This is a genomic window from Streptomyces sp. MAR4 CNX-425, assembly GCF_048656465.1.
Classification (GTDB): domain Bacteria; phylum Actinomycetota; class Actinomycetes; order Streptomycetales; family Streptomycetaceae; genus Streptomyces.
The window spans coordinates 1-115,343 of sequence record NZ_JBMDLF010000004.1 but is presented as its reverse complement, the minus strand read 5'-3'; the positions used below and the strand labels follow the sequence as shown (position 1 = coordinate 115,343).

General features: G+C 74.0%; 78 protein-coding genes, 3 rRNA genes and 1 pseudogene (1 of these 82 running past the window's edge). 30 read left to right on the top strand and 52 right to left on the bottom strand.

What is annotated here, in order from left to right; translation table 11 throughout:
• Positions 1 to 756, bottom strand: the 5' portion of a protein-coding gene (locus ACHZ99_RS13585; RefSeq protein ID WP_420304782.1) for an amino acid ABC transporter ATP-binding protein. Its footprint begins 24 nt before the window's first position; 756 of the gene's 780 nt are visible here — the first part of the coding sequence; the start codon lies at positions 754 to 756; its stop codon lies off the left edge, out of view.
• Between the two features lie 259 nt (positions 757 to 1,015).
• Here ACHZ99_RS13585 and ACHZ99_RS13580 point away from each other — a divergent pair, with 259 nt between their 5' ends.
• Positions 1,016 to 1,771: a response regulator transcription factor gene (locus ACHZ99_RS13580; protein ID WP_420304781.1), complete on the top strand. Its 756-nt coding sequence runs from the start codon at positions 1,016 to 1,018 to the stop codon at positions 1,769 to 1,771.
• Between the two features lie 12 nt (positions 1,772 to 1,783).
• On the top strand, positions 1,784 to 3,196 hold the full coding sequence (locus ACHZ99_RS13575; protein WP_420304780.1) for a HAMP domain-containing sensor histidine kinase: 1,413 nt from the start codon (positions 1,784 to 1,786) through the stop codon (positions 3,194 to 3,196).
• Here ACHZ99_RS13575 and ACHZ99_RS13570 read toward each other — a convergent pair.
• Together ACHZ99_RS13570 and ACHZ99_RS13565 are read right to left on the bottom strand one after the other, a co-directional pair.
• Positions 3,193 to 4,317 carry an AI-2E family transporter gene (locus ACHZ99_RS13570; protein WP_420305201.1) on the bottom strand — a complete coding sequence of 375 codons (1,125 nt, stop codon included), beginning with the start codon at positions 4,315 to 4,317 and terminating at the stop codon, positions 3,193 to 3,195. The two genes, ACHZ99_RS13575 and ACHZ99_RS13570, sit on opposite strands and share 4 nt — an antisense overlap.
• 141 nt (positions 4,318 to 4,458) lie before the next feature.
• Positions 4,459 to 4,653 (bottom strand): DUF3046 domain-containing protein, encoded by a 195-nt coding sequence (locus tag ACHZ99_RS13565; protein WP_027752675.1) that lies wholly within the window; start codon positions 4,651 to 4,653, stop codon positions 4,459 to 4,461.
• 90 nt (positions 4,654 to 4,743) lie between these two features.
• On the opposite strand from ACHZ99_RS13565, the gene ACHZ99_RS13560 reads away from it, so the two are divergent.
• Positions 4,744 to 5,649 carry a hypothetical protein gene (locus ACHZ99_RS13560; protein WP_420304779.1) on the top strand — a complete coding sequence of 302 codons (906 nt, stop codon included), beginning with the start codon at positions 4,744 to 4,746 and terminating at the stop codon, positions 5,647 to 5,649.
• Between the two features lie 15 nt (positions 5,650 to 5,664).
• Here ACHZ99_RS13560 and ACHZ99_RS13555 read toward each other — a convergent pair whose 3' ends face one another.
• The 3 genes from ACHZ99_RS13555 to ACHZ99_RS13545 form a co-directional block, all read right to left on the bottom strand.
• A complete protein-coding gene (locus ACHZ99_RS13555) occupies positions 5,665 to 5,973 on the bottom strand; it encodes an AzlD domain-containing protein (RefSeq protein ID WP_420304778.1) in 309 nt (102 codons plus the stop codon).
• The gene (locus ACHZ99_RS13550) at positions 5,970 to 6,743 is read right to left on the bottom strand and encodes an AzlC family ABC transporter permease (protein WP_420304777.1); all 774 of its coding nucleotides are present in this window, start codon (positions 6,741 to 6,743) and stop codon (positions 5,970 to 5,972) included. The genes ACHZ99_RS13555 and ACHZ99_RS13550 overlap by 4 nt, the downstream gene beginning before the upstream one ends.
• Positions 6,744 to 6,821: 78 nt before the next feature.
• Positions 6,822 to 7,682: an AraC family transcriptional regulator gene (locus ACHZ99_RS13545; RefSeq protein WP_420304776.1), complete on the bottom strand. Its 861-nt coding sequence runs from the start codon at positions 7,680 to 7,682 to the stop codon at positions 6,822 to 6,824.
• A gap of 47 nt (positions 7,683 to 7,729) precedes the next feature.
• Between ACHZ99_RS13545 and ACHZ99_RS13540 the strand changes: the two genes are divergently transcribed.
• Positions 7,730 to 12,565 (top strand): DEAD/DEAH box helicase, encoded by a 4,836-nt coding sequence (locus ACHZ99_RS13540; RefSeq protein ID WP_420304775.1) that lies wholly within the window; start codon positions 7,730 to 7,732, stop codon positions 12,563 to 12,565.
• A gap of 30 nt (positions 12,566 to 12,595) precedes the next feature.
• On the opposite strand, the gene ACHZ99_RS13535 is transcribed toward ACHZ99_RS13540, so the two are convergent.
• The gene (locus ACHZ99_RS13535) at positions 12,596 to 13,249 is read right to left on the bottom strand and encodes a response regulator transcription factor (protein ID WP_420304774.1); all 654 of its coding nucleotides are present in this window, start codon (positions 13,247 to 13,249) and stop codon (positions 12,596 to 12,598) included.
• Between the two features lie 32 nt (positions 13,250 to 13,281).
• On the bottom strand, positions 13,282 to 14,895 hold the full coding sequence (locus ACHZ99_RS13530) for a sensor histidine kinase (RefSeq protein WP_420304773.1): 1,614 nt from the start codon (positions 14,893 to 14,895) through the stop codon (positions 13,282 to 13,284).
• 120 nt (positions 14,896 to 15,015) lie between these two features.
• Between ACHZ99_RS13530 and ACHZ99_RS13525 the strand changes: the two genes are divergently transcribed.
• Positions 15,016 to 15,846: an Fpg/Nei family DNA glycosylase gene (locus ACHZ99_RS13525; protein WP_420304772.1), complete on the top strand. Its 831-nt coding sequence runs from the start codon at positions 15,016 to 15,018 to the stop codon at positions 15,844 to 15,846.
• 85 nt (positions 15,847 to 15,931) lie between these two features.
• Here the strand turns inward: ACHZ99_RS13525 and ACHZ99_RS13520 are convergent, their stop codons facing one another.
• The 8 genes from ACHZ99_RS13520 to ACHZ99_RS13485 all read right to left on the bottom strand — a co-directional run bounded on the left by ACHZ99_RS13520 (position 15,932) and on the right by ACHZ99_RS13485 (position 29,432).
• Positions 15,932 to 16,303: a helix-turn-helix domain-containing protein gene (locus tag ACHZ99_RS13520; RefSeq protein WP_420304771.1), complete on the bottom strand. Its 372-nt coding sequence runs from the start codon at positions 16,301 to 16,303 to the stop codon at positions 15,932 to 15,934.
• 90 nt (positions 16,304 to 16,393) lie between these two features.
• Positions 16,394 to 16,960, bottom strand: a complete 567-nt coding sequence (locus ACHZ99_RS13515; protein WP_420304770.1) for a CinA family protein — start codon at positions 16,958 to 16,960, stop codon at positions 16,394 to 16,396.
• Entirely contained in the window at positions 16,957 to 17,559 is a 603-nt protein-coding gene (gene pgsA / locus ACHZ99_RS13510; protein WP_420304769.1) for a CDP-diacylglycerol--glycerol-3-phosphate 3-phosphatidyltransferase, read from the bottom strand. Before pgsA ends, ACHZ99_RS13515 begins: the two co-directional genes overlap by 4 nt.
• Positions 17,556 to 19,142 (bottom strand): 30S ribosomal protein S12 methylthiotransferase RimO, encoded by a 1,587-nt coding sequence (rimO, locus tag ACHZ99_RS13505; RefSeq protein WP_420304768.1) that lies wholly within the window; start codon positions 19,140 to 19,142, stop codon positions 17,556 to 17,558. Before rimO ends, pgsA begins: the two co-directional genes overlap by 4 nt.
• 144 nt (positions 19,143 to 19,286) lie before the next feature.
• Positions 19,287 to 20,102 carry a helix-turn-helix domain-containing protein gene (locus ACHZ99_RS13500; protein WP_420304767.1) on the bottom strand — a complete coding sequence of 272 codons (816 nt, stop codon included), beginning with the start codon at positions 20,100 to 20,102 and terminating at the stop codon, positions 19,287 to 19,289.
• Positions 20,103 to 20,285: 183 nt separating this feature from the next.
• Positions 20,286 to 23,003: a DNA translocase FtsK gene (locus tag ACHZ99_RS13495; RefSeq protein ID WP_420304766.1), complete on the bottom strand. Its 2,718-nt coding sequence runs from the start codon at positions 23,001 to 23,003 to the stop codon at positions 20,286 to 20,288.
• A 90-nt stretch (positions 23,004 to 23,093) separates the two neighbouring features.
• The gene (locus ACHZ99_RS13490) at positions 23,094 to 23,756 is read right to left on the bottom strand and encodes a response regulator (protein ID WP_420304765.1); all 663 of its coding nucleotides are present in this window, start codon (positions 23,754 to 23,756) and stop codon (positions 23,094 to 23,096) included.
• Positions 23,757 to 23,999: 243 nt separating this feature from the next.
• Positions 24,000 to 29,432 carry a HAMP domain-containing protein gene (locus ACHZ99_RS13485; protein WP_420305200.1) on the bottom strand — a complete coding sequence of 1,811 codons (5,433 nt, stop codon included), beginning with the start codon at positions 29,430 to 29,432 and terminating at the stop codon, positions 24,000 to 24,002.
• A 346-nt stretch (positions 29,433 to 29,778) separates the two neighbouring features.
• On the opposite strand from ACHZ99_RS13485, the gene ACHZ99_RS13480 reads away from it, so the two are divergent.
• The gene (locus tag ACHZ99_RS13480) at positions 29,779 to 32,406 is read left to right on the top strand and encodes a SpoIIE family protein phosphatase (RefSeq protein WP_420304764.1); all 2,628 of its coding nucleotides are present in this window, start codon (positions 29,779 to 29,781) and stop codon (positions 32,404 to 32,406) included.
• A 67-nt stretch (positions 32,407 to 32,473) separates the two neighbouring features.
• Here ACHZ99_RS13480 and rrf read toward each other — a convergent pair.
• From rrf to dapA, 5 genes are all read right to left on the bottom strand, one after another.
• Positions 32,474 to 32,590, bottom strand: a 5S ribosomal RNA gene (gene rrf, locus ACHZ99_RS13475).
• A gap of 79 nt (positions 32,591 to 32,669) precedes the next feature.
• Positions 32,670 to 35,799, bottom strand: a 23S ribosomal RNA gene (locus tag ACHZ99_RS13470).
• A gap of 172 nt (positions 35,800 to 35,971) precedes the next feature.
• Positions 35,972 to 37,504, bottom strand: a 16S ribosomal RNA gene (locus tag ACHZ99_RS13465).
• The 16S, 23S and 5S rRNA genes sit together here, the layout of an rRNA operon.
• Positions 37,505 to 37,923: 419 nt before the next feature.
• A complete protein-coding gene (locus tag ACHZ99_RS13460; RefSeq protein WP_420304763.1) occupies positions 37,924 to 39,609 on the bottom strand; it encodes a ribonuclease J in 1,686 nt (561 codons plus the stop codon).
• Positions 39,610 to 39,795: 186 nt separating this feature from the next.
• Positions 39,796 to 40,695, bottom strand: coding sequence for a 4-hydroxy-tetrahydrodipicolinate synthase (gene dapA / locus ACHZ99_RS13455; protein ID WP_420304762.1), 900 nt, complete (start codon positions 40,693 to 40,695; stop codon positions 39,796 to 39,798).
• A 346-nt stretch (positions 40,696 to 41,041) separates the two neighbouring features.
• Between dapA and ACHZ99_RS13450 the strand changes: the two genes are divergently transcribed.
• Both ACHZ99_RS13450 and ACHZ99_RS13445 read left to right on the top strand, forming a co-directional pair.
• A complete protein-coding gene (locus tag ACHZ99_RS13450) occupies positions 41,042 to 41,287 on the top strand; it encodes a hypothetical protein (protein ID WP_420304761.1) in 246 nt (81 codons plus the stop codon).
• Between the two features lie 93 nt (positions 41,288 to 41,380).
• Positions 41,381 to 41,950 (top strand): hypothetical protein, encoded by a 570-nt coding sequence (locus tag ACHZ99_RS13445; RefSeq protein ID WP_420304760.1) that lies wholly within the window; start codon positions 41,381 to 41,383, stop codon positions 41,948 to 41,950.
• A gap of 70 nt (positions 41,951 to 42,020) precedes the next feature.
• Here the strand turns inward: ACHZ99_RS13445 and ACHZ99_RS13440 are convergent, their stop codons facing one another.
• From ACHZ99_RS13440 to ACHZ99_RS13415, 6 genes are all read right to left on the bottom strand, one after another.
• A complete protein-coding gene (locus tag ACHZ99_RS13440; RefSeq protein WP_420304759.1) occupies positions 42,021 to 42,464 on the bottom strand; it encodes a hypothetical protein in 444 nt (147 codons plus the stop codon).
• 21 nt (positions 42,465 to 42,485) lie between these two features.
• A complete protein-coding gene (gene dapB / locus ACHZ99_RS13435) occupies positions 42,486 to 43,241 on the bottom strand; it encodes a 4-hydroxy-tetrahydrodipicolinate reductase (RefSeq protein ID WP_420304758.1) in 756 nt (251 codons plus the stop codon).
• 212 nt (positions 43,242 to 43,453) lie between these two features.
• Positions 43,454 to 44,857: a M16 family metallopeptidase gene (locus ACHZ99_RS13430; protein ID WP_420304757.1), complete on the bottom strand. Its 1,404-nt coding sequence runs from the start codon at positions 44,855 to 44,857 to the stop codon at positions 43,454 to 43,456.
• Positions 44,854 to 47,085 (bottom strand): polyribonucleotide nucleotidyltransferase, encoded by a 2,232-nt coding sequence (locus tag ACHZ99_RS13425; protein ID WP_420304756.1) that lies wholly within the window; start codon positions 47,083 to 47,085, stop codon positions 44,854 to 44,856. The genes ACHZ99_RS13430 and ACHZ99_RS13425 overlap by 4 nt, the downstream gene beginning before the upstream one ends.
• A gap of 407 nt (positions 47,086 to 47,492) precedes the next feature.
• Positions 47,493 to 47,780 carry a 30S ribosomal protein S15 gene (gene rpsO / locus ACHZ99_RS13420; RefSeq protein WP_420304755.1) on the bottom strand — a complete coding sequence of 96 codons (288 nt, stop codon included), beginning with the start codon at positions 47,778 to 47,780 and terminating at the stop codon, positions 47,493 to 47,495.
• A 211-nt stretch (positions 47,781 to 47,991) separates the two neighbouring features.
• On the bottom strand, positions 47,992 to 48,510 hold the full coding sequence (locus ACHZ99_RS13415; protein WP_420304754.1) for a M23 family metallopeptidase: 519 nt from the start codon (positions 48,508 to 48,510) through the stop codon (positions 47,992 to 47,994).
• Between the two features lie 496 nt (positions 48,511 to 49,006).
• On the opposite strand from ACHZ99_RS13415, the gene ACHZ99_RS13410 reads away from it, so the two are divergent.
• The 8 genes from ACHZ99_RS13410 (at position 49,007) to ACHZ99_RS13375 (ending at position 66,542) form a co-directional block, all read left to right on the top strand.
• Positions 49,007 to 51,391, top strand: coding sequence for a PQQ-binding-like beta-propeller repeat protein (locus ACHZ99_RS13410; RefSeq protein WP_420304753.1), 2,385 nt, complete (start codon positions 49,007 to 49,009; stop codon positions 51,389 to 51,391).
• A 28-nt stretch (positions 51,392 to 51,419) separates the two neighbouring features.
• Positions 51,420 to 53,657 carry a PQQ-binding-like beta-propeller repeat protein gene (locus ACHZ99_RS13405; RefSeq protein ID WP_420304752.1) on the top strand — a complete coding sequence of 746 codons (2,238 nt, stop codon included), beginning with the start codon at positions 51,420 to 51,422 and terminating at the stop codon, positions 53,655 to 53,657.
• A gap of 3 nt (positions 53,658 to 53,660) precedes the next feature.
• A complete protein-coding gene (locus ACHZ99_RS13400) occupies positions 53,661 to 55,910 on the top strand; it encodes a protein kinase domain-containing protein (protein WP_420304751.1) in 2,250 nt (749 codons plus the stop codon).
• Between the two features lie 27 nt (positions 55,911 to 55,937).
• Entirely contained in the window at positions 55,938 to 58,016 is a 2,079-nt protein-coding gene (locus ACHZ99_RS13395) for a protein kinase domain-containing protein (protein ID WP_420304750.1), read from the top strand.
• Positions 58,017 to 58,215: 199 nt separating this feature from the next.
• A complete protein-coding gene (locus tag ACHZ99_RS13390) occupies positions 58,216 to 62,163 on the top strand; it encodes an SCO5717 family growth-regulating ATPase (protein WP_420304749.1) in 3,948 nt (1,315 codons plus the stop codon).
• A 341-nt stretch (positions 62,164 to 62,504) separates the two neighbouring features.
• The gene (locus ACHZ99_RS13385; protein WP_420304748.1) at positions 62,505 to 64,409 is read left to right on the top strand and encodes an ABC transporter substrate-binding protein; all 1,905 of its coding nucleotides are present in this window, start codon (positions 62,505 to 62,507) and stop codon (positions 64,407 to 64,409) included.
• Between the two features lie 112 nt (positions 64,410 to 64,521).
• The gene (locus ACHZ99_RS13380) at positions 64,522 to 65,580 is read left to right on the top strand and encodes an ABC transporter permease (RefSeq protein WP_420304747.1); all 1,059 of its coding nucleotides are present in this window, start codon (positions 64,522 to 64,524) and stop codon (positions 65,578 to 65,580) included.
• Entirely contained in the window at positions 65,577 to 66,542 is a 966-nt protein-coding gene (locus ACHZ99_RS13375; protein ID WP_420304746.1) for an ABC transporter permease, read from the top strand. The genes ACHZ99_RS13380 and ACHZ99_RS13375 overlap by 4 nt, the downstream gene beginning before the upstream one ends.
• A 95-nt stretch (positions 66,543 to 66,637) precedes the next feature.
• On the opposite strand, the gene ACHZ99_RS13370 is transcribed toward ACHZ99_RS13375, so the two are convergent.
• Positions 66,638 to 67,861: an RNA-guided endonuclease InsQ/TnpB family protein gene (locus ACHZ99_RS13370; RefSeq protein ID WP_420304745.1), complete on the bottom strand. Its 1,224-nt coding sequence runs from the start codon at positions 67,859 to 67,861 to the stop codon at positions 66,638 to 66,640.
• Positions 67,862 to 68,037: 176 nt separating this feature from the next.
• Here ACHZ99_RS13370 and ACHZ99_RS13365 point away from each other — a divergent pair, with 176 nt between their 5' ends.
• Both ACHZ99_RS13365 and ACHZ99_RS13360 read left to right on the top strand, forming a co-directional pair.
• Positions 68,038 to 69,021, top strand: a complete 984-nt coding sequence (locus ACHZ99_RS13365; RefSeq protein ID WP_420304744.1) for an ABC transporter ATP-binding protein — start codon at positions 68,038 to 68,040, stop codon at positions 69,019 to 69,021.
• Positions 69,018 to 70,172: an ABC transporter ATP-binding protein gene (locus tag ACHZ99_RS13360; RefSeq protein ID WP_420304743.1), complete on the top strand. Its 1,155-nt coding sequence runs from the start codon at positions 69,018 to 69,020 to the stop codon at positions 70,170 to 70,172. Before ACHZ99_RS13365 ends, ACHZ99_RS13360 begins: the two co-directional genes overlap by 4 nt.
• A 32-nt stretch (positions 70,173 to 70,204) precedes the next feature.
• On the opposite strand, the gene ACHZ99_RS13355 is transcribed toward ACHZ99_RS13360, so the two are convergent.
• From ACHZ99_RS13355 to rimP, 10 genes are all read right to left on the bottom strand, one after another.
• Positions 70,205 to 70,690, bottom strand: a complete 486-nt coding sequence (locus ACHZ99_RS13355) for a hypothetical protein (protein ID WP_420304742.1) — start codon at positions 70,688 to 70,690, stop codon at positions 70,205 to 70,207.
• 45 nt (positions 70,691 to 70,735) lie between these two features.
• Positions 70,736 to 71,710, bottom strand: a complete 975-nt coding sequence (locus ACHZ99_RS13350; protein WP_420304741.1) for a bifunctional riboflavin kinase/FAD synthetase — start codon at positions 71,708 to 71,710, stop codon at positions 70,736 to 70,738.
• 104 nt (positions 71,711 to 71,814) lie between these two features.
• Entirely contained in the window at positions 71,815 to 76,173 is a 4,359-nt protein-coding gene (locus tag ACHZ99_RS13345; RefSeq protein WP_420304740.1) for a serine protease, read from the bottom strand.
• 136 nt (positions 76,174 to 76,309) lie between these two features.
• Positions 76,310 to 77,212, bottom strand: a complete 903-nt coding sequence (truB, locus tag ACHZ99_RS13340; protein ID WP_420304739.1) for a tRNA pseudouridine(55) synthase TruB — start codon at positions 77,210 to 77,212, stop codon at positions 76,310 to 76,312.
• Complete coding sequence (rbfA, locus tag ACHZ99_RS13335; RefSeq protein WP_420304738.1) at positions 77,209 to 77,739, bottom strand: 30S ribosome-binding factor RbfA; 531 nt, start codon at positions 77,737 to 77,739, stop codon at positions 77,209 to 77,211. Before rbfA ends, truB begins: the two co-directional genes overlap by 4 nt.
• A 24-nt stretch (positions 77,740 to 77,763) precedes the next feature.
• Complete coding sequence (locus ACHZ99_RS13330; RefSeq protein ID WP_420304737.1) at positions 77,764 to 78,060, bottom strand: DUF503 domain-containing protein; 297 nt, start codon at positions 78,058 to 78,060, stop codon at positions 77,764 to 77,766.
• A gap of 102 nt (positions 78,061 to 78,162) precedes the next feature.
• Complete coding sequence (gene infB / locus ACHZ99_RS13325; RefSeq protein ID WP_420304736.1) at positions 78,163 to 81,216, bottom strand: translation initiation factor IF-2; 3,054 nt, start codon at positions 81,214 to 81,216, stop codon at positions 78,163 to 78,165.
• Positions 81,217 to 81,377: 161 nt separating this feature from the next.
• Positions 81,378 to 81,668, bottom strand: a complete 291-nt coding sequence (locus ACHZ99_RS13320; protein ID WP_420304735.1) for a YlxR family protein — start codon at positions 81,666 to 81,668, stop codon at positions 81,378 to 81,380.
• Between the two features lie 205 nt (positions 81,669 to 81,873).
• The gene (gene nusA, locus ACHZ99_RS13315; RefSeq protein WP_420304734.1) at positions 81,874 to 82,860 is read right to left on the bottom strand and encodes a transcription termination factor NusA; all 987 of its coding nucleotides are present in this window, start codon (positions 82,858 to 82,860) and stop codon (positions 81,874 to 81,876) included.
• A gap of 2 nt (positions 82,861 to 82,862) precedes the next feature.
• Complete coding sequence (gene rimP / locus ACHZ99_RS13310; RefSeq protein ID WP_420304733.1) at positions 82,863 to 83,363, bottom strand: ribosome maturation factor RimP; 501 nt, start codon at positions 83,361 to 83,363, stop codon at positions 82,863 to 82,865.
• 136 nt (positions 83,364 to 83,499) lie between these two features.
• Here rimP and ACHZ99_RS13305 point away from each other — a divergent pair, with 136 nt between their 5' ends.
• The 4 genes from ACHZ99_RS13305 (at position 83,500) to ACHZ99_RS13290 (ending at position 87,725) form a co-directional block, all read left to right on the top strand.
• The gene (locus ACHZ99_RS13305; protein WP_420305199.1) at positions 83,500 to 84,021 is read left to right on the top strand and encodes a hypothetical protein; all 522 of its coding nucleotides are present in this window, start codon (positions 83,500 to 83,502) and stop codon (positions 84,019 to 84,021) included.
• Between the two features lie 292 nt (positions 84,022 to 84,313).
• Positions 84,314 to 84,793 carry a DUF4439 domain-containing protein gene (locus ACHZ99_RS13300; protein ID WP_420304732.1) on the top strand — a complete coding sequence of 160 codons (480 nt, stop codon included), beginning with the start codon at positions 84,314 to 84,316 and terminating at the stop codon, positions 84,791 to 84,793.
• A gap of 45 nt (positions 84,794 to 84,838) precedes the next feature.
• A complete protein-coding gene (locus tag ACHZ99_RS13295) occupies positions 84,839 to 85,759 on the top strand; it encodes an aminoglycoside phosphotransferase family protein (protein WP_420304731.1) in 921 nt (306 codons plus the stop codon).
• 64 nt (positions 85,760 to 85,823) lie between these two features.
• The gene (locus ACHZ99_RS13290) at positions 85,824 to 87,725 is read left to right on the top strand and encodes a penicillin-binding transpeptidase domain-containing protein (protein WP_420304730.1); all 1,902 of its coding nucleotides are present in this window, start codon (positions 85,824 to 85,826) and stop codon (positions 87,723 to 87,725) included.
• On the opposite strand, the gene ACHZ99_RS13285 is transcribed toward ACHZ99_RS13290, so the two are convergent.
• From ACHZ99_RS13285 to ACHZ99_RS13255, 7 genes are all read right to left on the bottom strand, one after another.
• The gene (locus tag ACHZ99_RS13285) at positions 87,722 to 89,449 is read right to left on the bottom strand and encodes a proline--tRNA ligase (protein WP_420304729.1); all 1,728 of its coding nucleotides are present in this window, start codon (positions 89,447 to 89,449) and stop codon (positions 87,722 to 87,724) included. The two genes, ACHZ99_RS13290 and ACHZ99_RS13285, sit on opposite strands and share 4 nt — an antisense overlap.
• A 97-nt stretch (positions 89,450 to 89,546) precedes the next feature.
• Positions 89,547 to 90,080, bottom strand: coding sequence for a GNAT family N-acetyltransferase (locus tag ACHZ99_RS13280; RefSeq protein ID WP_420304728.1), 534 nt, complete (start codon positions 90,078 to 90,080; stop codon positions 89,547 to 89,549).
• A gap of 50 nt (positions 90,081 to 90,130) precedes the next feature.
• Positions 90,131 to 90,976, bottom strand: a complete 846-nt coding sequence (locus ACHZ99_RS13275; RefSeq protein ID WP_420304727.1) for a GNAT family N-acetyltransferase — start codon at positions 90,974 to 90,976, stop codon at positions 90,131 to 90,133.
• 63 nt (positions 90,977 to 91,039) lie between these two features.
• Positions 91,040 to 92,194: a flavodoxin-dependent (E)-4-hydroxy-3-methylbut-2-enyl-diphosphate synthase gene (ispG, locus tag ACHZ99_RS13270; RefSeq protein WP_420304726.1), complete on the bottom strand. Its 1,155-nt coding sequence runs from the start codon at positions 92,192 to 92,194 to the stop codon at positions 91,040 to 91,042.
• Positions 92,195 to 92,345: 151 nt separating this feature from the next.
• On the bottom strand, positions 92,346 to 93,662 hold the full coding sequence (locus ACHZ99_RS13265; protein WP_420304725.1) for a M50 family metallopeptidase: 1,317 nt from the start codon (positions 93,660 to 93,662) through the stop codon (positions 92,346 to 92,348).
• 40 nt (positions 93,663 to 93,702) lie between these two features.
• Entirely contained in the window at positions 93,703 to 94,971 is a 1,269-nt protein-coding gene (gene dxr, locus ACHZ99_RS13260) for a 1-deoxy-D-xylulose-5-phosphate reductoisomerase (RefSeq protein WP_420304724.1), read from the bottom strand.
• A 17-nt stretch (positions 94,972 to 94,988) separates the two neighbouring features.
• Positions 94,989 to 95,963: a sulfite exporter TauE/SafE family protein gene (locus tag ACHZ99_RS13255; RefSeq protein WP_420304723.1), complete on the bottom strand. Its 975-nt coding sequence runs from the start codon at positions 95,961 to 95,963 to the stop codon at positions 94,989 to 94,991.
• Between the two features lie 257 nt (positions 95,964 to 96,220).
• Here ACHZ99_RS13255 and ACHZ99_RS13250 point away from each other — a divergent pair, with 257 nt between their 5' ends.
• Positions 96,221 to 96,352, top strand: a complete 132-nt coding sequence (locus tag ACHZ99_RS13250) for a hypothetical protein (protein ID WP_420304722.1) — start codon at positions 96,221 to 96,223, stop codon at positions 96,350 to 96,352.
• Positions 96,353 to 96,393: 41 nt separating this feature from the next.
• Here ACHZ99_RS13250 and ACHZ99_RS13245 read toward each other — a convergent pair whose 3' ends face one another.
• Together ACHZ99_RS13245 and ACHZ99_RS13240 are read right to left on the bottom strand one after the other, a co-directional pair.
• Positions 96,394 to 97,560 (bottom strand): RNA-guided endonuclease InsQ/TnpB family protein, encoded by a 1,167-nt coding sequence (locus tag ACHZ99_RS13245; protein WP_420304721.1) that lies wholly within the window; start codon positions 97,558 to 97,560, stop codon positions 96,394 to 96,396.
• Between the two features lie 292 nt (positions 97,561 to 97,852).
• Positions 97,853 to 99,829, bottom strand: a complete 1,977-nt coding sequence (locus ACHZ99_RS13240; RefSeq protein ID WP_420304720.1) for an acyl-CoA dehydrogenase family protein — start codon at positions 99,827 to 99,829, stop codon at positions 97,853 to 97,855.
• 401 nt (positions 99,830 to 100,230) lie between these two features.
• Between ACHZ99_RS13240 and ACHZ99_RS13235 the strand changes: the two genes are divergently transcribed.
• The gene (locus ACHZ99_RS13235) at positions 100,231 to 101,679 is read left to right on the top strand and encodes an aldehyde dehydrogenase family protein (RefSeq protein WP_420304719.1); all 1,449 of its coding nucleotides are present in this window, start codon (positions 100,231 to 100,233) and stop codon (positions 101,677 to 101,679) included.
• A 172-nt stretch (positions 101,680 to 101,851) separates the two neighbouring features.
• Entirely contained in the window at positions 101,852 to 103,168 is a 1,317-nt protein-coding gene (locus ACHZ99_RS13230; RefSeq protein WP_420304718.1) for a phospholipase D-like domain-containing protein, read from the top strand.
• A gap of 45 nt (positions 103,169 to 103,213) precedes the next feature.
• Here the strand turns inward: ACHZ99_RS13230 and ACHZ99_RS13225 are convergent, their stop codons facing one another.
• Both ACHZ99_RS13225 and ACHZ99_RS13220 read right to left on the bottom strand, forming a co-directional pair.
• Positions 103,214 to 105,001: a PucR family transcriptional regulator gene (locus tag ACHZ99_RS13225; protein WP_420304717.1), complete on the bottom strand. Its 1,788-nt coding sequence runs from the start codon at positions 104,999 to 105,001 to the stop codon at positions 103,214 to 103,216.
• A gap of 292 nt (positions 105,002 to 105,293) precedes the next feature.
• Complete coding sequence (locus ACHZ99_RS13220; protein WP_420304716.1) at positions 105,294 to 107,561, bottom strand: hypothetical protein; 2,268 nt, start codon at positions 107,559 to 107,561, stop codon at positions 105,294 to 105,296.
• A gap of 332 nt (positions 107,562 to 107,893) precedes the next feature.
• Between ACHZ99_RS13220 and sigJ the strand changes: the two genes are divergently transcribed.
• From sigJ to ACHZ99_RS13205, 3 genes and pseudogenes are all read left to right on the top strand, one after another.
• Complete coding sequence (gene sigJ / locus ACHZ99_RS13215; RefSeq protein WP_420305198.1) at positions 107,894 to 108,799, top strand: RNA polymerase sigma factor SigJ; 906 nt, start codon at positions 107,894 to 107,896, stop codon at positions 108,797 to 108,799.
• Between the two features lie 208 nt (positions 108,800 to 109,007).
• Positions 109,008 to 110,366, top strand: a complete 1,359-nt coding sequence (gabT, locus tag ACHZ99_RS13210) for a 4-aminobutyrate--2-oxoglutarate transaminase (protein WP_420304715.1) — start codon at positions 109,008 to 109,010, stop codon at positions 110,364 to 110,366.
• A 278-nt stretch (positions 110,367 to 110,644) separates the two neighbouring features.
• A pseudogene (locus tag ACHZ99_RS13205) lies at positions 110,645 to 111,022 on the top strand (phosphatase PAP2 family protein); the annotation flags it as partial.
• 28 nt (positions 111,023 to 111,050) lie between these two features.
• Here ACHZ99_RS13205 and ACHZ99_RS13200 read toward each other — a convergent pair.
• The 3 genes from ACHZ99_RS13200 to ACHZ99_RS13190 form a co-directional block, all read right to left on the bottom strand.
• Positions 111,051 to 111,629, bottom strand: coding sequence for a hypothetical protein (locus ACHZ99_RS13200; RefSeq protein ID WP_420304714.1), 579 nt, complete (start codon positions 111,627 to 111,629; stop codon positions 111,051 to 111,053).
• 172 nt (positions 111,630 to 111,801) lie between these two features.
• The gene (locus ACHZ99_RS13195) at positions 111,802 to 112,845 is read right to left on the bottom strand and encodes a DUF4190 domain-containing protein (RefSeq protein WP_420304713.1); all 1,044 of its coding nucleotides are present in this window, start codon (positions 112,843 to 112,845) and stop codon (positions 111,802 to 111,804) included.
• A gap of 4 nt (positions 112,846 to 112,849) precedes the next feature.
• Positions 112,850 to 113,278: a DUF4190 domain-containing protein gene (locus tag ACHZ99_RS13190; RefSeq protein WP_420304712.1), complete on the bottom strand. Its 429-nt coding sequence runs from the start codon at positions 113,276 to 113,278 to the stop codon at positions 112,850 to 112,852.
• Positions 113,279 to 113,367: 89 nt separating this feature from the next.
• Here ACHZ99_RS13190 and ACHZ99_RS13185 point away from each other — a divergent pair, with 89 nt between their 5' ends.
• Together ACHZ99_RS13185 and ACHZ99_RS13180 are read left to right on the top strand one after the other, a co-directional pair.
• The gene (locus tag ACHZ99_RS13185) at positions 113,368 to 114,423 is read left to right on the top strand and encodes an adenosine deaminase (RefSeq protein ID WP_420304711.1); all 1,056 of its coding nucleotides are present in this window, start codon (positions 113,368 to 113,370) and stop codon (positions 114,421 to 114,423) included.
• The gene (locus ACHZ99_RS13180) at positions 114,378 to 115,118 is read left to right on the top strand and encodes a glycerophosphodiester phosphodiesterase (RefSeq protein WP_420305197.1); all 741 of its coding nucleotides are present in this window, start codon (positions 114,378 to 114,380) and stop codon (positions 115,116 to 115,118) included. The genes ACHZ99_RS13185 and ACHZ99_RS13180 overlap by 46 nt, the downstream gene beginning before the upstream one ends.
• Positions 115,119 to 115,343: the final 225 nt, after the last annotated feature.

The window sequence follows — 115,343 nt, the reverse complement described above, 5'->3', positions numbered from 1 at the left end:
GAAGTCCTTCGCCCGGTCGCTGCGAGGGTTGGTGAAGAACTGGTCGGGCGTCGTCTCTTCCACGATCTGGCCGTCCGACATGAAGACCACCCGGTTCGCGGCGGAGCGGGCAAAGCCCATCTCGTGCGTGACGACGACCATAGTCATACCGTCCCGGGCGAGCTGCTGCATAACCTCCAGCACCTCGTTGATCATTTCGGGGTCGAGCGCCGAGGTCGGCTCGTCGAAGAGCATGACCTTGGGCTCCATCGCCAGCGCGCGGGCGATCGCGACCCGCTGCTGCTGGCCGCCGGAGAGCTGTGCGGGGTACTTGTCCGCCTGGTTGCCGACGCCCACCCGGTCGAGCAGGGCCCGGGCGGAGGTCTCCGCGGCCGCCTTGTCCTTCCTGCGGACCTTGATCTGCCCCAGGGTCACGTTCTGCAGCACGGTCTTGTGGGCGAAGAGGTTGAAGGACTGGAAGACCATGCCCACGTCGGCGCGGAGCTTGGCCAGCTCACGGCCCTCGGCGGGCAGCGGCTTGCCGTCCAGGGTGATGCGGCCGGAGTCGATGGGCTCCAGCCGGTTGATCGCGCGGCACAGCGTGGACTTCCCGGACCCGGACGGTCCGATGACGACGACGACCTCGCCGCGCGTGATCGTGAGGTCGATGTCCTGGAGCACGTGCAGCGCACCGAAATGCTTGTTGACGTTGTCCAGTACGACCAGCGGTTCGTCCGCCGCCGGGACGGCGTCCTTGGCCGTCGAAACCTCGGTCATCCGCGTCTTGCTCCGTCCTCTTCGGTTGCCAGGACCTTAGTGAGCAGCCTCGACCAGCGTCATCACATCTGAGGGGAAATTGAGCATAACGATCCGGCTGCAATCGGACACAATAGGTTGAATCGGGGCGCTGCTCTCCGTGCCGGTCACATAACAGAAACCGCGCGGTGACCTGGCCGGACTTGACGGGGCAGGGGCGTATCCGCGTGTATTCCTGTGCGGGCTGAGACGATACGCGAGTCAGGGAACAGGAGGGCCGATGAGGCTGCTGCTCGTCGAGGACGACGACCACGTGGCCACCGCGCTCTCCGCGGTGCTGGCCCGGCACGGCTTCGAGGTGGGCCAGGCCCACAGCGGCCAGGAGGCGCTCCAGGAGCTGCTGCACAGCGAGCTGGCCCCGTTCGACGTGGTGCTGCTGGACCTCGGGCTGCCCGACCAGGACGGCTTCGAGGTGTGCGGGCGGATCCGGAAGCTCACCGGCACGCCCGTGATCATGGTGACCGCGCGCGCCGACGTCCGGTCCCGCATCCATGGCCTCAACCTGGGCGCCGACGACTACGTCGTCAAGCCGTACGACACCGGCGAGCTGCTCGCCCGGGTGCACGCCGTCGCCCGGCGCACCGCGGCGGCCGACCCCGAGCCGGGCGCCGGCCCCGCGGGCGGCGCGGGCCCCGCCGGGCCCGGCGGGGCCGCCGAGCGGGCCGACGAGCCCGCGGCGCCGCTGGTCGTGGGCCCCGTGACGGTGGAGCCGAACGCGCGCCGGGTCAGCGTCGGCGGCGCGGAGGTGCAGCTGACCCGCAAGGAGTTCGACCTGCTGGCGCTGCTGGCGGCGCGCCCGGGGGTGGTGTTCCGGCGGGAGCAGATCATCAGCGAGGTGTGGCGCAGCAGCTGGGAGGGCACGGGCCGGACCCTGGAGGTCCACATCGCCTCCCTGCGCGGCAAGCTGGGCCTGCCCGCGCTGATCGAGACGGTCCGCGGCGTCGGCTACCGCCTCGTGCCGCCGCCGGCCGGCTGAGGCCGGGGCCGCATGCGCACCCGGCTGCTCCCGCTGCTCATCGTGCTCATGGCGGGCATGCTGCTGGCGCTCGGCCTGCCGCTCGCCGACCGCATCGCCGGGCAGGAGCAGCAGCACGTGATCGTGGACCGTATCGACGACACCGCCCGCTTCGCCTCCCTCGCGCAGTACGTGTCCTCGCGCAACGAGGCCCGCGCGCCGGCCGAGGACGAGCGGCTGCGCGCGTTGCAGGAGGAGCTGCGCCGCTACCACGACCTCTACGGCATCCGCGCCGGCGTCTACTACCGCGACCGCACCGCCATGGCCGCCGCCCCGGCCGGCTGGCGGGCGATGGCCGCGGGGCAGGGCGAGCGGGCCTTCTCCGAGGCCCTGGCCGGCCGGCGCAGCCACGACCCCCCGCAGGTCTGGCCCTGGCAGGAGGGCCGGCTGACCGTCGCCTCCCCCGTCGTACGGGACGGGGACGTCGTCGCCGTCGTGGTCACCGACTCGCCCACCGGGGCGATGCGCTCCCGCACCCTCACCGGCTGGCTGTGGCTCGGCGCGGGCATCGCCGCCGCGATGGCCGTCGCGGTGGGGGCGGCGTACCGGCTGACGGGCTGGGTGCTCAAGCCCGTGCGGGTGCTGGACAAGGCCACCCACGACATCGCCACCGGCCGGCTGAAGTCCCGCGTCGCCGCCGCCGGCGGGCCGCCGGAGCTGCGCCGGCTCGCCGGGTCGTTCAACGAGATGGCCGACAACGTCGAGGACGTGCTGGAGAAGCAGCGCGCCTTCGTCGCCGACGCCTCCCACCAGCTGCGCAACCCGCTGTCCGCGCTGCTGCTGCGCATCGAGCTGCTCCGGCTGGAGGCGCCGCGGGCCGCGGCGGAGATCGACTCGGTGCAGGCCGAGGGCACCCGGCTGGCCCGGGTGCTGGACGACCTGCTGGACCTGGCGCAGGCCGAGCACTCCCCCGCCGACCTGCGGCTGACGGACGTGGCGCGGCTGGCGCAGGAGCGGGTCGCCAGCTGGCGCCCGCTGGCCGAGGCGCAGGACGTCCGCCTGTTCCTCTCCGGCGCCCCGGCCGTGACCGGCTGGGCGGACCCGGTGGCGCTGTCCAGCGCGCTGGACGCGGTCGTCGACAACGCCGTGAAGTTCTCCCCGGCCGGCGGCGAGGTGGAGGTGCGGGTGGCCGCGGACGGCGACGCGGTGACGGTCGCGGTCGCCGACGGCGGGCCGGGGCTCACCGACGAGGAGCTGGGCCGCATCGGCGACCGCTTCTGGCGCAGCGGACGGCATCAGAACGTCTCCGGCTCGGGGCTGGGGCTGTCCATCGCCCGGGCGCTGCTGGCGGCGGGCGGGGGACGCGTCTCGTACGAACGCAACGAGCCCAGGGGGCTCCGGGTGACGATCGCGGTGCCGCGGCACGCGCCGGAGGAAGGCGGTTAGGGCGCGTCCCGCGGGTGGCGCCGCAGGGCGGCGCGCATCCGGGCCAGCCGCGCCGGGCCGCGGCGGCGCCCGGTGCCGTCGCCGTGGACGCGGGCGTCGACCTCGTAGCGGCGTACGTACGCGGAGAGGAACGCCTGGAGCGTCGCCGTCGCCGGGATCGCGATCAGCGCGCCCACCGCGCCCAGCAGCGCCGCGCCGGCGACGACCGAGCCGAACGCCACCGCGGGGTGGATGTCGACGGTCTTCGCGGTGATCCGCGGTTGCAGCAGGTAGTTCTCGAACTGCTGGTAGAGGATCACGAAGCCGAGCAGCCACACCGACGTCCACGGCCCGACGGTGAACGCCAGCAGGATCGGCAGCGCGCCGGCGATGTACGTGCCCACGGTCGGCACGAACTGCGAGACGACCCCCACCCACACCGCGAGCGCGGGCGCGTACGGCACGTCCAGCAGCTCCAGGACGAGGTAGTGCGCGCCGCCCGAGGCGATGGCCATCAGGCCGCGGGAGTACAGGTAGCCGCCGGTCTTGGCGACCGCGATCTCCCAGGCGCGCAGCACCTCCGCCTGCCGGGCCGGCGGCAGCACGGAGCAGATCGCGCGGCGCAGCCGCGGGCCCTCGGCGGTGAAGTAGAAGGCGAAGAGGACCACGGTCAGCGTGGTGAACAGGCCGCCGAGGACGGTGGTGGAGATGCCCCAGACGTTGTCGGCGCTGCGCTGGAGGTAGTCGCGTACGGCCTCGGACTTGAGGAAGTCCTGCTGGAGGTCGTCCACGCGCAGTTCGGTGCCGAACTGCTCGTTGATCCAGTCGACGAGGGACTCGACGTAGTCGGGGAAGTTCTCGACGATCAGCCGGACCTGGTCGGCGACGAGCGAGCCGAGGGCGGCGACGAACGCCGCTGCGGCCAGCAGCACGCCGAGGAACACCAGCGCGGTGGCGGCGCCGCGGCGCATGCCGCGGGCGGCGAGGCGGTCGACGGCGGGCTCGCAGGCCAGCCCGATGAACAAGGCGACCACGATGTTGAGCAGCAGCCCGTACAGCTCGTGGAAGGCCCACTCCGCAACCTGGAAGCAGGCGACCAGGGCCAGCGCGAGCACGAGGGCGCGGGGCAGCCAGGGGGGCATGCGCTCGCGCCCGGCCGCGGGCGGGGCGCCGCCGCCGGGGGGCGTGTCCGGCGCGTCGGGGGTCGCGGGGGCCGTGGTGTCGTCGGAAGCAGCCGATGCAGCCATGGATGAACAGTGTGTCCGACGGCGGCCGCCGCGCCGTCAGCGCATCTCCGCCGGGATGTCCATCGCCGCGCACACCCCCCGCCAGACGTCGCGCGCGTCCCACCCGGCGTCCAGCGCCTCGCGGACCGTACGGCCGCCCAGCTCGGACATCACGTGGTCGCGCGCGAAGGAGTCGACGTAGGGCTCGCCGAAGTAGTCGCGCATCCGCTGCCAGAAGACCGTCAACCGCATGCGTCCATTATCCCGCCGGTACGTGCACCTGAGAGTGCTCCCCGTCCGTTGGCCTCCCGGCCGGTGCGTCCCTGCTCGTAACGTCGCCCCATGGCTGACTCCGCGCAGGCCCGCGCCGCAGAGTTCATCTGGCAGACCGCCCGTGTGCTGGAGCAGCGCCGGTTCGCCCACCACTTCGCGCCCGGCGGCGCCGACGCCGACGGGGTGGAGAAGGCCCTGGAGGCGTACCGCAACGCCGACGGCGGCTACGGGCACGCCCTGGACCCCGATCTGCGCGGGCCGGTCAGCCAGCCGCTGCACACCGCGCACGCGCTGCACGTCCTCGACTCCCTCGGCCGCTGCACCGGCCGCCGCGCCGAGGACGTCTGCCGCTACCTGACCGTCGTCTCCAACGCCGACGGCGCCCTGCCCGCCGTGCACCCCTCGCTGCGCGGCTACCCCGCCGCGCCGTGGCTGCCGGTGCCGGCGGACCCGCCGAGCGCGCTGCTGACGACGGCGCCGGTCGTGGGGCTGCTGCACCGCAACGACATCTGGCACGCCTGGCTCTTCCGCGCCACCGACTTCTGCTGGCAGGCCGTCGAGACGCTGCGCCGGAGCAGCCCGTACGAGGCGCAGGCGGCGGTCGCCTTCCTCGACCACGTGCCGGACCGGCGGCGCGCGGAGGCCGCGGCGGACCGGCTGGGGCGGCTGGTGCGCGCCGAGCGGCTGGTGCTGCTGGAGCCGGGGCGCCCGGGCGCGCCGCCGGCCGCGGAGGGCCACGCGCCGGGCGAGCACCTGCGGCCGCACGACTTCGCCCGGCGGCCGGGGTCGCTGGCGCGGCGCTGGTTCAGCGACGCGGAGATGGCGCGGTCGCTGGACTTCCTGGCGGCGAACCAGCGGGCGGACGGGGGGTGGCCGGTGGCGTGGCGGCGCTGGTCGCCGGGGGCGGAGCTGGAGGCCCGGCCGCTGGCGACGCTGGCGGCGCTGCTGACGCTGCGGGCGTACGGCCGGATCTGACGCCGCGGGGCGCGCTCAGCCGGACACCGCCCGCACGGCCGCGGTGACGATCACCGCCGCGGCCACCACGACCAGGAACGGCGCCCGCAGCAGCAGCGCCGCCCCGGCCGCCGCGAGCCCGGCGGCGCGGGCGTCGAGGACCAGCGTGGTGCCGTCGGCGAAGGTCTGCTGCGCGGTGAGCGCGGCCAGCAGCGCCACCGGCAGCAGGGCGGCGAGACGGCGTACGAGGGGGCGTTCCAGGGCGCCCGAGGGGACGGAGAGGCCGAGCAGCTTGACGGCGTAGCAGCCGGCGAAGGTCAGCCCGATCGCGAGCCAGGTGTTCACGCGCCGCCTCCCGCCCGCTGTCCGTCCGTGCGGTTCCCGGCGTCGTCGCCCTCGCGCGCGCGCCCGCGCGTGCCGCGTCCGCGCAGGGCCAGCACCAGGGGCGCCGCCAGCGCGGCCACCAGCACCGGCGTCCCGGCGGGCAGCACCGGCAGCGTGCCGAGCGCGAGCGCCACCGCGACGACCGCGGTGGCCCGCTCCACGGTCCCGGTCAGCATCGGTCCCACCAGCGCCAGGAACACCGCCGGCCCGGCGGCGTCCAGGCCCCACGCGGCGGTGTCACCGATGGCCTCGGCGCCGAGCACGCCGGCGAGGGTCGTGGCGTTCCAGCAGACGTACAGGGTCAGCCCGGTGACGACGAAGCCGACGCGCTGGGCGCGGCGGGTGGGCTGGGCGATGGTGACGACGGCCGTCTCGTCGATCACCCATTGGGCGGCGAGCGGCCGCAGCGCCCGGGGCAGCCGGAGCATGGGCGCGAGGCGCAGCCCGTAGAACGCGTTCCGTACGCCGAGGAAGAACGCCCCGGCCGCGGCGGCGAACGGGCCGCCGCCCGCGGCCACCGCGCCGGCGAGGGCGAACTGCGAGGCGCCGGTGAAGATCAGCAGGCTCATGGCGCACGCCTGCGCGGCGCTGAGCCCGGCGCCGGCCGCGGTGACGCCGAAGGCGAACCCGGAGAGCCCGACAGCGACGCCGACCCCGAGCCCGTCCCGGAGGGCGGCGCGGTCCCCGGGCGTGCGGTCGGCGGTGGGCGGGGGGTGTGCTTCTGTGGCCATGCGCCGGACGCTATGCCGCCGGGGTCCGGCCGGTCTTGTACGTTCTTGCACGCCCCGCGACCGCGGTCCCGGGGCCGGTCAGCCGGCCCGCTCCCGCCGGTACGCGCCCGGGGGCACGCCCACGATGCGGGTGAAGTGCCGGTTCAGGTGGGGCTGGTCGGTGAACCCCACGGCCACCGCCGCCTCCGCCGGCCGCAGCCCCTGGTCCAGCAGCCGGCGCGCGCGGCGCACCCGGGCGTCGGTCAGCCAGCGGTGCGGCGGGGTGCCGTACGCCGCCTTGAACGCCCGCAGCAGCGCGAACGGCGACGTGCCCAGCTCCGCCGCCAGCGCCTCCAGCGTCGGCGGCGCCGCCATCCGCTCGTCCAGCAGCGCCCGCGCCCGCGCGGCGGTCCGCCCGCCCGCGGACGCCACCGCGCGCTCCCCGAGCCGCGCCCCGTGGCGGCGCAGCAGGCGGGCCAGCACGACGCGCAGGACGCTGTCGGCGGCCAGCGGGTCGTCCTCCTCCGCGGCGCGGTGCACCTCCGCGATGAGCCGCGAGCCGCCGGGGTCGTCGACCAGCGTCTCGCCGAAGCCCGCGGTGCCGCGGATCGCGGTGGTCTCCGCCGCCACCTCGGCGACCAGGGCGGCCGACGGGTAGAGCGTCGCGTACGCCCAGCCCTCGGCGGCGCCGGCGCGGGCGGTGTGCGGCACCTCGGGGTTGATCATGGTGACGGTGCCGGGGCCGGCGAGGAGCGTGCCGCCGGGCATGCCGACGGCCTCCACGCCGGCGGTGACGGCGCCGAAGACGTAGCCGTCGTGGGCGTGGGCGGGGAAGGTGTGCCCGACGTAGCGGGCGCGCAGCAGGTCGAGGCCGGGCAGGCTCGTGTACCGCCAGTGCCGGGCCCACTCGCCGTCCGCGCCGGCGTCGCCGCCCGGCGCCCGCGCCGTACGCGACCCCATGGGGACAAGTGTGCTGGGTGTCAGTGGCCGGGTGCACGATGGTTCACATGGCGAGATCGGTGCTGGAGACGTTCGACCCGGCGACCCGGGCGTGGTTCGAGGGCGCCTTCGCCGCGCCCACGGCGGCCCAGGAGGGCGCCTGGCGGGCGCTGGGCGAGGGCTCGGACGTGCTGGTCGTGGCGCCGACGGGCTCGGGCAAGACGCTGGCGGCGTTCCTCTCCGCGCTCGACGGGCTGACGGCGGCCCCGCCGCCGGCCCAGGCGCGCAAGCGGTGCCGCGTGCTGTACGTGTCCCCGCTGAAGGCGCTGGCCGTGGACGTCGAGCGGAATCTACGCAGCCCGCTCACCGGCATCCGCCAGGAGGCCGTCCGGCTCGGCCGGCCGGAGCCGGAGGTGCGGGTCGCGATCCGCTCCGGGGACACCTCCGCGGCCGAGCGCCGCTCGATCGCCAGCCGTCCGCCGGACATCCTCATCACCACCCCCGAGTCGCTGTTCCTGATGCTGACCTCCGCCTCGCGGGACGCGCTGTCCGGCGTGGAGACCGTGATCCTGGACGAGGTGCACGCGGTGGCGGGGACGAAGCGCGGGGCCCACCTCGCGCTCTCCCTGGAGCGGCTGGACGAGCTGCTGCCGCGGCCCGCGCGCCGCATCGGCCTGTCGGCGACGGTCCGGCCGGTGGAGGAGGTGGCGCGGTTCCTGTCGCCGGGGCGGCGGGTGGAGGTCGTGCAGCCGCCGTCGGAGAAGCGGTTCGACCTGTCCGTCGTCGTGCCGGTGGAGGACATGGGGGAGCTGGGCGGCTCGCCCGCGTCGGACGAGGGCGCCGGCGCCGACCGCCCGTCGATCTGGCCGCATGTGGAGGAGCGCATCGTCGACCTGGTGGAGGAACACCGCTCGACGATCGTCTTCGCCAACTCGCGCCGCCTCGCGGAGCGGTTGTGCAACAGGCTGAACGAGATCGCCCACGAACGCGCGACGGGCGAGCCTCCCGCGGCGGACGAGCCGCCACCCGCCGAGATCATGGCCCAGTCGGGCGCGGCGCGGGGCGCGCCCCCGGTGATCGCCCGCGCGCACCACGGCTCGGTCTCCAAGGAGCAGCGGGCGCAGGTGGAGGAGGACCTGAAGGCGGGGCGGCTGCCGGCCGTGGTCGCCACCTCCAGCCTGGAGCTGGGCATCGACATGGGCGCGGTGGACCTGGTGGTGCAGGTCGAGTCGCCGCCGTCGGTGGCGTCGGGGCTGCAGCGGGTCGGCCGCGCGGGGCACCAGGTGGGCGCGGTCTCGCGCGGCGTGGTCTTCCCCAAGTACCGCGGCGACCTGGTGCAGTCGGCGGTGGTCACGGAACGGATGCGCGAGGGCGCCATCGAGGCGCTGCGGATCCCCGCCAACCCGCTGGACGTGCTGGCGCAGCAGATCGTGGCGATGACGTCCATGGACGAGTGGGACGTGGCCGAACTGCTGGCGCTGGTGCGCCGGGCGGCGCCGTTCGCCGCGCTGCCGGAGTCGGCGTACACGGCCGTGCTCGACATGCTCGCCGGGCGCTATCCCTCCGACGCCTTCGCCGAGCTGCGCCCCCGGCTGGTGTGGGACCGGGTGGCGCAGACGGTCAGGGGACGCCCGGGCGCCCAGCGGCTCGCGGTCACCTCCGGCGGCACGATCCCGGACCGCGGCCTCTTCGGCGTCTTCCTGGCCGGGGCCGACCCCAAGAAGGGCGGCGGCCGGGTCGGCGAGCTGGACGAGGAGATGGTCTACGAGTCCCGCATCGGGGACGTCTTCACGCTGGGCACGACGTCGTGGCGCATCGAGGACATCACCCGGGACCGGGTGCTGGTCTCCCCCGCCCCGGGCGCGCCGGGCCGGCTGCCGTTCTGGAAGGGCGACCAGCTGGGCCGGCCGCTGGAGCTGGGCCGGGCGCTGGGCGCGTTCCTGCGCGAGCTGAGCGGCATGGACCGTACGGCGGCGCAGGAGCGGCTGCGGGCGGCCGGGCTGGACGCGTGGGCCGCGGGGAACGTGCTCGCGTACCTGGAGGAGCAGCGCGCCGCCTGCGGGCACGTACCGGACGACCGGACGATCGTCGTGGAGCGCTTCCGGGACGAGCTGGGCGACTGGCGGGTGGTGGTGCACTCGCCGTTCGGCGCGCAGGTGCACGCCCCGTGGGCGCTGGCGCTCGGCGCCCGGCTCACCGAGCGGTACGGGATGGACGCCCAGGTGATGCACGCCGACGACGGCATCGTGCTGCGGCTGCCGGACACCGACCTGATGGGGCTCGACCTGCTGGACGTCGAGCCGGCGGGCGGCCCGGACGGCGGTGCCGCCGCGGACGCGGCCGGGGACGACGGGGGGTCGCCCCTCGGCGCGGCCGACGTCCTCTTCGACAAGGGCGAGGTCGACCAGGTCGTCACGGACCAGGTGGGCGGCTCCGCGCTCTTCGCCTCCCGGTTCCGCGAGTGCGCGGCCCGGGCGCTGCTGCTGCCCCGCCGCGACCCGCGCAAGCGCACGCCGCTGTGGCAGCAGCGGCAGCGCGCCGCGCAGCTGCTCCAGGTGGCCAGTGAGTTCGGTTCGTTCCCCATCGTGCTGGAGGCGGTGCGCGAGTGCCTTCAGGACGTCTTCGACGTCCCCGGGCTGACGGAGCTGATGGGCGACGTCGAGAACCGCCGGGTGCGGCTGGTGGAGGTGACGACGCAGGAGCCGTCGCCGTTCGCCCGCTCGCTGCTCTTCGGGTACGTGGCCCAGTTCCTCTACGAGGGCGACTCGCCGCTGGCCGAGCGCCGGGCCGCGGCGCTGTCGCTGGACTCCCGGCTGCTCGCCGAGCTGCTGGGGCAGGCGGAGCTGCGCGAGCTGCTGGACGCCGAGGTGCTGGCGGAGCTGGAGCGCGAGTTGCAGTGGCGCACGGACGACCGGCGGATCAAGGACGCCGAGGGCGTCGCCGACGCGCTGCGGGTCCTCGGCCCGCTCACCGACGAGGAGCTGGCCGAGCGGGGCGCGGAGCCGGCGTGGGTGCGCGACCTGGAGGGCGCCCGCCGCGCGATCCGGGTGCGGATCGCGGGCGCGGCGCACTGGGCTGCCGTCGAGGACGCCGGCCGGCTGCGGGACGCGCTGGGCACGGCGCTGCCGGTGGGCGTGCCGGAGGCGTTCACTGAGCCGGTGGCCGACCCGCTGGGCGACCTGCTGGCGCGCTTCGCCCGGACGCACGGGCCGTTCACGTCCGGGCAGGCCGCGGCGCGCTTCGGGCTGGGGGCGGCGGTCACCGACGGCGCGCTGCACCGCCTCGCGGCGGCGGGGCGGACGGTGCAGGGCGAGTTCCACCCGGCGGGCATCGGCCAGGAGTGGTGCGACGCGGCCGTGCTGCGGCGGCTGCGCCGCCGGTCGCTGGCGGCGCTGCGGGAGGAGCTGGAGCCCGTCGCCCCGGCCGCCCTCGCCGCGTTCCTGCCGCGGTGGCAGCACCTCGGCACGCACAGCCTGCGCGGCCTCGACGGCCTCGTGCGGGCGGTGGAGCAGTTGCAGGGCGCGCCGGTGCCGGCGTCGGCGCTGGAGAAGCTGGTGCTGCCGTCGCGGGTCGCGGGGTACGTGCCGACGATGCTCGACGAGCTGACGAACTCGGGCGAGGTGGTCTGGGCCGGCGCCGGCGCGCTGCCCGGCAAGGACGGCTGGATCTCCCTGTATCCCGCGGACTCCGCGCCGCTGCTGCTGCACGAGCCGCATCCGCTGGAGGTCACGCCGCTGCACCGGGCCGTGCTGACCGCGCTGGCCGGCGGCTACGGGCTGTTCTTCCGGCAGATCGCCGAGCAGGTGCGGGCCACCTGCCCGGACGCCACCGACGCGCAGCTCGCCGACGCCGTGTGGGACCTGGCCTGGTCCGGCCGGCTGACGAACGACACCCTCGGCCCGCTGCGCGCCCTCCTCGGCTCCGGCCGCACCGCGGGCGCCACGGCGCACCGCGCGAAGCGGCCGACGCCGCGCGGGCGTTACGGCAGCCCGGCGGTCGCGGGCGCCGCGCGCCCGGCGTCGCGGAACGGCCCGCCGACGGTCTCGGGCCGCTGGTCGCTGCTGCCCGAGCGGGAACCGGACGCCACCCACCGCGCGCACGCGCTGGCCCGCACGCTGCTGGACCGGCACGGGGTGGTGACGCGCGGCGCGGTGTCCGCGGAGGGCGTGGAGGGCGGCTTCTCGGCGGCGTACCGGGTGCTGGCGGCGTTCGAGGAGACGGGCCAGGCCCGCCGGGGTTACGTCGTGGAGGGGCTGGGCGCGGCGCAGTTCGCGATGGACGGCGCGGTGGACCGGCTGCGGGCGGTGGCCACGAGCCGGGAGCGCGGGTCCGCTGCCGCGGAGGCGCCGGAGGGCGACGGGTTCGGCGGACCCGACGGGCCCGACGGGTTCCCGGACGATGCGGGCCCGGCGGGCCCGTATGGCGGGCACACCCTGGACGGCGGTCGCGGCGGCGGGCGCCCGCGGTCCGGTGCCGCGCGGGGCGGCGGCGCCCGGGCGTACGGCGCCGGCGGTGCGGGCCGCGGCGGGCAGCGGGCGCTGGTGCTGGCGGCGGCGGACCCGGCGAACGCGTACGGGGCGGCCCTGCCGTGGCCGGACCCCCCGCCCGGCACGACGCACAAGCCCGGCCGGAAGGCCGGGGCGCTGGTGGTGCTGGTGGACGGCGACCTCGCGCTGTACGTGGAGCGCGGCGGCCGCACGCTGCTGGCCTGGCCCCCGGCGGACGACCCCCGCCTCGCCGAGGCGGCGGCGGCCCTGGCGGCGGCGGCCCGCGGCGCCGCCCTGGGCCGTACGGCCACGGTGGAGCGCATCAACGCCACCCCGGCCCTGGACTCCCCCCTGGGCGCCCTCCTGGAACAGGCCGGTTTCCTGGCCACCCCCCGGGGCCTGCGCATCCGCGCCTGACGCCGTGAGGGGGTGTACGGAGCCGCGGTCCTACTCCACCCGGCGGTTCAGGTACGTCAGCACCGCCCGCACCCTGCGGTTGTCGTCGTCCGACGCGGCCAGGTCCAGCTTCGCGAAGATGTTCGTCGTGTACTTGCTGACCGCGCCCTCCGACAGGAACAGCTGCCGCGCGATCGCCGCGTTCGAGCGGCCCTCCGCCATCCCGGCGAGCACCTCCCGCTCCCGCGGCGTCAGCCGCCCCAGCGGCTCGTCCCGCGCGTTGCTCGCCAGCAGCTTCGCGATGACCTCCGGGTCCATCGCCGTGCCGCCCTCGGCCACCCGCCGCACCGAGTCGACGAACTGCCGCGCCGCGAACACCCGGTCCTTCAGCAGGTAGCCCACCGCCCCGCGCCCGTCCGCCAGCAGCTCCCGCGCGTACAGCTGCTCCACGTGCTGCGACAGGATCAGCACCGGCAGGTCCGGCCGCTCCCGCCGGGCCGCGAGCGCCGCCTGCAGGCCCTCGTCCGTGAAGGTCGGCGGCAGCCGGATGTCCACCACCGCCACGTCCGGCCGTTCGGCGCGCAGCGCCGTCAGCAGCTCCTCGCCGGACTCGACCGCCGCGCAGATCTCCATGCCGTGCGCCTGGAGCAGCCGCGTCAGCCCGTCCCGCAGCAGGTACTGGTCCTCCGCCAGGACGACTCGCACTGCCCCGCTCCTCTCCGCCCCGCCGTCCCCCGTCAGCACGCCTGCTTCGCGCCGCCCTTCCGCCACCGCCGCAGCAGCGGCGGCACCCCGGTCAGGCCCAGCGCCACCATCGCCAGCACCGTCGGCCAGCGCAGCGGCTCCGGCATGTACAGGGCGAGGAACCACGACCGGTTGTCCGTGCCCAGGACCAGCAGCAGCCCGGTGACCAGCCCCTGCGGGAACAGCGCGACGGAACACACTACCGGGGCCAGGGCCGTCAGCCACAGCTCCCCGCGCCCCGCCGCCCGCCCGCGCGGGCCTCCGGTGTCCCCGCCGTCCGCCGGCTCCGGCTCGCAGTACTCCGCCCCCAGCGGGCACGGGATCTCCACCGCCACCGTCGTCGGCCCGCCCTCCGGGCTGCTCACCGCCAGCACCCCGTCGAACGGCTTGATCCGCCGCTCCACGCCCCGCAGCCCGCCCCCCGCCGCGGGCACCGCGCCGCCGCGGCCGTCGTCGGTGACCGTCGCGCACAGCACCCCGTCGCGGTGCCACAGGTCGATGTCCACCCGGTCCGCCCCGGCGTGCTTGCCCGCGTTGGCCAGGATCTCCGCCACCGCGAAGTACGCCGCGGACTGCACCGGGTCCGGCAGCCGCCCGCGCAGGTCGGCCTCGACCCGTACCTCCAGCGCGCTGTCCAGCGCCAGCGCCCGTACGGCGTCGGCGAGACCCCGCTCGGCCAGCACCGGCGGGTGGATGCCCCGTACCAGCCCGCGCAGCTCCCGCAGCACCGCCGACGACGAGTCCTGCGCCTGCCGCAGCAGCACCTTCGCCGCCGCCGGGTCGCTGTCGACCAGCTCCTCCGCCGCCGAGACGGTCATGCCGAGGGCCACGAGCCGCGCCTGCGGGCCGTCGTGCAGGTCGCGCTCGATGCGCCGCACCTCGGCCGCCTGCCAGTCGGTGGCCGCGGTGCGCTTCTCGTCCAGCGCGGCGACCTCAAGCGCCAGCTGCGACGCCCGCGTCGGCGCCAGCAGGGACCGCGTCCAGCGCGCGTGCAGCGCCATCGCCGACGGCCCGGCCGCCACCCCGAGCGCGCACAGCGCCGCCCCCACCGGCACCAGCGCCAGGGCGGTGTCCCGCGAGGCGACCTCGACGCCCGCGTAGTCGACGAGGGTGTCCCCGGGATACGACGGGTCCCACAGGAGCGGCAGCGCCATGCCGAACAGCCCGTAGCCGACGGCGAGCAGCGGCAGCACGGCCAGCGCCAGCCCGACGACCGGCTCGGTGACCAGCCACAGGGTGTCGCGCCAGGTCGCGCGGTCGGACAGCAGCCGGTGGACGCGCTCGAAGAACTCCGGCAGCCGGGGGCTGCGGTAGCTGACGCCCAGGTGCCGGTAGCGCCCGTCGGGGCCGGGCCGGGCGTGCGGCGGCGTGGGGAGGTACGGCGCGGGGATCGGCCGCGCGGTCCAGCGGCCGGTCAGGGCGCGCGCCAGGTTGGCGACGCCGCGGGCGAGGCCCACGGCCCACGGGAAGACGAACATCAGGCCCAGCCCGAAGGCGACGACGAGCGAGGCGAGCATGACCGCCTGCACCACGCTCACCAGCGGGGCCAGCGCCACCAGCACGACGGCGCGTCCCTGCGCGGTCACGTACGGCCGCAGTCTGTTCATGATGCCTCCCCGTTCCGTCCTCATGATGCCGCCCATCGTGTCCCGCGCGGCGTCCCGGGCACCGCCCCCGCAGGCCCCGGACCGGGGTGGGTCCAGCCCCACCCCTGGCACGATGGGGGCGTGCCCGAAGGAGACACGGTCTGGCGCACCGCGCGCCTGCTGCACGAGGCGCTGGCCGGGCGCCGGCTGACCCGCTGCGACCTGCGCGTGCCCAGCCTGGCCACCGCCGACCTGACCGGCCGCGAGGTCACCGAGGTCGTGCCCCGCGGCAAGCACCTGCTGACCCGGGTCGAGGGCGGGCTGACGCTGCACTCGCACCTGCGGATGGAGGGCGCCTGGATGCTGTACGGGCCCGGGGCGCCCTGGCGCGGCGGGCCCGGGCACCAGATCCGCGCGGTCCTCGGCAACGCCGGCCGTACGGCGGTCGGCTACCGGTTGCAGGTGCTGGAGCTGCTGCGCACCGCCGCGGAGGACAGGGTCGTCGGACACCTCGGCCCCGACCTGCTCGGCCCCGGCTGGGACCCGGCGGAGACGGAGCGCCGGCTGCTCGCCGACCCCGCCCGCCCGCTGGGCGAGGCGCTGCTGGACCAGCGCAACCTCGCCGGCATCGGCAACGTCTACAAGTCGGAGCTGTGCTTCCTCGCCGGCGTCAGCCCGTACGCCCCGGTGTCCGCGCTCCCGGAGCCCGCCCGGCTCGTCGCCGCCGCCCGGCGGCTGCTGGTGGCGAACCGGGACCGGGCGGCCCGTACGACGACGCCGAGCCGGCGCCCCGACCGGCGGCTGTGGGTCTACGGGCGCGGCGGCCGGCCGTGTCTGCGCTGCGGCACGGCGGTACGCAGACGGGCGCAGGGGGACGCCGCGGACGCGGGAAACGGGGCGGACGCGGGGGCGCCGCCCACGGAGCCGGGGAGGGTGACGTACTGGTGCCCGCGCTGCCAGCCGGGCGGGTGAGCGCGGCGGGCACGCCGAGAGCCCGGTCCGCATCGGGCGGGACCGGGCTCTCGCAGGCTCTTCTTCGCGCGGCGCCCCGGGGCGCTCAGGCCGCGACGGGGTCGGGCTCCTTCGGAGCCCTGATGGTGGTCCGCTCGCCGTCGGGCATCCCTGTAACCGACGTCACAGTGAACGACCGCACGGGAGCCGGGATGGGCTCGGTCGCCGCGGCGGACTGGGCCAGCTCCGCGAGGGCGAGCTCGCCGCTCACCTCGCGCATCAGCTCGGACATCCGGACGTCGAGGGCATCGCAGATCGAACTCAGCAGCTCGGAGGACGCCTCCTTCTGGCCCCGCTCGACCTCCGACAAATAGCCGAGGGAAACACGCGCTGACGAGGAAACCTCGCGCAGCGTCCGGCCCTGGCGCTGTCGCTGCCGGCGCAGCACGTCACCCAGCAGGCGACGGAGCAAAATCATGCGTGGCTCCCTCCTAGGACCTCGGATCCGGATCCTCTCCGCTCCACCGTACCGCCTCACACCGTGACAGTGCGGCGACGGAAGTCATCTTCACCGTTCGCCAAGCGAGGAATGCGAGGCTCCCTGATCTGGATTTTCCGGGTATTTCCGGCTCTCCTGCCCCTGCGGTGCCGCGTCCAGGTGGCGCCGGAGGAGCGCCAGGGCCTCCCCCGCGGCCGCCGTGCGGATCTCCGTGCGAGACCCCGCCAGGTTCAGCGACCGCGTCTCGCTGCGCCCCTCGGGACCGGCCACGGCGACGAAGACGGTACCCGGCTGCTGGCCGTCCTGGGGATCCGGCCCGGCGACGCCGGTGGTCGCCACCGCCCAGTCCGCGCCGAGCCGCCAGCGCACCCCCGAGGCCATCTGCCGGGCGACCTCGCCGTCGACGGCGCCGCGCTGCGCGAGCAGCGTGCTGTCGACGCCGAGCACGTCCCGCTTGAGGTCGGTCGCGTACGTGGTGACGGCGCCCCGGAACGACCGGGAGGCGCCGGGCACCGCGGTGATCTCGGCGGCGACGAGACCGCCGGTGAGGGACTCGGCGACGGCGAGGGTGACGCCGCGCTCCTCGCACAGGGCGAGGAGGTCGGCCGCGGTCCCGTGGGTGTTCTGTGTGGTCACTGGACTCTCTGCTCCCGTTCGGCGGCCAGCCCCCTGCGGCGGAGCACGATCGCCTGCTTGACGTAGTCCAGGCCGGTCACCACGGTGAGGACCACGGCCGCGGCCATGATCCAGAAGCGCAGTGTGGCGAGCGGTCCGGTGAGGGTGAGGATGTACATGCCCACGGCCACCCCCTGAGCCAGGGTCTTCAGCTTCCCGCCCCGGCTTGCCGGGATCACGCCGTGCCTGATCACCCAGAACCGCATGAGGGTGATGCCGAACTCCCGCGCCAGGATCACGATCGTCACCCACCAGGGCAGGTCGCCCAGCGCCGACAGGCAGATCAGCGCGGCGCCCATGATCGCCTTGTCGGCGATGGGGTCGGCGATCTTCCCGAAGTCGGTGACGAGGTCGTAGCGGCGGGCCAGCTCCCCGTCGAAGAGGTCGGTGATCATGGCGATCGTGAAGGCGGCCCACGCGAACGAGCGCCAGGCCGGGTCGTGGCCGCCCTGGGCGGCCATGAGCAGCACGAACGCCGGTACGAGCAGCAGCCGCACCATGGTGAGGACGTTGGCGATGTTCCACAGACCGGCCTGACCGGCGGCCGGGGCGGGGCTCATCTCGCGGCCTCCCCGGCCGGCTCCCGGGGGCGCCGCCGATCGGGCTCGCCTATCGGCTCCGCCACCAGGTCCACGCCTTCGCTCGCCACCACCTTCGCGGTGACCAGCGCCCCGGGCGCCGCGTCCGGCGCGGTCCCGCCGACGAGCAGCGTCACGCCGTCGGTCTCCGGCGCCTGGTGCGCCGCCCGGCCGACGACCTCCGTGCCCTCGGCACCGGCGCCCCCATCCCCGGCGCCGTCCGCGTCGGCGTCCTCGACCGCGTCCACCAGGACCCGTACCGTCTCGCCGACCCGCTCCTCGGCCCGCTGCGCGGTCAGCTCCTCCGCCAGCCGCGTCATGTGCGCCAGCCGCTCCGCGACCGCCTCCGGCGCGACCTTCGACTCGTACGACGCGGCCTCGGTGCCCTCCTCGTCGGAGTAGCCGAAGATCCCCACGGCGTCCAGCCGCGCCCCGGTGAGGAAGCGCTCCAGCTCCTCGACGTCCCGCTCGGTCTCGCCGGGGAAGCCGACGATGAAGTTCGACCGGGCGCCCGCCTCCGGCGCCCGCGAGCGGATCTCCGAGAGCAGTTGCAGGAACCGCTCCGTGTCCCCGAAGCGGCGCATCGCGCGCAGCACCCCGGGGGCGGCGTGCTGGAAGGACAGGTCGAAGTACGGCGCGACCTTCTCCGTCGACGTCAGCACGTCGATCAGCCCGGGGCGCATCTCGGCGGGCTGGAGGTAGCTGACCCGGATCCGCTCGATGCCGTCCACCGCGGCCAGCTCGGGCAGGAGGGTCTCCAGCAGGCGGACGTCGCCGAGGTCCTTGCCGTACGAGGTGTTGTTCTCGGAGACGAGCATGATCTCGCGTACGCCCTGCTCCGCCAGCCAGCGCGTCTCGCCGAGGACGTCGGAGGGCCGGCGGGAGACGAAGGAGCCGCGGAAGGAGGGGATGGCGCAGAACGTGCACCGCCGGTCGCAGCCGGAGGCCAGCTTGACCGAGGCGACCGGCCCCGAGCCGAGCCGGCGGCGCAGCGGCGGGCGCGGCCCGGAGGCGGGGGCGAGCCCGGCGGGCAGGTCGGCGGGCGCGGAGCCGGCGGCGGAGCCGGGGTCCGCGGCGGCGGCCGTGTCCCCGTGCCCCGGCAGCGCCGCCGCGCCGCCGGCGGCGGCGTCCTGCCGCTCCGCGGGGCTGATCGGCAGCAGCTTGCGCCGGTCCCGCGGGGTGTGCGCGGCGTGGCCGCCGCCGGAGAGGATGGTCTGGAGCCGCGTGGAGATGTCGGCGTAGTCGTCGAAGCCGAGGACGCCGTCGGCCTCCGGCAGCGCGTCGGCCAGCTCCTTGCCGTAGCGCTCGGCCATGCAGCCGACGGCCACGACGGCCTGCGTACGGCCCGCGTCCTTGAGGTCGTTGGCCTCCAGCACGGCGTCGACGGAGTCCTTCTTGGCGGCTTCGACGAACCCGCAGGTGTTGACGACGGCGACGTCCGCGGCGGCGGCGTCCGCGACGAGGTCCCAGCCGTCCGCCGCCAGGCGGCCCGCGAGCTCCTCCGAGTCCACCTCGTTACGGGCGCAGCCGAGCGTGACAAGGGCGACGGTACGGCGTTCAGGCATGGGCTCAGCCTACTTCGTCCCGCGCCCGCAAACCGCCGCCGACCAGCCGCATTCCGCACGCCCGTCCGAAGCACGGGCGCGCGAGGGCACGGGCGTGCGAGCCTTGCCGCAGGCCGGGCCCGCCGCGCCGCCCGCCCGGGCCGGTCAGCCGGCCTCCGGATCGCCCTTCGTGTACGTCAGGCGCTCCACCTCGCCGGGCTGGAAGTCCTCTTCGATCTGCTTGCCGTTGACGAAGAGGTCGACGCCGCCGGCGTTGCCGAGGACGAGGTAGATCTTCTCGCTGTCGGTGACGGTGACGGAGTCGCCCTGGGCGAGGACGCCCTCCTCCAGCGCGCGTCCGTCGGCGCCCTGCGCGGAGATCCAGCTCTGCCCGTCCGCGGCGACGATCCGCAGCGTCACCTTGTCCGGCGGCGCGCCCGCGACGGCGCTCTCCGAGGGCTGCGGGCCGCGGCTCTGCCGGTCGTCGGCGTCCTTGCCGGAGTCGGGGTCCTTCGTCTTGCCGGAGTCCTGCGACTCCCCGGCCACCGCGGAGCCGTCCGGCTCGTCCTCGTCGCCGCCGGCGAAGACGGTGAAGCCCACGAAGCCGACGACGGCCAGGATGGCGGTGACCATGGCGGCGGTCCAGTTGGGCCGGCGCGGCTCGGGGCGGATGCGCTCGGCCTCGAACATCGGGGCGGCGGGTGTCGGCACGGGCCGGCCGCCGTGCTCGGCGTCGAACTGCTCGACCAGGCCCTCGGGCGCCAGGCCGACCGCCCGCGCGAGCGTGCGCACGTGCCCGCGGGCGTAGACGTCGCCGCCGCAGCGGGAGAAGTCGTCCTGTTCGATGGCATGGATGATCGGGATGCGCACACGCGTGGACAAGCTGACCTGTTCGACGGACAGCTTGGCGTCAAGGCGGGCCTGCTGAAGTGCGCGACCGACGGAAGGACGGTCGCCTGTGGGGGAGTTGCCGAGGGACACGTGGGCGCCTTTCGGGGTGAGCCACCTGCCGGGTGTTCAGTCTAGGGGGGTTGTAAAAGGATCGGCCAACCGGTCGAGCACACTTAATGGGCCATCGGGATAGACGTACAGCCCGACCGCGGTTCACCCGACCGGCCCATGGATGTGACGCATCAGACCCCGAACCGGTTGCCCGCGTCGCCGCTACGGGTGATCCTGCCCCCGCAGCTGGGCGAGCACTCCGTCCATTTCATCTGGTTTGATGAGTACGTCCCTGGCCTTCGAACCCTCACTCGGACCGACGATGCCGCGCGACTCCATCAGGTCCATCAGCCGGCCCGCCTTGGCGAACCCGACGCGCAGCTTGCGCTGGAGCATCGAGGTGGAGCCGAACTGCGTGGAGACCACCAGCTCGGCCGCCTGGCAGAGCAGGTCGAGGTCGTCGCCGATCTCCTCGTCGATCTCCTTCTTCTTCGCCCCGCCGACCACCACGTCCTCGCGGAAGACCGGCGCCATCTGGTCCTTGCAGTGCTGCACGACGGCCGCGACCTCGTCCTCCTCGACGTAGGCGCCCTGCAGCCGGACCGGTTTGTTCGCGCCCATCGGCAGGAACAGCCCGTCGCCCTTGCCGATCAGCTTCTCGGCCCCGGCCTGGTCGAGGATGACGCGGCTGTCGGCGAGGGAGGAGGTGGCGAAGGCGAGCCGGGAGGGCACGTTCGCCTTGATCAGGCCGGTGACGACGTCGACGCTGGGGCGCTGGGTGGCGAGCACCAGGTGGATGCCGGCGGCGCGGGCGAGCTGCGTGATCCGTACGATCGCGTCCTCGACGTCCCGCGGCGCGACCATCATGAGGTCGGCCAGCTCGTCGACGATCACCAGCAGGTACGGGTACGGGGCCAGCTCGCGCTCGCTGCCGGCCGGGGCGGTGGCCTTGCCGGAGCGGACGGCGGCGTTGAAGTCGTCGATGTGCCGGTAGCCGTAGGCGGCGAGGTCGTCGTAGCGCAGGTCCATCTCGCGCACGACCCATTGCAGCGCCTCGGCGGCCCGCTTGGGGTTGGTGATGATCGGCGTGATCAGGTGCGGGATGCCCTCGTACGAGGTCAGCTCCACCCGCTTGGGGTCGACCAGGACCATCCGCACGTCCTCCGGCGTGGCCCGCGCCATGACGGAGGTGATGAGGCAGTTGATGCAGGAGGACTTGCCGGAGCCGGTGGCGCCGGCGATGAGGATGTGCGGCATCCTCGCGAGGTTGGCCGAGACGTAGCCGCCCTCGACGTCCTTGCCGAGGCCGACGAGCATGGGGTGGTCCTCGCCGGCCGCGTCCGCGGAGCGCAGCACGTCGCCGAGCTTGACCATCTCGCGGTCGCTGTTGGGGATTTCGATGCCGACGGCGGACTTGCCGGGGATGGGGCTGATGATGCGCACGTCGGGGCTGGCGACGGCGTAGGCGATGTTCTTCGTCAGCGCCGTGATGCGCTCGACCTTCACGGCCGGGCCCAGCTCCACCTCGTACCGGGTGACGGTCGGGCCGCGGGTGAAGCCGGTGACGGCGGCGTCGACCTTGAACTCGGTGAAGACCTGCGTGAGGGAGGCGACGACGGCGTCGTTGGCGGCGCTGCGCGTACGCCCCGGGCCGCCGCGCTCCAGGATGTCGAGGGACGGCAGCGCGTAGGTGATGTCGCCGGAGAGCTGGAGCTGCTCGGCGCGCGGCGGCAGGGCGGCCGGGTCGGGCTCGGCGGACTTCTTGGTGAGGTCGGGGACGGACGACTCCGCGTGCTCCGCGCGGGCGGCCTCCTCCTCCGCGCCGGGCTCCTCGCGCGCGGCCGGTACGCCCCCGGTGCGCTCGGCGACGCCGTGGGTGAGGCCGGCGAGCAGCGGGGACGGCTGGACGCCGTGCAGCACGGCGCCGTCGAGGTCGGTGGCCGCGGCGGCGGCCGCGTCGATGGGGTCCATCCCGCCGTGCTCGCGGTCGGCGGCGGCCCGGCGCGCGGAGGGCGACGGCGCGGCGGGCGCGGCCTTGCGGGGACGGCGGCGGCGCGGCGGGGGCGGGTCCTCGTCGCCGGAGTCCTCGTCCGTACGGACCAGGCTGTCGCGCCAGTCGTCGTCGAAGTCCTCCGCCTTGGCCACCGCCGCCGGGTCGGGACGCGGCGCCACCAGCCCGAGCCGTACCCCGGCGGCGTGGATCCGGTCCGGGATCCGGGCCACCGGGGTGGCGGTGACGACGAGCAGCCCGAAGACGGTCAGCAGCACCAGCAGCGGCAGCGCGAGCACGTCGCCGAGCGTGGTGACCAGCGGCCGGGACACGGCCCAGCCGACGAACCCGCCGGAGTCCCTGATCGTCTGCGCCCCCTCGCCGCGCCCGGGGGTGCCGCAGGCCAGGTGCACCAGCCCGAGCACGCCGACGACGAGCGCGGAGAGGCCGATGACGATGCGGCCGTTGGCCTCGGTCTTCTCGGGGTGGCGGATGAGGCGTACGGCGATGGTGGCCAGCAGTATCGGCACGAGCAGGTCGAGGCGGCCGAAGGCGCCGGTGACCAGGATCTCGACCAGCTCGCCGACGGGACCCTGAAGGTTCGACCAGGTGCCGCCCGCGACGATCAGGGCGATGCCGAGCAGCAGCAGCGCGAGGCCGTCCTTGCGGTGGGCGGGGTCGAGGCCCTTGGCGCCGCGCCCTATGCCCCGGAAGAGGAAGCCGACGGTGCGGGCGAGGCCGAGCCAGACGGCGCGCAGCAGGCGCAGCACACCCGCGGTGGGCGAGGGGGCCGGCTTCTTGGCCGGCGCCTTCTTGGCGCCGGCGGCCTTCTTCGCCGGCGGCTTCTTGGCGGGGGCCTTCGCGGGCGCCTTCTTCGCCGCGGGCTTTTTGGCCGTGCTACCTCCGGACCGCTGCCGGGAGTTGCCGCTGCCAGAGGTACGTGAGGCCATGGGTGCGAGATTACCGGCAGCGCCCGCACGGGACACGTAGGACGTGCAGGTACGCATCCCCCGCGCACCCCGGCCCGGGCGGGCCGGGGGCTACTCCGCGTCGGGGCGGGAGCCGGGCTCCAGGGCGTCGATCGCCTTGCGCAGCCCGGTGAGTTTCCGCTCCAGGTGCGCGGCGGTGGCGACGACGGCGGACTCCGCGCTCGACCCGCTCAGCTGCTTCGACAGCGCCTCGGCCTGCTCCTCGGCGGCGGCGAGCCGGGCGGACAGCTCGGCGAGCAGCCCGGTCTGCGCGGTCCCGTCGCCGTTGCCCTTCTGGGTGCCCTCCAGCTGGAGCCGCAGCAGGCCGGCCTGCTCGCGCAGCTGGAGGTTCTTCATGTACAGCTCGACGAAGACCGAGACCTTCGCGCGCAGCACCCAGGGGTCGAAGGGCTTGGAGATGTAGTCGACGGCTCCGGCGGCGTACCCGCGGAACGTGTGGTGCGGGCCGTGGTTGATGGCCGTGAGGAAGATGATCGGGATGTCGCGGGTGCGCTCGCGGCGCTTGATGTGCGCCGCGGTCTCGAACCCGTCCATGCCCGGCATCTGCACGTCGAGCAGGATCACCGCGAAGTCCTCGGTCAGCAGCGCTTTGAGCGCCTCCTCCCCGGACGACGCCCGGACCAGGTGCTGATCCAGCGCGGAAAGGATGGCCTCCAACGCCAGCAGATTCTCCGGCCGGTCGTCGACCAGGAGAATCTTGGCCTTCTGCACCATGGCCTGCCCTCCTCGCCCCGGCGGTGTGCCGGTCCTCGTCGCGGAAGACGCGCCCACCGTGCCCGCCGCCCTCGTGCCGGTCATCGTATCCACACCCCGAGACTCGCCACACCCTGTCACCGAGTTGTCACCGCCCACACTGCGACAACGCGCCTGCGATCAGTTTGGTTCCCGGAATCCCGTGTTCTCACACGCATTTGGACACACTGAGTCATCAAAGTGCGGGATCTCGCGGCGATTTGACTACTCTCCGCTCATCCACTCGCTCATCACCGTGAGCAATCGGTCGGTATCCACCGGTTTGGTGACATAGTCCGACGCGCCCGCTTCGATGCTCTTCTCCTTGTCGCCCTTCATCGCCTTCGCCGTCAGCGCAATGATGGGCAGCCCGGCGAACTGCGGCATCCGGCGGATCGCCGCGGTCGTGGCGTAGCCGTCCATCTCCGGCATCATGATGTCCATCAGCACCACGGCCACGTCCTCGTGCTGCTCCAGCACCTCGATGCCCTCGCGGCCGTTCTCCGCGTAGAGCACCGCGAGCCCGTGCTGCTCCAGCACGCTGGTGAGCGCGAAGACGTTGCGGATGTCGTCGTCGACGATCAGCACCTTCTCACCGCTGAACGTGCCCCGGAAGCGCGGCGCCGGCAGCCGGTCCCGGGCCGCCGCCTCGTCCGGCCCGCCGCCGTCCGCGGAGAGGCCGCCGGAAGCCGCTCCAGGCGCCGCTGCGGCGTCCGGAGCGCGCCCGTCGCCCGCGGCCCCGGCCGGCTCCCCCGCGGCCGCTGAGCGGCCGTCAGCGGCCGCCCTCGGGCGCGTACGGCCCGAAGGCGGCGCCTCGACGTCGGCCGCGCCGCTCGCGACGGCCTCCACCGCCTCGGCGTGCTCCCGCCCCACCGCCGCGAGCGCGTCCGCGGCGGCCGCGCCGGCGACGGCGCCCGCGGCCGCGGACACGCCCGTGCCCGCCCGCCCGGGGGCGGGCAGCTCGGTCGGGTGCAGCGGCAGGTACAGCGTGAACGTCGAGCCGCGGCCCGGCTCGCTGTCGACGTGGATCTCGCCGCCCAGCAGCCGGGCGATCTCCCGGCTGATCGACAGCCCGAGCCCGGTGCCGCCGTACTTCCGGCTCGTCGTGCCGTCCGCCTGCTTGAACGCCTCGAAGATCACGCCCATCTTGTTGGCCGGAATGCCGATCCCGGTGTCGGTCACCGAGAACGCGATCAGCTCGGCGTCCGGGTCGCGCAGCGCGCCCTGCTCCAGCAGCTGTTCCTTGATGGCCCGCGGCACGTCGTCCCGGGCGGTGCGGATCAGCAGCTCCACCGCCCCGCTGTCGGTGAACTTCACCGCGTTCGACAGCAGGTTGCGCAGCACCTGGAGCAGCCGCTGCTGGTCGGTGCTGAGCGTCGCGGGCGGGTCGGGCGAGACCCGTACGGAGAAGTCGAGGCCCTTCTCCGCCGTCAGCGGCCGGAACGTGGCCTCCACGTAGTCGACGAGCTGCACCAGCGCGATCCGGGTGGGGCTCACGTCCATCTTGCCCGCCTCGACCTTCGACAGGTCGAGGATGTCGTTGATGAGCTGCAACAGGTCCGAGCCGGCGCCGTGGATCGTCTCGGAGAACTCCACCTGCTTCGGCGTCAGGTTCCCGTCGCCGTTGTCGGCGAGCAGCTTCGCGAGGATCAGCAGGGAGTTCAGCGGCGTGCGCAGCTCGTGCGACATGTTCGCCAGGAACTCGGACTTGTACCGCATCGAGACCGCCAGCTGCTCGGCCCGTTCCTCCAGGCCCTGCTTGGCCTCCTCGATCTCCACGTTCTTGATCTCGATGTCGCGGTTCTGCCGGGCCAGCAGCTCCGCCTTCTCCTCCAGCTCGGCGTTCGACTCCTGGAGCGCCTTCTGCCGCACCTCCAGCTCGCCCTGCCGGTCGCGCAGCTGCGCGGCGAGCTCCTGGGACTGGCCCAGCAGCACCTCGGTCTTGGAGTTGACGCTGATGGTGTTGACGCTGGTGGCGATGACCTCGGCGATCTGCCCCAGGAAGTCCTTCTGGATCTGGGTGAACGGCTGGAACGACGCCAGCTCCACCACGCCCAGCACCCGGCCCTCGAAGACCAGCGGGAGCACGATCACGTGCGCCGGCGGCGCCTCGCCGAGCCCCGAGGCGATCTTCAGATAGCCCTCGGGCACGTTCTCGACGACGATCGGGCGCCGCTCCTGCGCGGCGGTGCCCACCAGGGTCTCGCCCGGGCGCAGCACGTCCGGCAGCTCGCTGCCGGAGTGTCCGTACGAACCGATCATGCGCAGCTCGTACGCGTCGTCCCCGCTGGCCGCGCCGATCTCGACGACGGCCTCGGCGCCGGAGCGCTGCACCAGGAAGAACGCGCCGTGCTGCGCGGCCACCACCGGCGTCAGCTCGCTCATGATGAGCCGCGCGACGTCGGCGAGGTCGCGGCGGCCCTGCAACAGGCCGGAGATGCGGGCGAGGTTGCCCTTGAGCCAGTCCTGCTCCTTGTTGGCGATGGTCGTCTCGCGGAGCTTCACGATCATCGTGTTGATGTGGTCCTGAAGCTCCATCATCTCGCCGGAGGCGTCCACGTCGATCTTGAGGTTGAGGTCGCCGCGGGTCACCGCGGTGGCCACCTGCGCGATCTGCCGCACCTGGCTGGTCAGGTTGTTCGCCATCAGGTTCACGGACTCCGTGAGGTCCTTCCAGATCCCGGAGACCCCCGGCACCCGCGCCTGGCCGCCGAGGCGGCCCTCCGTGCCCACCTCGCGGGAGACCCGGGTGACCTCGTCGCCGAAGGACGACAGCTGGTCGACCATCGTGTTGATCGTGGTCTTCAGCTCCAGGATCTCGCCCTGCGCGGCCACGTCGATCTTCTTCGACAGGTCGCCGCTGGCCACCGCCGTGGTCACCATGGCGATGTTGCGCACCTGGTTGGTGAGGTTGGACGCCATCGAGTTCACGGACTCGGTGAGGTCCTTCCACGTACCCGAGACGCCGGGCACGCGGGCCTGGCCGCCCAGCCGGCCGTCGGTGCCGACCTCGCGGGCGACGCGGGTGACCTCGTCGGCGAACGACGACAGCGTCTTGACCATGGTGTTGACGGTGGCGGCGAGCTGCTGGACCTCGCCGCGGGCCTCGACGGTGACCGTGCGGGTCAGGTCGCCGTTGGCGACGGCGGTGGCGACCTGGGAGATGTTGCGCACCTGGCTGGTCAGGTTGACCGCCATCTGGTTCACGTTGTCGGTGAGGTCCTTCCAGATGCCGGAGACCCCGCGCACCCTCGCCTGGCCGCCGAGCTGGCCCTCGGTGCCGACCTCGCGCGCCACCCGCGTCACCTGCTCGGCGAACGACGACAGCTGGTCCACCATCGTGTTCACCGTCGTCACGAGTTCGAGGATCTCGCCCCGCGCGTCGACGGTGATCTTCTTGGACAGGTCGCCGCGCGCCACCGCGGTGGTGACCTCGGCGATGCTGCGCACCTGCGAGGTCAGGTTGTTCGCCATGGAGTTGACGGACTGGGTGAGGTCCTTCCACGTACCGGAGACGCCCTGGACCTCGGCCTGGCCGCCGAGCTTCCCGTCCGTGCCCACCTCGCTGGCGACCCGGGTGACCTGCTCGGCGAACGACGACAGCTGATCCACCATCGTGTTGATGGTGTTCTTCAGCTCCAGAATCTCCCCGCGGGCGTCCACGTCGATCTTCTGCGACAGGTCACCGCGCGCCACGGCCGTCGCGACCTGGGCGATGTTGCGGACCTGACCGGTCAGGTTGCCGGCCATGAAGTTGACCGAGTCCGTCAGGTCGCGCCAGACGCCCGCCACGCCCTGCACCCTCGCCTGGCCGCCGAGGCGGCCGTCGGTGCCGACCTCGCGCGCCACCCGGGTGACCTGCTCGGCGAACGACGACAGCTGATCCACCATCGTGTTGATGGTGTTCTTCAGCTCCAGGATCTCCCCGCGGGCGTCGACCTCGATCTTCTGCGACAGGTCACCGCGCGCCACGGCCGTCGTCACCTGGGCGATGTTGCGGACCTGACCGGTCAGGTTGGACGCCATGGAGTTGACGGAGTCCGTCAGGTCCTTCCACGTGCCCGAGACCCCCTCGACGCGCGCCTGCCCGCCCAGCCGGCCCTCCGTGCCCACGTCCCGCGCCATCCGCGTGACCTGGTCGGCGAAGGAGGACAGCTGGTCGACCATGGTGTTCACGGTGTTCTTCAGCTGGAGCATCTCGCCGGAGACGTCGACCGTGACCTTCTGCGACAGGTCGCCGTTCGCCACCGCCGTCGTGACCTGCGCGATGTTGCGGACCTGGCCGGTCAGGTTGCGGAAGGCCGTGTTGACCGAGTCGACGAGGTCCTTCCACGTGCCCGCCGCGCCCGGCACCTGCGCCTGCCCGCCGAGCTCGCCCTCCGCCCCGACCTCGCGGGCGACCCGCGTGACCTCGGCGCCGAAGGACGACAGCTGGTCGACCATCGTGTTGACGGTGTTCTTCAGCTCCAGCATCTCGCCGGCCACGTCCACGGTGACCTTCTGCGACAGGTCGCCGTTCGCCACCGCCGTGGTGACCTGCGCGAACTCGCGGACCTGCCGGGTGAGGTTGGAGAAGGCGGTGTTCACCGAGTCGGTGAGGTCCTTCCAGATCCCCGCCGCGCCCGGCACCTGCGCCTGCCCGCCGAGCCGCCCCTCCGCGCCGACCTCGCTGGCCACCCGGGTGACCTCGCCGGCGAAGGTGCGCAGCGTCTCGGTCATCGTGTTGATCGTGTCCGCGAGCTGGGCGACCTCGCCGCGTGCGCTGACGGTCACCTTCTGCGACAGGTCGCCGTTGGCGACCGCGGTGGTGACCTGCGCGATGCCGCGCACCTGGGCGGTGAGGTTGCCCGCCATCAGGTTCACGCTGTCCGTGAGGTCCTTCCACACCCCGCCGACGCCCTCGACCTGCGCCTGCCCGCCCAGCTCGCCCTCGGTGCCCACCTCCCGGGCCACCCGCGTCACCTCGGAGGAGAACGCGGAGAGCTGGTCGACCATCGTGTTGACGGTGTTCTTCAGCTCCAGCATCTCGCCGGCCACGTGGACGGTGACCTTGCGCGACAGGTCGCCCTTGGCGACCGCCGTCGTGACCAGGGCGATGTCGCGGACCTGGGCCGTCAGCCGGTACGCCATGGTGTTCACGGAGTCCGTGAGGTCCTTCCAGGACCCGGCCATCCCGCGCACCTTCGCCTGGCCACCGAGCTTGCCCTCGGTGCCGACCTCGCTGGCGACCCGGGTCACCTCGTCCGTGAACACCGACAGCTGGTCCACCAGCCCGTTGACCGTGCGCCCCATCTTCAGCACCTCGCCGCGCAGCGGGTGCGGGGCGCCGTCCTGGCCCTGCGGCCGCAGGTCCATGCGCTGCTGCAGATCGCCGTCCGCCACCGCGGTCAGCACCCGGCCGACGTCCGCCAGGGGGCGTACGAGATCGTCGACCAGCGCGTTCGACGCGTCGACCGCCGCCGCCCACGACCCCTCGCAGGGCCCCGCGGACAGCCGCTCCGCCAGCTTGCCCTCGCGCCCGACCATGCGCCGCACCCGCGACAGCTCGCCGGTGACGTGCAGGTTACGCTCAGCGACCTCGTTGAAGACCTCGGCGACCTCGGACATCAGCCCGTCACCGCCGACCCGCAGCCGCTTGCGGAAGTTGCCGTCCCGCATGGACTCCAGCGCGCCGAGCAGGCGGTAGAGCGAGGCCGTGTCGACCTGGGTCGTCCCGGAAGGCGTCCGGGAGCGCCCGCCCTTCGTGCGCGGACTCACGCCCTGCGCGCTCGCGTCAGACTCCACTGTGTCCCTCCCGCAGGGTCGACGTACACCTCGGGCTCCCTCCGAAGCCCTCCCAGTGTTTCACCCCGCCCCCGACAGGCCATAACAGTTCGGCGGCTAAGGCGCACTTTCCGAGTGTTAAGAGAAGGATCCGGCATCTGTCCGCAGGGGGAAGGTAAGTACCCTGGCATCCGCCGTCCATCCCTTCAGCCGGGAGAGTGGCACATCGAGAGGAGACCTGGTGACCACCGCGCGGGCTGCGGCCACCTTCGAGCCGGTCGGGCGCTCCGTCGCCGCGGCCAGGACCTTCGTCCGCGACACCCTCCAGGGCTGGGGCCACCCGGAGGCCACCGACGACGCCGTCGTACTGACCAGTGAACTTGTGACAAACGCCATAATTCACGCGGGTACGGCAGTAGACGTCCTTTGTGTCCGGATGGCCGACGCGGTACGGATCGAGGTCGCGGACCGGCACGCCGAGCGCGAGTTGCCCCTGCACAGCCCCGCGCTCCAGCCCACCCCCCTCGACCGCGAAGGCGGCCGCGGCCTGATGCTCTGCGCCGCCCTCGCGAGCCGCTGGGGCGTCGACTACACCGCGGAGCACAAGCGCGTCTGGTTCCAGCTCAACGTCGCCGAGCCGCCCGCCGGCACCCGCGCCGCCGGCCCCGAGCTGGCCGTCGACGAGCTGCCGCTGGCCGAGGAGCGCATCCGCGTCGCCGTCGTCCGCATCGACCGCGGCGGCCTGGTCAGCGAGTGGAACGACGACGCCCGCGACCTCTTCGGGTACGAACCGGAGAAGGTCGTCGGCAAGCCCCTCGGCGACCTCGCCGCCTGGCCCCACACCCCCGGCACCGGCACCGGGCTCGCCGAGGCGCTCCAGCTGTCCCGCTGGGAGGGCTCGTACGGCATCCGCTGCAACGACGGGCGCGTCACCCCCGTCTACGCCTCGCACATGCGCCTGCGCGACTCCGCCGGCGACCCGTCCACCATCTGCCTGATGGTCCGCGACCGCGAACGCGCCGTCCTCCAGAGCCCCCTGCGCGCCCCCGCCGGCGACGGCGGCGAGAGCCGCACCGGCACCTTCCCCGGCGGCGACTCCTTCGAGGCGTTCATCGGCACCCCCTCCCCCGACGACCTCGACGGCCTGTTGCAGCGCACCGTCGAGCGCGCCCGCGACATGCTCGCCGGCGACGCCGCGTACCTGCTGCTCGCCACCGACGACGAGACCGAACTGGAGGTGCGCGCCTCCACCGGCCTGCCCTCCGCCCGCCAGCGGTTCGCCCGCGTCCCCGTCGAGACCGGCACCGGACGCTACGGCTCCGCCCGCCTCCCGGCCGTCCACGAGGACCTCATGGCCGACCCCGACGCCGTGCCCCTGCTGGCCGCCACCGGCATGCGGTCGGTCGTGTCCGTACCGCTGAAGGTCGAAGGACGGCTCACCGGCTCCCTCGGCGTCGCCGCCGAGATGCCCGGCCGCTACACCAACGAGGAGGCGCTGCGGCTGCAATTCGCCGCCGACCGCATCGCGCTCGCCGTCGAATCCGCCCGGCTCGGCGAGCTGGAGCGGCTGCGCCGCGGCTCCCTGTCCTTCCTCGTCGAAGCGTCCGACCTGCTCGCCGGCACCCTCGACCGGGACCAGACGCTGGCCCTCATGGCCCAGATGATCGTCCCCACGCTCGCCGCCTGGTGCGCCGTCTACACCCTCCCCGAGCAGGCCGAGCCCGAACTGAGCTACGTCCTGCACGAGGACGAGGAGCGCATCGACGACCTACGGGCCCTGCTCGCCCGCATCGACCCGCCCGAGGCCGTCCTCGTCCCCGGCGCCCGCCTGTGGCGCGGCCCCGGCGACGCGGCGCACACGCTGGCGCTGCGCCACTCGTTCCTCAGCGTCAGCATCGCGGGCAACACCACCCTCGCCGAAGACGCCGAAACATCCCTGGCCACGGCCGCCACCGTCGGTGGCGAAACCGTTGTGCTGCCGCTCGTCGCCCGCAACCGCGTCATCGGCATGCTCGTCCTGGGCAAGCCGACCGACGAGCACTTCCGCCAGGAGATCCTCGAACTCGCCGAGGACCTCTCCCGCCGGGCGGCCCTCGCACTCGACAACGCCCGCCTCTACAGCGAGCGCACCACCATCAGCCAGTCCCTGCAACGCAGCCTCCTGCCCCCGGGCCTGCCCGACGTCCCCGGCGTCGAGGTCGAGGTCATCTACCGTCCCGCGGGCGAAGGCAACGAGGTCGGCGGCGACTTCTACGACCTCTTCGAAATCCGCGACGGCACCTACGGCTTCGCGATCGGCGACGTCTGCGGTACGGGCCCGGAAGCCGCCGCCGTCACGGGCCTCGCCCGCACGGCCCTGCGCCTGCTGGCCCGCGAGGGCTTCGGCGGCCCGGCGGTACTGGAACGCCTCAACGCCGCCATCCTCGACGAGGGCGCCCGCGGCCGCTTCCTCACCCTGCTCTACGGCGAACTCTGGCCCCAGCCGGACGGCAGCGCGGTCCTCAAAACCGTCTGCGCCGGCCACCCGCCCCCGCTCCGCCTGCGCCCCGACGGCACGGTGGAACAGGCCACGGAATCCCAGCCGCTCCTGGGCGTCATGGACGACCTGGAGCTGCACAGCGAAGAGCTGGTCCTCGACCCGGGCGACGTCCTCCTCTGCGTCACGGACGGCGTCACCGAACGCCGCGAAGGCACCCGGATGCTCGGCGACGAGGGCCTGGTCGACGTCCTCACGACATGCACGGGCCTCACGGCCGGCGCGGTGGCGGCCCGCGTGCTGCGCACGGTGGAACGCTTCGCGGCGGAGCCCGCGTCGGACGACATGGCGATCCTGACCATGCGGGTACCGGGTCAGCGGAACGGGAGCTGAGGGCCGCCGAAGGGTGCGGAAACGACTGAACCCCCGGACGGTGTCCGGGGGTTCAGTCGTAAAGTTTGTTCGGCGGTGACCTACTCTCCCACACGGTCCCCCGTGCAGTACCATCGGCGCGGTCGGGCTTAGCTTCCGGGTTCGGAATGAGACCGGGCGTTTCCCCAACGCTATGACCACCGAAACACCATGAAACACACAACACGATGCCTCAAAAAAGCTGGGTTGTTGTCTCAGAACCTACACAGTGGACGCAAGCAGCTATGGACAAGCCCTCGGCCTATTAGTACCGGTCACCTCCACCCCTCACAGGGCTTCCAGATCCGGCCTATCAACCCCGTCGTCTACAGGGGGCCTTAACCCCTACAAGGGGGTGGGAGTCCTCATCTCGAAGCAGGCTTCCCGCTTAGATGCTTTCAGCGGTTATCCCTCCCGAACGTAGCCAACCAGCCATGCCCTTGGCAGAACAACTGGCACACCAGAGGTCCGTCCGTCCCGGTCCTCTCGTACTAGGGACAGCCCTTCTCAAGACTCCTACGCGCGCAGCGGATAGGGACCGAACTGTCTCACGACGTTCTAAACCCAGCTCGCGTGCCGCTTTAATGGGCGAACAGCCCAACCCTTGGGACCGACTCCAGCCCCAGGATGCGACGAGCCGACATCGAGGTGCCAAACCATCCCGTCGATATGGACTCTTGGGGAAGATCAGCCTGTTATCCCCGGGGTACCTTTTATCCGTTGAGCGACGGCGCTCCCACAAGCCACCGCCGGATCACTAGTCCCTGCTTTCGCACCTGCTCGACCCGTCAGTCTCGCAGTCAAGCTCCCTTGTGCACTTACACTCACCACCTGATGACCAACCAGGCTGAGGGAACCTTTGGGCGCCTCCGTTACACTTTAGGAGGCAACCGCCCCAGTTAAACTACCCACCAGACACTGTCCCCGATCCGGATCACGGACCCAGGTTAGACATCCAACACGACCAGAGTGGTATTTCAACGACGACTCCACAACCACTGGCGTGGCCGCTTCACAGTCTCCCACCTATCCTACACAAGCCGAACCGAACACCAATATCAAGCTGTAGTAAAGGTCCCGGGGTCTTTCCGTCCTGCTGCGCGAAACGAGCATCTTTACTCGTACTGCAATTTCACCGGGCCTATGGTTGAGACAGCCGAGAAGTCGTTACGCCATTCGTGCAGGTCGGAACTTACCCGACAAGGAATTTCGCTACCTTAGGATGGTTATAGTTACCACCGCCGTTTACTGGCGCTTAAGTTCTCAGCTTCGCCACCCCAAAGGAATGACTAACCGGTCCCCTTAACGTTCCAGCACCGGGCAGGCGTCAGTCCGTATACATCGCCTTACAGCTTCGCACGGACCTGTGTTTTTAGTAAACAGTCGCTTCTCGCTGGTCTCTGCGGCCACCCCCAGCTCCGGCCGTAAAAGCCATCACCAGAAGCGGCCCCCCTTCTCCCGAAGTTACGGGGGCATTTTGCCGAGTTCCTTAACCATAGTTCACCCGAACGCCTCGGTATACTCTACCTGACCACCTGAGTCGGTTTCGGGTACGGGCCGCCATGAAACATCGCTAGAGGCTTTTCTCGACAGCATAGGATCATCCACTTCACCACAATCGGCTCGGCATCAGGTCTCACCCTTCACGAGAGACGGATTTACCTGCCTCTCAGGCCACACCCTTACCCCGGGACAACCACCGCCCGGGCTGGACTACCTTCCTGCGTCACCCCATCACTCACCTACTACAAGCTCGGGTCACCGGCTCCACCACACCCCGCATCACCCGAAGGATCAACGAGGGGGCTTCACGGGCTTAGCATCACCTGATTCAATGCTGGGCGCTTCACAGCGGGTACCGGAATATCAACCGGTTATCCATCGACTACGCCTGTCGGCCTCGCCTTAGGCCCCGACTTACCCTGGGCAGATCAACTTGACCCAGGAACCCTTAGTCAATCGGCGCACACGTTTCCCACGTGTGTATCGCTACTCATGCCTGCATTCTCACTCGCGAACCGTCCACCACTACCTTCCAGTGCGGCTTCACCCGGCACACGACGCTCCCCTACCCACCCACACACCCGTTAAGGCTCTAGTGTGAGTGACACGACTTCGGCGGTACGCTTGAGCCCCGCTACATTGTCGGCGCGGAATCACTTGACCAGTGAGCTATTACGCACTCTTTCAAGGATGGCTGCTTCTAAGCCAACCTCCTGGTTGTCTCTGCGACTCCACATCCTTTCCCACTTAGCATACGCTTAGGGGCCTTAGTCGATGCTCTGGGCTGTTTCCCTCTCGACCACGGAGCTTATCCCCCGCAGTCTCACTGCCGCGCTCAACTTACCGGCATTCGGAGTTTGGCTAAGGTCAGTAACCCGGTAAGGCCCATCGCCTATCCAGTAGCTCTACCTCCGGCAAGCAACACACGACGCTGCACCTAAATGCATTTCGGGGAGAACCAGCTATCACGGAGTTTGATTGGCCTTTCACCCCTAACCACAGGTCATCCCCCAGGTTTTCAACCCTGGTGGGTTCGGGCCTCCACGACCTCTTACAGCCGCTTCACCCTGCCCATGGCTAGATCACCCCGCTTCGGGTCTAGAGCGTGCAACTCAACGCCCAGCTAGGACTCGCTTTCGCTACGGCTACCCCACACGGGTTAACCTCGCTACACACCGCTAACTCGCAGGCTCATTCTTCAAAAGGCACGCAGTCACGACCGAAGTCCCCAAAGGAACAACGGCGACGCTCCCACGGCTTGTAGGCACACGGTTTCAGGTACTCTTTCACTCCGCTCCCGCGGTACTTTTCACCATTCCCTCACGGTACTATCCGCTATCGGTCACCAGGGAATATTTAGGCTTAGCGGGTGGTCCCGCCAGATTCACACGGGATTTCTCGGGCCCCGTGCTACTTGGGTGGTTCACAACGAGCCGTACACGTTTCGACTACGGGGGTCTTACCCTCTACGCCGGGCCTTTCGCATGCCCTTCGCCTACACGTACGGTTTCTCACTCGCCGACCAGCCGGCAGACCGGTCACGTAAACTCCCACAACCCCGCATGCGCAACCCCTGCCGGGTATCACACACACACGGTTTAGCCTCATCCAGTTTCGCTCGCCACTACTCCCGGAATCACTGTTGTTTTCTCTTCCTGCGGGTACTGAGATGTTTCACTTCCCCGCGTTCCCTCCCAACTGCCTATACATTCAGCAGCGGGTGACAGCCCATGACGACTGCCGGGTTTCCCCATTCGGACACCCCCGGATCACAGCTCGGTTGACAGCTCCCCGGGGCCTATCGCGGCCTCCCACGTCCTTCATCGGTTCCTGGTGCCAAGGCATCCACCATGCGCCCTTAAAAACTTGGCCACAGATGCTCGCGTCCACTGTGCAGTTCTCAAACAACAACCCATAAGAGAAACAGACACTTGCGTGCCCGCGCTCTCAGATACCCAACAGTGTGCCGTGACGCGTAATCGATGTTCCACCCATGAGCTGGCCGTGCGGGACACTTGCCCGCATGCGGCACGGTGCTCCTTAGAAAGGAGGTGATCCAGCCGCACCTTCCGGTACGGCTACCTTGTTACGACTTCGTCCCAATCGCCAGTCCCACCTTCGACGGCTCCCTCCCACAAGGGGTTAGGCCACCGGCTTCGGGTGTTACCGACTTTCGTGACGTGACGGGCGGTGTGTACAAGGCCCGGGAACGTATTCACCGCAGCAATGCTGATCTGCGATTACTAGCGACTCCGACTTCATGGGGTCGAGTTGCAGACCCCAATCCGAACTGAGACCGGCTTTTTGAGATTCGCTCCACCTCACGGCATCGCAGCTCATTGTACCGGCCATTGTAGCACGTGTGCAGCCCAAGACATAAGGGGCATGATGACTTGACGTCGTCCCCACCTTCCTCCGAGTTGACCCCGGCAGTCTCCCGTGAGTCCCCACCACCCCGAAGGGCGTGCTGGCAACACAGGACAAGGGTTGCGCTCGTTGCGGGACTTAACCCAACATCTCACGACACGAGCTGACGACAGCCATGCACCACCTGTACACCGACCACAAGGGGGACCGTGTCTCCACGGTTTTCCGGTGTATGTCAAGCCTTGGTAAGGTTCTTCGCGTTGCGTCGAATTAAGCCACATGCTCCGCCGCTTGTGCGGGCCCCCGTCAATTCCTTTGAGTTTTAGCCTTGCGGCCGTACTCCCCAGGCGGGGCACTTAATGCGTTAGCTACGGCACGGACGACGTGGAATGCCGCCCACACCTAGTGCCCACCGTTTACGGCGTGGACTACCAGGGTATCTAATCCTGTTCGCTCCCCACGCTTTCGCTCCTCAGCGTCAGTATCGGCCCAGAGATCCGCCTTCGCCACCGGTGTTCCTCCTGATATCTGCGCATTCCACCGCTACACCAGGAATTCCGATCTCCCCTACCGAACTCCAGCCTGCCCGTATCGAATGCAGACCCGGGGTTAAGCCCCGGGCTTTCACATCCGACGCGACAAGCCGCCTACGAGCTCTTTACGCCCAATAATTCCGGACAACGCTTGCGCCCTACGTATTACCGCGGCTGCTGGCACGTAGTTAGCCGGCGCTTCTTCTGCAGGTACCGTCACCCCAAGGAGCTTCTTCCCTGCTGAAAGAGGTTTACAACCCGAAGGCCGTCATCCCTCACGCGGCGTCGCTGCATCAGGCTTGCGCCCATTGTGCAATATTCCCCACTGCTGCCTCCCGTAGGAGTCTGGGCCGTGTCTCAGTCCCAGTGTGGCCGGTCGCCCTCTCAGGCCGGCTACCCGTCGTCGCCTTGGTAGGCCATCACCCCACCAACAAGCTGATAGGCCGCGGGCTCATCCTGCACCGCCGGAGCTTTCCACCCCCAGGCATGCGCCCAGAGGTGAACATCCGGTATTAGACCCCGTTTCCAGGGCTTGTCCCAGAGTGCAGGGCAGATTGCCCACGTGTTACTCACCCGTTCGCCACTAATCCACCCCCGAAAGGGCTTCATCGTTCGACTTGCATGTGTTAAGCACGCCGCCAGCGTTCGTCCTGAGCCAGGATCAAACTCTCCGTAAATGCTTCAACAGAATCAAAGCACCACAGAACGAGTCTGCCTCGCTACTGCTGTAATGCTGTGTTTCACAAACACTTGGCATCGACTACTTGGCACACTGTTGAGTTCTCAAAGAACGGACACTTCCTTCAAAACCCTCACGGGCCTCTCCGGGCGTTTCCCTTCGGTGTGTTCCAACCCTAACAGGTTCCTCAGGGTTGAAATGACCGCCCCTCGGGCCCAGTTGAGCGGGCACGACTGCCCTCGGGCTCGTCGGGCGGTGGAGTAAACCTACTGGACGTTCGGCCCCCGTGCAAATCGGCCCGGCCCCGCCGCGCCCCAACTCCTTCCCCAACCCCCGCCCCGGGCAACGTCCGAGGCGGGGTCAGGGGAAGGGGCAGGGTGTCGGACGGGGCCGGGTCGGGATCGGGTCGGGGCCGGGTCAGACCTCGACGACGACCGGGAGGATCATCGGCCGGCGGCGGAAGGTGTCGGAGACCCACTTCCCCACCGTGCGCCGTACCAGCTGCTGGAGCTGGTGCGTCTCGGCGACGCCGTCGGAGGCGCACTTGGCCAGGGCTTCCTCGATCTTCGGGATGACAGCGCGGAACGCCCCGTCCTCGATGCCCGAGCCGCGGCTCTGGACGTGGGGGCCGCCGACGATCTTTCCGGTCGTGCTGTCCACCACGACGAAGACGCTGATGATGCCCTCCTCGCCGAGGATCCGGCGGTCCTTGAGCGAGGACTCCGTGACGTCGCCGACGGAGAGGCCGTCGACGTACACGTATCCCGCCTGGACCTTGCCGGAGATCTTGGCGACCCCGTCGACCAGGTCGACGGCCACGCCGTCCTCGGCGATGACGATGCGGTCGGCGCGGACGCCGGTCGCCGCCGCGAGTTCGGCGTTCGCGCGCAGGTGGCGCCACTCGCCGTGGACGGGCATGACGTTGCGGGGCTTGCAGATGTTGTAGAAGTACAGCAGTTCGCCGGCTGAGGCGTGGCCCGAGACGTGGACCTTGGCGTTGCCCTTGTGGATGACGTTGGCGCCCCAGCGGGTGAGGCCGTTGATGACCCGGTAGACGGCGTTCTCGTTCCCGGGGATCAGGGACGAGGCGAGGATGACGGTGTCGCCGGCGACGATGCGGATCTGGTGGTCGCGGTTGGCCATGCGGGACAGGGCGGCCATCGGCTCGCCCTGCGAGCCCGTACAGACGAGGACCACCTCGTGGTCCGGCAGGTCGTCGAGTGTCTTCACGTCGACGACGAGGCCGGCGGGCACGCGCAGGTAGCCGAGGTCACGGGCGATGCCCATGTTGCGGACCATCGAGCGGCCGACGAAGGCGACCTTCCGGCCGTACGCGTGCGCCGTGTCCAGGACCTGCTGGATGCGGTGGACGTGGCTCGCGAAGCTGGCCACGATGATCCGCCGCTGGGCGCCCGCGAACACGCCCCGCAGCACCCCGGAGATGTCCTTCTCCGGCGCGACGAATCCGGGGACCTCGGCGTTGGTGGAGTCGGCGAGCAGCAGGTCGATTCCCTCCTCGCCGAGGCGCGCGAACGCGGGCAGGTCGGTGAGGCGGCCGTCGAGGGGCAGCTGGTCCATCTTGAAGTCGCCGGTGTGCACGACGACGCCCGCGGGGGTGCGGATGGCGACGGCCAGGCCGTCGGGGATGGAGTGGTTGACGGAGACGAACTCGCAGTCGAAGGGCCCGATGCGCTCCCGGCCGCCCTCGGCGACCTGGAGGGTGTAGGGGCGGATGCGGTGCTCCTGGAGCTTGGCCTCGATGAGGGCGAGGGTCAGCTTGGAGCCGATGATCGGGAGGTCCGCCTTTTCGCGGAGCAGGTAGGGCACGGCGCCGATGTGGTCCTCGTGGCCGTGCGTGAGGACGATGCCCTCGACGTCGTCGAGGCGGTCCCGGATGGTGGTGAAGTCCGGGAGGATCAGGTCGACGCCCGGTTGTTCCTCTTCGGGGAAGAGGACGCCGCAGTCGACGATCAGCAGGCGGCCGCCGTACTCGAAGACGGTCATGTTGCGGCCGATCTCGCCGAGTCCGCCGAGCGGCGTGACGCGCAGGGCGCCGTCCGCGAGTGCCGGGGGCGGGCCGAGTTCGGGATGGGGATGGCTCAAAGGTCTCTCCTCTCCATGCGCACCGGCCGGGTCCCGGCGGCGGGCCCGGGCGGGGCGCACATGGATGCGTGCGGCGGCGGCTTTTCTGAAGCCGCGCCGCGGGTTTCACGGTATGCGGTTGTGACGTCTTCGGTGGCGGGGGGTGGGGCGGCGGGGCGCGGCGCGCGTACGGCTCGGGGCGTACGGCTACACGTGCACGCCGCCGCCCTTGAGGTCCCGCTTGAGCTGCTCGGTCTCCTCCGGCGAGAGCCCGACGAGCGGCAGGCGCAGCGGGCCGCCGGGCAGCTGTTGCAGGGCGAGGGCGGCCTTGACGGTGATGACGCCCTGGGTGCGGAACATGCCGGTGTAGACGGGGAGCAGCTGCTGGTGCAGTTCGGTGGCCTTGGTGACGTCGCCGCCGGTGTACGCCTCGACGAGGGCGACCAGCTCCGGGGTGACGAGGTGGCCGACGACGGAGACGAAGCCGACGCCGCCGACGGAGAGCAGCGGGAGGTTCAGCATGTCGTCGCCGGAGTACCAGGCGAGGCCGGTCTGGGCGATGGCCCAGCTGGCGCGGCCGAGGTCGCCCTTGGCGTCCTTGTTGGCGACGATCCGCGGGTGCTCGGCCAGCCGGACCATGGTCTCGGTGTTGATCGGGACGCCGCTGCGGCCGGGGATGTCGTAGAGCATCACGGGCAGGTCGGTGGCGTCGGCGATGGCCTTGAAGTGCGCGTAGAGCCCGGACTGCGGGGGCTTGCTGTAGTACGGCGTGACGGTCAGCAGGCCGTGGGCGCCGGCGTCCTGGGCGGCGCGGGCCAGCTCGATGCTGTGGCGGGTGTCGTTCGTCGAGGCTCCGGCGACGACGTGGGCGCGGTCGCCGACCGCGTCCACCACGGCCCGCACGAGCTGGGCTTTCTCCGCATCGCTGGTGGTGGGGGACTCACCGGTGGTGCCGTTGAGCACGAGCCCGTCGTTGCCTGCGTCGACGAGGTGGGCGGCGAGTCGCTGGGCGCCGTCGAGGTCGAGGGCGCCTTCGGGGGTGAACGGCGTGACCATGGCGGTCAGCATCCGTCCGAAGGGCGTCTGCGGGGTGGATGTCGGAGCCATGGGGCACACGCTACTCGTAAGAATGCCCGGAGTGCGCGCTTGGGTGGGGCGCGGTGCGGCAGGCGCGGGAGAACCCGGCACTGCCTGCTCGGGGGTTCAAGCAGTACCGGGTTCCTTTCCTCAGCCTAGGCGAACTTCGCGATAACCACCATTCCAGACATTTCGCATCGCCTTTCGAGCGCTCCGCCGCCGCACGGCCGTTCGGGGCACGATCCGCGCCTTGGCACCTTTGAGAGGTATTCGCCACATGGCCCTGGATCTGGGCACTTGAGGGGACGTTCCGACGTTGTCCGGGTGACAGGAGTCAAGTCGACGAACCCGTTGAGTCCCGAGGTGGTGTCACCGCATGCTTCGCCGCCGGCGCGAGCCCGTTCCGTACGCCTCCATAGCGGAGGCCGACCGCTTCCGCAGCGACGTCCCCGTGCCACCGCCGGTGAAACGCGCCGGGTTCGGCGAGGTCGCCGGGCGGGCGCTGGTGGGCATCCTCATCGTGGCCGGGCTCGTCGGCGCGGTGGTGTTCGGCGTGCCGGCGATGCAGCTCACCGAGGACCCGGGATCCGCGCAGGACACCGAGACGGTACGGACCCCCTGACCGCCGGCGCCGCCGCCGGGGCGGCCCGCCGCGGCTGCCCCGTCCGCACCCCCGGGGTGGTGGGCCCGGCGGGGCCTCGCTAGCCTCGCAACCGTGCCACTGCCCTTTCTGACCGCCGACCGCGACTTCGGCGACGTCGCCGGCGACGCGCCCCTCCCCTACGCCGACCGCGACCGCTGGCGCCGGCCGTACCGCCCGGGGCCCTGGCGGGTGCTCGGCGCCGCCGTCGAGCTGCTGCTCGCCTCGTACCTGCTCTTCGCGACCGTCGTCATGCTGCTCGCCCGCTCGGTCACCGGCGGGCTGACGTGCGCCGGCGTGGCGGTGCTGTTCATCGTGGCGGCGCTGCGGCTGCTGCGGGCCGGGGTGTGGGTGAGCGCGCACGGGCTCCGGCAGGTCCACCTGTTCCACACCGTCACCCTGGCGTGGGACGAGATCGCCGACGTACGCACCGTGCAGCAGCCGGTGAAGTGGCTGGGCCTGCCCCGTACGGTCCAGGGGCAGGCGCTCCTGGTGACCCCCGCGCCCCGCCGGCGCGGGCGCGGCGGGGCGGGGGCGCCGCTGCGGCCGCTGCTCACGGACAGCAACGCCGACTTCCTGAGCCGCCCCGAGGCCTTCGACCGGGCGGCCGACACCGTCGAGGCGTGGGCGACGGAGCTGCGCTGACGCTCTCGCGCGGCCGCGGCCGCGGCGGCGGCGCACGGCGCGGCCGCGGCGGACGCGGCCGTACGAGCCGCTAGCCCGCCGTCCTGCGCAGCGCGATCGCCCGCTGCATGGCCTTGCGCGCCCGCGGCGTGTCCCGCGCGTCGTGGTACGCCACCGCCAGCCGGAACCAGCACCGCCAGTCCTCCGGCGCCGCCTCCGTCTCCGCCTTGCGCCGCCGGAAGACCTCGTCGGCGGAGTCCCGGTCGATGCGGCCGCTGGGGGTGCGCTTCAGCTCGTCCACCGGCAGCCCGCCCTCGGCGTCCAGCTCCCGCGCGAGCGCGTCCGCGGCGCGCGCGAAGGCGGTGGTGTGCCAGAGGAACCACAGCCCGATGGCCGGGAGCACGAGCACGGCGGCGCCGAACGCGACGGTCACCGGGGTGCCCTCGCGCAGCAGGTACCAGCCGCGGGTGCCGGCGAGGAAGAAGTAGACGACGAGCACGGCCGACAGCACCGCGTAGGTGATCTTCGAGCGCATCAGCGGGTCCAGCCGTCGCCGTCAGCCGAGGTCGAGGAAGTGTTCCAGGCCGACCGTCAGGCCCGGGGTCTCGCGCACCCGGCGGGCGGCGAGCAGGATGCCGGGCATGAAGCTGCTGTGGTGCAGCGAGTCGTGCCGGATGGTGAGGGTCTCCCCGGTGTCGCCGAGCAGCACCTCCTGGTGGGCCAGGAGCCCGCGCAGCCGTACGGCGTGCACGGGCACCCCGTCGACGTCGGCGCCGCGGGCCCCGGGCAGGGCGGTGGCGGTGGCGTCGGGCTGCGGCGGCAGGCCGGCCGCGCGGCGGGCCTCGGCGATGAGGCGGGCGGTGCGGGTGGCGGTGCCGGAGGGGGCGTCGGCCTTGTTCGGGTGGTGCAGCTCGACGACCTCGGCGGATTCGAAGAACCGGGCGGCCTGGCGGGCGAAGTGCATGGTGAGGACAGCGCCGAGGGAGAAGTTCGGGGCGATGAGCACGCCGCTGCCGGGGTGCTCCGCGAGCCGGGCGCGCAGCGCGTCGAGGCGCTCGTCGGTCCAGCCGGTGGTGCCGACGACGGCGTGGATCCCGTGGCGTACGAGGAAGTCGAGATTGGCCGGGGACGAGTCGGGGTGGGTCAGCTCGACGGCGACCTCGGCGCCGGCCTTCGGCAGTTCCGCGAGGTCGTCGTCGCGGTCGACGGCGGCCACGAGGTCCATGTCGTCGGCGGCCTCCACGGCGCGGGCGGCCTCGGAGCCGATGCGGCCGCGGGCGCCGACGACGGCGACCTTGAGCTGGGTGGTCATGTGCCTGGTACCTCCGGTGTTCGGTGGGTTCTTCCCCGGCCCCTCCCCCTGCGCCCCGAAACCCGGGGCTGCCGCCCCTGCCCCCGGGAGGGCGCCCGCCCGGGTGGACGGCCCGAGGGTATCGCCCCCGGACCTGCCCGCGGGCTTCGCCCCGCACCGTGGATGAACGGCCCGGGGCCGCCCCCTCCTCGGCCGCGCCGCGCACTCCGCGCTCAGGCCACGGCCTCCCGCAGCGCCGTCGCCTGCCGGTCCGTCACCGGCCCGATGACCGACAGCGACGGGCGGCGGCCCAGCACGGTCGCCGCCACCTCGCGCACGTCGTCGGGGGTGACGGCGCGGATCCGGGCGAGCATGGCGTCGACGGACATCTGCTCGCCCCAGCACAGCTCGCTCTTGCCGAGCCGGTGCATGAGCGCGCCGGTGTCCTCCAGGCCCAGCACCAGGGAGCCGCACAGCTGGCCGACGGCGCGGTCGACCTCCTCGTCGGCGAGGCCGTGCCGGGCGACGTGCGCCAGTTCCTCGCGGCAGAGCTTGAGCACGTCGGCGGCCTGCCCGGGGCGGCAGCCGGCGTAGACGCCGAAGAGGCCGCAGTCGGCGAAGCCGGAGGTGTACGAGTACACGGCGTAGGCCAGGCCGCGCTTCTCGCGGACCTCCTGGAAGAGCCGGGAGCTCATGCCGCCGCCGAGGGCCGCGGACAGCACGCTGAGCGCCCAGCGGCGCTCGTCGTGGCGGCCGACGCCGGGGGCGCCGAGGACGAGGTGGGTCTGCTCGGTGCGGCGCTCCAGCAGGTCGAAGCGGCCGGCGGTGCGCAGCGCGCGGCTGCCGGCGCGCGGGGCGTGCGGGGCGGCGTCGGGGCCGCCGAGGGCGCCGGCGCGGTCGAAGGCGGCGGCGACGCGGCGTACGACGTCGTCGTGGTCGACGTTGCCCGCGGCGGCGACGACGAGCCGGGGCGGGGTGTAGTGGCGCTGGTAGAAGCGGGCGACGCGGTCGCGGGTGAGCGCCGTGACGGTGTCGACGGTGCCGAGCACGGGGCGGCCGAGCGGGGTGTCGCCGAGCATCGTGCGGGCGAAGAGGTCGTGGACGCAGTCACCGGGGTCGTCCTCGGTCATCGCGATCTCTTCGAGGACGACGCCGCGTTCGGCCTCGACGTCCTCGGCGCGGATGACGGAGCCGGTGAGCATGTCGCAGACGATGTCGACGGCCAGCGGCAGGTCGGTGTCGAGGACCCGCGCGTAGTAGCAGGTGTACTCCTTGGCCGTGAACGCGTTCATCTCGCCGCCGACCGCGTCGATCGGCGCGGAGATGTCCAGGGCGGAGCGTGTCCGGGTGCCCTTGAAGAGCAGGTGTTCCAGGTAGTGCGTGGCGCCGCCGAGCGCGGGGGTCTCGTCGCGGGAGCCGACGTGCGCCCAGATGCCGAAGGTCGCGGAGCGCACGGCGGGCAGCGTCTCGGTGAGTACGCGCAGGCCCCCGGGCAGCACCGTTTTCCGTACGGTGCCGCCGGCGACGGCACCGGTGGAGCCGTCGGGCAGGGTCGCGGCGGTGGCGCGCGGACGGGGGACGGCCCGCCCCCGGTGAGGGGGGCGGGCCGCCGTCCGGCTGGTGCGGGGCAGGGTCACTGGGCGGACTCGTCCCCGGATTCCCCGGCGTCGTCGCCGTCCTTGTCCTCGTCCTCCAGGACGGGGATGAGGGAGAGCTTGCCGCGCTGGTCGATCTCGGCGATCTCGACCTGGACCTTCTGGCCGACGCCGAGGACGTCCTCGACGTTCTCGACGCGCTTGCCGCCGGCCAGCTTGCGGATCTGCGAGATGTGCAGCAGGCCGTCCTTGCCGGGCAGCAGCGAGACGAAGGCGCCGAAGGAGGTGGTCTTCACCACCGTGCCGAGATAGCGCTCGCCGACCTCGGGCATCGTCGGGTTGGCGATGCCGTTGATGGTCGTGCGGGCGGCCTCGGCGGCCGGGCCGTCGGCGGCGCCGATGTAGATGGTGCCGTCGTCCTCGATGGTGATCTCGGCGCCGGTGTCCTCCTGGATCTGGTTGATCATCTTGCCCTTGGGGCCGATGACCTCGCCGATCTTGTCCACCGGGATCTTGATGGTGATGATCCGCGGGGCGTGCGGGGACATCTCGTCCGGCCGGTCGATGGCCTCCATCATCACGTCGAGGATGTGCAGCCGGGCGTCCCGGGCCTGGGTGAGGGCCGCGGCCAGCACGGAGGCGGGGATGCCGTCGAGCTTGGTGTCGAGCTGGAGGGCGGTGACGAACTCCTTGGTGCCGGCGACCTTGAAGTCCATGTCGCCGAAGGCGTCCTCGGCGCCGAGGATGTCGGTCAGCGTCACGTACCGCGTCTCGCCGTCGATCTCCTTGGAGATCAGGCCCATGGCGATGCCCGCGACCGGCGCCTTCAGCGGCACGCCGGCGTTGAGCAGCGACATCGTCGAGGCGCAGACGGAGCCCATGGAGGTCGAGCCGTTGGAGCCGAGCGCCTCGGAGACCTGGCGGATGGCGTACGGGAAGTCCTCGCGGCTGGGCAGCACCGGGACGATGGCGCGCTCGGCGAGCGCGCCGTGGCCGATCTCGCGGCGCTTGGGGGTGCCGACGCGGCCGGTCTCGCCGGTGGAGTAGGGCGGGAAGATGTAGTTGTGCATGTAGCGCTTGCGGGTCACCGGGTTGAGGGTGTCCAGCAGCTGCTCCATGCGCAGCATGTTCAGCGTGGTCACGCCCATGATCTGGGTCTCGCCGCGCTCGAAGAGCGCCGAGCCGTGCACCCGCGGGATCGCCTCGACCTCGACCGCCAGCGGCCGGATGTCGGTGACGCCGCGGCCGTCGATACGGACCTGCTCGCGGATGACGCGCTCGCGCACGAGCTCCTTGGTGAGCGCGCGGTACGCCGCGGAGATCTCCTTCTCGCGGCCCTCGAACTGCGGCAGCAGCTTCTCGGCGGCGACGCCCTTGACGCGGTCCAGCTCCGCCTCCCGCTCCAGCTTGTCGCCGAGGGTGAGGGCCTGGGCCAGCTCGTCCCGCACCGCCTGGGTGAGGGCCTGGAGCACGTCGTCCTGGTAGTCGAGGAAGACGGGGAACTCGCCGGTGGGCTTGGCGGCCTTGGCGGCGAGGTCGGCCTGCGCCTTGCAGAGGGTCTTGATGAAGGGCTTCGCGGCCTCCAGGCCGGCGGCCACGACCTCCTCGGTCGGGGCGGTGGCGCCGCCCTTGACCAGCTCGACGGTCTGGTCCGTGGCCTCGGCCTCGACCATCATGATCGCGACGTCGCCGTCGTCCAGGACGCGGCCGGCGACGACCATGTCGAAGACGGCCTCCTCCAGCTCGGCGTGGGTGGGGAAGGCCACCCACTGGCCGCGGATGAGGGCGACGCGGGTGCCGCCGATGGGACCGGAGAAGGGCAGGCCCGCCAGCTGGGTGGAGGCGGAGGCGGCGTTGATGGCGACCACGTCGTAGAGGTGGTCGGGGTTGAGCGCCTCGATGGTGGCGACGATCTGGATCTCGTTGCGCAGGCCCTTCTTGAACGAGGGGCGCAGCGGCCGGTCGATGAGCCGGCAGGTGAGGATGGCGTCCTCGCTGGGGCGGCCCTCGCGGCGGAAGAAGGAGCCGGGGATCTTGCCGATGGCGTACATGCGCTCTTCGACGTCCACCGTGAGGGGGAAGAAGTCGAGCTGGTCCTTGGGCTGCTTGGAGGCGCTGGTCGCCGCGAGGACCATCGTCTCGTCGTCGAGGTAGGCGACGGCGGAGCCGGCGGCGAGCTTGGCGAGCCGGCCGGTCTCGAAGCGGATGGTGCGGGTGCCGAACGAGCCGTTGTCGATGACGGCCTCGCTGTAGTGGGTTTCGTTCTCCACCAGGAAATTCTCCTCGTCTGCGCCCACGCCCGTGTGGCGTGGGCGGTGAGCGGTGGAGCACCCGCGCGGCAGGCTCGGGCCGGATGAGCGGCTGAAGGCCGGGCCGGTCTTCGATCGAAGCCACCGGGGTGCGCGCTCTCGCGTGCCCCGAAGGCCACTACCGAGGACCGGCGCCCGCTGTCGGCACAGGTCCGGCGGCTGCGGGCGGTTGCTCCCCGTGTTCACTCTGTGTAGATGTCCTGCCGACCAGGGTACAAGTCCCCCGGGCGGTGTCTCGACGGCTGGCGGGCAACCGGTCGGTAGGGGTCCGTACGGACGGACCCGCCCGGCGTCCGGCGGGGCCGGAGCGCTGCGGGCATACGCCGAGGGAGCGGCTCCCGGCGCGGGAGCCGCTCCCTCGTACGGCGCTAGCGGGCGCCGGCGGCGCCGCGGCGGATGCCGAGGCGCTCGACCAGCGTGCGGAAGCGGGTGATGTCCTTCTTCGCGAGGTACTGCAGGAGCCGGCGGCGGCGGCCGACGAGCAGCAGGAGACCGCGGCGCGAGTGGTGGTCGTGCTTGTGGGTCTTCAGGTGCTCGGTGAGGTCGGAGATGCGCTGGGAGAGCATCGCCACCTGCACCTCGGGGGAGCCGGTGTCGCCGTCCTTCGTGGCGAACTCGGCCATGATCTTCTTCTTCGTCGCGGTGTCGAGCGCCATGCCCGTCTCCACACTCCTCAGGTCGGCGCCGCCGAGCGCCCCTGGTCCAGATCACAGGGGAACTGCGGTAACTCGGTCGGCGGGGCGGTCGCGGCGCCTCGCCCGGTTGGATACGGGGGCGCTCACGCGAACCGTCCGCCAGCCTACCAGCCGTGCGGCGGCCCGCAGACCGCCGCCCGGCGCCGCCCGGCCGGGGGGCCGGGGGTGCGGGTCAGATCTTGACGCCGTGCTTGTTCAGGAACGCGACCGGGTCGACGGCGGAGCCGTAGACGGGGGTGGTGCGGACCTCGAAGTGCAGGTGCGGGCCGGTGGAGTTGCCGGTCGTGCCGATCTCGCCGATCTTGGTCTTGGCGTTGACCTGCTGGCCGACCGAGACGTCGATCTTCGACAGGTGGCCGTACTGGGTGTACACGCCGTCGGCGTGCTTGATCACGATGTTGTTGCCGTACGCGCCGCCCCAGCCGGCCGTGACGACGGTGCCGCTGTGGACCGACCGGACCTTGGTGCCGGTGGGCGCGGCGAAGTCCTGGCCGCTGTGCTTGGCGGCCCAGCGGGCGCCGCCCTGGTTGTACTGGCCGGTGATGTCGTAGTCGGCGGAGACGGGCTTGACCCAGTCGGGCTTGCCGTCGGCGCTCGCCACCCCCGCGCCGAGGGTGAGGACCATGCCGGCGCCTGCGGCGAGGGCGGCGGACGTGGCTATGGGGGCGGTGAACTTGATGTGCTTCGACATTCTCGGAATTCCCTCCAGACATGGTTTCGACCCCGGCTGCGCTCCGAGGTCGCCCCACCTTGGTAACCCGCCGGATCCGGACGGACAAGGACCCTTGGTACGAGCCGGGGTCGTAGTGACGAGTCGGGTTTTTATGCCCCTTGCGCACCGGCCGCGACCGGCCGCCGGAGCGCCCCCGGAGCGGGTACGAGAACGCCGCAGGTGGGGATATGCGCAGGTGAGAGCGGTCCGGCTGGGCGGTGTCCGATGGTCCGGCGCACTCCCCTGCCGAAAGTCCACAGGCCCGGGAGGCAAAAGTCCCGGACCCTCGTCCAAGGCGTCTACTACCGCGTTTAGGATTCCTTTGGAGCCATGTGGGGCATGCCACTCCGGGATAAAAATGCGCGGCTTCCGAGCGGGACTTTCTCCCCGGCCGCGCGGGACCAATTACCCCCCGCCGGACACACGGTCCGGCCGCGCCCGGTAGGCTGCCTGCGGCCAGTTCCTAGGAGGGGGTATGGAACCGCTGCGACTCGACGACCCCGAACAGTTCGGGGCGTACCGGCCGGTGGGGCGCCTGGATCCGGACTCCGGCGGCCTCGGCGCGCCGGCCGTGCGCTACGTGGCGCAGGCGCCCGGTGGCGTACGCACCGTCCTGGTCACCGCACCGCGCGCCGAGGCGACGGCCGCCGACCACGGCCACGCCGGGCGCTTCCACGCCGCCGCCGCGGAGGCCCAGCGCCTCGCGGGCACGGGCGGCCCGTGGCTGGCGCCCGTGGGCGAGCTGTCGGCCGCCGGCCCGCCCTGGTGGGCGATGCCGTACCGCCCGGCGCTGCCGCTGCCCGCCGCGCTGGACGCGCAGCTGGAGCCGCTGCCGGAGCGCACCGTGTACGCCGTGGGCGCCGCGCTGGCCGAGACGCTGGCCGCGCTGCACGCCGCGGGGGTGGCGCACGGCGGGCTCGACCCCACGGCCGTGCTGCTCACCGGCGACGGCCCGCTGCTGACCGGGTACGGCGCGGTGGGCGCGGCCGGGGCCGACGGCAGCCCGCGCGCGGGCCTCGCCGGGCTGATACCGGAGTTCCTGCCGCCGGAGCAGGCGGCGGGCGGGCGGCCGCGGCCGCTGGGCGACGTGTACGCGCTGGCCGCGGTGCTCGTGTACGCGGCGACCGGCCGGGCCCCCGGCGACCCGGCGGCGCAGGCCGCCGCCGACCCGCTGACGGACCCGTACGCCGGCGGTCCCGCGTACGGCGCGGACCCGTACGCGCAGGACCCGTACGCCACCGAGGCCCACGGCGCGCCCGGCGACCCGCTGGACCTGCTGTCGCCCGCCCTCCGCGGCACCCTGGAGCCCTGCCTCCGCGCCGACCCCGCCGGCCGCCCCACCGCCGCCGCGCTCCTGCCCGAGCTGCTCCGCGGCGCCGCGCCGGGCGCCGGCCAGGGCCCGGGGGCGGCCGCGGCGCCGGGCACCGTGCTCGACGCGGCGACCACCCGCTCCGGCGCCGCCCTGGCCCCCGGCTGGCTGCCCCGCCGGGTCAGCGCCGCCCTGGCCCGGCAGGCGGCCGACGTGCTCGCCGCCGAGACCGAGCCGGACCCGGACTTCCTCGCGGCGCCGGAGCCCGGCGCCGTGGAACCCATCGGCGCCACCACCGTCATCGGCCGCCCCGGCACCCGCCGCGCCCTGCTCGCCGGCATCGCCGGCGGGGCGGTGGGCGTCGCGGCCGGCGGCGCCGCCGCCTGGGCCGCGACCACCGAGGACCCGCCGCCGCCACCGACCACCGCCGAGCGGCTCGCCGCCCGCAACACCCGCCGGAAGCGGTTCACCGGCGCCCCGCCCACCGTCCTGTGGGGCAAGGGGCTGGGGAAGGTCGATCCGGTCGGCCCGCCGGTCGTCGCCGGCGGCGGGACCGCGCTGGTCGTCGCGAAGTCCGGCGTCTACGCGATGGACCTGCGCACCGGCGACGAGCTGTGGGAGCAGCCGGACGTCCGCCCCGCGGGCGGCGCCGTGCCGCTCGGCGACGGCATGGTGCTGGTGCCCGGCAAGGACCTGGCCGTGCTCGACACCGCGGACGGCGCGGTCGCCTGGACGTCGGAGAAGTTCCGCAAGGGCGGCAGGTCGCCGTACCGGTCGCTGCTGGGCGTGGCCGGCGACACCGCCGCGTTCACCGTCGAGGAGGGCGGCGAGCTGACCGTCGTCGGCTACGACCTCGCCGAGCGCCGCGAGCTGTGGCGCTCGCCCGGCACGGCCGCCGCGACCGCCGCGCTCTTCCTCGGCGACTCCGTGCTGCTGGTGCCCGAGGCCGACGAGAACGCCGAGCACCGCGACGCGCCCGCCGCGGTCTCCGCCCTCGACCTCGCCAGCGGCGCGGAGCGCTGGGCGCAGGAGTACGACGGCATGGCCGGCGGCCACTGGGCCGCGGCCGGGGCGGGCGTGCTGGTCGCCACCGCCGGCAAGACCATGCGCGGCTACGACGCGGGCGGCGACGGCGCCGAGCTGTGGAACGTCGCCGCCGAGCCGTGGAGCGACGAGGAGAGCAACCCGCAGAACTTCGGCCCGCCGGCCGTGCAGGGCAGGATGATCCACGCCCTCGACACGTTCCGCGCCGTGCACACCGTGGCGCGGGACTCGGGCGAGGAGCAGTGGAAGCGCAACCCGCAGCTGGCCTACGTCGGCGTGCTCGTCCAGGCCCCGGCGCTGCACCTCACGCCGGACGAGCGGTTCCTGATCGCGGGCGACGACATGCAGGTGCTGGCGTACGACGTCCAGGGCGGCGACCTGCTGTGGCGCTTCACCGACATGCGGCCGGGCAAGCCGAAGTACGCTCACCGGCGCCGGGTGGCGGTCGGCAAGGACACGGCCGTGGTCGCGAGCGGAAGCAGCGTGTACGCGCTGCCGCTGGACTGAGCGCGCGGCGGCAAGGGGGATTGTTCGTATGCAGACACTGACCGGCGCCGGCGGCACGGCCGGGGGCGGGACGCAGCAGACGGTGGGCCCGCACCGGGTCGTCGCGCCGCTCGGCCCGTACGGGCCCGAGGGCGGGCCCGACGCCGACGGGTCGCGGTTCCACCTGGCGTTCAGCGAGCCGCTGGGCCGGGTCGTGGTCCTCATGACGCCGCCCGCGGCGCTGGCCGCCGACCCGGGCTTCCGGGTCCGGTTCGCCTCCGAGGCCGGCACGTCCGCGCGGCTGGCCGGGCCGGCCGCCGCGCCGGTGGCCGGGGTGGCGCCGCAGGACGAGGAGCCGTGGGTGGCGTACGACTGCGCGCCCGCGCTGCCGCTGCCGGCGGCGCTGGCGGCGCACGGCGGGCCGCTGCCGCTGCCGTACGTCTGCCAACTGGGCGTGTCGCTGGCGGCCGCGGTGCTCCAGGCGCACGCGCAGGGCCTGGTGTACGCGGGGCTGACGCCCGCCGCGGTGCTGCTGACGTCCGCCGGGCCGCGGCTCGTGGCGTACGGCGCGGTGCGCGCGGCGGCACCGGGCGAGGGCCCCCGTACCGCGGTGCCCGGGCTGCCGCCCGCGTGGCTGCCGCCGGAGCAGCACGCCGGCGGGGTGCCGCGGCCGCTGGGCGACATCTACGCGCTGGGCGTGGTGCTGGCGTACGCCGCCACCGGCGGCCACTCCCCCGACCCGGGCGCGCTGCCGGAGCCGCTGGCCGGGGTCGTCGCCGGCTGCCTCGCCGGGGACCCCGCGCAGCGCCCGCGGGCGGACGCGCTGCTCCAGCAGCTCCAGCAGGTGCAGCAGGCGCTGCCCGCGGAGCCGGGGCAGGAGCAGCTGCCCGGCGCCGTCGCCGCGGCGCTGGCCGCGCAGCCGCCGGCGCTGCCGGCGCCGGGCCCGCCCGCGCCGCCACCCCCGGGGCCCGGCGCGCCGGGGAGCCCGGACGGCCCCGGCGGGACCCCGCACACCGCGGCCGGGGCGGACGCCGGCGAGACCTCCGTACCCCCGCCGCGCCCGGCGCGCCGCGCGCTGCTGCGCGGCCTCGCCTTCGGCGCCGCCGGCCTCGCGGTCGGCGGGGGCGGCGTCTACGCGTACCGCCGCGCGACGGAGGAGGACCCGCCCGTCTACCGCACCACCCCCGCGAAGGGCGCCCCGCCCAAGCCGCTGTGGCAGTACCCGCTGCAGGGCCAGGAGGCGGCCAAGATCAGCGTCATCGGCAAAATCGCCGTCGTGGAGACGATGGGCGCGCTCACCGCCGTGCACGTGCGCACCGGCAAGAAGGCGTGGGACTCCGACGTCTTCGCGGGCGGCCACCTGATCGACCTCGGCGGCGGGCGGGCGCTGGTCCCGGTGAGCCTCGGCGGCAACGAGGTCATCGACGTCACCGACGGCAAGTCGAAGGGCGCCATCGAGAAGTACTCGCTCAACAGCAAACTGAGCTACCAGGAGCCCGTCGGCGGCGCGGACGGGGTCTTCTACTTCCTGGGCGTGGAGTCGGACCAGGAGAGCTTTCACGCCGTGGCGTACGACACGAAGAAGCGCAAGGAGCTCTGGCGCACCCCGCTGCCCGAGGGCTACGGCGACCTGAGCGACAACCCGATCAGCGACGGCGACCACGCCAAGCTCCGCGGCGGCCGGGTGCTCATCCCCAGCGCCCCCACCGCCGGCTTCAAGTTCACCTACCTCGCGCTCGACATGCGCGGCGGCGACAAGGTGTGGGAGCGGAAGTACAAGGAGATCGAGGACTACGACGGCCCCAGCACGTACGCGACCCCGGCCGGCGTGCTCGTCAGCCCGAACAAGGAGTCCGGCCAGCTGCGCGGCTACGACCTGCGCGGCGGCGAGCGGCTGTGGGAGCAGCCCATGAAGGAGCACTTCTTCTCCGAGCTCACCGACGCGAGGTCCCGCGTGCTGTACGGCAGCCAGGGGGCGCACATGGCGGCCGTGTCGGTGAAGAACGGCAAGCGGCTCTGGCGTACCCCGGTGTACGCCGGCAACCAGTACGACGTCACCGACGTCGTACTCAGCGGCACCGGCAGAACCATCTTCTACAGCAACGACGCCGAGGTGCAGGCGTTCAACACCCGCGACGGCTCGCCGCTGTGGCGGTTCGCGACGGTCAGCGAGGCCGGCGGCTCCACCACCGACGGGCCCGGCGTCTCCGGCCGGGTGCTCGGCGCGGGCGACGGCATCGCCCTCGTCATGTCCAAGGACGCCCTCTACGCACTCCCGGTGGACTGATCCATGGCTGCCTCGATGACGCCTCTCACCCACGACGACCCGCACCGCCTCGGCCCGTACCGGCTCGTCGCCCGCCTCGGCAGCGGCGGCATGGGCACCGTCTACCTCGCCCGCTCCGCGGGCGGCCGCACGGTGGCGCTGAAGACCATGCACGCCGACCTCGTCAGCGGCGAGGCCGGCACCGCCGGCGCCGAGTTCCGCACCCGGTTCCGGCTGGAGACCGACGCCGCCCGGGTCATCGGCGACCGCTACGGCGCCGAGGTCGTCGACGCCGACCCGCTGGCGGAGACGCCGTGGCTGGCGACGGAGTACGTGCTCGGCCCGCCGCTCGACGAGGCGGTCGCGGTGTGCGGCCCGCTGCCGGAGACGACGACGCGGGCGCTGGGCGCCGCGCTCTGCGAGGCGCTGGGGCAGCTGCACCGCTCCGGCGTCGTGCACCGCGACCTGAAGCCGTCGAACATCCTGCTCACGTCGGCCGGCCCGAAGGTCATCGACTTCGGCATCGCCCGCGCCGCGGGCGACGACCACCTGACGCGTACGGGCACCGCGGCGGGCACGCCCGCCTTCATGTCGCCCGAGCAGGCGTCCGGCGTCGAACACACCCCCGTCGGCGACGTGTTCGCGCTCGCCGGCGTGCTGGTCTTCGCCTGCACGGGCCACGGCCCCTTCGGCGGCGGGCAGGCCGCGGACCTGCTGTACCGGGTGCGCTACGGCGAGGCCGACCTGTCCGGCGTGCCCGCCGGGCTGCTGCCGCTGCTCCAGCGCTGCCTGGCCAAGGAGCCGGAGACCCGCCCCGGCACCGACGAGCTGACGGGGCTGCTCGCCGAGGGACTGCCCGGCGGCGCCGACGACTTCGCCGACCACCTCCCGGACGCGCTGCACGCCGACATCCTGCGCCGCGCCGCCGTCGCCTGGCAGCCGCAGCCGCCCCGGCTGCCGTCGCCGGAGCAGGCCGCGGCGGAGACGGAGCTGGGCGCGGCGAAGGGGCCGTCGCGGCGCAAGGTGCTGGCGCTCGCGGGCGCGGGCGCGGTGGCCGCCGGCGGCGCGGGTGTGGGGGCGTGGGCGTACCTCCGCGACGACGAGAAGAAGCCCGCGGCGAAGCCCGGGCCGAAGAAGCCGAAGGCGCCGAAGGAGCTGTGGACCCGGCCGGTGGTGGGCGGCGACGGCGCGTTCAGCCTGGCCACCGGCGGCAACTACGTGATGCTGCTGACGAGCACCGGCGGCGGGCAGTTCGTGGACGCCCGCAGCGGCAAGCTGCGCGGCATCGACGACCTGGCCTCCCCCCTCCTGGGGATCATCGGCGACGACTCCGGGTTCTACTCCGTCTCCAGCAAGAGCGCCTCGGGCGAGGGCACCTACGCCGTCTACGCCACCGACCCCGAGTCGGGCGAGCGCGAGGAGCACCTCGTCCTCAGCGGCGGGGAACTCAAGGGGGCGGCCATCGAGGGCCTGGAGAGCGGCGTGCTGCTGATGCGCGCGACCGCCCGCTGGGTCACCCGCGTCTACCGCGACAAGAAGACCAAGAAGCGCGTCGTCGAGAAGACGCCGTGGACCCCGCAGTTCGTGGCGGCGGACATGGAGACCGGCGAGCTGCTCTGGGGGGTCGACAACGAGTCCCCCGACAGCGGCCCCTCGTACGCCACCGCCGTGACGAAGAACGAGGTGCTCATCCGCGTCGAGTCCACCCTCACCTGCCTCGAACCCCGCACCGGCGACGTGCGCTGGACCTGGACGGCGCCGAAGGCCGACCGCGACTCGCTCGCCGGCCTGCAGCAGTTCCCCACCGTCGCGGGCCACGTGCTCCTCGGCCTGCGGGACCTGACGGCGCTGCGGCTGTCGGACGGCGAGGTGGGCTGGACGCTCGGCAAGGACCGCGACGCGCGCGCCGAACTCGGCCCGGACACCCGCCTCTACGGCACCCCCGCGGTCAAGGACGGCAAGGCGTACGTCGTCGAGAACGGCAACGGGCTCATCGCCGTCGACGGCGCCGGCGGGAAGGTCGAGTGGGAGGCCAAGGCCGACTGGGCGGGGCCGCAGGCGTTCATCGTCGCGCCCGTGGTCGGCAAGAGGTACGCGTACGTGGGCACCGGCGGCCGCGACTGGGTGCGGGCCGTCGACCTCAAGGAGCACAGGACGGCCTGGTCGTACCGGGGGCCCGAGGACAACGAACGCCCCATGGTCCTCGAACAGGAGGAAGCCGGGGTCGTCCTCGTCGTCACCGCGGCCGAGGTTCGCGGGCTCCCCCTTCAGTAGGAACTTCCACCAGGAGCGGCAACGTCCATGAAACCCCTCGGCACCGGAGACCCGCTGCGCCTCGGCCCGTACCGCCTCATCGGCGTGCTCGGCGCGGGCGGCATGGGCAAGGTGTACCTCGGCCGGGACTCCACCGGCCACCCCGCCGCCATCAAGGTGCTGCGGCCGGAGCTGGCCCACCAGTCGAACCTGGCGCAGCGCTTCGTCCGCGAGGCGCACGCCGCGCAGGCGGTGCAGAGCCCCGGCGTGGCGCGGGTCCTCGCCGCCGAGACGGAGGGCGGACGGCCGTGGATCGCCTGCGAGTACCTCGCCGGGCCGACCCTCGCCGAGGCCGTCGAGCGCTACGGGCCGCTGGACGGCACGGCGCTGCGCGCGGTCGGCGCGGCGCTGGCGAGCACGCTGACCGACATCCACGCGGCCGGTCTCGTCCACCGCGACATCAAGCCCCCCAACATCGTGCTGACCGCGGCCGGACCGCGGATCATCGACTTCGGCATCGCCCGCCCCGAGCACGGCCTGACGCTCACCAGCACCGGCGAGGCCCCGGTCACGCCCGGCTACGGGCCGCCGGAGCAGGTGCTCGGGCAGCGCGTGGGCCCGCCCGCGGACGTCTTCGCGCTGGGCGCGGTGCTGACGCTGGCGGCGACGGGGCAGACGGCGTACCAGGGCAGCCATGTGGCGGCGGTGCAGTACGAGGTGGTGCACGGCGAGCCGCGTCTCGAAGCGCTGCCGCCCGACCTGCACCCGCTGATCGCCCCGTGCCTGGCCAAGGACCCCGCGTACCGGCCCACTCCGCCGCAGATCGCCGCCGCCCTCGCCCCGCCGCCCGGCGCGGAGGCGGTGTGGCGCCAGGGGCCGCTCGCCGAGGATATCGCGGGCCGGGAGCACGAGGCGGGCCGCCTCGCGGCGCTCCCCGCGGCCGGCGACACCCAGGTGCCCGGGCCCTCGCGGCGGCGGCTGCTCGTCGGCCTCGCCACCGGCGGCGCGGTGGTCGCGGCGAGCGGGGGCACGGCCGCCTGGTGGTGGCTGGGCAAGGACGACGGCGGCACGGTGACGGCGCCGAAACGCGACCCGTGGGCGGCGCGGCCGCTCGACGGCTACAGCTCCGGCAACGCCCCCGCGGCGCTCTGGGGCCCGGTCAGGGGGCTCAACTCCGCTACGCCGCTGCTGCTTCCGCTGCGTCAGGTGCTGGTCGCGGCGATGGCCGACGGCAGCCTCGCGGGCCTGGACATCCGCACCGGCAAGGAGAAGTGGCGGCGGGCCGCAGACTCGGTGGCGGCGGCGGCCGGGGCGGCGGCGCTCGACGAGAACACCTTCGCCGCCGCGGACGCCGAGGGGGCGCTGTACGGGCTGCGCGGCCGCGACCGGCGCGAGCAGTGGTCGGCGCCGGACGCGCGGGCCGCCGTGGTGCTGACGGCGTCGGCCGACGCGGTGTACGTGACGACGAAGGACGGCGAGCTGCGCGCGGTCGGCGCCGGGGGCCGGGAGCGGTGGACGGTCGGGATGCCGGTCAAGTCGACCGTCAAGAAGCCCGCGTGGGCCACGACCGCGGACGGGATGCTGGTGCTCTCCGGCTCGGACGGCAAGCTCGCGGTGGTCGACACCGAGGACGGCAGGACGGTGTGGGACACCCCGAAGCGCAGTTCGTACGCGCTGCCGTGCGCGGTCGGCGGGGGCTTCGTGTACGCGGGCGGGGACGGGCTGACGGCGTACGCGCTGAAGGGCGACGGGAAGCCGGAGTGGAACGAGCAGCCGGTGGGCGATTACATCTGGAGCGCGCCGGCGCTCGACGGGAACACGCTCTTCGCCGTGAACAACAGGGTGCTCACGGCCATGAACGCGAAGACGAGGGAGACCGTGTTCACGGCGAAAGCGCTGGCGGTCGCGCTGAAGTACCCGCCGGTGGTCCAGGGGAACTCGGTGTGGTGCGGGACGACGGAGAACATCGATCCCGACGCGCTGAAGGTCTACGACATCGGCAAGGGCCGGATGGCGTGGGACGACCGGCGCACGTCGCGCGAGCGGGACGACTGGACCATGACCGCCGCGAACAACCGGGTGTTCGTCCTCTACACCGGGTCGCTCACCGCGAACCCGGTGTTCTGACCGGCGCCGTACCCGCCCGCCCGCGGAAACGCGCCGCGCCCGCCGCGGGTCCGGTGTTCTGAACGGTGACACATCCGTTGCCGATTGCGACAGTCCGCCCTGCCGACGCGCTCGGTCCTCCCCTTAGGGTGGGAGGAGCATGCGGCACCGGGCAGGCGCCGGCACGACCGCCGTGGTGCGAGGGGATACGGGAGGCACAGTGAGCAGCGATCGGGACGAGAACGGCGCGGGCCGGACCAGCCCCGATGTCGAGCGGTCCGGTACGGATCCGGAGGGCACGGGCGAGTTCACCACCGGCCCGGCGCCCGCCGCCTGGTACACCCAGGGGGTGCCGCCCCCCAGACAGGACGAGGAGGCGGGCTCCCGCTCGTCCCACTCCGGCTCGGCGATGCCCCCGTTGCCGAACGGCTTCACCGCCGCCCACGCCCCGGCGCCGGGGCCGGTGCCGGACTCGATGACGCCGCCGCCGTTCCTGCTGACGCTGCCGGACGAGACGCCGGAGGCACCGCCGGAGCCGGAGGCGCCGCCGGCGGCGGCCGCGGAGCCGGACGCCGACGACGACGACAACGACGACCGGGACGAGGCGTCCGGCGGCTACGAGAACGAGGCCGGGCCCGGCGACACCGACGACTCCGGCGACTCCGCCCCGCTGACGGCGGCGACGGACCCGGGCGCGGTGGCGTTCGCGGCTCTGCCGGTGGCCCCGGCGGTGCCGGAGGCCGAAGCCGACGCGGACGCCCCGGACCACGCGGACAATGCGGACCACGCGGCAGCGGACGAGAGCACCGGCGCCGGGACCGCGGCGGACACCGGGGAGTTCACCTCGGCCCCGGCGAGCGCGCCCAGCTGGTACGGAGGCGCCGCGTCCGCGACGCCGGTGGGCACCGACGACGCGGATGAGGCGGCGCCGGAACCGGCCGCCGCCGGGGGCGCGGCCACGGACGACGGCGCGGACGACGACGCGTATTCCGCCGCGGACCTTCCCGCCGTGCCGGAGACCGCGCCCGGCGCGCAGGCGGACGACGACGGCGACGGCGCGTCGTCCGGCGACGGCTGGCGCACCGCCGAGCCGGACACCGCGTGGCCCTTCACCTCCGCGGCCGCTTCCGCGGAGGTGACCACCGACGACGGCGACGAGGCCGCGGCGCCGGGCGACTCCGGCGAGCCCCGCGAGCAGGCGGCCGCCTGGACGGCCACGCCCCCGGTCGCCCCCGACGCCGCGGCGGAGCCGGAGGCGACCGGCACCGACTGGCTGAGCGGCGAAGCGGCACCGGCCGCGGACGACGACGACGCGTCCGCGGCGGGTACGGGCCCGGCCTTCGGGACCGACGGCGCGGGCGGTACGGCGACGGACCCGACCGGCAGCAGCTGGCGCAGCAGCGTGCCCGAAGCCGACGACGACGCGACCGGCACGGCGGCGGACACCGCCGACCGCAGCTGGCGCAGCAGCGTCCCCGAAGCCGACGACGACGTCGACGAGTCCGCCGGGTCCGGGGCCGCGTGGCCCGCCGCCGGGGTCGCGGACGCGGACGGCCAGACCGGCGGGTCCGGCGCCGCAGCGCCGGAGGCGGGGGCCGCCTGGCCGCCCACGCCCGGGACACCGCCCGCCACCGCCGAGCCGGGCGGCGACGACGCCTCCGCGCCCGGCGGGTCCGCCTTCCCCGCCCCGCAGTTCGCGCCCCCGCCGCGGGGTGACGACGGCCCGGGTGCGCCCGGCCCGTACCGGGACGACGCCACGCGGACCCTGACGCCGCTCGTCGCCCACGCCGCGCCCGCCGCCGCGCCGTCCGACCAGGACCGGGACCAGAACCGGGACGACGACCGGGACCAGGCCGCGAACCGGGACCCCGGCCTGGACGACGACGAGTCGCCGGGCGACCCGGACAAGGGCGACCTGGTGAGCGGCGCGACCATGCGTTTCTCGCCCGCCTCGCTGCGGGCGCAGACCGGCGCCGGGGTCCAGGACCGTACGCCCGCGGACGACGAGCCCAACGACGCCGTGCCCGCCGCCGCCGAGGTCCAGGACCGGGTGCCGGCCGACGCCGTGCCCGCGCGCGACGACGAGCCGCAGGACGCGCCGCCGCAGGCCAGCCCGTACGTCACGGACCGGGCGCCCACCGGGGCGAACCCCTGGGCGCCCGAGCCCGCGCCGGACGCGTCCGCCGCGTCCGACCCGTCCGCCTCCGCGACGGCGCTGCCGCCGCTGCCCCCGCAGTTCCCCGCCGCCGAGCAGCAGCGCTCCCCGGCGACCGACCTGCCGTCCGGCCCTCCACCCGCCGCGGGCGCGCCCTGGCAGTCGCCCGCCGCCCCGCAGCCCGCGTCCGAGCAGGCCGCGCCGCCGCCGCCCGCGGCTCCCCCGGCGCCGCCCGCCGCGCCCCCGGCCGCGGCACCGCCCGGGCAGCCGTACCCGGCCCAGCCCGGCGCCCCCGCGTCCGGCTCCGCCCCGGCGGCCCAGGCCCCGGGCACCCAGCCCGGCGCCCCCGGCGCGTACCCCGCGCCCGGCAGCCGCCTTCCGGCACCGCAGACCCCGCCCGCCTCCGGCGCGGAGGCGCCCCGCTCCGGGGCCGCCGCCGAGCCGCCGCCCGGCTGGACCGTGGCGTCGCCGTCCGGCGTGCCCGTACCCCCGGCCGGTCAGCAGCCCGACGGCGGCGCGCCGCAGGGCGGTTACGGCTGGCCCCAGCCGCCCGGCGGGCAGCCGGGCCAGCAGGGGCAGCCGGGCCAGCAGGGGCAGCCGGGCGGGCCGGGACAGCCGAGCCAGCCCGGGCAGCCCGGACAACCGGGGCAGCCCGCCTACCCGGGCCTCCCCGGCCAGCCCCCCGCCCAGCCGGGGCAGCCCGGCCCGTACCCCGGGCAGCAGCCCGGCCTCCCGCCCGCCGGCGGCGGGCAGCCCGGCGCGCCCGGCCAGGGGGCCCTGTCCCCCGCCACGTCGCCCGCGCCGGGCCGGCCCGGCCAGCCCGGCGGCGACCCGCGGTCCGGCGGCTGGCCCGAGGTCACGCCCGAGCAGCGCCGCCAGCCGGTGCACAACGCGCCCCTCGGCTACACCGCCGCCGTCGAGCTCTCCTCCGACCAGCTGCTGCACGAGAAGCACAAGCCGCAGCGCAAGTCCGAGCGCGGCGGCCTGTCCCGGTTCAAGCTGGGCGGCAAGGCGGCCGAGGAGGAGCGGCAGCGCAAGATCGCCCTCGTCCGCACGCCGGTGCTGTCCTGCTACCGCATCGCGGTGATCTCCCTCAAGGGCGGCGTCGGCAAGACCACGACGACCACCGCGCTCGGCGCGACCCTCGCCGCCGAGCGGCAGGACAAGGTCATCGCGATCGACGCCAACCCGGACGCGGGCACGCTGGGCCGCCGGGTGCGCCGCGAGACCGGCGCGACCATCCGCGACCTGGTGACGGCGATCCCGTACCTCAACAGCTACATGGACATCCGCCGGTTCACCTCGCAGGCGCCGTCCGGCCTGGAGATCCTGGCCAACGACGTCGACCCGGCGGTCTCCACGACGTTCAACGACGAGGACTACCGCCGCGTCATCGACGTGCTGGGCAAGCAGTACCCGGTGATCCTCACCGACTCCGGCACCGGCCTGCTCTACAGCGCCATGCGCGGCGTGCTCGACCTCGCCGACCAGCTGATCGTCGTGGCCACCCCGTCCGTCGACGGCGCGTCCAGCGCCAGCACCACCCTCGACTGGCTGCACGCCCACGGCTACGCCGACCTGGTGTCGCGGAGCATCACGGTCATCTCCGGGGTCCGCGAGACCGCCAAGATGATCAAGATCGACGACATAGTCGGCCACTTCGAGCAGCGCACCCGCGCGGTGCAGGTGATCCCGTTCGACGAGCACCTGTCGGCCGGTGCCGAGCTCGACCTGTCGATGATGCGGCCGAAGACCAAGGAGGCGTACTTCCACCTCGCCGCGCTCGTCGCCGAGGACTTCACCCGCGCCCAGCAGGCGCAGGGCCTGTGGACGAGCGAGAGCGGCCAGCAGCCGCCGCACGCGATGCCGCCGCCGATGCCCGGCCAGCCGGGCCAGCCCGGCGCGGGAGGGTACGGACCCGGCGGCGGGCACCCGGGCGGAGGCGGCTATCCGGGTGGCGCGCCCGGCACCGGCCCGTCGCAGGCGCAGTCCGGCCCGAGCCCGTACGGGTGACGCCGCGGCCGGGGCCGCCGCCGGCCCCGGCGACCGCCGGCCCGCCGCCGGACCGCCCGACCGGCCAGCGGAAACGCGGCCGGCGAGGCGGGTGAGGCCGCCGTCCGGAGCACCGGCCGATCCGCCGGGCTCGCCCGGCCGGCCGACGTCCCCGCCGCCATTGGGGTGAACCAATGAGGCCCGCAGCCTTTTTGAAGGCGCGGGCCTCATTCGCGTTTCAGCCGGGTATCGCCCTCGTACAGGCCGGTCACGGTCGTTGACATGTTTAGACCAACCTCGCTACACAGACCCGACCCCCAGGCCGGTCAGCCGGCATCCCGCCCCGAGAACCGCGAGGTGTCATGCAGCCCACCCACGAGAACGCCTTCCCGCCCGGCCCACCCCCACCCACGACTCCCGCCCACCACGGCCGCCGGCTGCGCCGCGCGCTCTGCGCCGCCGCGGCGGCCCTCGCCCTGGTCGGAGCCGCCGCCGTCGGCCCGGCCGGACCGGCCGCGGCGACGTCCGCCCAGGACGACAGCGGCGGCGACGACGGCGACGACGGCGAGACGGTCCTGACGGCGGCCGTCGCGCAGAGCGTCGACTCGCTCAGCCCCTTCCTCGCCGTCACCCTGGTGGCCACGAGCCTGAACCGGCTGATGTACGACTCCCTCGTCAACTACGACGTCAAGACGCAGGAGCCCATCCCCGGGCTGGCGGAGAAGTGGGAGCCCTCGAACGAGGGCAGGACGTGGACGTACACCATCCGCAAGGGCGTGAAGTGGTCCGACGGCAGGCCGCTGACCGCCGAGGACGCCCGCTGGACGTTCCACACGATGATGACCGACGACGCCGCAGGCACGGCCAACGGCTCGTACGTCACCAACTTCGAGAAGGTCTCGGCGCCCGACGACCGCACGCTCGTCGTGGAGCTGAAGGAGCCGCAGGCCACGATGAACTCGATGGACCTGCCGATCGTGCCCAAGCACATCTGGAAGGACGTCGAGGACCTCGGCAAGTTCAACAACGACAAGGACTTCCCGGTCGTCGGCAGCGGCCCGTTCGTGCTCACGGACTTCAAGACCGACTCGTACGTCACCTTCGAGCGGAACGAGAACTTCTGGCGGGGCGCGCCGGAGTTCGACAAGCTGACGTTCAAGTACTACAAGGAGACCGACGCCGCCGTCGCCGCGCTGCGCAAGGGCGAGGTGTCGTTCGTGCCGGACCTGACCCCGGCGCACGCCGCGTCGCTCAAGGGCCAGCCGGACATCGAGGTCAACGACGGCCAGGGCCGCCGCTTCTGGGCCATCGCCACCAACCCCGGGGCGCGGGACATCGAGGGCAACAGGTTCGGCGACGGCCATCCGGCGCTGCTCGACCCCCAGGTCCGCAAGGCGCTGTTCCACGCGGTCGACCGCAAGGAGCTCGTGGACAAGGTGCTCCAGGGGCACGGCGTCGAGGGCGCGGGCTACATCCCGCCGCGCTTCACCGAGTACCACTGGCAGCCGTCGGCCGAGCAGGAGATCGGGTACGACCCGAAGGAGGCGGCGCGGCTGCTGGACGAGGCGGGCTACGAGCTGAAGGACGGCAAGCGCGTCGGCAAGGACGGCAAGCCGCTGAACTTCCGGATGCTGTGCCACGCCACCGACCCCAAGGACAAGGCGGCGGGCAAGTTCCTCGCGGAGTGGTGGGGCGAGCTGGGCATCGGCCTGGACCTGCAGTGCCTCGACAACGTCGGCGACCCCTGGGTGGCCGGTGAGTACGACCTCGCCTTCGACGGCTGGTCGGTCAACCCGGACCCGGACTTCGTCCTCGCCATACACACCTGCGCCGCGCTGCCGGAGTCGGAGGACGTCGTGGGGCAGACGGACAACTTCATCTGCGACAAGGAGTTCGACCGGCTCTACGCCGAGCAGCTGGCCACGTACGACGACCCGGCCAGGCGCGCGGAGATCGTCAAGGAGATGCAGTCCGTGCTGTACGACACGGGGTACATGAACGTCCTGGCGTACCCCAACTCCGTCGAGGCGTACCGCACCGACCACATCGAGTCGATCACCGCGATGCCCGCGGGCAACGGCAACATCTGGGGCCAGGACGGCTCCTGGAGCTGGGCCACCGCGGTCCCCGCCGCGGAGGCGTCGGACGACGGCGGCGGCTCGGGGATGGGCGTGGTCCTCGGCGGCGGCGCGGCGCTGGTCGTCGCGGTCGCCACCGGCCTGGTCGTCACCATGCGGCGCCGGGCCACCGCGGCGGACCGCGAGTAGCCGGTACGCGCCTCGCGGGGTGTCCGGCGCCGCGCCGCCGGACACCCCGCCCCACCGACCCACCCGCGACCCGCGCCACGCACCCGGACGGCACCCCAGCAAAGCGAGGGCCATGTCAACGGCAGACGCACCCGCCACCCCCGCCGTCGTCAAGACGGCACCCGACGCCCGCGGCCCCGCGGGCGGCAGCTCCCGCCGCGCCTACCTCTCCTACGTGGCGGGCAAGCTCGCCGGCGCCGCGGTCTCCCTCTTCGCCATCCTCGTCACCAGCTTCTTCCTCTTCCGGATCATCCCCGGCGACCCGGTCAAGACGATGACCCACGGCCGCAAGGTCGACGCGGAGCAACTCGCCGCGCTGCGCCGTCACTACGGGCTCGACCTGCCGCTGTGGGAGCAGTTCACGCACTACGTCGGCAACGCGCTGACCGGCGACCTCGGCAGCTCGTACCAGTTCAACGAGCCGGTGCTGGACCTCATCCGGGAGCGGGTGCCGGCCACGCTGCTGCTCACCGGCACCGCGGTCGTCCTCTACAGCGCGCTCGGCCTGTGGCTGGGCACCCGCGCCGCCTGGCGGCACGGCGGGACCGGCGACAAGGTGAACACGGGCGTCGCGCTCACCTTCTGGTCGGTGCCGCACTTCTGGCTCGGGATGCTGCTCATCATCGTCTTCTCCGTCGGCGCCGGCCCCATCCCCGGGTTGTTCCCCACCGGCGGCATGGAGTCCGGCGGCAAGGAGGGCTTCGCGTACGTCGTGGACGTGGTGCACCACATGGTGCTGCCGGTGCTCACCCTGGTCGCCGCCTGCTACGCGCAGACGCTGCTGGTCATGCGCTCCTCGCTGCTCGACGAGATGGGCAGCGACTATCTGACGGCCGCCCGCGCCAAGGGGCTGCGCGACGACCTCGTACGCCGCCGGCACGCCGTGCCGAACGCGATGCTGCCGACGATCACGCTCGTCTTCGTCAACCTCGGCTTCATCGCGGCCGGCTCCATCCTGGTGGAGACGGTCTTCTCCTGGCCGGGCCTCGGCGGGCTGTTCTACCAGGCGCTGAGCGTCCCCGACCTGCCGCTGATCCAGGGCCTGTTCATCGTCTACGCGGGCTCGATGATCCTGATGAGCGTGATCGCCGACCTGATCTATCCGCTGTTCGATCCCCGGGTGGGCCGATGAGCACCGAAGCACTGGGCAAGGAGCCGGGAGGCGTCGACCCCGCCCTCCCGCCCGCCGCCGATTCCACCGCCGCCGGCACCGGGTCGCTGGCGTGGGCCCGCCGCCGCCGCTCCGCGGCGCGCTTCTGGCGCGCGTACCGGCGGCAGCGGGCGGGGCTCGTGGGCCTCGTCGCGCTCGTCGTCATCGCGTGCGTCGCGCTGGCCGCGCCGCTGCTGGCCGGCGCCGACGCCGACAGCGTCACGGACGCGCCGGGCACGGCGCTGGAGAACCCCAGCGCCGAGTTCCCGCTCGGCACCGACCAGTTCGGCCGGTCGGTGCTCGACCTGCTGATCCACGGGGCGCGCATCTCGCTCACCGTCGGGCTGCTGGCCGCCGCGCTGACCGTCGGCATCGGCACCCTCGTCGGCATGGTCGCCGGCCACTACGGCGGCTGGCTGTCCGGGCTGGTCATGCGCGTCACCGACTTCTTCCTCGTCATGCCCACGCTGGTGCTGGCGATCGTGCTGGCCACGGTGATGTCCCGGTCGGTCACCACGATCATCATCGCGATCGGGGTGGCGGCCTGGCCCAAGACGGCGCGGCTGGTGCGGGCGCAGACGCTGGCCATCGAGCAGCGCCCGTACGTCGAACGGGCCCGGGCGCTGGGCGGCGGCCACACCCACATCATGGTCCGGCACGTGCTGCCGAACGTGATGCCGCTGGTCCTCGCCCAGACCACGCTGGTGATCTCCGAGGCGATCCTCACCGAGGCCACGCTCGCGTTCCTCGGCCTGGGCGACCCGCAGGTCATCTCCTGGGGCGGCATGCTCCAGGACGCCCGCGAGGCGGGCGCGATCAGCTCCGGGCACTGGTCGTTCCTGGTGCCGCCGGGCATCGCCATCGCGGTGGTCGCCCTCTGCTTCACGCTGGCCGGCCGGGCGCTGGAGTCCGTGCTCAACCCGAAGCTGGGGGTGGCGAATTGACTGCTCCCCCGCCTGCGGACGGAAGGTTCCCGCCCGGCCTTGCGGCCGTGTGCCCCTCGCGGGGCTTCCTCGCGGCGTGTGTGGGGATTCCAGGCTCAGGCTGCCTTCCGGGCCAGCGGCCCGGGAGGTCTTACACCCTCAGCACCTGCCGGGCTCAGACCCGCCCGGATGAGCATCACGTGCGCGGAGTTCTTGTCCCGTGGGCTCACGGTTCCACACGCGGTGCAAGTGTAGGTGCGCTCACCCAGCGGCAATGCATGCTTGGCTCTCGTCATGCAGTGCGCGCAGTCCATCGTGGTGTGCGCGGGATGTACCAGGTACACGGAACGGCCGTGCTTGCGGCTCATCTCGATCAGGGCACGCTTGGTGGCACCGATGGCGGCGTCGGCGGCCTTCCTCGCCATGGTCGACTTCACAAGGAACTTGGGGCGGAAGTCCTCGACCGCCAGGCGGTCGTGGTCCCGGACGACCTTCTTGGCCCATTTGCGCCCGGTGTCCTCACGTTGCCGGGCGACCTTCTTGTACGCTTTCGCGCGCCGCTTCTTCGCCTCGCGGTAGCCCTTCGATCCGGGCTGTCCCTTCGCTGGTTTGCGGCGGGCCATCATCCGGTCGTACCGGCTCAGCTTGGCGGCGGCTCTCTTTCCGTGCTGCGGGTGGGGAAGGGCGTGCGTGTCGGACGTGGTGGTCGCGGTCTCCTGCACACCCCAGTCGACACCGATCACACGTCCGGTTTCGGGCAGTGCCTCCGTCATGGCGGGAACGACGAAGGAGCAGTACCAGGCGCCAGTCGTGTCCTGGTATACGCGCACGCTGGACGGGGGCCCTGGCAGGCTCCGCGACCACACCACCCGAAGGATGATTCCGCCCGCGAGGTGCAGGCAGCCGTTCTTGAGGCGGAAACCGCGCCGGGTGTAGTTGAGGGTCGGCCTGGCTTCGCGCTTCTTCTTCCATCGGGGCATCCCCGCCCGCTGCCGCACAGGCAGCCGTTCCCTGATGTCCTTCTGTGCCTTCGCCCTCGACTTGCCGAAGTCCCGCAGCAACTGCTGCTGAGGAACACTGGAGCCCTCACTCAGCCACGCCGTGGTCTTGCGGGTCGCGGTCAGCATCTTGTCAAGCTGCGCCGGGCCACACGTCGTCTTCTTGCCGGTGGCCTTGTTGTACGCGTGCACGGCCCTGGACTTCGCGACACATTCGTTCCACAGCCACCGGCATCGGTCCCACTCGGCCTCGACTGCGCGCCGGGCCGACGACGAAAGGCGCAGGCGGTACGTGTACCGGGCGTGCCCGGCATCCTCGCCCGTCTGCGCTTTCATCGTCATGTTCGCCAATCTATCCGGGAGGACTGACAGTTGAGAGCTCTTCATCGCTACGGGCCGCCTCACCACCGTCACGGAGCGGTCTTCCACCCCGGCGGCGAACCCCCGTTCCCTGCCCTGCTCCGCCGGCCCCCGATTCCTCACCAAGCTGAAGCCCGAGGCATCCTCGGAGGAAACCGGTGACGCTCCTCGACGTGCGGGACCTGCACGTGACGTACGGTACGGGCGCCGCCGCCGTCCCCGCGGTGCGCGGCGTCGACCTCACCCTGGCCGCCGGGCGCAAGCTCGGCCTCGCCGGCGAGTCGGGCTGCGGCAAGTCCACGCTGGCGCTGGCGCTGCTGCGGCTGCTGCCGCGCACGGCCCGGCTGCGGGGGGAGATCCTGCTCGACGGCGAGGACGTGCTCAGCATGTCCTGGGGGCGGCTGCGGGCGGTGCGCTGGGCGGGCGCGTCGATCGTCTTCCAGGGCGCGATGCACTCGCTCAACGCCGTCCACCGGGTCCGCGACCAGATCGCCGAGCCGATCCTGCTGCACCGGCTGGAGACCTCGCAGGCCGCGGCCCGGCGGCGGGCGGAGGGGCTGCTGGAGCAGGTCGGGCTGCCGGCGGCGCGCGGCGGCGCGTACCCGCACGAGCTGTCCGGGGGCCAGCGGCAGCGGGTGATGATCGCGATGGCGCTGGCGTGCGACCCGCGGCTGATCATCGCCGACGAGCCGACGACGGCGCTGGACGTGATGATCCAGGCGCAGATCCTGCGGCTGATCGAGCGGCTGGTCGCCGACCACGGCATCAGCCTGCTGATGATCAGTCACGACCTGGCGGTGCTCTCCGACACCTGCGACCGGCTGGCGGTGATGTACGCGGGCCGGATCGTCGAGGAGGGCCCGGCGCAGCGGGTGTTCACGGCGGCGGAGCACCCGTACAGCGGCGCGCTGGCGGCGGCGTTCCCGACCGTCGGCCGCACCGCGGACCGCCGCGCCCCGCAGGGCCTCCCGGGCGACCCGCCGGACCCGGCGCGGCTGCCGGGCGGCTGCGCGTTCCACCCGCGCTGCCCGGTGGCGCTGGAGAGCTGCGCGGCGGACGACCCCGGGCTGCGGACGGCGGGGCCGGGCAGGCGGGCGGCGTGTGTGCACGTGGAGAGCGTCAGCGTCAAGGAGGCACGGTGAGCGGGGAGTCGGCGGAGCAGGCGGCGGGGAGCGCGGGTGGCGCGGGCGGCGGGCCCGGGGTGCGGAAGGAGGCCGTACGGGACGGGAGAACCGACGCGGCGGACGTACGCAAGGAGGGCGCACCCGACGAGGACGCGCGCCCCGGGGACGTACGTGAGGAGGGCGGTGCCGCCGGGCCGCTGCTCTCGGCCGGCGGGCTGCGGGTCGTCTTCCCCGGGCGGCACGGCGCTTCGGCCGCCCGTGCCGTCGACGGCGTGAACCTGTCCATCGGCGCCGGCGAGATCGTCGCGCTCGTCGGCGAGTCCGGCTGCGGCAAGACGACCCTCGCCCGCGCGCTCCTCGGCCTGGTCCGCCCCACCGCCGGCACGGTCTCCTTCCGCGGCTCCCCGCTGTCGTACGGCAGCCGGGCGCTCCGGGCGTACCGCCGGCGGGTGCAGCTCGTGCTCCAGGACCCCAGCGGGTCGCTCAACCCGCGGCACACCGTCTACGACGCGGTCGCCGAGGGCCTGCGCATCCACGGCCGCCCGGGCGACGAGCACGCCGCCGTGGCCTCCGCGCTCTCCCGCGCCGGGCTGCGGCCGCCGGAGCGGTTCTTCCTGCGCTACCCGCACGAGCTGTCCGGCGGGCAGCGGCAGCGCGTCGTCATCGCCGGCGCGCTCGTCCTCGACCCGCAGCTGATCGTCGCCGACGAGCCGGTGGCGTCGCTCGACGCCTCGGTGCGCGGCGAGATCCTGGCGCTGCTGCTGCGGCTGCGCGACCAGCTGGGGCTGTCGGCGCTGGTCGTCACGCACGACCTGGGGCTGGCGTGGAACATCGCGGACCGGGTGGCGGTGATGTACCTGGGCCGGATCGTGGAGGCGGGCCCGGTGGAGGAGGTGCTGACCGCGCCGCGGCACCCGTACACGAAGGCCCTGCTGTCGGTGCTGCCGGAGTCGGGGACGGAGCCGGTGGTGCTGACCGGCGAGCCGCCGGACCCGGCGCGGATCCCTGGCGGCTGCCGGTTCCACGCCCGCTGCCAGCAGCTCGCCTCCGGCGCGGCGGCCGCGGCGGGCGTCGCGGACGCCTGCCGCGGCACGGACCTCCCGGTGCTGGACGGAACCGCCGCGGGGGTGGCCTGCCACCTGGCCGGAGCCGCGGCCCCGGCGACGTAGCCCGGTCGCCGGGACGGCGGCTCCGGCGCGGATCAGTTCCCGTCGCAGCCGATGCCGTCGCCGTCCCGGTCGAGGCGGTGGGGATCGCTGCCGCCGACCCACACCGGGCCCGGCAGGTCGCCGCAGTCGACGTCGGCGCCGGGCGGCGGGCCGTCCGGGTACCCGGAGGTGTTGCCGCCGCCCTCCGCGGCGCCGGGGTCCGGTGGGGGCTCTGCGGTGACGGTCTCGGTCTCCGTCACCTCGACCTCGACCTTCTCCGTCCTGGTGACGGTGGGCGCGGGCGCAGGCGACGCGGTGACCGTCACGGTGGACTCGACGGTGGCGGTGGCCGTGGCGGTCGGCGTCCCGTCCGCGGTGTCCGCCTCGCCGCCGCTGCCGCCGGCGGCGGCTCCGATGCCGAAGACGACGAGGACGCCGACCACGACGGCGATGATCCGGATCTTGCGGTTCCGCAGGGCCGGGCCGGGCGGCGGCGCGGGTGGGCGGGGTCTGCCGGGCTGGTTCGGATAGGTGCTCATGATCCCCCCTGTCACGTGGGTGCAGGCGGGGAACGTAGCGGCGTTCTACGCGTGTCCGGCAGGGGCCGGACGGCCCCCCGGGCCGGCGGTCAGCTCGCGGCAGGTGTCGACGTCCTGGCGCATCCGGGCCTTCAGGTCCTCGACGGTGTCGAAGCGCTCCTGCCCGCGGACGAAGGCCAGGAAGTCGACCGCCACGTGCAGCCCGTACAGGTCGAGGTCGTCGCGGTCCAGCGCGTACGCCTCCACCGTCCGCTCCGTGCCGTCGAACTGCGGGTTCGTACCGACCGAGATCGCCGCCGGCATCCGCTCGCCCGCGGCGTCCAGCCAGCCCGCGTACACGCCGTCCGCGGGGACCGCGGTGTGCGGCAGGGTCTCCAGGTTGGCCGTCGGGAAGCCCAGCTGCCGGCCGCGCTGCGCGCCGCGTACGACCACGCCCTCCACCCGGTGCGGCCGGCCCAGCACCTCCGCCGCCCCCGCCAAGTCGCCGTCGGCGATCAGCCGCCGGGCGAGCGTCGAGGAGAACGGCTCGCCGTCGCCCGCGGCGCCGCTGAGCTGGAGGTCGACGACGTCCACGGCGTAGTCGTACGTCTCGCCGAGCGAGGCGAGGAACGCGACGTCGCCGGCGGCCTTGTGGCCGAAGCGGAAGTTCGGCCCCTCCACCACCGCCCGCGCGTGCAGCTTGTCGACCAGCACCTTCACCACGAAGTCCGCCGGCGCCAGCTTCGAGAACTCCGCGGTGAACGGCAGGATCAGCAGCGCGTCCACGCCGAGGTCCGCCATCAGCTCCGCCCGCCGGTGGTGCGCGGCCAGCAGCGGCGGGTGGCTGCCGGGGCGTACGACCTCGCTGGGGTGCGGGTCGAACGTCACGACGACCGCCGCCACCCCCAGCTCCCGCGCGCGCTCCACCGTCCGGCCGATGATCAGCTGGTGGCCGCGGTGCACGCCGTCGAACGAGCCGATGGTGACGACGCTGCGCCCCCACCCCTCGGGGATGTCCTCCAAGCCACGCCAGCGCTGCACTGTGCCCGCTCCTCGGTCGCGTCGTCCGTGCGTACAGGATTGTGGAACACAAGACTGCCATGCGCGCGCCCCGGCACCGGACCCGGGCGCCGCCTGGGCCGCGGTCAGCACGCCCGCCGCGGGTGCGCCCCGCCCACCGCGAGCTGCGCGCCCGGGCCCAGCAGCGCCGCCCAGGCGTCCCGGTCCGCCGCCAGCCAGCCGCGCAGCTGCTCCCCGAACGACGGCGTCTGCCCGGCCAGCGCCACCAGCCGCCGGTCGAACACCGCCGCCCCCTCCGGCGTCCGGGTCAGCAGCAGCCCGATCCGCCGCACGAGGTCCCGGGTGCGCCGCTGCTCGCGCCGCTCCGCCGTGCGGCCGACCGCCGCGAGCAGCGCGTCGAGCACGGCGGGCTCCCGCTCCCGGTCCAGCAGCACGTCCAGCAGCTCGCGGCGCAGCACCCGGGAGGCAGGGGTCCCGGGGTCGGCGACGACCGGGGCCAGCGCGCGGCGCACCACCGGCGACCGCGCGGTCAGCAGGTCCACCGCGAGCGGGAGGAGCACGTCCCGGTCCGGCTGCCCGTGCTCCAGCCGCCGGTCGACGAAGTCGGCGGCGGCACCGGCGCCTTCGGGGTGCCGGTCGACGTACTCGCGGACGAGGTCCGCGGCGCCCCGCGCGGTCGCGGGGGCGGGGGCGCGTACCCGCGCGAGGGTGCGCAGCACGTCGGCGGCGCCGCCGCCGGGGCGGTGGAGGCGGTCGCGAAAGGCGTCGAGGACGGGGGCGGCGTGGGTGGCGAGGGCGGGGGCGAGGTCGGCGGGGGCGAGGTGCGGGTCGTCGGCGGCGAAGAGGGACAGGGCGCGCGGCAGATGGGCGGCGCGGCTGCCGGGGTCGCGGAGGAGGACGGCGAGGGCGGGGCCGTGGAGGGAGCCGTCGTCGGCGCACGCGAGCAGGGCCTCGGCGGCGCGGCGCAGCAGCGCGCGGTCGGCGGCGCCGCGCGCGTGCCGGGCGGCCCCCGGCGCGTACGCCGCGGCGGCGGCCCGCCGCTCCGCCCGCGGGTCGCGCGCCCAGCGGTCCACGGCGCGGCAGAGGGCGGCGGGCTCGTCCTCGGCGAGCGCGGCGAGGAGTTCGGCGGCCCGCGGGTGGGCGGCGGCGACGAGGGTGTCGGCGAGGCCGTCGACGGCGCGGGCGCGGTGGGTGTGGAGGAGCGCCTGGGCGGCGTCGGCGACGGTGGCGCCGCCGGCGGGCAGGTCGCGTACGTCGTCGAACCAGGCGACGAGCAGCGGCTGCGCGGCGGCGGGGTCGGCGTCGAGCAGGTCGCCGGCGGCGGTCAGGTACGCGGACGGGCGGCGGGTGTCGGCGGGCACCAGCAGGCGCAGCAGGTCGAGCCGGTCGGCGAGCGGGAGGGGCAGCCGGGAGAAGAACTCCGGGCCGAAGGGGGCGAGCACGTCGGGGAGTCCGGCGGTGCCGCCGAAGCGGGCGGCGTGGTCGGCGAGGCAGGCCGCGAGGCGCCGGAGGACCTGCCGGTACGGGCGCGCGTCGGGCACCCGCAGCAGGGTCCCGGCCAGCAGGTGAGCGCCCCACCAGCCGCCGCCCGGTGCGGCGGGCCCGTCCGCCGCCCCGGGCGCGGGGCGCGGCTCCGGGAACGCGGTGCGCCGCGCGGCGGCGGAGTCGGCGGCGGCCAGCAGGCCGGTCAGCCGGTGGGCCAGCTCCGTACGCCCGTGCCGGCGCTCCAGCAGCAGCAGCGCTTCGACGCACGGCCCGATGCGGTGCGGCGGCACCGGCAGCGCGCGCCCCCCGGCGCCCGGGCGGCCGCCGCCGTCGGCGGAGGACGGCAGGTCGCCGGGGCGCCAGCGCTCGGAGGTGCGGTGGACGAGGACGGCGAGGGCGGCGTCGACGTCGAGGTGCGCGCCCTCCAGCCAGTCGGCGAACTCCTCGTGCGCGAAGCGGTAACCGGCGCCGGCGGGCACGAGCAGCCCCTCGGCGAGCACCGCGTCGGCCCACCCGGTGAGTCCGGCGACGGGGTCCGGCACCCGCCACGGGAACAGCTCCTCGAACGCCGCCCGCTCCAGCTCCCCCTGCCCCGGCCCCAGGCACCGCCGCGCCGCCTCGTGCGCCTGCCCGGCCACGTAGGCGGCGAGCCGCCCGACGGCGGCCCCGCGGGGGCCGGCGGGACCGGCGCGGTGGGCGAGCCGGGAGGCGATGCGCAGGCAGACGAGGGCGAAGTACGACTCGAACACCTCCCACCGCCGCGGTCCCGCACCGCCCGGCGCGGAGTCGATGCTCTGCGCTGCCGACGCTGCCGCGGACCCCGGCAGCGGAGCGTGCCCCGCCGCCCCTGCCCCGTACCGGGCAGGACCCACCCCCCCGGGGTGCGCGGAGCCGCGCGAAGCCGAGTCGGACCCGGCTTCGCCCGGCGAACCCGCCGCCGCCAACGAGGCGGTGCCCGCTCCCGCTGCCTGCACTCCGGGCCGCGACGAAGCCGCCGCCCCGGCGGCCGCGCACCCCGCCGCACCCGGGCTCACACCCGACGACTCCGCCCCGCCACGCCCCGTCACCGGGTCTTCAGCGGCGCCCGACAGATCACCCCCGGTCCAGCCGAAGGCGGAGTCATGGCCGGGATACCCCGCCGCACCCGGACTCGCGCCCGCGGGTTCCGTCTCGCCCCCGACCGGCTCCGCCTCGCCCGGCACCCAAGCCGCGGGAGCCGAACCCGCGCCCGCCCCCGCCGGCTCCACCCCGGCCACCGGCGAAACCGCCGCCGCCCCGGCAGGCCCGCCCCCGTCCGACGGCCCCGGGCACACGCCCGGCGACCCCACTCCGCCCCCGACGGGATCCGCACCGGCCCCGGGCGTCCCGGTCCCCGCCGACCCCGCTCCGGCCCGCGGGGAAGCCGCCCCGGCCACCCCCCGCCCGGCCCCGCGCGGGGCCGCCGCGCCGTCCTCCGCCAGCGCTCCCCGGACCTCGGCCAGCAGCCGCAGCGTCAGCGGGTGGCCGGCCTCGGCCGGGTGGAGGGCGATGGCGGGGACGCCGAGGCGGGCGCGGGCCTGCCGGGCCTCCGCCGCCGTGAAGTCCCCCAGCGGCACGCACGGCGGCAGCGTGTCCGGCCCCGCCGCTCCCGCGTGCAGCGTCTCCACCGGGAACAGCCCGCCGGCCCGCTCCCAGTACTCCGGCCGGCACGCCAGCACCAGCCGGACACCGTGCTCGCGCAGCCATCCCGCCGTGTGCGCCGTCCACTCCCCCAGCGCGTGCCCGAGCACCGGCGGCATCTCCTCCGGGGCGTCGAGGAGTACGAGCAACGGCCGCCCCGCCGCCTGTGCCCGGGCGGCGACCGCCTCCGGGCTCGCCGTCGCCGGGTCGCCCGCGCAGCCGGCGGGGCCCGCGGCGGCGGTCACCGCGCGGGCGGCGGCGCGCAGCGAGCGGGCCACGGCGTCGCGCACCCCCGCGTCCGCGACCTTGAGGTCGGCCCCGCGCAGGCGCACCGACGGCGCGGGCGCCGCGTCGGCGGCGCGGCGTGCGGCGAGGCCGGCGAGTTCGGTGGACCGGCCGGTGCCGGGGGCGCCGACGAGCGCGAGGACGCGCGCGGGGCCGTCGAAGAAGCGCCCGTACTCCGCCCGCACCGCGGACCGTTCGACGGGCTCCCCCCGCCCGGGGCCGGCTCCGCCGCCGAAGCCCCCGACTCCCGCCGCGTCCCCGGCCCCCGCCGACGCCGCGGCATCCACCGGGCTTCCCGGACCCCCCTGGCCCCCGAAGCTCCCCCCACCCCTCAGCCCCAGGGGCCCCGCCGGGTGTCCCGGACCGACGGCACCCGCCCCCAGTTCCAGCGCCCCCGCCAGGTTCAGGTCCCGCCCGTACGCCGCCACCTGCGCCCCGCTCCGGTCCAGCGCCGCCGCCAACGTCCCGGACGCGTCGTCCGGCGCCCCGCGCAGCGGCACCGCGTGGGCGACTCCGCCGCGGCCCGCGTGCAGGGCCGTGCCGACCACCGCCACCACCGCGCCGCTCGCCGCGTCCACGACCGGCGCCCCGCTCGCCTCCCCGCCCGTGCGCAGCGACTCGTGCGGGGCGAGGGCGAGTTGCAGCACCCCGTCGAGGAGGTGGTAGCGGTCGGTGGCGGTGTACGTGGCCGGGGCGGCGGCCACCACCCGGCCCGGCACCCGCTCCGCCCGCGGCAGCGCGACGGCGACCTCCGCCCCGTCCTCGGCCCCGGCCGCGGCGAGCGCGAACGGCCGGGCGCCGGCCAGCCCTCCGGCGCGTACGACCGCGAGGTCGGCGCCCGGCAGCGCGGTGACGTCCGCGGCCTCGACCAGCCACGTCCGCGCGTCCTCGGGGGCGTGCAGCACCAGCCGGGGAAGTCCGTCCACGGCCTCGTGGCTGGTGAGCAGCGTGCCCGCGGCGTCGACCAGGAATCCGGTGCCCCGCGGGCGGCCGGCGAGGTCGCGGATGCGTACGACGGTGCCGGGCGCGCGCGGCGGCGGCGATGAGTGCGGCAACGACCAGCCTCCCCTGGTGGGCCCAGGGCATGGCTTGCCACCGGCTGATCACGGGAAACGGGAATGGCACGATGCGCCCCCGGGGACACCCGTTCGGCGGATGACCGCCGCCGCGGGCCCGGCGCCCGGGCCGGTCCTACGCGAACACCGCCAGCGCCTTCGCCCGCCCCCCGGCCGGCTCCACCAGCGCCAGGAACCGCCCGTCCGGGCCGAACACCGCGTTCGGCCCCTCCGCCAGCCCCTCCGGCACCGCCACCCGCACCCCGTGCGACAGCAGCCGCGCCTGGTCGGCGTCCACGTCCCAGCGCGGGAACGCCGCCGCGGCGGCCTCGCCGATCGGCAGCACGTCCAGCCGCTCCTCCAGCTGCGTCAGCGTCCGCGCCCGGTCCAGCCCGTACGGGCCGACGCGGGTGCGGCGCAGCGCGGTGAGGTGGCCGCCGACGCCCAGTCCGGCGCCGAGGTCGCGGGCCAGGGCGCGGATGTACGTGCCGGAGGAGCACACCACCGTCACGTCCAGGTCCGTCACCCGGGTGCCGTCCCCGGCCGTCGCCGGCCGGGCGTCGTGCAGCACGAACGTGCTGACGGTCACCGGCCGGGCCGCCAGCTCCACATCCTCACCGTCCAGCACCCGCTTGTACGACCGCTTGCCGTCCACCTTGATCGCGCTGACCGCCGCCGGGACCTGCATGAGGTCGCCGGTCAGCCCGGCGATGCCGGCGTCGACCGCGCCCGGCGGCAGGTCCCCGGCGTCGGCGGCGGCGGTGACGTCGCCCTCGGCGTCGTCGGTCACGGTCGTCTGGCCGAGCCGGATCGTGGCCCGGTACTCCTTGTCGGTGAGCGCGAGGTGGCCGAGCAGCCGGGTCGCCTTCTCCACGCCGACGACGAGCACGCCCGTCGCCATCGGGTCCAGCGTCCCGGCGTGGCCCACGCGCCGGGTACGGGCCAGCCTGCGCAGCCGGCCGACGACGTCGTGCGAGGTCAGCCCGGCGGGCTTGTCGACGAGGACAAGGCCGTCCGGGCCGGTCTGCTTGTGCCTCATGCCCCCGCCGGGCCCCCGTCCGCGCCGCCGCCCGCGGCGCGGCCCACCGGACCGCCGCCGTCGGTGCCCGGCTCGCCGTCGCCGTCCGCGCCGTCCGCGTCCTCGTCGCGGTCCCGCCGGTACGGGTCCGCGCCCGCCGCGTACTCCGCGCCCGCGGCGGCGGACCGCACCTGCTCGTCCTGCTGCCGGGCGCGGGCCAGCACGTCGTCGATGTTCTTGGCGTTCTCCGGCAGCGCGTCCGGCACGAACGCCAGCGTGGGCGTGAACTTCACCCCGGCCGCGGCGCCGACCGCGGAGCGCAGGACGCCCTTGGCGCTCTCCAGCCCCTTCGCGGCCTGCTCCCGCTCCTCGTCGTCGCCGTACACCGTGTAGAAGACGGTCGCCTCCCGCAGGTCGCCGGTGACGCGCGTGTCGGTGATGGTCACCCGGGAGCCGAGCCGCGGGTCCTTGATGCCCCGCTGCAGCTTCTCGGCCACGACCTCACGGATGAGGTCCGCCAAGCGCTTCGCCCGTGCGTTGTCGGCCACTGGTCCGTCTCCTTGCCCACTTGTCTACTCGTCGTCTTCGTGGTGGATCCGCCGCCGTACGGTCAGCAGCTCCACCTCCGGCCGGGCGGCGAGCATCCGCTCGCACCGGTCCAGCACGTCGGTGAGGTGCCCGGCGTCCCCGGAGACCGTCGCCAGGCCGATCACGGTCCTGCGGTACAGGTCCTGGTGCCCGACCTCCGCGGCGGTCACCGCGTACTTGCGGATCAGCTCCGCGACGATCGGGCGGACGACGGAGCGCTTCTCCTTCAGCGACCGTACGTCGCCGAGGAGGAAGTCGCAGGAAAGCGTCCCTACGTACACGTGTGTCCGGATCACCCGCCGGTACGGGATATACGAAAGAAGGGGAGGCGGCGAGGGGGCGGCCGTCCGTGACGGGCCGCCCCCTGCCGACGGTGCTGCTGATCAGGCGCGCGGCTTCTCGCGCATCTCGTACGTCGCGATGACGTCGTCCACCTTGATGTCGTTGTAGTTTCCGAGGTTGATACCGCCCTCGAAGCCTTCGCGGATCTCGGTGACGTCGTCCTTGAAGCGGCGCAGCCCCTCGATGTTGAGGTTCTCCGCGACCACCTTGCCGTCGCGGACGACCCGGGCCTTGGTGTTGCGCCTGACCTCGCCGGAGCGGATGAGCACACCGGCGATGTTGCCCAGCTTGGAGGAGCGGAAGACCTCGCGGATCTCGGCGGTGCCGAGCTCCACCTCCTCGTACTCCGGCTTGAGCATGCCCTTGAGCGCGGCCTCGATCTCCTCGATGACCTGGTAGATCACCGAGTAGTACCGGACGTCGACGCCCTCGCGCTCGGCCATCTGCGTCGCCCGGCCCTCGGCGCGGACGTTGAAGCCGATGACGATCGCGTCCGAGCCGGTGGCCAGGTCGATGTCGGTCTCGGTGACCGCACCGACGCCGCGGTGCAGCACGCGCAGGTCCACCTCTTCACCGACGTCCAGCTGCATGAGCGAGGACTCCAGCGCCTCGACGGAGCCCGCCGCGTCGCCCTTGATGATGAGGTTGAGCTGCTGCACCTCGCCGGCCTTGAGCACCTTGTCCAGGTCCTCCAGCGACACCCGGCGGGTGCGCTTGGCGAAGGCGGCGTTGCGCTCGCGCGCGGCGCGCTTCTCGGCGATCTGGCGGGCCGTCCGGTCCTCCTCGACCACCAGGAAGTTGTCGCCGGCGCCGGGGACGCTGGTCAGACCGAGCACCTGGGCGGGGGTCGAGGGACCGGCCTCGTCCAGGGGGCTGCCCAGGTCGTCGAGCATGGCGCGCACGCGGCCGTAGGCGTCGCCGACGACCATCGTGTCGCCGACGCGCAGCGTGCCGCGCTGGACCAGCACGGTCGCCACGGCGCCACGGCCGCGGTCGAGGTGGGCCTCGATCGCGATGCCCTCGGCGTCCTGCTTCGGGTTCGCGCGCAGGTCCAGGCTGGCGTCCGCGGTGAGGACGACGGCCTCCAGCAGCTCCTCGATGTGCAGGCCCTGCTTGGCGGAGATGTCGACGAACATCGTCTCGCCGCCGTACTCCTCGGCCACCAGCCCGTACTCGGTGAGCTGGCCGCGCACCTTCGACGGGTCCGCGCCCTCGACGTCGATCTTGTTGACCGCGACGACGATCGGCACCTCGGCCGCCTTGGCGTGGTTCAGCGCCTCGACCGTCTGCGGCATCACGCCGTCGTTGGCCGCGACCACGAGGATCGCGATGTCGGTCGCCTTCGCACCGCGGGCACGCATGGCGGTGAACGCCTCGTGACCGGGGGTGTCGATGAAGGTGATCCGGCGCTCGTCGCCGTTGACGTCGGTCGCCACCTGGTACGCGCCGATGTGCTGCGTGATGCCGCCGGCCTCGCCCTCCAGGACGTTGGTCTTGCGGATCGCGTCCAGCAGGCGCGTCTTGCCGTGGTCGACGTGGCCCATGACGGTGACCACCGGGGGCCGCGCCACGAGCGCTTCCTCGCCGCCCTCGTCCTCGCCGAACTCGATGTCGAAGGACTCCAGCAGCTCGCGGTCCTCCTCCTCCGGGCTGACGACCTGGACGGTGTAGTTCATCTCCTCGCCCAGGAGGTGCAGCGTCTCGTCGGAGACGGACTGCGTCGCGGTGACCATCTCGCCCAGGTTGAACATGACCTGGACCAGGGACGCCGGGTTGGCGTTGATCTTCTCCGCGAAGTCGGTGAGCGACGCGCCGCGGGAGAGACGGACCGTCTCGCCCTTGCCGCGCGGGAGCATCACGCCGCCGATGGACGGCGCCTGCATCTGCTCGTACTCCTGGCGGCGCTGCCGCTTCGACTTGCGACCGCGGCGCGCGGGACCGCCCGGACGCCCGAAGGCGCCCTGCGTGCCGCCGCGGCCACCGGGACCGCCGGGACGGCCGGCGAAGCCGGGACGGCCACCGCCGCCGGGACGGCCACCGAAGCCGCCGCCACCGCCGCCGCCACCGGGACGGCCGCCGAAGCCGCCGCCACCGCCGGGACGACCGCCGCCGCCACCGCCCGGACGACCGCCGGGACCGCCCGGACGGCCACCACCGCCGCCGCCACCGGGACGGCCGCCGGCCGGGGCGCCGGGACGCCCGCCGGGGGCGGGGCGCTGCGGCATCATGCCGGGGTTCGGGCGCGGGCCGCCGGGACGCGGGCCGCCGCCCTGGCCGCCCTGCGGCCGGGGCATGCCGCCCGGGGTCGGCCGGGAGCCGCCCGGCGCCTGCGGGCGCGGGGCGCCGCCCTGACCGCCGCCCTGGCCACCGCCACCGCCGCCGCCTCCGGGGCGGGGGGCCTGCGGGCGCGGGGCCTGCGGGCGGGCCATGCCGGTGGAGCCGCTGGACGTGAACGGGTTGTTGCCCGGGCGCGGGCCCGCGGGCCGGCCGCCGGGCCGCGGGCCGGCGGCGCCGCCGCCGGGACGGGCACCGCCGGAACGGCCGCCGCCGGGCTGGCCGCCGCCGGACTGACCGCCGGACTGGCCGCCGCCCTGGCCACCGCCGCCGCGGGCGGGGGCGGCGGGCGGGCGCGGACCAGGCTTGGCCCCGGGCTTCGGGGCGGCGCGGTCCGCGGCGGGCGGCGCGGTGAACTCCGGCGCCTCGGGCGCCGGGGTCTTCTGCGCCGGCGGGGTCGGGCCCGGAGCCGGGCGCGGCCCGGGCGTGGGCGCGGGCCGGCCGGCGTCGGCGCCGGGGCGCGCCGCGGGCTTGCGCTCCGCGGCCTCCTCGGGCTTGACGGGGGCGGGCTTCGCCGCGGGCGCCCCGGGCACGCCGGGCTTGGCGGCCTTCTTCTTGGGCGCGGCAGGCTTGCCGGCGGGCTTGGCCGCAGCCGAGCCGTTGCCGGACTGGAATGCGTCAGTCAGTTTGCGTACGACCGGCGCCTCGATGGTCGAGGACGCCGAGCGGACGAATTCGCCAAGTTCTTGGAGCTTGGCCATGACGACCTTGCTCTCGACGCCGAACTCCTTGGCGAGTTCGTATACCCGGACCTTAGCCACTTCGCTCCTTCTGGTCCGGGGGTGTCCGCCGGACCGTCGCTACTTCTGCATGGGCGTACTCATCGCGTACTCATCGAGTGCTCATCGCAATCTCGACCCACTTCCGACTCGCGAGGTACCTGGCCGCACGGGATTCCGCGCGGCGCTCGTCTTGCTGTTGCTCATGTCTGCTCTGCCTCCACGGCCTGCGCCACGAAACGGTCCACGTCCGCGGTGCCGAGCGGGCCCCGGGCCCGCAGGGCCCGGACGAACGCCCGGCGGCGGACCGCCAGGTCGAGGCATGCCTTGACGGGGTGCAGATATGCGCCCCGGCCGGGCAGCGTACCGCGAGGATCAGGGACGCATGCGCCCCCGGCCTCCACCACACGCAGCAGATCGCCTTTGGTCGCACGCGCCCGGCACCCCACACAGGTGCGCTCGGGGCAGGCCCGGGCGCGTGTCCGGCCAGACACGCTCAAGTCTACCTCCCCGGCCGGCGGCACCCGCGCCGGGGTGCCAATCGAACGGCTGTTTTTGCCCAGGGCGACAGGCAGCCCACGGCGGGCCCGACGATACGTGATCAGGGCCGGGCGGGGCGACCGGGTTTTCGCGGGCGGCCGCCGGCCCGGGAGGGCGCGGGGCGGCCGCCCGGGCCCGCGGGTCCGGCGGGCGCGGGCGTCAGTCCGCCGCCGGCTCCGTGTCGGGGCGGATGTCGATCCGCCAGCCCGTGAGCCGCGCCGCCAGCCGGGCGTTCTGGCCCTCCTTGCCGATCGCCAGCGACAGCTGGTAGTCGGGCACCGTCACCCGCGCCGAGCGCGCCGCCAGGTCGACGATGTCGACCTTGCTCACCCGCGCCGGCGACAGCGCGTTGGCGACGAGCTCGCCCGGCTCGTCGGACCAGTCGACGATGTCGATCTTCTCGCCGCCCAGCTCGGCCATCACGTTGCGCACCCGGCCGCCCATCGGCCCGATGCAGGCGCCCTTCGCGTTCAGCCCGGAGCGGGTGGACCGTACGGCGATCTTCGTACGGTGCCCGGCCTCGCGCGCGATGGCCGAGATCTCCACCGAGCCGTCGGCGATCTCCGGCACCTCCAGCGCGAAGAGCTTCTTCACCAGGTTCGGATGGGTGCGCGAGAGGGTCACGGACGGGCCGCGTACGCCCTTGGTCACCCGCACCACGTACGTGCGCAGCCGGGTGCCGTGCTTGTACTCCTCGCCAGGCACCTGCTCCTGCACCGGCAGGATGGCCTCCAGCCGGCCGATGTCGACCAGCACGTTGTTGGGGTCCTTGCCCTGCTGGACGACCCCGGTGACGATGTCGCCCTCGCGGCCCGCGTACTCGCCGAAGGTGACCTCCTCCTCGGCGTCCCGCAGCCGCTGGAGGATGACCTGCTTGGCGGTGGTCGCGGCGATGCGGCCGAAACCCGAGGGGGTGTCGTCGAACTCGCGCGTCTCCCCGCCCTCCGGAACGTCGTCCGGATCCTCCTTGGCCCACACCGTGACGTGCCCGCTCTCCCGGTTCAGCTCCACCCGGGCCTGCTGGCGGCTGCCTTCGGTGCGGTGATAGGCGATGAGGAGGGCCGACTCGATGGCCTCGACCAGCAGGTCGAAGGAGATCTCCTTCTCCCGCACCAAGCCGCGCAACGCGCTCATGTCGATGTCCACGGCTACGAGCCCTCCTCGTCCTTCGTCACCTTGCGGTTGAACTCGATCTCGACCCGGGCCGCGGCGATCTCGCCGAAGTCCAGCCGCCGGTCGGCGGGCCTACGACCCTTCACCCCCGGGACCTGGAGGTCCAGCCCCGCGTCGTCCACCGCGGTGATGCGTCCCACGACCTCGCCGCCCTCCCGAAGCTGCACCTTGACCATCCGGCCCGCGGCACGACGGTAATGGCGCGGCAGGGTCAGCGGGCGGTCCGTACCCGGAGACGTGACTTCCAGGACGTACGGGCGGTCGCCCATGGCGTCGGTGGCGTCCAGCTCCTCCGCGACGCGCCGGCTCAGGTCCGCGCAGGTGTCCAGGCCCACGCCGCCGTCGGCGTCGACCACGACCCGCAGGACACGGCGCTTGCCCGCCGGGGTGACCGCGATCTCCTCCAGGTCGAGGTCGCGTTCCTTGACGAGCGGCTCCAGCAGATCGCGCAGCCTCTCGTTCTGGGTGGTGCTCATCCGGGTGACTCCTCGGCCGCGTGTGCTGTTGTGTGACGTCACGTGTCCGGTCAAAGGGTATCCGCTCCACGACCTGTGCGTTGCCCACCGGTACGCTCGGCTCGTGCGGATCAAGGGACTCCCGGCGAGAAGGACCGTGCTGGCCGGTGCCGCCGTGCTGGCGGCCACCGGCACCACCGCGGGCTGTTCCGGGGACGACGGCGACGGCGGGGACGCCGGCCCCGCGGCCACGGAACGGATCCGGCGCCGCGCCGCGGAGGAGTCGCGCGGCCTGCTGCGCCGCTACGACGCGACGGCCTCGGCGCACCCCGCGCTGGCCGCCGCGCTCGACCCGCTGCGCGCCGACGTGGCCCGGCACGTGGCGGCGCTGGGCCGCGGCCTGCCGGCGGGCACCCGCGCCGCGTCCGGCGGCGGCGCCGGGGCGGGCCCCGGCGACCGCGCCGACGCCGAGCCCCCGCCGCCGGCGCGGAAGCGCGGCGGCGAGGAGGTGCCGGCGGATCCCGCGCAGGCGCTCGCCGCGCTGGCCGCCGCCGAGAAGCGCACCGCCGACGCCCACACCGCCGCCCTGGCCGCGGCCCCGGGCGAGGTCGCCCGGCTGCTGGCCTCGGTGGCGGCGGCGGGTGCGGCCCACGTGTACCTGCTCGGGGAGGCGGGGTGAGCGGTACGGGGCCCGGCCCTGGGCGCCACCGCGGAGAACCGGGCGGGCCCGGGTGCTCCGCGGTGCGCGGCCGGGGCGGGAACCGGCCGGACCGGCACCTGCTCGACCGGCACCCGCCGGGCGGGCCCGGCGCGCGCCCCGGCCCCCGCCACCGGCGGCGACCGGCGGCGCACGAGGCGGAGCCGCCGCCGGGGGCGCGGCGGCCGAGGACCACGCCGAACCCCGCCCGCCCCGCCCCGGCCGGCCACGGCGCCCCGCGGCCGGCCGGCCGTTCCGTACCCCGGGAGGCACCGTGAGCGAACCGTCCGACGACGCCCTCGCCGCGGCCCAGCGCGCGCTGGCCGCCGAGCACGCCGCCGTCTACGGCTACGGCGTCGTCGGCGCCCACGCCGGGAGCGGCCGGGCCGGCGAGGCCCGCGCCGGCTACGACGCCCACCGCGCCCGCCGCGACGCCCTCAGCCGGGCCGTCCGCGACCTCGGCGACGCGCCGCGGCCCGCCGCCGCCGCGTACGCGCTGCCGTTCGCGGTGCCGGACGAGGCGGCCGCCGTACGGCTCGCGACCGAGCTGGAGGACCGGATCGCCGGCAGCTACGCCGACCTCGTCCAGGCCGCGGACGGCGACCTGCGCCGCGACGCCGCGGCCGCGCTGCGCGAGGCGGCGGTCCGGGCGGCGCGCTGGCGCGGGGGGAGCGTAGCCTTCCCTGGGCTGGCCGAACGCACGGCCGACACCGCACCCGCGGGTCGGCAGCGGGACGCCGGCCGCACGGACTGACCCCGCCCGACACCAGCACGAGGACCCGGCAAGGACACCGCCCGTATGGCATCTGCACCGCAGTACCGGCCCGAACCGCCGGAGCGCCTGGTGCGCCACGTCTCCGCCCACGGCGACCCGGGCCGCGCCTGGCTCGCGGGGCTGTCCGGGCTGGTCGACGGCCTGCTGCGGCGCTGGGCGCTGACGCCGGAGCGGGTGCACGCGCCGGGCGGCCGGACCAGCGTGCTCGTCCTGGTACGCCGGGAGGACGGCACGCCGGCGGCGCTCAAGGTCGCGTACGAGCCGGAGCGCATCGCGGCCGAGCAGCGCGCCCTGGAGCACTGGAACGGCCTCGGCTCCGCGCGGCTGCTGCGCGCCGACGCCGCCGCGGGGGCGCTGCTGCTCGAACGGCTCCAGGCGGACGTCAGCCTCCGCTCGCTGCCGGAGGCCAAGGCGCAGCTGGAGGCGGCGGCGACGCTCCAGCGCCTCTGGACCGCGCCGCCGGACGGGCACGCGCTGCCGACGGTGCCGGACCACACCGCGCGGCTCGCGGACCGGCTGCGCGAGCTGCGCGCCGAGCCGTACGCGGCGCTGGTCGACGCCGCGCTGGAGCGCCGCGAGGAGCTGCTCGGCGACCGCGCGGCGGCCGGGCCCGACGTGCTGCTGCACGGCGACTACCACCAGGGGCACGTGCTGGCCGCCGAGCGGCTGCCGTGGCTGGCGGTGGGGCCGCGCCCGCTGGTGGGCGAGCGGGCGTACGACCTGGCCTGGCCGGCCCGGGACCGCGTCGACACCCTGGTGGCCGCGCCGGGCGCGGCGGCGGCGACCCGGCGGCGGCTGACGAAGCTGGCGGACTCCCTCGACGTCGACCGCGACCGGCTGCGCGGGTGGACGCTGTTCCGCTGCGTCGCGGCGGGCGTGACGGGCCTGGCCCGCGGCGACGTGAACGGCGGCGAACTCCACCTGGAGTACGCGGGCTGGCTCTGACCGCCGTCCGCCCGCGGCCCGTTGACGCCGCCGCCCGGCCGGGACAACGGCCTAGGATGCGCCCATGGATCTGGGACGGCCCGCCCGCGCACGCCCGCGGCGGGCCCTGGTGGCCGGGGGCGTCGTGGCCGCCGCCGGGGTGCTGGCCGGCGGCATCGTGCACCTGACGGGCGGGGACGGCGCCGCCGGCGACGCGCGCGCGGAGGTCCGGGCGTACGCGGCCGCCTGGGCGCGCGGCGACGACGAGGCGGCCGCCCGGCACACCGACCGGCCGCGGGCCGCCGCCGACCTGCTGGACTCGGTACGCCGCGGGCTGGGCCCGCGGGACGTGCGGGTGTCCGTGGACGACGCGGAGAAGGCCGCGGACGGCACGTACACCGTGCCGCTGGCCGTGCGGCTGCGGCTGCCCGACTTCGGCACCTGGGAGTACGAGACCCGCGCGGTGGCCCTGCCCCCGGCCGGCGACGGCGACGGCGGCTGGCGGGTGCGGTGGGAGCCCCGGCTCGTCCACCCCGGGCTGCGCCGCCACCAGACCCTCGTCGAGACCACCCGGCGCGCCGAACGCGCCCCGATACTGGCCGCCGACGGCTCCGAGCTGGCCGGCGACGCCAAGGTCTGGGCCGTCTCCATCTGGCCCGCGAAGCTCTCCGACCCCGACCGCGCGTACGACGTCCTCGCCGACCCCGCGCTCGGCGCGGACCTCGACGTCCCGCGGCTGAAGAAGCGCGTGGCCGACGCCGACCCGGACCGGTCCGTGCCGGTGGTGACGCTGCGGGACGAGGTCTACCGGCAGCACCGGAAGCGGCTGCTGGACGTGCCCGGGCTCCAGTTCGTCGACTCGACGCAGCCCGTCGCCCACCTCGCCCGCTCCCTCGTCGGCGCCGTCGCCCCGGACACCGGCCGGGGCACCTCCGCGCTCCAGGCGCGCTACGACGACCGGCTGTACGCCGCGCCCGGCGCCGAGGTCGTGATCGCCGACCGCGCCACCGGCGCGCCGGTGCGCACGCTGGCGCGCAAGCAGCCGGGCACGGGCAGGCCGGTGCGCACGACGATCGACCCCGGGGTGCAGCGCGCCGCCGAGGAGGCCGTCGACGGGCTCGGCACGACCGCGTCGATCGTCGCGGTGGACCCCGCCACCGGCCGGGTGCTGGCCGTCGCCGACAGCCCGGACTCCGGCGAGAGCCGCGCGCTGACCGGGCGCTTCCCGCCCGGCTCCACGTTCAAGACGGTCACCGCGGCCGCGCTGCTGGAGGGCGGCCTGGCCGCCGGGGACCGCGTGGGCTGCCCGGCGGCGGTGCACGTGGCCGGGCAGCGCTTCGAGAACCAGGACGAGTTCGCCCTGCCGCCCGGCACCACCTTCGCCGAGGCGTTCGCGCAGTCCTGCAACACGGCCTTCGTCGGCCTGCGCGACGAGTTCGGCGCGGGGACCCTGACCCGTACCGCCCGGGCCTTCGGCATCGGCGGCACCTGGGAGGTCGGCGCGGCCACCTTCGACGGCAGCGTGCCGGCGTCCGACGGCGTCAACGACCGGGCGGCGGCGCTGATCGGGCAGGGCCGGGTGGAGGCGAGCCCGCTGGTGATGGCGTCGGTGGCGGCGACGGTCAAGGACGGCCGGTTCCGGCAGCCGGTGCTGGTGCCGGCGGCCGTGGACACGCCGTACCGGGCGCCGGAGACGCTGGAGAGGCGCACCTGGGAGCAGCTGCGCTCGATGATGCGCGACGTCGTCGTCGACGGCTCGGGCTCGGCGCTCCACGGGATCCCGGGGCTGCCGCACGCCAAGACCGGGACCGCCGAGTACGGCACAGAGAGCCCGCCGCGCACCCACGCCTGGATGATCGGCTATCTGGAGGGCGCCGACCTCGCCTTCAGCGTGCTCGTCGAGGACGGCGGCTCCGGCGGCGAGGACGCCGGCCCGGTCGCCGCCGACTTCCTCCGCGCCGCCCGCGCGGCGGGCGGGTCCGGCTAGCCCGCGGCCGTCAGCCGCGCCAGCGCCTCGTCCACCGGCAGCTCCTCGCGCTCCCCGGTGCGGCGGTCCTTCAGCTCCACCACGCCGTCGCCCGCGCGCCGCCCCGCGACGAGGATCTGCGGCACCCCGATCAGCTCGGCGTCGGTGAACTTCACGCCCGGCGACACCGACGCCCGGTCGTCCACCAGCACCCGCACGCCCGCCGCGCCCAGCTTCTCCGCCAGCTCCAGCGCCAGCTCCGTCTGCCGCGCCTTGCCGGCCGCGACAATGTGCACGTCCGCCGGGGCCACCTCGCGGGGCCAGCACAGCCCCAGCTCGTCGTGCGTCTGCTCGGCGAGGGCGGCGACCGCCCGGGAGACCCCGATCCCGTACGACCCCATGGTCACCCGCACCGGCTTGCCGTCCTGGCCGAGGACGTCCAGCTCGAAGGCGTCGGCGTACTTGCGGCCGAGCTGGAAGATGTGGCCGATCTCGATGGCCCGGTCCAGCTCGATGCCGGTGCCGCAGCGCGGGCAGGGGTCGCCGGGCTCGACGACGACCACGTCGAGGTACTGGTCGACCTCGAAGTCACGGCCGCACACGACGTTGCGCGCGTGCGCGTCGGGCTTGTTGGCGCCGGTGATCCACGACGTGCCGGGGGCGACGCGGGGGTCGGCCAGATAGCGGAAGGCCCGCTTCTCGGGGGGCCCGGTCATGCCCTGCGGGCCGACGTACCCGCGCACCAGGTCGGGGCGGTCGGCGAAGTCCTCGGCGGTGACGACCTCGACCCGGGCCGGGGCCAGCTGCTCGCCGAGCTTGCCGAGGTCGACCTCGCGGTCGCCCGGCACGCCGACCGCGGTGATCTCGCCGTCGACCTTCACCAGCAGGTTCTTCAGCGTCGCCGAGGCGGGGACGCCCAGGTGCGCGGCGAGGGTCTCGATCGTCGGGGTGTCCGGCGTGTCCAGCTCCTCGACCGGCGGGTGCCCGTCGGCCGGGGCGGGCGGCACGGTCGTCGTCATCGCTTCGGTGTTGGCCGCGAACCCGCAGGAGGGGCACTGCACATACGTGTCCTCGCCGGCGGCGGCGGGGGCGAGGAACTCCTCGCTGGCCGAGCCGCCCATGGCGCCGGAGACGGCGGAGACGATGCGGTAGTCGAAGCCGAGCCGGTCGAAGATGGCCCGGTACGCCTCGCGGTGCAGCGCGTAGGAGGCGGCGAGGCCGTCGTCGGAGGTGTCGAAGGAGTACGAGTCCTTCATGTGGAACTCGCGGCCGCGCAGCACGCCGGAGCGGGGCCGGGCCTCGTCCCGGTACTTGATCTGGATCTGGTAGAGGATCACGGGCATGTCCTTGTAGGACGAGCACTGGTCCTTGACCACCTGGGTGAACAGCTCTTCGTGGGTGGGACCGAGCACGTAGTCCACGCCCTTGCGGTCCTTGAGGGCGAAGAGCAGGTCGCCGTACTCGCCGGCGCGGCCCGTCGCCTCGTACAGCTCGCGGGGCAGCAGCGCGGGCAGCAGCACCTCCTGGCCGCCGATCGCGTCCATCTCCTCGCGGACCACCCGGGCCACGTTCTCCAGGACCCGCTTGCCGAGCGGCAGCCACGTCCACACCCCGGCGGACGAACGGCGGACATAGCCCGCGCGGACGAGCAGCTTGTGGCTCGCGGTCTCGGCGTCGGCGGGGTCGTCGCGCAGCGTCTTGAGCATCATCCGGGACATGCGCTGAACGTGGCTGTGCTGACTCATGCCCCGGACTCTAGCGCCGGACGCGGGCCCGCCGGTAATCCGTCCGCCGAAGCTGTGGACGAACCGCAGGTTGTGGGCAACTCGGCTTGTGGACAGGTCACCGCAGCAGCGGCAGCTCGGCGCCCATCACCACGTACGGGCTGGGGGCGCCGGGGAAGACCACGCGGCGGGCGAGGTCGCGGTATCCGAGCTGCCGGTACAGGTGGCGCGCGGGGCTCTCCACGTCGATCGCGGAGAGCAGGCTCCGGGGCTCGGCGGCGGTGTCGGTGATCCGGGTGATCAGCTCCCGGCCGATGCCGCGCTGCTGGAAGGCGGGGTGCACGTGCAGCTCGGTGATGACGAAGGCGTCGTCGAGCCAGCGGTCCTCGCCGGCGGCGCGCAGGTACGGCTGCACGACCGTGGACCACCAGTAGACGCGGTTGTTCGGCATCCCGTAGACGAACCCGGCGAGCCGGCCGGTGGCGGTGGTGGCGCCGAGCGCGCGGGCGCCGGAGTTGGTCAGGTGCCGCAGCACGACGTGGCGGCGGACGCCGATCTCGTCGTCGGTGAGCCCGAAGGCGACGGCCTGCACGGCGAGCGCGTCGTCCACGCGGGCGGCGAGGTCGAGGGGGCCGACGACGACGTCATCCATGGCTGGGCACCCTACCCTGCGCCGCGGCCCGCCCGGCGCCGGTACGGCACTCAGAACAGCACGCTCATGAAGGCGCCTGCCTCGCGGAAGCCGACCCGGCGGTACGCCGCGCGGGCCACGGTGTTGAAGTCGTTCACGTACAGGCTGACCACCGGCGCCACCTCGCGCAGCGCGTACCGCAGGACCGCCGCGAGGCCCGTCTCCGACAGCCCCCGCCCGCGGTGCTCCGGCGCCACCCAGACGCCCTGTATCTGGCACGCCTGCGGCGTCGCCGCGCCGATCTCCGCCTTGAAGACGACCTCGCCGTTCTCCACGCGCGCGAAGGACCGGCCGCCGCCGACCAGCTCGGCGACCCGCGCCTGGTACAGCAGCCCGCCGTCGCCGGCGAGCGGCGAGACGCCGACCTCCTCGGTGAACATCGCCACGCACGCCGGCATGATCAGGTCCATCTCGTCCTTGCGGATGCGGCGGACCAGCGGATCCGGCTCGACATCGGCCGGCACCGAGGCGGTGACCATGAGCGGCTGCCGGGCGCGGACCTCGCGCGCGGGCCCCCAGGCGGGCTCCAGCAGGGACCACAGCTCGGCGGTGGGCCCGGCCGGGCCGACGATGGAGGAGCAGCGCCGCCCGGCGCGCCGGGCGCGCTCGGCGAAGCCGCGTACCGCCTCGGGGGTGGCGCAGACCGGCACGAGGTTGGCGCCGGCGTAGCACAGGGACGTCAGCCGTCCGCCCGCGTACCAGCCCCAGAGTTCGCCGCCCAGCCGCCAGGGGTCGAGTCCGGCGACGGCGACGCGGGAGGCGACGAACGCGTTGGCGACCGGTTCACGGTCGAGCACGGCGCGAGCCGCGTCGAGCTCCGCGGGTTCGAGGAGCCGTGTGGTGGTGGTCGTCAACACAGCGGCACTGTACCTGTGCGCGCGGGTGCCCGCTTCCTGTGGGTACGCCCCGTGCCCGGGCGGTCAGCCGACCGTGACCTCGGGCTCCCCCGCGGCGGCGCCCTCGGTCTCCATCCGCTCGGCGATCTTCATCGCCTCCTCGATCAGCGTCTCGACGATCTTCGACTCCGGCACGGTCTTGACGACCTCGCCCTTGACGAAGATCTGGCCCTTGCCGTTGCCGGAGGCGACACCGAGGTCGGCCTCGCGGGCCTCGCCGGGGCCGTTGACGACGCAGCCCATGACGGCCACGCGCAGCGGCACCTCCATGCCGTCCAGGCCGGCGGTGACCTCGTCGGCGAGCTTGTAGACGTCGACCTGGGCGCGGCCGCAGGACGGGCAGGAGACGATCTCCAGCCGGCGCTCGCGCAGCCCGAGGGACTCCAGGATCTGAATGCCGACCTTGACCTCCTCCACCGGCGGGGCGGAGAGGGAGACGCGGATGGTGTCGCCGATGCCCTCGCCGAGCAGCGCGCCGAAGGCGACGGCGGACTTGACGGTGCCCTGGAAGGCGGGGCCGGCCTCGGTGACGCCCAGGTGCAGCGGGTAGTCGCAGCGGGCGGCGAGCTGCCGGTAGGCGTTGACCATGACGACGGGGTCGTTGTGCTTCACCGAGATCTTGATGTCCGTGAAGCCGTGCTCCTCGAACAGCGAGCACTCCCAGAGCGCGGACTCGACCAGCGCCTCCGGGGTGGCCTTGCCGTACTTCGCGAGCAGCCGCCGGTCGAGCGAGCCGGCGTTGACGCCGATCCGGATGGGGGTGCCGGCGGCGGACGCGGCCCGGGCGATCTGCTTGACCTGGTCGTCGAACTTCTTGATGTTGCCGGGGTTCACCCGGACCGCGGCGCAGCCGGCGTCGATCGCGGCGTACACGTACTTCGGCTGGAAGTGGATGTCCGCGATCACGGGGATCTGCGACTTCCGGGCGATCACGGGCAGCGCGTCGGCGTCGTCCTGCGTGGGGCAGGCGACGCGGACGATCTGGCAGCCGGAGGCGGTCAGCTCGGCGATCTGCTGGAGGGTGGCGCCGATGTCGGAGGTGCGGGTGGTGGTCATCGACTGGACGGAGACCGGCGCGTCGCCGCCGACGGCGACGGAGCCGACCTGGAGCGTACGACTCGCCCTGCGCTCGGCCATCTTCAGCGGAACGGACGGCATTCCCAGCGAAACGGCAGTCATCTGGCGGCAACCCCTGTGGTACGGATCATGGCCCCCGCCGGATGAGGGCCCGGTACCCGAGATTACGGCACGGGTCCGGCGGCCCATGGCGTGCGGGTGGGGTGGTCACCGGTTTCGTCGACAAACCGGCACCTTGCGTTTACCCCCGGCGTCAGCCCGTGAGCTTCACCGGATTCACCACGTCCGCCACCAGCACGAGCAGCGTGAAGCAGATGAACACCCCGGCGACGACATACGCCACCGGCATCAGTTTGGCCACGTCGAACGGCCCCGGGTCGGGTCGCCGGAACACCCGCGCGAACGCGCGGCGCACCGACTCCCACAGCGCCCCGGCGATGTGCCCGCCGTCCAGCGGCAGCAGCGGCAGCATGTTGAACAGGAACAGCGACAGGTTGAAGCCCGCGACCAGCAGCAGCATCGACGCCACCCGCTGCTCGGGCGGGATGTCGAGGTTCAGCACCTCGCCGCCCACCCGGGCCGCGCCGACGACGCCGACCGGCGAGTCCTCCTGGCGCTCCTCGCCCTGGAACGCCGCGTTCCAGAGGTCGGGGATCTTCGACGGCAGCGCGATGAGCGCGTCGACGCCGTTGACGACCATGTCGCCCATGCGGTCCACGGACTGGCCGAAGTCCTGCCGGACGATGCCGCTGGCGGGGGTGAAGCCGAGGAAGCCGGCCTTCACGTACTCGCCGTCGACGTAGCCGCCGTCGCCGTCGCTCTTGGTCACCATGTTCTGGGTGAGCGTCGGGTGCAGGTCGACGCGCCGGCCGTCGCGCTCGACGGTGACGGTGGCCGGGCCGATGGTGTCGCGGATGCTGGTCTGCAGGGTCTGCCAGTCGTCGATGGGGCGGCCGTTGAACGCCACGATCTTGTCGCCCTGCTTCAGCCCCGCCGCCTTGGCCGGGGCGGCGGGGTCGCCGTCCCGGCACTTGCGGTCGGGGTTCTGCGCGACCTCCTCGGCCTTGAGCACGCAGTCGGAGACCGAGCCGACGGTGGTGGTCTGGGTGGCGATGCCGAAGGTCATCATCACGCCGACGAACACCACGACGGCCAGCACCAGGTTCATGAACGGCCCGGCGAACATCACGACGACCCGCTTCCACGGGGCCCGCGTGTAGAACAGCCGCTTCTCGTCGCCGGGCTTCAGCTCCTCGTACGCCGCCTCCCGCGCGTCCTCGATCATGCCGCGGAACGGCGAGGTGGAGCGCTGCTGCACCCGCCCGTCGTCGCCGGGCGGGAACATCCCGATCATGCGGATGTACCCGCCGAGCGGGATCCACTTGATGCCGTACTCCGTCTCGCCCTTCTTCCGGGACCACATCGTCGGGCCGAAGCCGACCATGTACTGAGGAACGCGGATGCCGAACATCTTGGCCGTGCTGAGGTGGCCGAGCTCGTGCCAGGCGATGGAGACGAGCAGTCCGATGGCGAAGACGACGATGCCGAGAACCGTCATGAATGCCGTCATGTACGCACCTTCGCCGTCACTGGGTCGTTGTGGTTCGTGGTCAGTTGTCGTGCTGGTCGGCCGGCAGCCCGGCCAGCTCCCTGGCCCGGGCGCGCGCCCAGGTCTCGGCTTCGAGGACGTCCGCGACCGTCAGCCGGGTTCCCGGATCGTCCGTGCCGTGTTCCGCGACGACCTGGCTGACGGTGTCCATGATGCCAAGGAACGGCAGCTTGCCGGTGAGGAAGCCGTCGACACATTCCTCGTTCGCGGCGTTGAAGACCGCGGGGGCGGTGCCGCCGAGGGCGCCGACGTGGCAGGCGAGCGGCACGGACGGGAACGCCTTCTCGTCGAGCGGGAAGAACTCCCAGGAGGAGGCGGCGGACCAGTCGAAGGCGGGCGCGGCGTCCGGGACCCGGTCCGGCCAGCCGAGCGCCAGCGAGATCGGCATCCGCATGTCGGGCGGGCCGGCCTGGGCGAGGGTGGAGCCGTCGGTGAACTCGACCATGGAGTGCACGGCGGACTGCGGGTGGACGACGACCTCGATGCGGTCGAACGGCACGTCGTAGAGCAGGTGCGCCTCGATGACCTCCAGGCCCTTGTTGACCAGGGTGGCGGAGTTGATGGTGACGACCGGGCCCATGGCCCACGTGGGGTGGGCGAGCGCCTGCTCGGGGGTGACCTCCGTCAGCTCGTCGCGCGTCCGGCCACGGAAGGGGCCGCCGGAGGCGGTGACGAGGAGCTTGCGCACCTCGCCGCGGGAGCCGCCGAGGAGCGCCTGGTAGAGGGCGGAGTGCTCGGAGTCGACGGGGACGATCTGGCCGTGCCGGGCCGCCTCCTTGACCAGCGGGCCGCCGACGATCAGCGACTCCTTGTTGGCCAGCGCCAGCATGCGGCCGGCCCTGAGGGCGGCGAGGGTGGGCGCGAGGCCGATGGAGCCGGTGATGCCGTTGAGCACGGTGTGGCACTCGTCGGCGGCGACCTCGGTGGCGGCGTCCGGGCCCGCCAGCACCTCCGGGACCGGCCGGCCCGCCCCGTACCGGGCGGCCAGCGCCTCGCGCAGCTCGCCGGCCTTGTCGGCGCGGGCCACGGCGACGCGGCGCACCCCCAGCAGGTGCGCCTGCTCGGCCAGCAGCTCCACCCGCCCGCCCGCGGCGGACAGGGCGGTGACGCGGAACCGGTCGGGGTTGCGCTGCACGATGTCGATGGCCTGGGTGCCGATGGAGCCGGTCGAGCCGAGGATGACGATCTCGCGGGGGCCGTCGCCGTCGGTCCCGGCGGTCGCGGAGCGCAGGTGCGGATCGGCGAGCGGAGCAGCTGAGGTCTCGGTCATCGCCCCATTGTGTCCGCTCAGACTTGGCGCGGAGCAGATGCCCTCTCGATGCCGTCCGCCGGCGGCTCTCCCGTCCCGTCGCCGGCCGTCTCCGCGGCCTTCGCGGCCTCCGCCGGTGCGGTCCCGGGCCGGGGGCGGCGCGGGCGGCTGCTGATCACGGCGTACGCGGCGAGCAGCGCGGCGGCGGGGACGATGACGGCCTCCGGCACGTGCACCAGCGACAGCCCGGTGGCCAGCAGGATGATCGCCAGCACCCAGCGCAGCACGCCGCCGGGGGCGCGGGTGGAGAGCACGGCGCCGAGGAGTACGCCGGGGATGGCGCCGATGAGCAGGACGGCGGCGAGCCCGAGGCTGGCGTCGCCGACGAGGAAGTGGCCGGCCGCCGCGGCGGCGACGATCGGGATGGCCTGGACGAGGTCGGTGCCGACGAGGTGGTTGGCCTTCAGCCGGGGGTGGACGAGCATCAGCATCACGATGATCAGCGATCCCGAGCCGACCGACGTCATGCCGACGACGAGGCCGCCGACGAGCCCGATGAGCAGCGTGGCCCCGGGGCGTACGGGCACGTGCGCGTCCTCGGTCTCCCCGCCGTCCCGGGCGGCCCGCCGCCGGTCCAGCCACATCCGGGCGAGCATGCCGGTGACGGCGAGCAGCAGGGCCGCACCGATGACGATCTTCACCCGGCTCTGCAGCTCCTCGCCCTCGCCGAGGAACTGCAGCAGGAAGGCGCCGCAGAACGCGGCGGGCACCCCGGTGGGCAGCAGCCAGCGCACGACGTCCCAGCGGACGGTGCCGGCCTTCTGGTGCACGGCGGCGCCGAAGGGCTTCATGAGCACCGAGGTGGCGAGGTCGCTGCCGATGGCCTGGGTGGGGTTGACGCCGAAGACCGTCACCATGAGGGGGGTCATGAGGGCGCCGCCGCCCATGCCGGTCAGCCCCACCATGCAGCCGACGAGGGCTCCGGCGGCGACCATCGACCACGAGAAGTCCATAGACATCGATACTAGGGATTTCCTATCGGGATGCTAGGGATAACCTTCGACCATTTTCGCGCACCCACCGTGAGCTGCGCCACTCGACCGGACCTCCTGCGCGAGCTGTGCGCGGACCTGGCGATGAGCAGCAGGCGGTGAGCAAAGAACCTCGCGGTGCTTGGAGGCCGCCAGCCCGGTCACCGCCGTACGGGACGGCCGGGAGAAGCTGCGCTACCTCAATCTCGTGCCGATCGACGAGCTGGCCGAAGCCGGGCGTGAAGCTGACCGTCACGCCCGACGGGTTCGACAGCCGGGAGAACAGGATGAGGGAGAGCGTCAGCGGCCGCTGGGTGATGCTCGCCTCGCAGGTCAACTTCCCGGGCCTCAAGGGCCAGGCTTGCGGGTAGGGCCCCATTGGCTGTGGGGTGACCTCCCGCGTCTGAGCCGTTCAGCCGGTTGGCTGGGCGGCTGGGACGCGTGACTCACGCCCCGCCGTCCACAGGTTCTCGCCCCTGCGGGCGAGAACGTGGGAGGCGTTGCGGTCAGCGTGCGCAACGACGCCGCACGACCGGCATGCGAATCTGACCTGGGAGATGCGGCTTCGCCGGTCGACGTGCCCGCACTGAGCGCATTCCGTTGAGGAGTAGGCGGGGTCCACCACCGCGAGTGGGACACCGGCCCGTCGCGCTTTGTAGACGATGAAGTCCGCGAGCTGGGCAAAAGCCCAGGAGTGGAGTGCGACCCGTTGGGGCTTGCGTAGCCGTACCCGGGTGCGGATGCCCTTCAGCTCTTCGAGCGCGAGCCCGCGTCCGGTGCGTTCAGCCTCGGTCACGATCGTCTTGGCGATGATGTGGTTGGTGTTCTTGACGTGCCGCGCCTCGCGGCGGGCACGGGCCTTCAAACGGCGTCTGGCAGACTTGGTGTGCTTCTTCTGGAGCTTCTTACGCAGGGCGAGCTGCCGCTTGCGATACCGGTTGAGGTTGCGCCCGGCGGCCTGATAGCCGGTGGACGTGGTGGCGATGTTGACGATGCCGAGATCCACGCCGATGAAGCCGTCCGGGACGTACTGCTTGGCCTCGGGGACCTCGCACGTGGCGATCAGGTAGAACGCTCCGTCGCGCTGAAGCAGGTCGGTTTCACCCTTGCGGTGCTGCTGGAGCAGTGTGAGCGCGTCCGGCGAGCAGGCGAAGCGCACACCTTTGACCCGGCCGTGCGTGGTCCAGATGCTCACCGTCTGCTGATCGTACTGCCAGCTCAGACACCGGTCGTCATAGGGCTGCGCGGCCTCGGACCGGAAGGCGACCGGCTTGGACTCGGCCTTGCTCCGGCGCGTGGAACCCTTCTTGCCCAGGCTCCCGGCACGCAGGTTGGCATGCAGCGTGGTGTACGCGTCCCGCACCTTCTTGATGACGTGCTGCGCGGCCTGCGCCCCAAGACCCCGGGCCTTGAGGTGAGCGTAGGTGTGCTTGCGCAGCTCGTACTCACGCGGCACGTCGTTGGCGAACGCCACCTCGGAGACCCAGTTCGCCAGGCCGTTGACCAGGTGCAGCGTCGCTGACAGCGCCGACGCCTGAGCGGCATCCGGCAGCAGCTTAACCTGCGCCACGATCTTCACACAGGGAGCCTAACCCCAGACACTGACAACGCCCGTGACCAGCCGTTCCGGCTCCACCGGAGTGATACAGCGGCGCTCCACGCCACCGGGCTCAGGATGCGATTCCTCCCGGGCGTGAACACCGGGCGCTCCTCGCAAGAACAGGCTGAAGTCGATCCTGGAGCGGGAGCCGGCCTGACCGCGGCGGGCGCGGCCGCGGAACGGGCCCGGCGCCCGGCGTCGTGCGCCCGCGGCGGCCACGGCCCGGCAGCGGTTCCCCGGCGGGGAGCCGGCGCCGGGCCGTGGCCGTGCGCTAGCGGATGCGGCGGTGCACGTTCGGCTTCTTCGCCGGGCCCGGCTCGGCCTCCGCGATCCACGGGCCGTCGCCCGACGGGTCGACGATGCCGTCCTCCAGCCAGGTGTACGCGTCGTCCAGTACCCGCCGCACCACCCGGCCGTCCAGGTCGTCGGTGTTCGTCCACAGCCGGCCGAACAACTCCTCCACCCGGATCCGGGCCTGCCGGCAGAAGACGTCGGCCAGCTCGTACGCCTCCTTGCCGTGCCCGCCCCCGCCGGCGGCGGTGCGCAGCATCTCGGCCCGTACGCACGCGGCGCTCATCGCGAACAGCTCCGCGCCGATGTCCACCACCCGGCCGAGGAAGCCCTGCTTGGTCTCCATCCGGCCCTGCCAGCGGGACATGCCGTAGAACGTGGAGCGCGCCAGCCGGCGGGCGCCGCGCTCGACGAAGCGCAGGTGGGTGGAGAGGTCGCGGTGCCCGGGCGGGTGGAACTCGCCGTACGTCCGCGGCACCTGCCCCCTGCCCGCGACCAGCTTCGGCAGCCAGCGGGCGTAGAAGCCGCCGGCCCGGGCGCCGGCGCGCGCCTTCTCGGAGAGGTTCTTCTGCGGGTCGATGAGGTCGCCGGCGACCTTGAGGTGGGCGTCCACCGCCTCCCGGGCGATGAGCAGGTGCATGATCTCGGTCGAGCCCTCGAAGATCCGGTTGATCCGCAGGTCGCGGACCATCTGCTCGGCCGGGATCGCCTTCTCGCCGCGGGCGGCGAGCGAGTCGGCGGTCTCGTAGCCGCGGCCGCCGCGGATCTGGATCAGCTCGTCGGCCATGAGGCTGGCCATCTCGGAGCCGTAGAGCTTGGCGAGGGCGGCCTCGATGCGGATGTCGTTGCGGTCCTCGTCGGCCATCTGCGACGACAGGTCGAGGACCGCCTCCAGGGCGAAGGTCGTGCCCGCGATGAACGAGATCTTCGAGCCGACCGCCTCGTGCTTGCCGACCGGCCGGCCCCACTGCTCGCGGGCGCCGCCCCAGCCGCGGGCGATCTTCAGACACCACTTGCCCGCGCCCACGCAGAGCGCGGGCAGCGACAGCCGGCCGGTGTTGAGGGTGGTCAGCGCGATCTTCAGGCCCGCGCCCTCGGGGCCGATGCGGTTCGCGGCGGGGACGCGCACCCGGTGGAAGCGGGTGACGCCGTTCTCGATGCCGCGCAGGCCCATGAACCGGTTGCGGTTCTCCACGGTGACGCCCTCGGAACCGGCCTCGACGACGAACGCCGTGATGCCGCCCTTGTGCCCCTCCGCACCTTCTTTCGCCGGGCGCGGCGGAACCCGCGCCATGACCACGAGCAGGTCGGCGACGACGCCGTTGGTGGTCCAGAGCTTGACGCCGTCGAGCAGGTAGTCGGCGTCGGGGCCGTCGCCGTCGGGGACGGCGGTGGTGGCCAGCCGGGCCGGGTCGGAGCCGACGTCGGGCTCGGTGAGCAGGAAGGCGGAGATGTCCGTGCGGGCGCAGCGGGGCAGGAACTCCTCCTTCTGCTCCTCGGTGCCGAAGGTCTTGAGCGGCTGCGGCACGCCGATCGACTGGTGCGCGGAGAGGAGCGCGCCGACGGCGGGGCTCGCGGTGCCGACGAGCGCGAGGGACTTGTTGTAGTAGACCTGCGTGAGGCCGAGACCGCCGTACTTGCGGTCGATCTTCATGCCGAGGGCGCCGATCTCCTTCAGCCCGCGGATGGTCTCGTCGGGGATCCGGGCGTCGCGCTCGATCACGGCCCCGTCGATCCGCGTCTCGCAGAAGTCGCGCAGCTTGGCGAGGAACGCCTCGCCGCGCTCGACGTCCGCGGGCGCGGGCTCGGGGTGCGGGTGGATGAGGTCGAGCCGGAAGCGGCCGAGGAACAGCTCCTTGGCGAAGCTGGGCTTGCGCCAGTCCTGCTCGCGTGCGGCCTCGGCGACCTCCCTGGCTTCCTTCTCGGAGACGGACGGCCGTGTGGATGGTGCGGTCATGAGGGAACTCACCTCGCCGCTGAGTCGGGGTGTTACCAGCCGGTGCTACTTGTGCGTATGTACCCGAAACCGCCCGTCGATACCACCCCGCGCGCGCCAATCGGGTACGACACGTCCTCCGCACCCCCGCCCGGCGCCCCGAGCGCGCGTCCGCGCCACCGCCGCGCGTCACCGCCGCGCCGCGCGCCGGCACCGCGCGCCCCCTGCTCCCCCGTTCCCCGCACTCCCGCCCCAGGGTAGGCCGCCCCTCCGACAGGAGCGCCCCGCTCCCGCCGCGCCGCCCACCCTTCCGTCGCGTAGCGGGGGATCCGCCGAGTGCTACGCGCCGGACAACGCACCCCGCCCCGCCGAGCGCCTACCGTGGGCAGCAGAGGTAACGCGACTCTCGGAGGGACCCCGCCGTGACTTCCACTCAAGCGTTCTGGCTCGCCGGCCGGCAGGAGACCGGCGAGGACACCCTAGACGTCACCTCCCCCTGGGACGGCCGCACGGTCGGCACGGTGAGCATCCCCACCGACGCCCAGATCGAGGAGGCCGTCGCCGCCGCGCACGCGGTGAAGGACGAGCTGGCCGCCACCCCCGCGCACGTGCGCGCCGCGGCGCTCGACCACGTGACCAGGCAGATCGCCGGGCGCGCCGAGGAGATCGCCCGGCTGATCTCCGCCGAGAACGGCAAGCCGATGAAGTGGGCCCGCGGCGAGGTCGGCCGCGCCGTGTCCACGTTCCGCTTCGCCACCGAGGAGACCCGCCGGTGGGGCAGCGGCGAGGGCCAGCGGCTCGACACCGACCCCGGCGGCGCCGGCCGGCTGGCGTTCAGCCGCCGCTTCCCGTACGGCCCGGTCCTCGGCATCGCGCCGTTCAACTTCCCGCTGAACCTGTGCGCCCACAAGGTCGCCCCCGCGCTCGCCGTGGGCGCCCCGATCATCCTCAAGCCCGCGCCCGCCACCCCGCTGACGGCGCTGCTGCTCGGCGAGCTGCTGTCGGAGACCGACCTGCCGGCCGGCAGCTGGAGCGTGCTGACGGTGCCGAACGACCGCATGCCCGACCTCACCGAGGACGACCGGCTGCCGATCATCTCCTTCACCGGCTCGGACCGGGTCGGCTACGCGATCCAGGAGGCCGTCCCCGGCAAGCGGGTCACCCTGGAGCTGGGCGGCAACGGCGCCGCCGTCGTCCTCGGCGACTACGCCTCCGAGGCCGACCTCGACCACGCCGCGCAGCGCATCGGCGCGTTCGCCAACTACCAGGCGGGCCAGTCCTGCATCTCGGTCCAGCGCGTGATCGCCGACGCCTCGCTGTACGAGCGCCTGGTGCCGAAGATCGTCGCGGCCGTCGAGGCGCAGGTGACCGGCGACCCGTCGGACGACGCCACCGACGTCGGCCCGATGGTCAGCGAGGACGCGGCCAAGCGGCTGGAGTCGTGGGTCGACGAGGCCGTGGGCGCCGGCGCCCGGCTGCTGACCGGCGGCAAGCGGGACGGGGCGTCGTACGCGCCGACGGTGCTGACGGACGTGCCGAAGGACGTGAAGATCTCCTGCGAGGAGGCGTTCGGCCCGGTGGTGACCTTGCAGCGGGCGGACGGCGAGGAGGCCGCGTTCGCGGCGGTCAACGACTCGAAGTACGGCCTGCAGGCGGGCGTGTTCACGCACGACGTGCAGAGCGCCTTCCGGGCGCAGCGCAAGCTGGAGGTCGGCGGCGTGATCGTCGGGGATGTCCCGTCGTACCGGGCGGACCAGATGCCGTACGGCGGCGTGAAGCGCTCCGGCGTGGGGCGCGAGGGCGTGCGGTTCGCGATGGAGGACTACACGTACGAGAAGGTCATGGTCTTCACCGGCCTCGACGCGCTCTGACGGCACGCGGTACCCCCTGCGAGGACCCCCGGGACGCCCCCGGGGGTCCTCGTCTTTCGGCCAACCCGAGAATAACTATGAATTAACGCTGTCAGGCTCCTGACAGCGCAGCCACGGCCCCCTAGGGTGCTCGGCGACCGCCGACTCCCAGGCATCCAGGGGGACTTCTCACATGAGACGCCTACGCGCCGGACGCCCCGCGGGCGTGGCCGCCGTCCTGCTCGCGCTCACCGCGACGCTCGTCTCCGGCGCCACCGCCTCCGAACCGGACCCCGGCCCCGGCCCCGGACCGGGGGCCGCCGCCGCGGAACCCGCCGCCGCCGCGAAGCCCGTCATCAACGGCCCCGTCTTCAACGACCCGCTCGGCTCCGCGGCCCGGCGGAGCGCCGTCTTCACCCAGCTCATCGCCCTCATCGACGCCACCCCGGCCGGCCAGACCATCCGCTCGTCGATGTTCGAGCTGGAGGACTCGGCGGTGGCCGACGCGCTCATCGCCGCCCACGAGCGCGGCGTGGCCGTCAAGCTGATCGTCGACGACAACACCCGCGACAAGGGCAGCGCCGCCTGGGACTCGCTGCGGGCCGCGCTGGGCACGAACGACACGAAGGCGTCGTGGATCGTCGTCTGCGACGACCAGTTCGAGGACGACGACGGCAGGAACGACGTCCAGCGCGGCTGCGCCGCGACCCCGCCGCCGAACCCGTCGTACAACCACAACAAGTTCTTCGTCTTCACGAAGGTCGGCCCCTTCGACGACGGCAGCAGCTACCGCAAGGTCGTCTTCCAGTCGTCCTCCAACCTCAACGACTGGTACAAGAACGAGTCCTACAACGACGCGGTGACCTTCGCCGACGCCACCGTGCACGACGGCTACGCGACGTTCCACGAGGACCAGCGCCGGCTGCGCCACTCGGCGAACGGCGACAACACCTACTACTGGTCCACGCCCACCGGCTCCACGTACCGCGCTTTCTTCTTCCCCCGCGGCGACTCCGACTACGGCAATCCGAACACCGACACCATCGTCAACGCCCTCGACGAGGTGTCGTGCTCGTACACCGGCACGGACGGCGAGCGGCACCAGACCGACATCCGCGTCGCCATGTTCCAGTTCCTCGGCTCCCGCGACCAGGTGGCGCGGAAGCTCGCGCAGAAGCGGGCGCAGAACTGCTGGGTCGACGTCGTCTACAGCGAGGGCGACGCGGAGGTCGAGGACATCCTCGACGACGCGGGGATCCAGCGGACCTACTGCAACTTCAACAACGGCCCGGGCATCGACGTGCGCACGCACACGAAGTTCTGGCTGCTGGACGGCGAGTACAACGGCGGCATCACGCCGCGCGTGTACACGGGCAGCCACAACTGGACGGGCTCCGGGCTGCGTTCGGCGGACGAGGCGATGGTGCGGATCACGAGCGCGGACTACCACGAGAAGTACCTGTCGTACTTCTACAAGATCCGCGACACCTGCCGGGCCCGTACGCCGTGACCCCGGCCGCCCCTCCGGCCGGGCCGCCCGGCCGGAGGGGCCCGGCTACGCCTTGAGGGCCAGCCACAGCTCCATGCGCGTGTCCGGGTCGTCCAGCGAGCGCCCGAGGATCTCCTCGACCCGCCGCATCCGGTACCGCAGCGTGTGCCGGTGCACCCCGAGGTCGGCCGCCGCCGCGTCCCACTGCCCGTGCCGGGACAGCCAGGCCCGCAGCGAGGCGACGAGGTCGCCCCGGCCGCGCTCGTCGTGCTCGCGCAGCGCCCGGAGCGTACCGTCGGCGAACGCCTGCACCGCGTCGTCCGCCAGCAGGTCCATCACCGACCCCGCCGTGACGTCCTCGTGCTCCACCAGCACCCGGCCGCGCCGGCGCGCCACCGACAGCGCCTGCTCGGCCTGCTTGTACGCCACCGTCACCACCGCCGGCCCGGCCGGCGCCGACACCCCGGCGACCAGCGGCAGCGCCCTCTCCCCCGCGCCCGGCCTGCGCGCCTGCCCCACCGCGCCCGGGTGCGCGGCCTCGACGCGCGCGGCGTGCTGGGCCGCCGCCTCCGGGACGGCGCCGCCGTCCGTGGCCAGGACGACGAGCCGCCCCGCGTCGGGCACGGCGAGGAACGACTCGCCGGACCCGGAGGCCGCGGCGTCGAGCGCGTCGGCCAGCTCGCCCAGCGCCTCCGGCAGCGGCTCCGGGGCCCCGTCGCCCACCGGCGCCACGGGGGCGGCGGCCTCGGCGACGAGGAGCCGTACGGGCGCGTCCAGCAGCCCGCCGTAGAGCGGCCCGGCGACGGACCGGGCGTGGTCGGGCTGGCCGGCCAGCAGCAGCCGCAGCACCGCGGTGCCGAGGCGCTGCTCGGCGGCGGAGAAGGCGCTGGAGCGCTCGGTGAGGAGGGTGAGGAGGGAGACGGCGGCGTGCACGGCGTAGCGCTCGGCGGGGGTGAGGTTGCCGCCGGTGCCGACGGCGAGGACACCGCGGCAGCGCCGCCCGGAGCCGAGGGACTGGAGCTCGACGCGGTCCTCGGAGAGGCTGTCGCCGGTACGGTCCGGGCCGCCCGCGGATCGCGCGCCCGCCGGAGCCGCGCCCGCCGAAGCCCCGCCCGGCGAGGCCCCGGCCGCCGGTGTCCCGCCGCCCGCCGCGTCCTCCCCCGCGCCGTCCTCCACCCCGCCGCCCGCCGCCTTTCCGTCCTCCGCGGCCGGGGTCCCCGCCACCACCGCGCTCGCCGGCGCCTGCCGCCGCCGCAGCCGCGCCACGTCGCCCTTCAGCGCCTCCGCCCGCGCGGCCGCCCGGCCGGGCGGCGCCACAGCGAGCACCTCCCCCGCCGGGTCGTACAGCGCCGCCCACCCGCGCACGTGCACCGCGAGCCGGGTGACGACGGTCGCCGGGCCGTCCGCGCCGAGCGCCGCCCGCGTCAGGTCCCGCTGGGCCTCGAAGCCGCGGGTCAGCGCCCGGTACTGGTCGGCGGCGATGGCCGCCGAGACCACCTTGGAGATGGCGATGAACGGCGTCTTCCGCGGCACCCCCAGCAGCGGCAGCCGCGCCTCCCGGGCCGCCGCGAGCAGCGTCTCCGGCACCGTGTCGAAGTTCACGCCGACCCCGAAGCCCACCCCGACCACGCCGGCGTCCACCAGCCGCCGCACGTAGCGGCGCATCGCGTCCGCGTCGTCGACGTCGAGCTTCAGCGCGGTCGTCAGGATCAGCTCCCCGCCTTCGAGGTACGGCACGGGGTCTATCAACTCGCTGGTCTGCGCCCAGCGGACGTCCGCGCCCAGCTCGTCGGCGCCGGTGAGGACGGAGAGTTTGAGGGTGGAGTGGCGGACGAGGGAGGCGAGCGTGGGCATGGCACCTTCTGGCTGGTGCAGCGGCCCGCGGGGCCACTGCGCTGTTCATGGCCGGTTCTGGCCGGGCGGGACCGACCGGGCAGGACCGGGCATGACTGTCTGCGCGACCGCCTCGGCCGGGCCGGGCCGTACGCGCCCGACCCCGACCGTCCCCCGTCCGACCCCGACCGGCGTGCACCGGGATCGGACGGCGGTCCACACCGCCCTCCGACCGTCGCGGAGGTCTCCGACCGCTTTCCGACTGTCGCTCTGTCTTACGCCGCTCCGTATGAACGGCTCCGTCCATTGTGCCTCAGTGGTGCAGGTCAACGAGCACCGGAGGCGTCCGCTCGCCGCCCACGGTCGTCACGGACAGCACCGCGTGCCCGGGCGGCAGCGCGTTCGCCAGCTCCGAGGCAGACCAGCGCTCCCGCTCCACGGTGCGCACCGTCACCGAGCGGCTCATGGCCTTGGTACCCGTGAAGACCTGCCGTATCCACCGCAGCAGCCGCCGGACGAGACCGCCGGAGACGTCCGGGACGTGGGTGACGTCGACCGCCTCCACCCACTCCGCCCCCCACGCCTCCGCGAAGTGCCGCCCGTCCCACGTGCTGACGCCGGTCAGCGCCATCCGGCAGCCGACCGCCGCCAGCAGCGGCCCGCGCACCGGCTCCGCCACCTCGTCGAGACCGCGCAGCCCCAGCACCACGCCGGCGTGCGCGGCGCGCAGCCGCCCGATGGCCCGTACGGACTCGGGGCTGGCGGTGCGCGCGGCGTCGTCGAGGACGAGGGCGGCGAAGAGGGAGCGGTCGGTACGGGCCGGGGCGGCGGCCGAGAACTGGGCCAGCAGCAGCCGGGCGAGCACCCGGGACGCCTCGGCGTGCGTACGCTCCGGCAGCACGATCCGTACGCGCATCGGGTGCTCCAGCGCCCGCATGGAGAACTGGCGGCCGCGGCCGCGGGTGTCGAAGAACCGGGCGAAGACGGGGCGGTCCAGCACCGCGAGCCGGCCGGCGAGGAGGGTGCCGACGTCGCCGGGGCGGGCGAGCTGGCGTTCGCGGGCGTCGAGTTCGCGCAGGGCGGCGGCGGCGCGGTCGGCGGCGTACGGGTCGGTGCGGATCCCGGCGTCGGTGCGGATCCCGGCGTCTGTGGGGGTGCCCGCGTCGGTGCCGGCGTCGGTCTCGATGCCGATGTCGGTGTCGGAGGGGCCCTCGGCGAGAGCGCCGCAGTCGCGCCGCAGCGCGGCGAGCGCGGCGCGGTCGCCGTCGAGGAGGCCGCGCAGCTCGGAGACGCCGGGGAAGCGGCCGTACACCGTCTGGTACGCGCCGAGGAGCTGCCCGAGGGCGGTGACGGCCGGGCGGACGTGCGCCCAGTCGCCCTCGTCGCCGCCGAGCAGGGTCTCGGCGAGCAGGGCGGCGGCCTCGTCGGGGTCGGCGGTGCCGCCGTAGAGGTCGAGGTCGTGGGGCGAGGAGGGATCGGCGAGGCGGATGACGACGTCGTACGCGTCGTCGTCGCCGAGCCGCGCGCCGGGCGCCCCGGCGACGACGACGGCGGCCTGCCCGGCGAGCGCCTGCAGGCACAGCAGCTCCGCGACGGGGCCGGTGACGCGGTCGGTCACCACGTCGCCGGCGGGGCCGACGGCGAGGAGCCCGGTGCCGAGGAGCCCGGCCTCCAGGGCGATGCCGCCGCCGCGGTAGACGTGGGGGTTCCGCTTGTCGTCGGGCGCGGCGCCGATGCGGACCTGGCCGGTGATCAGGTCGTGCCGGTACCCGCGCCGGCCGATGTCGCGCAGCCCGGACGGGTGCGGGCAGGCGCCGGCGCCGTCGCGGCGCACGGAGTCGGCGAACGCCCTGAGCCGCTCGGGCCGGGCCCGTACCGACTCCCAGGCGCGGGCGATCCGGGCCAGGTCGACGTCGTTCATGACCCCGCTCTGCGCGGCCCCGCCCAGCGCCTCCGCCTCGGCCACCAGCCCGGCGGCCCGCAGTTCGGGCCACGCGACGGGGTCCTCGTCCTCGGCGTCCTCCGGGTCCTCGGAGCGCCGCGAGGAGCTGAGGACGGGCTCCAGGAAGCGGGTCCACACCTCGGGCCACCGGCCGATGCGGCCGAAGACGTACACGAGCAGCAGGATGAACAGGCCGTAGTACAGATAGCCCACGGCGACCATGGCGTTGGTCTCCCGCCAGGCGTCGAGGGTGATCCAGTCGAGCGGCCACAGCCAGAAGGAGATGACGCCGTTCCAGCACAGCGACCACACGAGGAACCCGGTCAGCAGCGCCAGCACGGCACCGCCGAGCAGCTGCCGGTCGGAGACCGGGTCCCCCTCGTCGGGCGGCCGGGGCACGTGCGCGTACCGCCACAGGCCCGGCTCCGCCTCCGGCCGGCGCGCCCGCATCCACTGGACGAAGGGGTTCTCCGGCGGCGCCGGCACCGCGCCCGGCCCGGCTCCGCCCGCCGCCCCCCGCCGCGACTGCGGCGGCACCGCGGGGCCGATGGGCGGCTGCGCGGGCCACGCGGGCCGCCGGGGCCGACTCCCGTGCTCCGGTCCCGACTTCCGCGGCCCCGGTCGGCCGTCCTCGCCCATGTTCCGCTCTTTCCTCCCGCGGGCTCCGGCCCCGGCACCGGGGCCGGCCCTGACCTTGCGTCCCTGCGCCCAGCCCGCCGCCGACCGGCAACTCGGCGTCCTCCCGCCCAACTTAGCGCGTGCCGCCCACCGTCCCGCTGCCCGTTGCGAACATGGGTCAACCGCTCCCGCGGGCCGCGGAGCGCCGCCGCCGGCGGCCGCCGATCCCGTCCCCGCCCCCCGAAGTCACACATCCGTCGGCCACGTCGTCCTGAAGGCATGAGATTCACCGCCTCGGGGGGACCCCGCACCACGACCGTCCATGCCGCCGCCGTGCCAGGGAGGCGGTGACGTTGCCGCGGGACGACAGCCTCGCCCGGGCCTTCGAGAAGGAGCGGCCCCGGCTGCTCCGGGTCGCGTACACCACCACCGGCTCCCTCGCCGAGGCCGAGGACTGCGTGCAGGAGTCCTGGCTGCGGCTGCGCCGGGTGCCCGACCCCGGGGCGATACCCGACCTGCGCGCCTGGCTCACCACCGTCGTCGGGCGGCTCGCGCTCGACGCGCTCGGCAGCGCCCGCTCCCGCCGCGAGCGGTACGTGGGCACCTGGCTCCCCGAGCCGCTGGTGGAGCGGACCGCGCCGGGGGCGGCCGTCGCGCCCGGCCCGGCCGAACAGGTGACGCTCGACGAGTCGGTGAGCATGGCCCTGCTGGTCGTGCTGGACGAGCTGTCCCCCGCGCAGCGCACCGCCTTCCTCCTCCACGACGTCTTCGGGCTGCCCTACGAGCGGGTCGCCGAGGTCGTCGGCCGCACCCCCGGCGCCGTGCGCCGGCTCGCCTCCATAGCCCGCCGGCACGTCGAGCAGAGCCGCCCGCACGCGCCCGCGCCGCGGGCGGAGCAGCGGCGGCTGGTGCACGCCTTCGCCGCCGCCTGCCAGAGCGCGGACCTGGAGGAGCTGGTGCGGCTGCTCGACCCGGAGGTGACGTGGCGCGGCGACGGCGGCGGGCTGGTGGCCGCGCTCCCGGGCGCGGTGCGGGGGGCGCGGCAGGTGGCGGCCGGGCTGGTCGCGTTCGGCGGCGGGCCGCTGCCGCCGGGGACCATGCGGGTGGTCACCGTCAACGGGGCGGCGGGGCTGCTGCTGTACGGGCCGGAGGGGGAGGTGTCGGTGGCGGCGTTCACCGTGGACCGGGGCCGGATCACGGCGATCGACGTGCAGCGCAACCCGGAGAAGCTGACGTCGGTCCGCTTCCCGGAGCGCTGAGCCGGTCACCGCCCGCACGCCGTTTCCCCCGCCCCGTACGCCGTTTCCCCCTGCCCCGTACGCCGTTTCCCCCCGCCCCCGCCCACCCCTGTCCACGCTGGACAAAGCGACACGGCACACCGCTCCCCCGCGGAGCATGCCCCCGCCCGGCGCCCGGCTCTAGCCTGCGAGGGACAGCATCGTCCCCCGGACCCGGAGGAGATCCCCCATGACCAGCGCTTCCGCCCCCGCAGGCGCCGCGCTCCCCCAGGAGCGGCGGCTCGTCACCCCGATCCCCGGGCCGAAGTCCCAGGAGCTGATGGCCCGCAAGCACGACACCGTCGCTCAGGGCGTGGGCACCGTGATGCCCGTGTTCGCCGCCCGCGCCGCCGGCGGCGTCGTCGAGGACGTCGACGGCAACCGCCTCATCGACTTCGGCGCGGGCATCGCCGTCACGTCCGTCGGCAACAGCGCGGAGGCCGTCGTCCGCCGCGCGTCCGCGCAGCTGGCCGACTTCACGCACACCTGCATGATGGTCACGCCGTACGAGGGCTACGTGGAGGTCTGCGAGCAGCTCGCCGGGCTGACCCCGGGGGACCACGCCAAGAAGTCCGCGCTCTTCAACTCCGGCGCCGAGGCCGTCGAGAACGCCGTCAAGATCGCCCGCTCGTACACCGGCCGCCAGGCCGTCGTCGTCTTCGACCACGGCTACCACGGGCGGACGAACCTCACCATGGCGCTCACCGCCAAGGACATGCCGTACAAGCACGGCTTCGGCCCCTTCGCGCCGGAGATCTACCGCGTCCCCGTCGCCTACCCCTACCGCTGGCTGACCGGCCCCGAGAACTGCGCCGAGGAGGCCGCGGCGCAGGCCGTGGACCTGATCAGCAAGCAGGTCGGCGCCGAGAACGTGGCGGCGATCGTCATCGAGCCGATCCTCGGCGAGGGCGGCTTCATCGTCCCGGCGCCCGGCTTCCTGCCGCGGATCGCGCAGTTCGCGAAGGACAACGGCATCGTCTTCGTCGCGGACGAGATCCAGTCCGGCTTCTGCCGTACGGGCCACTGGTTCGCCAGCGAGGAGGAGGGCGTCGTCCCCGACCTCATCACCACCGCCAAGGGCATCGCCGGCGGGCTGCCGCTGGCCGCGGTCACCGGCCGCGCGGAGATCATGGACGCCCCGCACGTGGGCGGCCTCGGCGGCACGTACGGCGGCAACCCGGTGGCGTGCGCCGCCGCCCTCGGCGCCATCGAGACGATGCGCGAGCTGGACCTGAACGCGAAGGCCCGGCGCATCGAGGAGATCATGAAGACCCGGCTGCTGGCGCTCCAGGAGAAGCACCAGGCCATCGGCGACGTGCGCGGGCGGGGTGCGATGCTGGCCATCGAGCTGGTCCGGCCGGGGACGAAGGACCCCGACCCGCAGCTGACCGCGGCGCTGGCCAAGGCGTGCCACGCGGAGGGCCTGCTGGTGCTGACCACCGGGACGTACGGGAACGTGATGCGCTTCCTGCCGCCGCTGGTGATCGGCGAGGACCTGCTCGCCGAGGGGCTGGACATTCTGGAAGGGGCGCTGTCGCGGAACGCGTGAGACACCGGGCCACCGGGCCGCCGCGGACCGCCGCGCCGGCCCGGTGGCCCGCCGCGGCCCGGGCGGCGTGGGCGGCGTGGACCGCCCGGGCCGCCTGGGCGGCGTGCTGCTGCGCCGTGCTGTACGGGCTGCTCGCCTGGCAGGTCGCGGTGGACGGGCCGGTGCGCGGGCTGGACGAGCGCGCCGGCCCCGCGCTGGCGCGGCACGCGCCCGCGGGGGCCGAGCTGCTGGCGGACCTGGGCGGGGTGGGGGTGACGCTGCCGGCGCTGGCGGCGGCGATGCTGTGCGCGGTGTGGCGTACCCGGCTGCGGACCGCCGCCGCCCGGGTCCCGCTGCTCGCCGGCGGCGCCGCGTACGCCGCGCTGCCCGCCGTCGTGCTGCCGCTGAAGTCCGCCCAGGCCCGCCCGGGCCCCAAGGGCCCCCTCGCCGACGACTACGCCGGCTTCTTCCCCTCCGGCCACGCCACCACCGCCGCCGTGGCCTACGGCGCCGCCGTGCTGATCCTGCTGCCGCTGCTCCGCTCCCCCGCCGCGCGCCGGCTGCTGGTGGCGGCGGCGGGGCTGGCGGTGCTGGGCGTGGGGGCGGGGCTGGTGTGGCGGGAGTACCACTGGCCGCTGGACGTGCTGGCGGGGTGGTGCGTGGCCGGGGTGCTGCTGACCGGCGCCCGGTACGGGGCCGACCGGCTCACGGCGTACGCCGCGGCCCGTCCCGCCCGGGACCGCGCGGCCCGGCCGGACCCGTCGGACCCGCCGGACCCGCACCGGCCGGACCCGCCGGACCCGCCGGCCCCTTCCCCGTCTCTCCCGCGCCGGTCTCCCCCGCGATGAGCGCCGCCGCCTCGTGCATGGCCAGCTCCAGCACCACCGGATCCGTCAGCAGCCCGCTCCCGTCCGGCGGCACCAGCCACCGCACCCCGCCCGTCGCCCGCCCCGGGTAGGGCACCACGATCCACGTCCCGTGCCCCGCGCTCCGCACCCCGGTGCCGACCCACCGGGCGGCCGTCCCCGGCGGCACGAAGAACCCCAGCCGCGCGTCCGTCACGTCCGCGAGCACCGGCCCGGGCCGCTCGGTGATCCGGGCGACCACGTCCAGCGTGGCCCGCCCCAGCGCTCCCGGCAGGATCAGCACGTCCCACAGCCGGCCGGCGGGCAGCAGCGACACCCCCAGCGGGTTGCGCTCCCACTCCCACCGGCAGGTCCGGGGCTCGGGCGCCGCCGAGACCAGCCACTCCACCGCGGACTTCGCCGCCCCCGCGTCAGTCATCACGCTCAGTCCCTCGTCTCCCTCGCACCGGCCCTGGTAGACCGGCTGTCAGGGAGAGAGAGCGGGCGGCCCCGCAACTCTTATGCGGGTTTGCCGAATCGGCGCGGGTGGTGTGGCTCACTACGGGCGTCGGGGGCGTACGCCGGGGTGCGCCGACGGCGCGAACGGCGCGTCAGGCCGCTCTCCCGTCGTCGGGGCCGTCGAGGTCCTTCCACCAGTACGCGTACTCGTACGGCCCGCCCGGCGACACCTCGAACTCGACGTCCGACAGCTCCTCGTCGACGGCGAAGTGGTACGTGCCGATCGCGACGTGGTCGTCGTCGAGGGTGAACGGCAGCGCGTCCGCGCCCTCCTGCTCCAGGTACGCGTCGTCGGAGCCGACCGGGTAGGCGCTGACCCCGCTGCTCGTCAGCGTCACCAGCTCGCCGGTGCGGTTGAGGACCCGGACCCGTACCTCCAGCACGTCCTCCGCGACCGGCTCCGCGACGAGGGTGACCTCCAGGCCGTCGTCGTACGTGACGGTCTGCCCGGCCTCGACCGCGTTGTCGGTCTCCGGCGACACGGGTGCGAAGAAGTCGGCCGCGAGGACGACGAGCAGGACGCTCATGCCCACGCCCGCCACCGCCGCGACGCCGCCCAGCCAGATCCCCCACAGCCCGGACGCCCGGTTGCGGGCCTCGCCGCGCCGGACCCGGCGGACGGCGGTCACGCCGAAGCCGATGGCGAGGGCGCCGAGGATGACGGCGAGCGGGCTGAAGACCAGCGTGAACGCCAGCACGGCGCCGATGATCCCGAGGACCAGCGCCGCGGTCCCGGCGCCGTTGCGCGGCCCGGCGGGGGGCACCCAGAGGTAGGGGCCGGGGAGGTAGGGCTTCGGGCCGTACGTGCTCGATCCGGGCGCCGGCCGCGGCCGCGTCCAGCCGGGCGCCACGGGGACGGGCGGGCCGCCGTCGGGCGGGGTCAGGACCTCCTGGTCGGATGCCGGTGCCGGTGCCGCCGGGCCGGTGGCGTCAGCGCTCTCCGGGGCGCCCGCGTCCGCGCGGACCGGCGCCGGAGCCTCCGCGGCGGGTCCGCCGCCGCCCTCGGCCGCCCCCTCCCCCTCGGCCTTCTCGGCCGTCCCGGACTTCTCGGCCGGCGCGGGTCCGCCCGCCTCCCGGGCCGCCTCCACGCGGAGCGCGCCTCGCCCCGCCGCGTCGTCCCGCCGGTCCGTGTTCATGGGCTCAACTGTACGAGCCGTACGCCGCGCCGCCCGCCCCCGCCCGGGTTCCCGGCCACTCCGGCATGACCTGCACGCTCGGCCCCTCACGCCGGTCCGGGGCCTTCTCCTCCTCGTCGTCCCCGGAGAAGACCACGCCCGTCAGGGTCAGCACGATCACCACCGCCGCGACCGCGAACGCCACCGCGCCCGTCGCGATGCCGATCACCGCGTTCCGCCCCGCGCCCACCCCCGCGCGCCGCGCCCGGCCGCGCGCGAGCAGCCCCAGCACCAGCGCCGCCGGGCCGAGCAGCACCGAGAGCACCATGCCGTAGAGCGTGGGCAGGAGCGTGACGCCGACGATGCCGCACACCATGGCCTTCGTCCCCAGGCCGGCCGGCCCCCGCCGCACCTCGGCGGCGGCCGGCGTCGCCGACGGACTGCTCGCCGCCATATCCGCTCCCTTCGCAGCGCACGCGCGCGCGTGCGCACATGCTACGGAGCCGCGGCGGCGCCGTCAGTCCGTTGGCATACGATGATGCGATGGCCGATCTCGACTCCTTCATCGCCGGTCTGCCGAAGGCCGAGCTCCACGTCCACCACGTCGGCTCCGCGTCCCCCCGCATCGTCGCCGAACTCGCCGCGCGGCACCCGGACTCCACGGTGCCCGCGGACGCCGGCGCGCTCGCCGACTTCTTCACCTTCCGCGACTTCGCCCACTTCATCGAGATCTACCTCTCCGTCGTGGACCTGATCCGCGACCCGGAGGACGTGCGGCTGCTGACGTACGAGATCGCCCGCGACATGGCCCGGCAGAACATCCGCTACGCGGAGCTGACCGTCACGCCGTACAGCTCCACGAGCCGCGGCATCCCCGACCGCGCCTTCCTCGACGCCCTGGAGGACGCCCGCCGCGGCGCCGAGGCCGAGCTGGGCGTCGTGCTGCGCTGGTGCTTCGACATCCCCGGCGAGGCGGGGCTGGCCGCCGCCGAGGAGACCACGCGGATCGCCGTCGACGTCGGCTGCGAGGGCCTGGTGGCCTTCGGCCTGGGCGGCCCCGAGATAGGCGTGCCGCGCGGGCAGTTCAAGCCGTACTTCGACCGGGCCCTGGCGGCCGGGCTGCACAGCGTCCCGCACGCCGGCGAGACGACCGGCCCCGAGACCGTCTGGGACGCCGTCACCGAGCTGCGCGCCGAGCGCGTCGGACACGGCACGAGCGCCGCGCAGGACCCCCGGCTGCTGGCGCACCTGGCCGAGGCGGGCATCCCGCTGGAGGTCTGCCCGACGTCCAACGTCGCCACGAAGGCCGTCCCGTCGCTCGACGAGCACCCGCTGCGGCAGATCGCCGACGCCGGCGTGCTGGTCGCGCTGGGCAGCGACGACCCGCCGATGTTCGGCACCGACCTCAACACGGAGTACGGCGTCGCCGCCCGCCTCCTCGGCCTCGACGAGGCCGGGGTCGCGGCGCTCGCGCGGAACTCCGTCGAGGCGTCGTTCATGCCGCCGGCCGCGAAGGCGGCGCTGGCGGCGGAGATCGACGCCTACCTCGCCGCCTGGCCCGGCCCCGCCCCCCGGCCCGCGACCCAGGCCGCCCCGTGACCGGCCCGGCCCCCGCCCCCGTGCTGGCCGTCGCCCACCGCGGCGACCCGTACGTGGTCCGCGAGAACACCCTCGGCTCGCTGCGCTCGGCCGCGGCGGCGGGCGCGGACGCGGTCGAGTTCGACGTCCGGCTCACGGGGGACGGCGTGCCGGTGCTGCTGCACGACCGCACGCTGCAACGGCTGTGGGACCAGGAGGTGGCGCTGGCCTCGCTGTCGTACGAGGAGGTCCAGGAGCGCTCCGGCGGCGGCATCCCGACGCTGCGCGAGGCGCTGAAGGTCATGGCGGAGAGCCCGGGCGTGCGCTCCTTCATCGACCTGCCCGACCCGGCCGCCGCCGAGCCGGCCCTCGCGGAGGTGCTGGACAGCGACGCGGCGGAGCGCACGTACTACTGCGGCGGCACCGCGGCCCTCCTCGCCGTCCGCGCCGCACACCCCGAGGCCGAGATAGCGCTCACCTGCTCCTCCCCCGTCCCGTACCGCGCGGGCCTGCTCCGGCGGCTGCGCCCGCACTGGCTCAACTACCGCTTCGGCCTGCTCGACGAGGCCACGGTCCGCGAGGACCACGAGGCGGGCTACCGGGTGTCCTGCTGGACGGTGGACTGGCCGCGCAACTGGCGCCGCCTGACGGCGATGGGCGTCGACGCGATCACCAGCAACCGCATCCGGGGCCTGCGCCGCCACCTGAACACCTGAGGAACCGTTGGCCGAAAACCGTGCGTCTTCCATCCGGGATCGCTGAAAGGAGCACGGGTGGGAGTTCGGCCAACGGACTGGCATGTGCTGGACCTGGACGACGACCCCACTCCGGGGGATCCGGAGCGGGTCAAACAACTCGCCCGGGAGTTGCACGACTTCGCCGACGACGTCGCGGACGCGCTGCGGCAGATCAAAGGGATGGCCGGCGAGGACGCACTGCTG

Bases quoted from the DNA above. Each gene is read 5' to 3' on its own strand.
- ACHZ99_RS13580 (WP_420304781.1), top strand. From the start codon at position 1,016: ATGAGGCTGCTGCTCGTCGAGGACGACGACCACGTGGCCACCGCGCTC.
- ACHZ99_RS13575 (WP_420304780.1), top strand. From the start codon at position 1,784: ATGCGCACCCGGCTGCTCCCGCTGCTCATCGTGCTCATGGCGGGCATG.
- ACHZ99_RS13570 (WP_420305201.1), bottom strand. From the start codon at position 4,317: ATGCCCCCCTGGCTGCCCCGCGCCCTCGTGCTCGCGCTGGCCCTGGTC.
- ACHZ99_RS13565 (WP_027752675.1), bottom strand. From the start codon at position 4,653: ATGCGGTTGACGGTCTTCTGGCAGCGGATGCGCGACTACTTCGGCGAG.
- ACHZ99_RS13560 (WP_420304779.1), top strand. From the start codon at position 4,744: ATGGCTGACTCCGCGCAGGCCCGCGCCGCAGAGTTCATCTGGCAGACC.
- ACHZ99_RS13550 (WP_420304777.1), bottom strand. From the start codon at position 6,743: ATGGCCACAGAAGCACACCCCCCGCCCACCGCCGACCGCACGCCCGGG.
- ACHZ99_RS13545 (WP_420304776.1), bottom strand. From the start codon at position 7,682: ATGGGGTCGCGTACGGCGCGGGCGCCGGGCGGCGACGCCGGCGCGGAC.
- ACHZ99_RS13540 (WP_420304775.1), top strand. From the start codon at position 7,730: ATGGCGAGATCGGTGCTGGAGACGTTCGACCCGGCGACCCGGGCGTGG.
- ACHZ99_RS13530 (WP_420304773.1), bottom strand. From the start codon at position 14,895: ATGAACAGACTGCGGCCGTACGTGACCGCGCAGGGACGCGCCGTCGTG.
- ACHZ99_RS13520 (WP_420304771.1), bottom strand. From the start codon at position 16,303: ATGATTTTGCTCCGTCGCCTGCTGGGTGACGTGCTGCGCCGGCAGCGA.
- pgsA (WP_420304769.1), bottom strand. From the start codon at position 17,559: ATGAGCCCCGCCCCGGCCGCCGGTCAGGCCGGTCTGTGGAACATCGCC.
- rimO (WP_420304768.1), bottom strand. From the start codon at position 19,142: ATGCCTGAACGCCGTACCGTCGCCCTTGTCACGCTCGGCTGCGCCCGT.
- ACHZ99_RS13495 (WP_420304766.1), bottom strand. From the start codon at position 23,003: ATGGCCTCACGTACCTCTGGCAGCGGCAACTCCCGGCAGCGGTCCGGA.
- ACHZ99_RS13490 (WP_420304765.1), bottom strand. From the start codon at position 23,756: ATGGTGCAGAAGGCCAAGATTCTCCTGGTCGACGACCGGCCGGAGAAT.
- ACHZ99_RS13485 (WP_420305200.1), bottom strand. From the start codon at position 29,432: ATGCGGGACGGCAACTTCCGCAAGCGGCTGCGGGTCGGCGGTGACGGG.
- dapA (WP_420304762.1), bottom strand. From the start codon at position 40,695: ATGGCTCCGACATCCACCCCGCAGACGCCCTTCGGACGGATGCTGACC.
- ACHZ99_RS13450 (WP_420304761.1), top strand. From the start codon at position 41,042: ATGCTTCGCCGCCGGCGCGAGCCCGTTCCGTACGCCTCCATAGCGGAG.
- ACHZ99_RS13440 (WP_420304759.1), bottom strand. From the start codon at position 42,464: ATGCGCTCGAAGATCACCTACGCGGTGCTGTCGGCCGTGCTCGTCGTC.
- dapB (WP_420304758.1), bottom strand. From the start codon at position 43,241: ATGACCACCCAGCTCAAGGTCGCCGTCGTCGGCGCCCGCGGCCGCATC.
- rpsO (WP_420304755.1), bottom strand. From the start codon at position 47,780: ATGGCGCTCGACACCGCGACGAAGAAGAAGATCATGGCCGAGTTCGCC.
- ACHZ99_RS13415 (WP_420304754.1), bottom strand. From the start codon at position 48,510: ATGTCGAAGCACATCAAGTTCACCGCCCCCATAGCCACGTCCGCCGCC.
- ACHZ99_RS13410 (WP_420304753.1), top strand. From the start codon at position 49,007: ATGGAACCGCTGCGACTCGACGACCCCGAACAGTTCGGGGCGTACCGG.
- ACHZ99_RS13405 (WP_420304752.1), top strand. From the start codon at position 51,420: ATGCAGACACTGACCGGCGCCGGCGGCACGGCCGGGGGCGGGACGCAG.
- ACHZ99_RS13400 (WP_420304751.1), top strand. From the start codon at position 53,661: ATGGCTGCCTCGATGACGCCTCTCACCCACGACGACCCGCACCGCCTC.
- ACHZ99_RS13395 (WP_420304750.1), top strand. From the start codon at position 55,938: ATGAAACCCCTCGGCACCGGAGACCCGCTGCGCCTCGGCCCGTACCGC.
- ACHZ99_RS13385 (WP_420304748.1), top strand. From the start codon at position 62,505: ATGCAGCCCACCCACGAGAACGCCTTCCCGCCCGGCCCACCCCCACCC.
- ACHZ99_RS13380 (WP_420304747.1), top strand. From the start codon at position 64,522: ATGTCAACGGCAGACGCACCCGCCACCCCCGCCGTCGTCAAGACGGCA.
- ACHZ99_RS13375 (WP_420304746.1), top strand. From the start codon at position 65,577: ATGAGCACCGAAGCACTGGGCAAGGAGCCGGGAGGCGTCGACCCCGCC.
- ACHZ99_RS13370 (WP_420304745.1), bottom strand. From the start codon at position 67,861: ATGACGATGAAAGCGCAGACGGGCGAGGATGCCGGGCACGCCCGGTAC.
- ACHZ99_RS13355 (WP_420304742.1), bottom strand. From the start codon at position 70,690: ATGAGCACCTATCCGAACCAGCCCGGCAGACCCCGCCCACCCGCGCCG.
- truB (WP_420304739.1), bottom strand. From the start codon at position 77,212: ATGAGGCACAAGCAGACCGGCCCGGACGGCCTTGTCCTCGTCGACAAG.
- rimP (WP_420304733.1), bottom strand. From the start codon at position 83,363: ATGAGCACCACCCAGAACGAGAGGCTGCGCGATCTGCTGGAGCCGCTC.
- ACHZ99_RS13295 (WP_420304731.1), top strand. From the start codon at position 84,839: ATGGCATCTGCACCGCAGTACCGGCCCGAACCGCCGGAGCGCCTGGTG.
- ACHZ99_RS13290 (WP_420304730.1), top strand. From the start codon at position 85,824: ATGGATCTGGGACGGCCCGCCCGCGCACGCCCGCGGCGGGCCCTGGTG.
- ACHZ99_RS13285 (WP_420304729.1), bottom strand. From the start codon at position 89,449: ATGAGTCAGCACAGCCACGTTCAGCGCATGTCCCGGATGATGCTCAAG.
- ACHZ99_RS13280 (WP_420304728.1), bottom strand. From the start codon at position 90,080: ATGGATGACGTCGTCGTCGGCCCCCTCGACCTCGCCGCCCGCGTGGAC.
- ispG (WP_420304726.1), bottom strand. From the start codon at position 92,194: ATGACTGCCGTTTCGCTGGGAATGCCGTCCGTTCCGCTGAAGATGGCC.
- ACHZ99_RS13265 (WP_420304725.1), bottom strand. From the start codon at position 93,662: ATGACGGCATTCATGACGGTTCTCGGCATCGTCGTCTTCGCCATCGGA.
- dxr (WP_420304724.1), bottom strand. From the start codon at position 94,971: ATGACCGAGACCTCAGCTGCTCCGCTCGCCGATCCGCACCTGCGCTCC.
- ACHZ99_RS13255 (WP_420304723.1), bottom strand. From the start codon at position 95,963: ATGGACTTCTCGTGGTCGATGGTCGCCGCCGGAGCCCTCGTCGGCTGC.
- ACHZ99_RS13240 (WP_420304720.1), bottom strand. From the start codon at position 99,829: ATGACCGCACCATCCACACGGCCGTCCGTCTCCGAGAAGGAAGCCAGG.
- ACHZ99_RS13230 (WP_420304718.1), top strand. From the start codon at position 101,852: ATGAGACGCCTACGCGCCGGACGCCCCGCGGGCGTGGCCGCCGTCCTG.
- ACHZ99_RS13225 (WP_420304717.1), bottom strand. From the start codon at position 105,001: ATGCCCACGCTCGCCTCCCTCGTCCGCCACTCCACCCTCAAACTCTCC.
- ACHZ99_RS13220 (WP_420304716.1), bottom strand. From the start codon at position 107,561: ATGGGCGAGGACGGCCGACCGGGGCCGCGGAAGTCGGGACCGGAGCAC.
- gabT (WP_420304715.1), top strand. From the start codon at position 109,008: ATGACCAGCGCTTCCGCCCCCGCAGGCGCCGCGCTCCCCCAGGAGCGG.
- ACHZ99_RS13200 (WP_420304714.1), bottom strand. From the start codon at position 111,629: ATGACTGACGCGGGGGCGGCGAAGTCCGCGGTGGAGTGGCTGGTCTCG.
- ACHZ99_RS13195 (WP_420304713.1), bottom strand. From the start codon at position 112,845: ATGAACACGGACCGGCGGGACGACGCGGCGGGGCGAGGCGCGCTCCGC.
- ACHZ99_RS13190 (WP_420304712.1), bottom strand. From the start codon at position 113,278: ATGGCGGCGAGCAGTCCGTCGGCGACGCCGGCCGCCGCCGAGGTGCGG.
- ACHZ99_RS13185 (WP_420304711.1), top strand. From the start codon at position 113,368: ATGGCCGATCTCGACTCCTTCATCGCCGGTCTGCCGAAGGCCGAGCTC.